This is a genomic window from Anaerostipes faecalis (assembly GCF_018982945.1).
In the GTDB taxonomy this organism is placed as follows: Bacteria; Bacillota; Clostridia; order Lachnospirales; family Lachnospiraceae; genus Anaerostipes; species Anaerostipes faecalis.
The window spans coordinates 1-115343 of the sequence record NZ_JABRXE010000006.1; the positions used below are offsets into that span (position 1 = coordinate 1).

General features: G+C 42.5%; 120 protein-coding genes and 4 pseudogenes (1 of these 124 running past the window's edge). 7 read left to right on the forward strand and 117 right to left on the reverse strand.

The window, feature by feature from the left end:
- The 3 genes and pseudogenes from KTB61_RS13345 to KTB61_RS07690 all read right to left on the reverse strand — a co-directional run.
- Positions 1-132, reverse strand: a pseudogene (locus KTB61_RS13345) (tRNA (N(6)-L-threonylcarbamoyladenosine(37)-C(2))-methylthiotransferase MtaB); the annotation flags it as partial.
- A gap of 426 nt (positions 133-558) precedes the next feature.
- Positions 559-672 (reverse strand): annotated as a pseudogene (locus tag KTB61_RS07685) (helix-turn-helix domain-containing protein); the annotation flags it as partial.
- A 21-nt stretch (positions 673-693) separates the two neighbouring features.
- A complete protein-coding gene (locus KTB61_RS07690; RefSeq protein WP_408630307.1) occupies positions 694-1029 on the reverse strand; it encodes a phosphatase PAP2 family protein in 336 nt (111 codons plus the stop codon).
- A 119-nt stretch (positions 1030-1148) separates the two neighbouring features.
- Here KTB61_RS07690 and KTB61_RS07695 point away from each other — a divergent pair, with 119 nt between their 5' ends.
- The gene (locus tag KTB61_RS07695; protein WP_216697195.1) at positions 1149-2363 is read left to right on the forward strand and encodes an IS256 family transposase; all 1215 of its coding nucleotides are present in this window, start codon (positions 1149-1151) and stop codon (positions 2361-2363) included.
- A 283-nt stretch (positions 2364-2646) separates the two neighbouring features.
- Here KTB61_RS07695 and KTB61_RS07700 read toward each other — a convergent pair whose 3' ends face one another.
- The 9 genes from KTB61_RS07700 to KTB61_RS07740 all read right to left on the reverse strand — a co-directional run bounded on the left by KTB61_RS07700 (position 2647) and on the right by KTB61_RS07740 (position 8878).
- On the reverse strand, positions 2647-2982 hold the full coding sequence (locus tag KTB61_RS07700) for a hypothetical protein (RefSeq protein WP_230973669.1): 336 nt from the start codon (positions 2980-2982) through the stop codon (positions 2647-2649).
- Between the two features lie 271 nt (positions 2983-3253).
- Complete coding sequence (locus KTB61_RS07705; protein ID WP_055261448.1) at positions 3254-3628, reverse strand: TnpV protein; 375 nt, start codon at positions 3626-3628, stop codon at positions 3254-3256.
- A gap of 4 nt (positions 3629-3632) precedes the next feature.
- Positions 3633-5054 carry a plasmid recombination protein gene (locus KTB61_RS07710; RefSeq protein ID WP_055261451.1) on the reverse strand — a complete coding sequence of 474 codons (1422 nt, stop codon included), beginning with the start codon at positions 5052-5054 and terminating at the stop codon, positions 3633-3635.
- A gap of 285 nt (positions 5055-5339) precedes the next feature.
- Complete coding sequence (locus tag KTB61_RS07715; protein WP_022092901.1) at positions 5340-5567, reverse strand: DUF5348 domain-containing protein; 228 nt, start codon at positions 5565-5567, stop codon at positions 5340-5342.
- A gap of 191 nt (positions 5568-5758) precedes the next feature.
- Positions 5759-5992, reverse strand: a complete 234-nt coding sequence (locus KTB61_RS07720; RefSeq protein WP_427786934.1) for a complexin-2 — start codon at positions 5990-5992, stop codon at positions 5759-5761.
- A gap of 71 nt (positions 5993-6063) precedes the next feature.
- Positions 6064-7131, reverse strand: a complete 1068-nt coding sequence (locus KTB61_RS07725) for an AAA family ATPase (RefSeq protein ID WP_216697196.1) — start codon at positions 7129-7131, stop codon at positions 6064-6066.
- Positions 7132-7255: 124 nt separating this feature from the next.
- Positions 7256-7576 (reverse strand): plasmid mobilization protein, encoded by a 321-nt coding sequence (locus KTB61_RS07730; RefSeq protein ID WP_022092899.1) that lies wholly within the window; start codon positions 7574-7576, stop codon positions 7256-7258.
- Positions 7566-8681 carry a site-specific integrase gene (locus KTB61_RS07735; protein ID WP_055261453.1) on the reverse strand — a complete coding sequence of 372 codons (1116 nt, stop codon included), beginning with the start codon at positions 8679-8681 and terminating at the stop codon, positions 7566-7568. Before KTB61_RS07735 ends, KTB61_RS07730 begins: the two co-directional genes overlap by 11 nt.
- A 2-nt stretch (positions 8682-8683) precedes the next feature.
- Positions 8684-8878: a hypothetical protein gene (locus tag KTB61_RS07740; RefSeq protein ID WP_005611072.1), complete on the reverse strand. Its 195-nt coding sequence runs from the start codon at positions 8876-8878 to the stop codon at positions 8684-8686.
- 183 nt (positions 8879-9061) lie between these two features.
- Between KTB61_RS07740 and KTB61_RS07745 the strand changes: the two are divergent.
- Positions 9062-9508: pseudogene (locus KTB61_RS07745) on the forward strand (helix-turn-helix domain-containing protein); the annotation flags it as partial.
- Between the two features lie 203 nt (positions 9509-9711).
- Here the strand turns inward: KTB61_RS07745 and guaA are convergent.
- From guaA to dnaX, 10 genes are all read right to left on the reverse strand, one after another.
- Positions 9712-11259 (reverse strand): glutamine-hydrolyzing GMP synthase, encoded by a 1548-nt coding sequence (gene guaA, locus KTB61_RS07750; protein WP_216697197.1) that lies wholly within the window; start codon positions 11257-11259, stop codon positions 9712-9714.
- 19 nt (positions 11260-11278) lie between these two features.
- Complete coding sequence (gene metK / locus KTB61_RS07755; protein ID WP_075759641.1) at positions 11279-12463, reverse strand: methionine adenosyltransferase; 1185 nt, start codon at positions 12461-12463, stop codon at positions 11279-11281.
- A 95-nt stretch (positions 12464-12558) separates the two neighbouring features.
- Entirely contained in the window at positions 12559-13203 is a 645-nt protein-coding gene (locus tag KTB61_RS07760) for a phosphate-starvation-inducible PsiE family protein (RefSeq protein ID WP_075759642.1), read from the reverse strand.
- A gap of 16 nt (positions 13204-13219) precedes the next feature.
- Positions 13220-14515 (reverse strand): UDP-N-acetylglucosamine 1-carboxyvinyltransferase, encoded by a 1296-nt coding sequence (locus tag KTB61_RS07765; protein WP_075759643.1) that lies wholly within the window; start codon positions 14513-14515, stop codon positions 13220-13222.
- A gap of 87 nt (positions 14516-14602) precedes the next feature.
- Positions 14603-15106 (reverse strand): shikimate kinase, encoded by a 504-nt coding sequence (locus KTB61_RS07770; protein WP_075759644.1) that lies wholly within the window; start codon positions 15104-15106, stop codon positions 14603-14605.
- Positions 15087-15683 (reverse strand): flavin reductase family protein, encoded by a 597-nt coding sequence (locus tag KTB61_RS07775; protein WP_075759645.1) that lies wholly within the window; start codon positions 15681-15683, stop codon positions 15087-15089. The genes KTB61_RS07770 and KTB61_RS07775 overlap by 20 nt, the downstream gene beginning before the upstream one ends.
- A gap of 11 nt (positions 15684-15694) precedes the next feature.
- Entirely contained in the window at positions 15695-16108 is a 414-nt protein-coding gene (locus KTB61_RS07780; RefSeq protein WP_075759646.1) for an HIT family protein, read from the reverse strand.
- A gap of 302 nt (positions 16109-16410) precedes the next feature.
- Entirely contained in the window at positions 16411-17007 is a 597-nt protein-coding gene (gene recR, locus KTB61_RS07785) for a recombination mediator RecR (RefSeq protein WP_075759647.1), read from the reverse strand.
- Between the two features lie 9 nt (positions 17008-17016).
- Positions 17017-17379 (reverse strand): YbaB/EbfC family nucleoid-associated protein, encoded by a 363-nt coding sequence (locus KTB61_RS07790; protein ID WP_075759648.1) that lies wholly within the window; start codon positions 17377-17379, stop codon positions 17017-17019.
- Positions 17380-17418: 39 nt separating this feature from the next.
- A complete protein-coding gene (gene dnaX, locus KTB61_RS07795) occupies positions 17419-19008 on the reverse strand; it encodes a DNA polymerase III subunit gamma/tau (RefSeq protein WP_230973670.1) in 1590 nt (529 codons plus the stop codon).
- A gap of 171 nt (positions 19009-19179) precedes the next feature.
- Here dnaX and KTB61_RS07800 point away from each other — a divergent pair, with 171 nt between their 5' ends.
- On the forward strand, positions 19180-19869 hold the full coding sequence (locus KTB61_RS07800) for a sensor histidine kinase (RefSeq protein WP_075759649.1): 690 nt from the start codon (positions 19180-19182) through the stop codon (positions 19867-19869).
- Here KTB61_RS07800 and KTB61_RS07805 read toward each other — a convergent pair.
- From KTB61_RS07805 to KTB61_RS07865, 13 genes are all read right to left on the reverse strand, one after another.
- A complete protein-coding gene (locus KTB61_RS07805; RefSeq protein ID WP_075759650.1) occupies positions 19820-20746 on the reverse strand; it encodes a rhomboid family intramembrane serine protease in 927 nt (308 codons plus the stop codon). The genes KTB61_RS07800 and KTB61_RS07805 overlap by 50 nt on opposite strands.
- A gap of 30 nt (positions 20747-20776) precedes the next feature.
- Positions 20777-21922, reverse strand: a complete 1146-nt coding sequence (locus tag KTB61_RS07810) for a DUF6382 domain-containing protein (protein ID WP_075759651.1) — start codon at positions 21920-21922, stop codon at positions 20777-20779.
- Entirely contained in the window at positions 21906-22433 is a 528-nt protein-coding gene (locus tag KTB61_RS07815; protein ID WP_216697199.1) for a hypothetical protein, read from the reverse strand. Before KTB61_RS07815 ends, KTB61_RS07810 begins: the two co-directional genes overlap by 17 nt.
- Positions 22397-23254, reverse strand: a complete 858-nt coding sequence (locus KTB61_RS07820; RefSeq protein ID WP_216697200.1) for a TadE family protein — start codon at positions 23252-23254, stop codon at positions 22397-22399. The genes KTB61_RS07815 and KTB61_RS07820 overlap by 37 nt, the downstream gene beginning before the upstream one ends.
- Positions 23255-23268: 14 nt before the next feature.
- Positions 23269-24711 carry a DUF5702 domain-containing protein gene (locus KTB61_RS07825; RefSeq protein WP_075759653.1) on the reverse strand — a complete coding sequence of 481 codons (1443 nt, stop codon included), beginning with the start codon at positions 24709-24711 and terminating at the stop codon, positions 23269-23271.
- Positions 24708-24842 carry a Flp1 family type IVb pilin gene (locus KTB61_RS07830; RefSeq protein ID WP_216697271.1) on the reverse strand — a complete coding sequence of 45 codons (135 nt, stop codon included), beginning with the start codon at positions 24840-24842 and terminating at the stop codon, positions 24708-24710. Before KTB61_RS07830 ends, KTB61_RS07825 begins: the two co-directional genes overlap by 4 nt.
- A 211-nt stretch (positions 24843-25053) precedes the next feature.
- The gene (locus KTB61_RS07835; RefSeq protein ID WP_216697201.1) at positions 25054-25437 is read right to left on the reverse strand and encodes a DUF6262 family protein; all 384 of its coding nucleotides are present in this window, start codon (positions 25435-25437) and stop codon (positions 25054-25056) included.
- A 21-nt stretch (positions 25438-25458) separates the two neighbouring features.
- Positions 25459-25884 (reverse strand): DUF6262 family protein, encoded by a 426-nt coding sequence (locus KTB61_RS07840; protein ID WP_230973671.1) that lies wholly within the window; start codon positions 25882-25884, stop codon positions 25459-25461.
- Positions 25874-27367 (reverse strand): tyrosine-type recombinase/integrase, encoded by a 1494-nt coding sequence (locus tag KTB61_RS07845; protein ID WP_216697202.1) that lies wholly within the window; start codon positions 27365-27367, stop codon positions 25874-25876. Before KTB61_RS07845 ends, KTB61_RS07840 begins: the two co-directional genes overlap by 11 nt.
- On the reverse strand, positions 27364-29340 hold the full coding sequence (locus KTB61_RS07850; protein ID WP_216697203.1) for a tyrosine-type recombinase/integrase: 1977 nt from the start codon (positions 29338-29340) through the stop codon (positions 27364-27366). Before KTB61_RS07850 ends, KTB61_RS07845 begins: the two co-directional genes overlap by 4 nt.
- A gap of 15 nt (positions 29341-29355) precedes the next feature.
- Entirely contained in the window at positions 29356-30474 is a 1119-nt protein-coding gene (locus KTB61_RS07855; RefSeq protein ID WP_216697204.1) for a tyrosine-type recombinase/integrase, read from the reverse strand.
- A gap of 170 nt (positions 30475-30644) precedes the next feature.
- The gene (locus KTB61_RS07860) at positions 30645-32612 is read right to left on the reverse strand and encodes an ATP-dependent DNA helicase (protein ID WP_216697273.1); all 1968 of its coding nucleotides are present in this window, start codon (positions 32610-32612) and stop codon (positions 30645-30647) included.
- 614 nt (positions 32613-33226) lie between these two features.
- Positions 33227-33655: an RNA polymerase sigma factor gene (locus KTB61_RS07865; RefSeq protein WP_216697205.1), complete on the reverse strand. Its 429-nt coding sequence runs from the start codon at positions 33653-33655 to the stop codon at positions 33227-33229.
- Positions 33656-34338: 683 nt separating this feature from the next.
- On the opposite strand from KTB61_RS07865, the gene KTB61_RS07870 reads away from it, so the two are divergent.
- Positions 34339-34704 carry a helix-turn-helix domain-containing protein gene (locus KTB61_RS07870; RefSeq protein ID WP_216697206.1) on the forward strand — a complete coding sequence of 122 codons (366 nt, stop codon included), beginning with the start codon at positions 34339-34341 and terminating at the stop codon, positions 34702-34704.
- A 212-nt stretch (positions 34705-34916) separates the two neighbouring features.
- Here KTB61_RS07870 and KTB61_RS07875 read toward each other — a convergent pair whose 3' ends face one another.
- The 7 genes and pseudogenes from KTB61_RS07875 to KTB61_RS13350 form a co-directional block, all read right to left on the reverse strand.
- Positions 34917-35090, reverse strand: a complete 174-nt coding sequence (locus KTB61_RS07875) for a cysteine-rich KTR domain-containing protein (protein ID WP_216697207.1) — start codon at positions 35088-35090, stop codon at positions 34917-34919.
- Positions 35091-35289: 199 nt separating this feature from the next.
- Positions 35290-35478, reverse strand: a complete 189-nt coding sequence (locus KTB61_RS07880) for a DUF6440 family protein (RefSeq protein ID WP_216697208.1) — start codon at positions 35476-35478, stop codon at positions 35290-35292.
- A gap of 98 nt (positions 35479-35576) precedes the next feature.
- Positions 35577-35867 carry a hypothetical protein gene (locus KTB61_RS07885; RefSeq protein ID WP_216697209.1) on the reverse strand — a complete coding sequence of 97 codons (291 nt, stop codon included), beginning with the start codon at positions 35865-35867 and terminating at the stop codon, positions 35577-35579.
- Positions 35868-36336: 469 nt separating this feature from the next.
- A pseudogene (locus tag KTB61_RS07890) lies at positions 36337-36528 on the reverse strand (helix-turn-helix transcriptional regulator); the annotation flags it as partial.
- On the reverse strand, positions 36525-36863 hold the full coding sequence (locus KTB61_RS07895) for a hypothetical protein (RefSeq protein WP_216697210.1): 339 nt from the start codon (positions 36861-36863) through the stop codon (positions 36525-36527). The gene KTB61_RS07895 and the pseudogene KTB61_RS07890, both read right to left, overlap by 4 nt.
- Before the next feature lie 2 nt (positions 36864-36865).
- The gene (locus KTB61_RS07900; protein ID WP_216697211.1) at positions 36866-37084 is read right to left on the reverse strand and encodes a helix-turn-helix transcriptional regulator; all 219 of its coding nucleotides are present in this window, start codon (positions 37082-37084) and stop codon (positions 36866-36868) included.
- Between the two features lie 117 nt (positions 37085-37201).
- A complete protein-coding gene (locus KTB61_RS13350; RefSeq protein WP_334300683.1) occupies positions 37202-37468 on the reverse strand; it encodes a winged helix-turn-helix domain-containing protein in 267 nt (88 codons plus the stop codon).
- On the opposite strand from KTB61_RS13350, the gene KTB61_RS13135 reads away from it, so the two are divergent.
- Positions 37409-37534 carry a hypothetical protein gene (locus KTB61_RS13135; RefSeq protein ID WP_269145777.1) on the forward strand — a complete coding sequence of 42 codons (126 nt, stop codon included), beginning with the start codon at positions 37409-37411 and terminating at the stop codon, positions 37532-37534. The genes KTB61_RS13350 and KTB61_RS13135 overlap by 60 nt on opposite strands.
- A 92-nt stretch (positions 37535-37626) precedes the next feature.
- Here the strand turns inward: KTB61_RS13135 and KTB61_RS07910 are convergent, their stop codons facing one another.
- The 7 genes from KTB61_RS07910 to KTB61_RS07940 form a co-directional block, all read right to left on the reverse strand.
- A complete protein-coding gene (locus KTB61_RS07910; protein ID WP_216697212.1) occupies positions 37627-38073 on the reverse strand; it encodes a hypothetical protein in 447 nt (148 codons plus the stop codon).
- A gap of 14 nt (positions 38074-38087) precedes the next feature.
- Complete coding sequence (locus KTB61_RS07915) at positions 38088-40685, reverse strand: ABC transporter permease (protein WP_216697213.1); 2598 nt, start codon at positions 40683-40685, stop codon at positions 38088-38090.
- An 11-nt stretch (positions 40686-40696) separates the two neighbouring features.
- Positions 40697-41362, reverse strand: coding sequence for an ABC transporter ATP-binding protein (locus tag KTB61_RS07920; protein ID WP_216697214.1), 666 nt, complete (start codon positions 41360-41362; stop codon positions 40697-40699).
- A gap of 223 nt (positions 41363-41585) precedes the next feature.
- Positions 41586-42845 carry a sensor histidine kinase gene (locus KTB61_RS07925; protein WP_216697215.1) on the reverse strand — a complete coding sequence of 420 codons (1260 nt, stop codon included), beginning with the start codon at positions 42843-42845 and terminating at the stop codon, positions 41586-41588.
- Between the two features lie 7 nt (positions 42846-42852).
- On the reverse strand, positions 42853-43479 hold the full coding sequence (locus KTB61_RS07930; protein ID WP_216697216.1) for an ATP-binding protein: 627 nt from the start codon (positions 43477-43479) through the stop codon (positions 42853-42855).
- A complete protein-coding gene (locus KTB61_RS07935; RefSeq protein WP_216697217.1) occupies positions 43480-44178 on the reverse strand; it encodes a hypothetical protein in 699 nt (232 codons plus the stop codon).
- Positions 44175-44882, reverse strand: coding sequence for a LytR/AlgR family response regulator transcription factor (locus tag KTB61_RS07940; protein ID WP_216697218.1), 708 nt, complete (start codon positions 44880-44882; stop codon positions 44175-44177). The genes KTB61_RS07935 and KTB61_RS07940 overlap by 4 nt, the downstream gene beginning before the upstream one ends.
- Before the next feature lie 246 nt (positions 44883-45128).
- On the opposite strand from KTB61_RS07940, the gene KTB61_RS07945 reads away from it, so the two are divergent.
- Complete coding sequence (locus tag KTB61_RS07945) at positions 45129-45935, forward strand: peptide arginase family protein (protein ID WP_216697219.1); 807 nt, start codon at positions 45129-45131, stop codon at positions 45933-45935.
- Positions 45936-46080: 145 nt separating this feature from the next.
- Here the strand turns inward: KTB61_RS07945 and KTB61_RS07950 are convergent, their stop codons facing one another.
- From KTB61_RS07950 to KTB61_RS08180, 47 genes are all read right to left on the reverse strand, one after another.
- A complete protein-coding gene (locus KTB61_RS07950) occupies positions 46081-47928 on the reverse strand; it encodes a lysozyme family protein (RefSeq protein ID WP_216697220.1) in 1848 nt (615 codons plus the stop codon).
- 34 nt (positions 47929-47962) lie between these two features.
- Complete coding sequence (locus KTB61_RS07955) at positions 47963-48325, reverse strand: hypothetical protein (RefSeq protein WP_216697221.1); 363 nt, start codon at positions 48323-48325, stop codon at positions 47963-47965.
- Positions 48326-48358: 33 nt separating this feature from the next.
- A complete protein-coding gene (locus KTB61_RS07960; protein ID WP_330656344.1) occupies positions 48359-50704 on the reverse strand; it encodes a VirB4-like conjugal transfer ATPase, CD1110 family in 2346 nt (781 codons plus the stop codon).
- Complete coding sequence (locus KTB61_RS07965) at positions 50697-51137, reverse strand: PrgI family protein (RefSeq protein ID WP_216697223.1); 441 nt, start codon at positions 51135-51137, stop codon at positions 50697-50699. The genes KTB61_RS07960 and KTB61_RS07965 overlap by 8 nt, the downstream gene beginning before the upstream one ends.
- An 8-nt stretch (positions 51138-51145) precedes the next feature.
- On the reverse strand, positions 51146-51607 hold the full coding sequence (locus tag KTB61_RS07970) for a DUF4313 domain-containing protein (protein WP_216697224.1): 462 nt from the start codon (positions 51605-51607) through the stop codon (positions 51146-51148).
- Between the two features lie 14 nt (positions 51608-51621).
- Positions 51622-52464: a hypothetical protein gene (locus KTB61_RS07975; protein ID WP_216697225.1), complete on the reverse strand. Its 843-nt coding sequence runs from the start codon at positions 52462-52464 to the stop codon at positions 51622-51624.
- A 78-nt stretch (positions 52465-52542) separates the two neighbouring features.
- Positions 52543-52842, reverse strand: coding sequence for a glutamyl-tRNA amidotransferase (locus tag KTB61_RS07980; protein WP_230973684.1), 300 nt, complete (start codon positions 52840-52842; stop codon positions 52543-52545).
- Between the two features lie 131 nt (positions 52843-52973).
- Positions 52974-54695: a VirD4-like conjugal transfer protein, CD1115 family gene (locus KTB61_RS07985; RefSeq protein WP_330656345.1), complete on the reverse strand. Its 1722-nt coding sequence runs from the start codon at positions 54693-54695 to the stop codon at positions 52974-52976.
- Between the two features lie 41 nt (positions 54696-54736).
- Entirely contained in the window at positions 54737-55003 is a 267-nt protein-coding gene (locus KTB61_RS07990; RefSeq protein ID WP_330656346.1) for a DUF4314 domain-containing protein, read from the reverse strand.
- 95 nt (positions 55004-55098) lie between these two features.
- Positions 55099-55407 (reverse strand): hypothetical protein, encoded by a 309-nt coding sequence (locus tag KTB61_RS07995; RefSeq protein WP_216697227.1) that lies wholly within the window; start codon positions 55405-55407, stop codon positions 55099-55101.
- A gap of 129 nt (positions 55408-55536) precedes the next feature.
- Positions 55537-56484 (reverse strand): ArdC-like ssDNA-binding domain-containing protein, encoded by a 948-nt coding sequence (locus tag KTB61_RS08000; protein ID WP_216697228.1) that lies wholly within the window; start codon positions 56482-56484, stop codon positions 55537-55539.
- Between the two features lie 6 nt (positions 56485-56490).
- Positions 56491-57354, reverse strand: coding sequence for a PcfB family protein (locus KTB61_RS08005; RefSeq protein ID WP_216697229.1), 864 nt, complete (start codon positions 57352-57354; stop codon positions 56491-56493).
- A gap of 5 nt (positions 57355-57359) precedes the next feature.
- Entirely contained in the window at positions 57360-58673 is a 1314-nt protein-coding gene (locus KTB61_RS08010) for a relaxase/mobilization nuclease domain-containing protein (protein WP_216697230.1), read from the reverse strand.
- 6 nt (positions 58674-58679) lie between these two features.
- A complete protein-coding gene (locus tag KTB61_RS08015) occupies positions 58680-58988 on the reverse strand; it encodes a plasmid mobilization protein (RefSeq protein WP_216697231.1) in 309 nt (102 codons plus the stop codon).
- On the reverse strand, positions 58967-59137 hold the full coding sequence (locus KTB61_RS08020; RefSeq protein WP_216697232.1) for a hypothetical protein: 171 nt from the start codon (positions 59135-59137) through the stop codon (positions 58967-58969). Before KTB61_RS08020 ends, KTB61_RS08015 begins: the two co-directional genes overlap by 22 nt.
- A 65-nt stretch (positions 59138-59202) precedes the next feature.
- Positions 59203-59580, reverse strand: coding sequence for a DUF3789 domain-containing protein (locus tag KTB61_RS08025; protein WP_216697233.1), 378 nt, complete (start codon positions 59578-59580; stop codon positions 59203-59205).
- Between the two features lie 154 nt (positions 59581-59734).
- On the reverse strand, positions 59735-60031 hold the full coding sequence (locus KTB61_RS08030; protein ID WP_216697234.1) for a hypothetical protein: 297 nt from the start codon (positions 60029-60031) through the stop codon (positions 59735-59737).
- Positions 60028-60351: a DUF7768 domain-containing protein gene (locus tag KTB61_RS08035; RefSeq protein ID WP_117577399.1), complete on the reverse strand. Its 324-nt coding sequence runs from the start codon at positions 60349-60351 to the stop codon at positions 60028-60030. The genes KTB61_RS08030 and KTB61_RS08035 overlap by 4 nt, the downstream gene beginning before the upstream one ends.
- 101 nt (positions 60352-60452) lie before the next feature.
- Entirely contained in the window at positions 60453-61265 is an 813-nt protein-coding gene (locus tag KTB61_RS08040) for a DNA-methyltransferase (protein ID WP_230973674.1), read from the reverse strand.
- A 17-nt stretch (positions 61266-61282) separates the two neighbouring features.
- Positions 61283-61882, reverse strand: coding sequence for a hypothetical protein (locus KTB61_RS08045; protein WP_216697236.1), 600 nt, complete (start codon positions 61880-61882; stop codon positions 61283-61285).
- Entirely contained in the window at positions 61879-62691 is an 813-nt protein-coding gene (locus tag KTB61_RS08050; protein ID WP_216697237.1) for a hypothetical protein, read from the reverse strand. Before KTB61_RS08050 ends, KTB61_RS08045 begins: the two co-directional genes overlap by 4 nt.
- Before the next feature lie 3 nt (positions 62692-62694).
- Complete coding sequence (locus KTB61_RS08055) at positions 62695-63660, reverse strand: DUF3991 domain-containing protein (protein WP_195549151.1); 966 nt, start codon at positions 63658-63660, stop codon at positions 62695-62697.
- Entirely contained in the window at positions 63660-64820 is a 1161-nt protein-coding gene (gene metK, locus KTB61_RS08060; RefSeq protein ID WP_195549152.1) for a methionine adenosyltransferase, read from the reverse strand. The genes KTB61_RS08055 and metK (KTB61_RS08060) overlap by 1 nt, the downstream gene beginning before the upstream one ends.
- A gap of 150 nt (positions 64821-64970) precedes the next feature.
- Positions 64971-65795 (reverse strand): class B sortase, encoded by an 825-nt coding sequence (locus KTB61_RS08065; protein ID WP_330656348.1) that lies wholly within the window; start codon positions 65793-65795, stop codon positions 64971-64973.
- A complete protein-coding gene (locus KTB61_RS08070) occupies positions 65761-66321 on the reverse strand; it encodes a gamma-glutamylcyclotransferase family protein (RefSeq protein ID WP_330656349.1) in 561 nt (186 codons plus the stop codon). The genes KTB61_RS08065 and KTB61_RS08070 overlap by 35 nt, the downstream gene beginning before the upstream one ends.
- 13 nt (positions 66322-66334) lie before the next feature.
- Positions 66335-71608 (reverse strand): SpaA isopeptide-forming pilin-related protein, encoded by a 5274-nt coding sequence (locus KTB61_RS08075; RefSeq protein WP_216697238.1) that lies wholly within the window; start codon positions 71606-71608, stop codon positions 66335-66337.
- An 84-nt stretch (positions 71609-71692) separates the two neighbouring features.
- Positions 71693-72649, reverse strand: a complete 957-nt coding sequence (locus KTB61_RS08080) for an amidoligase family protein (RefSeq protein ID WP_216697239.1) — start codon at positions 72647-72649, stop codon at positions 71693-71695.
- Positions 72639-73928 carry a DNA (cytosine-5-)-methyltransferase gene (dcm, locus tag KTB61_RS08085; protein WP_408630308.1) on the reverse strand — a complete coding sequence of 430 codons (1290 nt, stop codon included), beginning with the start codon at positions 73926-73928 and terminating at the stop codon, positions 72639-72641. The genes KTB61_RS08080 and dcm overlap by 11 nt, the downstream gene beginning before the upstream one ends.
- Positions 73929-74016: 88 nt before the next feature.
- Complete coding sequence (locus KTB61_RS08090; protein ID WP_117994241.1) at positions 74017-74589, reverse strand: hypothetical protein; 573 nt, start codon at positions 74587-74589, stop codon at positions 74017-74019.
- A gap of 665 nt (positions 74590-75254) precedes the next feature.
- Positions 75255-76544, reverse strand: coding sequence for an IS110 family RNA-guided transposase (locus KTB61_RS08095; RefSeq protein WP_216697240.1), 1290 nt, complete (start codon positions 76542-76544; stop codon positions 75255-75257).
- A 133-nt stretch (positions 76545-76677) separates the two neighbouring features.
- Complete coding sequence (locus KTB61_RS08100; RefSeq protein WP_216697241.1) at positions 76678-76962, reverse strand: plasmid segregation centromere-binding protein ParR; 285 nt, start codon at positions 76960-76962, stop codon at positions 76678-76680.
- Positions 76959-77867, reverse strand: coding sequence for a ParM/StbA family protein (locus KTB61_RS08105; RefSeq protein WP_216697242.1), 909 nt, complete (start codon positions 77865-77867; stop codon positions 76959-76961). Before KTB61_RS08105 ends, KTB61_RS08100 begins: the two co-directional genes overlap by 4 nt.
- A gap of 261 nt (positions 77868-78128) precedes the next feature.
- A complete protein-coding gene (locus KTB61_RS08110; RefSeq protein ID WP_120393423.1) occupies positions 78129-78752 on the reverse strand; it encodes a hypothetical protein in 624 nt (207 codons plus the stop codon).
- A 124-nt stretch (positions 78753-78876) separates the two neighbouring features.
- Entirely contained in the window at positions 78877-79602 is a 726-nt protein-coding gene (locus KTB61_RS08115) for a DUF4240 domain-containing protein (RefSeq protein ID WP_216697243.1), read from the reverse strand.
- Between the two features lie 34 nt (positions 79603-79636).
- Positions 79637-80194 carry a hypothetical protein gene (locus tag KTB61_RS08120; RefSeq protein WP_117994250.1) on the reverse strand — a complete coding sequence of 186 codons (558 nt, stop codon included), beginning with the start codon at positions 80192-80194 and terminating at the stop codon, positions 79637-79639.
- Positions 80195-80275: 81 nt separating this feature from the next.
- The gene (locus tag KTB61_RS08125) at positions 80276-80443 is read right to left on the reverse strand and encodes a hypothetical protein (protein WP_216697244.1); all 168 of its coding nucleotides are present in this window, start codon (positions 80441-80443) and stop codon (positions 80276-80278) included.
- 516 nt (positions 80444-80959) lie between these two features.
- A complete protein-coding gene (locus KTB61_RS08130) occupies positions 80960-81805 on the reverse strand; it encodes a TIR domain-containing protein (RefSeq protein WP_216697245.1) in 846 nt (281 codons plus the stop codon).
- Positions 81771-83015 (reverse strand): hypothetical protein, encoded by a 1245-nt coding sequence (locus KTB61_RS08135; protein ID WP_216697246.1) that lies wholly within the window; start codon positions 83013-83015, stop codon positions 81771-81773. Before KTB61_RS08135 ends, KTB61_RS08130 begins: the two co-directional genes overlap by 35 nt.
- 584 nt (positions 83016-83599) lie before the next feature.
- Positions 83600-84913, reverse strand: a complete 1314-nt coding sequence (locus tag KTB61_RS08140; RefSeq protein WP_216697247.1) for a secretion protein F — start codon at positions 84911-84913, stop codon at positions 83600-83602.
- 4 nt (positions 84914-84917) lie between these two features.
- Entirely contained in the window at positions 84918-85682 is a 765-nt protein-coding gene (locus tag KTB61_RS08145) for a type II secretion system F family protein (protein ID WP_216697248.1), read from the reverse strand.
- Positions 85621-86853 carry a CpaF family protein gene (locus KTB61_RS08150; RefSeq protein ID WP_216697249.1) on the reverse strand — a complete coding sequence of 411 codons (1233 nt, stop codon included), beginning with the start codon at positions 86851-86853 and terminating at the stop codon, positions 85621-85623. Before KTB61_RS08150 ends, KTB61_RS08145 begins: the two co-directional genes overlap by 62 nt.
- Positions 86850-87680, reverse strand: a complete 831-nt coding sequence (locus tag KTB61_RS08155) for a P-loop NTPase family protein (protein ID WP_075759657.1) — start codon at positions 87678-87680, stop codon at positions 86850-86852. Before KTB61_RS08155 ends, KTB61_RS08150 begins: the two co-directional genes overlap by 4 nt.
- Before the next feature lie 66 nt (positions 87681-87746).
- On the reverse strand, positions 87747-88238 hold the full coding sequence (locus tag KTB61_RS08160; RefSeq protein ID WP_216697250.1) for an A24 family peptidase: 492 nt from the start codon (positions 88236-88238) through the stop codon (positions 87747-87749).
- 111 nt (positions 88239-88349) lie between these two features.
- A complete protein-coding gene (locus KTB61_RS08165) occupies positions 88350-88619 on the reverse strand; it encodes a pro-sigmaK processing inhibitor BofA family protein (RefSeq protein WP_075759659.1) in 270 nt (89 codons plus the stop codon).
- A gap of 62 nt (positions 88620-88681) precedes the next feature.
- Positions 88682-89539 carry a DUF1002 domain-containing protein gene (locus KTB61_RS08170; protein ID WP_075759660.1) on the reverse strand — a complete coding sequence of 286 codons (858 nt, stop codon included), beginning with the start codon at positions 89537-89539 and terminating at the stop codon, positions 88682-88684.
- A gap of 77 nt (positions 89540-89616) precedes the next feature.
- Positions 89617-92184 carry a YfhO family protein gene (locus KTB61_RS08175; RefSeq protein WP_216697251.1) on the reverse strand — a complete coding sequence of 856 codons (2568 nt, stop codon included), beginning with the start codon at positions 92182-92184 and terminating at the stop codon, positions 89617-89619.
- Entirely contained in the window at positions 92147-92893 is a 747-nt protein-coding gene (locus KTB61_RS08180) for a glycosyltransferase family 2 protein (protein ID WP_230973676.1), read from the reverse strand. The genes KTB61_RS08175 and KTB61_RS08180 overlap by 38 nt, the downstream gene beginning before the upstream one ends.
- 204 nt (positions 92894-93097) lie before the next feature.
- On the opposite strand from KTB61_RS08180, the gene gdhA reads away from it, so the two are divergent.
- Positions 93098-94432 (forward strand): NADP-specific glutamate dehydrogenase, encoded by a 1335-nt coding sequence (gene gdhA / locus KTB61_RS08185; protein WP_075759663.1) that lies wholly within the window; start codon positions 93098-93100, stop codon positions 94430-94432.
- 117 nt (positions 94433-94549) lie between these two features.
- Here the strand turns inward: gdhA and KTB61_RS08190 are convergent, their stop codons facing one another.
- The 21 genes from KTB61_RS08190 to KTB61_RS08290 all read right to left on the reverse strand — a co-directional run.
- Positions 94550-95167, reverse strand: a complete 618-nt coding sequence (locus KTB61_RS08190) for a V-type ATP synthase subunit D (protein WP_075759664.1) — start codon at positions 95165-95167, stop codon at positions 94550-94552.
- A gap of 12 nt (positions 95168-95179) precedes the next feature.
- On the reverse strand, positions 95180-96559 hold the full coding sequence (locus tag KTB61_RS08195) for a V-type ATP synthase subunit B (RefSeq protein ID WP_075759665.1): 1380 nt from the start codon (positions 96557-96559) through the stop codon (positions 95180-95182).
- A gap of 11 nt (positions 96560-96570) precedes the next feature.
- Positions 96571-98337: a V-type ATP synthase subunit A gene (locus tag KTB61_RS08200; RefSeq protein WP_216697252.1), complete on the reverse strand. Its 1767-nt coding sequence runs from the start codon at positions 98335-98337 to the stop codon at positions 96571-96573.
- The gene (locus KTB61_RS08205) at positions 98334-98918 is read right to left on the reverse strand and encodes a V-type ATP synthase subunit E (protein ID WP_075759667.1); all 585 of its coding nucleotides are present in this window, start codon (positions 98916-98918) and stop codon (positions 98334-98336) included. The genes KTB61_RS08200 and KTB61_RS08205 overlap by 4 nt, the downstream gene beginning before the upstream one ends.
- Positions 98919-98946: 28 nt before the next feature.
- Entirely contained in the window at positions 98947-99255 is a 309-nt protein-coding gene (locus tag KTB61_RS08210; protein ID WP_075759668.1) for a V-type ATP synthase subunit F, read from the reverse strand.
- Between the two features lie 17 nt (positions 99256-99272).
- Positions 99273-99707 (reverse strand): ATP synthase subunit C, encoded by a 435-nt coding sequence (locus KTB61_RS08215; protein WP_075759669.1) that lies wholly within the window; start codon positions 99705-99707, stop codon positions 99273-99275.
- A gap of 12 nt (positions 99708-99719) precedes the next feature.
- The gene (locus tag KTB61_RS08220) at positions 99720-101669 is read right to left on the reverse strand and encodes a V-type ATP synthase subunit I (protein WP_216697253.1); all 1950 of its coding nucleotides are present in this window, start codon (positions 101667-101669) and stop codon (positions 99720-99722) included.
- Positions 101666-102745, reverse strand: a complete 1080-nt coding sequence (locus tag KTB61_RS08225; protein WP_075760559.1) for a V-type ATPase subunit — start codon at positions 102743-102745, stop codon at positions 101666-101668. The genes KTB61_RS08220 and KTB61_RS08225 overlap by 4 nt, the downstream gene beginning before the upstream one ends.
- A complete protein-coding gene (locus tag KTB61_RS08230) occupies positions 102745-103062 on the reverse strand; it encodes a hypothetical protein (protein ID WP_216697254.1) in 318 nt (105 codons plus the stop codon). The genes KTB61_RS08225 and KTB61_RS08230 overlap by 1 nt, the downstream gene beginning before the upstream one ends.
- A 175-nt stretch (positions 103063-103237) precedes the next feature.
- Positions 103238-105535, reverse strand: a complete 2298-nt coding sequence (locus tag KTB61_RS08235; RefSeq protein WP_075759672.1) for a fibronectin type III domain-containing protein — start codon at positions 105533-105535, stop codon at positions 103238-103240.
- Complete coding sequence (locus KTB61_RS08240) at positions 105513-106586, reverse strand: hypothetical protein (protein WP_216697255.1); 1074 nt, start codon at positions 106584-106586, stop codon at positions 105513-105515. Before KTB61_RS08240 ends, KTB61_RS08235 begins: the two co-directional genes overlap by 23 nt.
- On the reverse strand, positions 106583-107071 hold the full coding sequence (locus tag KTB61_RS08245; protein ID WP_230973678.1) for an RNA polymerase sigma factor: 489 nt from the start codon (positions 107069-107071) through the stop codon (positions 106583-106585). Before KTB61_RS08245 ends, KTB61_RS08240 begins: the two co-directional genes overlap by 4 nt.
- A 220-nt stretch (positions 107072-107291) precedes the next feature.
- The gene (locus tag KTB61_RS08250; protein WP_075759674.1) at positions 107292-108014 is read right to left on the reverse strand and encodes an amino acid ABC transporter ATP-binding protein; all 723 of its coding nucleotides are present in this window, start codon (positions 108012-108014) and stop codon (positions 107292-107294) included.
- Positions 108001-108687 carry an amino acid ABC transporter permease gene (locus KTB61_RS08255; RefSeq protein WP_075759675.1) on the reverse strand — a complete coding sequence of 229 codons (687 nt, stop codon included), beginning with the start codon at positions 108685-108687 and terminating at the stop codon, positions 108001-108003. The genes KTB61_RS08250 and KTB61_RS08255 overlap by 14 nt, the downstream gene beginning before the upstream one ends.
- 35 nt (positions 108688-108722) lie before the next feature.
- Positions 108723-109490: a basic amino acid ABC transporter substrate-binding protein gene (locus KTB61_RS08260; RefSeq protein ID WP_216697256.1), complete on the reverse strand. Its 768-nt coding sequence runs from the start codon at positions 109488-109490 to the stop codon at positions 108723-108725.
- A gap of 48 nt (positions 109491-109538) precedes the next feature.
- The gene (locus KTB61_RS08265; protein ID WP_075759677.1) at positions 109539-110366 is read right to left on the reverse strand and encodes a MetQ/NlpA family ABC transporter substrate-binding protein; all 828 of its coding nucleotides are present in this window, start codon (positions 110364-110366) and stop codon (positions 109539-109541) included.
- Between the two features lie 60 nt (positions 110367-110426).
- Entirely contained in the window at positions 110427-111467 is a 1041-nt protein-coding gene (gene mutY / locus KTB61_RS08270; protein ID WP_216697257.1) for an A/G-specific adenine glycosylase, read from the reverse strand.
- A gap of 88 nt (positions 111468-111555) precedes the next feature.
- The gene (locus KTB61_RS08275; RefSeq protein ID WP_216697258.1) at positions 111556-112266 is read right to left on the reverse strand and encodes a ComF family protein; all 711 of its coding nucleotides are present in this window, start codon (positions 112264-112266) and stop codon (positions 111556-111558) included.
- Positions 112267-112327: 61 nt separating this feature from the next.
- Positions 112328-113668, reverse strand: a complete 1341-nt coding sequence (gene dnaB, locus KTB61_RS08280) for a replicative DNA helicase (RefSeq protein ID WP_075759680.1) — start codon at positions 113666-113668, stop codon at positions 112328-112330.
- 12 nt (positions 113669-113680) lie between these two features.
- A complete protein-coding gene (rplI, locus tag KTB61_RS08285; protein ID WP_075759681.1) occupies positions 113681-114124 on the reverse strand; it encodes a 50S ribosomal protein L9 in 444 nt (147 codons plus the stop codon).
- A 3-nt stretch (positions 114125-114127) separates the two neighbouring features.
- Positions 114128-115343, reverse strand: partial view of a DHH family phosphoesterase gene (locus tag KTB61_RS08290; RefSeq protein WP_075759682.1) — the 3' portion only. Its footprint extends 848 nt past the window's final position; only the last 1216 of its 2064 coding nucleotides appear in the window; the start codon falls outside the window, past its right edge; the stop codon is at positions 114128-114130.

Below are 115343 nucleotides of genomic sequence, written 5' to 3' on the forward strand. Positions count from 1 at the left end.
ATATTTTCTGTTCATTCTTTTTAATGTTGCATCGCATCCACTTTGTAAAGATAAATGGAAATGAGGACAAAAACTTTGAATTTTGCTTAATCGTTTTACAACTTCAGGCGTAATAAATCCAGGTTCAGTTGAATGACCCGCCAAAAATGGTGCATCGTTCAACTATACCCTCTACCTGCTAATCAAAGAGCTTTACTTCTGTGACTGACACGGGCACAGAAACAAAGCTCTTTTTGTCTGCTTCAAAATCGACACCCCGAATCCAGTCCCCGACTTTTCGCAGACCCGCAGATAGAGGGTATAACACACTAGACTTTGCAAGCAAAGTCCGTGTGCCAAAAAGGGGCGTTGCCCCCTTTGGATTCCCCCGTCATTTCCGTTTCTCGGATACAAAACCGACCTTGCCGTTTTTACATCCTCACCCCGGAAATCAAAGAAGCACCGTCGCCATCTTCAAAGGGGATGTTGACAGTGCTTCTTTATAATTATCCAAAAGTTGCTTTCTTGCAATACTGTGTAAGCGTGGGTTGTGGTGTAGTATCTTTAACTAAGGGAACCTCCGGATTCCCATTTTGAAATTGCAGTTCTAGATACAAATAATGCCGCAGCCAGTTCTTCTTGTGTCATTCCCCGGCTTTTTCTTAATTCCTGAAGTTTTTCATGAAATTCCAAAACCTCCACCCCTTGCTCGTTTTATTTATTCTTTATTGACAGTATAACCGCTCCCTGATAAATAGAAAATAATCCAATGCTTAACAATACGCCACCTACAATATCCGTGAGCCAATGTACTCCCGAAATCAATCTGCCAATAACCATGAATGCCGAAAAAGCGATTGTTACAATCGTTATCACTTTTTTGACTGCAATGCTTGACAGCCTGCGCTGAGTCTGTTCGATCAAAGTCGGCATCACACACAATACCAATAGTGTAGTTGATGATGGATAAGATGCCTCCATTACTCCGTTAATTAAAATAGGTCTGTAATTGATTGGAATCATCTCAAAAAATATATATGCCAGGATCACGACAATATAATAAATACCCAGAATAAGGTAGTGTAAAATAGTTTGTGTTTTTGGTAAGAAATGGCTCCTTTTTGGTAAGAATTCAGATATGACAATTCTTATCGAAAAGGAGTATTTTTATGGCGGTTGCAAAGGAACAAATTCGACAGATTATCTCAGAAAACAACATTAGCAGCGTTGCAGATGTATACACGCTTCTGAAAGACAGCTTCAAAGATATCCTGCAGGAGCTGATGGAGGCGGAGCTGGATGCAACCCTCGGTTATGAAAAAAATCATAAGGGAGATCTGCAGACAGACAATAAAAGAAATGGTCACTCCACAAAAAACTTAAAAAGCCAGTACGGTGAATTCCAAATTGATGTGCCAAGAGATCGCAATGGGGAGTTTGAACCAAAGTTGATTCCTAAATATCAGAGGGATATCTCCGGGATTGAAGAAAAAGTAATCTCTTTGTATGCACGTGGTATGAGTACACGTGACATTCATGACCAGCTTCAGGATCTTTATGGAATTGAATTATCAGCTGAAATGGTCAGCAAGATCACAGATAAGATTCTTCCTCAGGTCAAAGAGTGGCAGTCCCGTCCTCTGAACCCGGTGTATCCTTTTGTCTTTATGGATTGTATTCATTACAAAGTCCGGGAGGATGGCAGGATCTTAAGCCGTGCTGCTTATGTTGTTCTTGGTGTTACGGTGGAAGGGTATAAAGATATCCTCAGCATCACAGTAGGAGCCAATGAAACCAGCAAGTTCTGGCTTGGAATGCTCAATGATCTGAAGAATCGCGGAGTGAAGGATGTCCTTTTCTTCTGCGTAGATGGCCTTCCCGGCTTTAAAGAAGCCATCCAGGCAGTCTATCCGCAGGCAGAGATCCAGAGATGTGTTATTCATATGCTGCGTAATTCTTTCAAGTATGTAAACTATAATGATTTGAAGAAGTTTTCCTCGGATTTCAAAGCAGTATATAATGCACCAAATGAAACAGCGGCTTTGTCAGAATTGGAGAATATTAAGGAGAAATGGGGAAAGAAATATCCCTATGCTATCAGCAATTGGGAAAATAATTGGGAAGATGTAAGTTCCTTTTTCCAGTTTTCTAATGATATCAGACGCATTATGTACACGACCAACATCATAGAGGGATTGAACCGTCAATACCGGAAAGTCACGAAAACCAAGAGTGTATTTCCAAGTGATGCAGCGCTGGAAAAGATGCTGTACCTTGCCAGTGAAAATGTAATCAAGAAGTGGACGCAGAGATATCGGAACTGGGATCAGGTATTGAATCAGCTGATTGTCCTGTATGGAGAACGGCTTACCAATTATCTGTAAAAAAGGAAAAGCAGGAACGGCGTTGCTCCAAAGCTCACCATTCCCGCTTCCTTTCTATTCCGTCGGCATTTGTATTATTGCCAGGATTTCCCGATTCTATTCCAGAGGTCGGGTGTGGGCAGCGCCCACAAAAAGCAATCAATACAATGCCTTATTTGTCATGCAAAAAAATCAAAAAAGGTGTATAAAATCTTCTCACATGGTTATACTGTAAATAGAAAGACAGATTCGACAACACCAACATTCTAAAGTCGACAGCAAAATTCTACATATCTATTTCTTATCAGAAAGATTCACTTTCCAAAGACACAAGATTTTTTACAGCCTCCAGAATAATGATATCCGGATCCACCTTGAAAAGACTTCTTTTCTTAATCAACTGAACTAGTCCCACACCTGCAAAGATCAGGCATACTACGACAGGCACCAGCCCCATCCAATCAGTAATCGAATAAATCATCATGTGTACGCCTGTGAAGCGGTGAAACCAGCAATTGAGTGTTGCAAATCCAATATTCGTTCCGTTTTGACCATGAGGCTGCACATCTACCATCTGGATCAAAACTGTCCATAATACAAAAGTTGCAATGAATATTCCTCCAAATAGTAAATTCTTCATTCCGTTCTTTTTCATCATTCTACGTCCTTTCTATATGGGTTTGTCTTTTCGACACATTCACCTTATCAAAAAACATAAAATGATGATAGAATCGCTCGGTCACATACGTGATACGATTCGTATCATACCCGTAAATGCTTGTTTTTTCAGTATTTCCTTCTGATTATCTATCCCTGCAAATCCGGATTTATCTTTTAGCATTCTATCATGTTCTATTCTGAAATTCCACTCTTACATTTACAAAGAGTCGCCTTTCGGCAGCCCTCTTAACTTATATATAAACGATCTCTTTCAGTACAATTTTTTCAGCACTTGTTCTGATATTATTCATCAACCCGACCCACTTCATCTGATCCCGTATCTTCAATGTTTCTGTCACACTCTGTTCTTCTGCCATCTGCTTCATTAACATTTCGACCTGCTCTCTTGCATCCCGATCAATCTGATTCAGATGTTCAGTCAGCTTTCCAGTCAATAACAGGCACTGATATCTTGCTGGTCTATACTCTTTCAGATATTGTTTCCGCAACATTCCATATTTCCCATATGTCGGTTCTTCCTCATTCAGCACCAGACCCGGCAAATAGTAATCTCCATGCAAGGTATAGCTTAATCCGTTCTTTTCATCATAAATGTGTTTTTTCATGCACTTATATCTCCATTCCTCTGTTCTTTGTTTTATTTTTCTTACGCTGCTGATTCTCCATCTCGCTCTTTTTCGCACCCCATGCTAATCTTTCGTAAATGCTTCCTTTTGGCATTTGTTCCATCCGTCGTTTTTCTTCCAGTGCTTTCTGATTATGAATATCCTGCAGTACCGCAGCCTCCACAGTGTCTATTCCCATGACACGCACAACACGATCATATCTATCAGAAACACTTTGCAACATATTCTTTTCTTCTAATAATTTCTGATTGTCTTTACGCATATCATCCAACTCTTTCTGAACACTGTTATATGCCTGTTTTGTCTTCTGGTATTTATTTTTCCATTTCTCCACTTCTTTCGTAAGTTCTTTTACCTGGGCAGCCATTGCAGCAATCTTATTCTTCATTTGAATAAATAATGGTTTAACTTTTTTATCCCGATAGGTTCCTGCACGTTCCAATGCTCCTGCTTCCGGTAGAAGCGTTTTAACCGTCCCATATTCTTTTATTTCCTTACTGACATTATCTATGATCGGCTGTAACTGCTCCCGACGTTCTTCTAGGCTTTTTAATTCTATTTCTGCTTTCTCTGCCCGCTTTTCTGCAGCTTCTTTATCCCTGACCGCCTGTTCCTTATCTTCTTTCAAAAGCTGAATATCTGCCTTGGATTCTGCAATCTGTGCAGTCAGTCCCTCATTCTCTGCTGTCAGATACTCTTTTTCCTGCTCCAGAGCCTGAACTTCCTTCTTTCGTTCTTTTTTCTTGAAATTATAAACATCCAGATGTTCCTCATGGGTACCTTTCTGTTCCCATTCAATCCCATACTGCTTTGCAATATCTGCCAGCACTTCTTTTTCGTGGTTTATCCACTGATTTAATTCTGTGTCATGTTTATTTCCACCTTGAAATCCCAAACTTTTTAATGCCTGCTTCAGTGAAACTCTGATATCCATCCCTTTTCCTTTCCAACCAGTCACATAGGGAACAAAATCAATATGCAGATGTGGTGTAGCTTCATCCTGATGAAGATAACAGCAAAATACCCGGAGAGTTGGATTCCTTTTCTGAAAATCCTGCATATATTCATTCAACACCTTCACTGCCAGTTCTCCTTCTACTGTCCCTACAGCCATGTCTTCACAATTTCCAATCTGGAAAATGACCTCATGGAATAGTTTTTCCTGTTTTCCCTGCCGGATTTTTTCATAATAATTTGTAATCTGACGGTCTTTTCTTTTCCCCACATTGTATCGCTCCACAGAATCATCAAACAACTCTTTATAAACATCTTTCAGATTTTCATTCTGGTAACAAATATTCAAGTGTACTCTGTCCGGATCTACATTTTCTGCTATGAAATCCCTTCTGTTATGAGCCAGAGAACCAGCTCCGATCATACCGCTAATTGTTCTTTTCATGGTCATGCTTCTCACCTCCCCTTCTGAAACCAGTGCCAGACATGGCACATAAATTTGTATCTTCGCCAGTTATGGCGATAAAAAGAACTCTTCGCCGGATACGGCGGTTTTGTTACTTTTGTCAAAAGTAACGCAAAAGCACTTTCGACAGCCGTACCGTCCATCAAAAGTCCCCTTGCGCCCTGCCGGGGGCAAGACGTCCGGGGACGTCTGTTATGCACCGACCGAATCGGAGCGAAGACCTATTCCTCCCGTTGGTCGGTTTACTCCTGCGTTACTTGTATGACTGACTTATCCCGTTATTCTCGCCCGGACATATTCCAAATCTCCGCAGTATGGTGTCCCCACCAGATACCATTCCCTTGCCGGATTCATTTCCATTCTGGTCTTGACCCACTGATCGTCAACCAGCACTTCCAGCCCTTCTCCGCAGTGAAATCCTGTGTCAATCCATAAATCTGATGATAATAAACCGTATCTTCCGTTATTGCTGTTATAACCTAATCTTCCTTCTCTCATTGTGTCACTCTCCCTTCATTTATCGTTTTCCATAGGGAGCCCCGTTTCAGGGCATCCTTCACAGCCATCAAACCACCAACGCACTGTCGTTTTATCCACAACCTTCCGTCTTGCATCTTACCAGCTTTCTCCTTGTCTGCTATCTACAGGTGCGTGACACGCTCCTGTCATAGGACAGACAACAAGAACTGTTACCATCGAAAGCTTTCCGGTATTCCCCGCCTGTCCAGATATTCCTGACGGGACTTTTCCCGTTCTTCCTCTGTCGGAGCAGTTTTCGACTGTGTATATAACTGCCGGTTTGCCATACGCTCCACTTTCTCCATAAGCCCTTTGCAAATTTCCTCCGAACAGCTTTGATCTTCCATCAAATGATAGGAAACCAGCTGTCTAAACAAGGCAAATGGTATCTGTACATTTTTTATTTCCATGTTGTCTCCTTTCAAGGTGGCAAGATGCCCTGTTCTTAAGAAATAGTCATCTTGCCATCTTCCTTTTATTCTGGAAGCATCCAGAACCATTGATTTCCACGTTTCACCGAATCAATCTCCAGTTCCAGTTTTGCGTTCCGTAGGGTTTTCTTCTTAATTCCTCGTTTTTCCGCTTCTTCTTCAATCTTTTTCTGTGCCATGCCACCATCAGCCAATATTTCCAACAGAAACTCCTTTGCCTTCCGGCTTTTCTGACCTCTGCTGTCACCACTGAGCAGATCATCCGCACTAATGTCGTATTCCCCGATCCACTCGAATCCAGTATCCTTATCTAATCGGAATGCAATTGATTTCCCTTCCGGTGCAAGGGAACTTTTCACATGGCATACCACACGGATTTCCGGTTCATCTTTAATCCGCCCAACAATCAGCACACTTCTGGCTGCCGCCTGAAAATCAATCGAACCCAATCCACGGTAAGAAGATTTTCCGTTACTGTTTTTGTTCATATGCCCGATCAGAATGATTGCACAGTGGTATTTCTCTGCAAGCACTGCCACACGCTTCATTAACGGACGGATTTCATTTGCCCGGTGCATATCCACCTCTGCTCCAAGAAATCCCTGTATTGGATCTAAAACTACCAGACGGGCTTTTGTCTGTATGATAGCTTCTTCCAATCTGGCATCCATCATGGTCAATGCCCGATCGTTATCATCAATTACCATCACTCTGGAACAATCTGCACCAGCTGCAAGAAGTCGAGGCTTGATAGTATCGCCCAATCCATCTTCTGCAGTCTGATAAATAACATTCACAGGTTCTATCGGGCTTTCCACTGGATTCGCATCAGAGTCAACGTTCTTTTCTGCTCTATCCTTCCCGTCTGTTGCCTGTTGTTGCTCTGGAAGAATTTTTTCGCCTTTGGTCAACTTCGCAATAATCTGAAGTACCATCGTAGTCTTTCCTTCTCCCGGATCTCCCTGAATAATCGTTACTTTTCCAAAAGGAATAAACGGATAGAACAGCCATTCAATCTGCTCTACTTCCACTGATTCCATATTTATCAGCTTCAGATCCGACTCCGTCCTTTTTATTTCTGTTTTCTTTGTCTCTACTCTGTTCGTTTCCATCGTTCCTCCTTATTTTCCCGTTGAAAGGAAGTGGAGATTTTGATAGAATACTCGTAGAAAGTTTTTGGTGAGTATTCTACCAAATCTCTGCCTTTAGGTGTTTGCCGACACTTAAAGGCATTTTCTATTCTTCCTTCATGCCATCCATCGTCACTGTGATCAGCCGGATTACTTCCAGTAAATCCTCCGGCACATCATCACCCTTTTTCAAACGTTTCAGTTCATTCAGAACCTTTGCCAGTTCATTTTTCAACGCCTTATACACTCTCGGATTTCCTGTCACTACAACCTCTTTTTCCTGCAATCTTCGGATAATATAATCCTGTTTAGTCAGACCGGACAATTTAACCGCTGTTTCCAGAAGTTCATCCTCCTCCGGTGATACCCGAAAAGCTACCGTTTTATTTCTCCAACGCCCCTGTCTATCCAAACATTTAGCTGACATACGCAAGTCCTCCTTCCCTATCATTTGGTTCTTCATTCATGTTTTCTGCATCCAACTGGTCTGCCATATCCTGCTGTACGGACGGGAACAGATGCGCATATCGGTAAGTGATCTTTTCTGCTGAATGACCAACCCTTTTTCCGATTGCCAGTGCTGTATAGCCCATGTTAATCAGCAAAGAGACATGGCTGTGTCTGAGATCATGCACCCGGATTTTTTTCACACCGCTTGCTTTGCATCCTCTTTCCATTTCATGGTTCAGATAATACTTAGTTACAGGGAAAATACGGTCATCCGGCTGCAGGCTGTAATATAACTTCAAACAATCCTGCATTTCGTCACATAAGAACTTTGGCATAGTTACAGTACGGACACTGTTCTTTGTTTTCGGAGTGCTGATCACATCTTCTCCCTTTAAACGCTGATAGGATTTGTTGATCCGCAACGTTCTCTTCTGGAAATCGAAATCCGCAGGAGTTAAAGCCAAAAGCTCCCCGGATCTGATTCCGCACCAGTACAATAACTGGAACGCATAGTAGGAAAGTGGTTTATCCATCATTTCTTCTGAAAACTGTTTATACTCTGCCTTTGTCCAGAAGAGCATTTCCTTGCTTTCTTCTGAGCCGATTGTGCCAGCTTTCCTTGCCGGATTCATGCTAAGATCATAAAACTTGATCGCATGGTTGAAAATCGTACTCAACTGTCCATGGATTGTTTTCAGATAAGTAGGGGATAAAGGTTTTCCTTTCCTGCTTGTCAATTTGCGAAGCTCATTATGCCAGTCCAAAACATCCTTTGCGGTGATTTCTGACACCTTTCTTTTTCCCAGATAGGGTAAAATCTTGGACTTGATAATATTTTCCTTTGTAAGCCAGGTACTCTTTTTCAGCCTTGGTCTCACATCTTCCTCATATAATTTGCAGAAGCTCTCCAGTTCCATATCCATACTGGCTTTCTTCTGGAGTATGAACTGCTGCTCCCACTGTGCAGCTTCTCTTTTTGTTGCAAATCCTCTTTTGCATTTCTGCTTACGTTCGCCGGTCCAGTCCTGATACCGTACCATAACGTACCATGTGTTATTGCTTTCAGTCTTGTAAATTGCCATTCTTAATTCCTCCCATCGTTTGATCTCGTTCCGTAGAACTGTTCGTAAAAATACTTCCGGTCAACTTTTCCTGCAATTGTCTGGCATCCCATCGCCTGTAATTCCCTGTTCAGCCTTTTCATCAGCTTATAAGCGTAGGATTCCGATACTTCCAGAACTTCCATGACCTCTTTTACATTCATAAACATTTTACTCATTGTAAAATCCCTCCTTCGTTTCTCACTATACATTTCTGTATAGTCCGTATGATACTATACTTTTTTGTATTGGTCAAGTGTTTCAAAACAAAAATTCTATACTTTTTTGTATGGTTTCTCCTTGTCTGTACTATACATATATGCTATACTCAATTTATCAAGTAAAAGACAGGAGATATGAGCATGGCAATAGGAGAAAGAATTCATCATTTTCGACTTCTGCGTGGATTCACGCAGAAATATTTAGGTCAACAGCTGGGATTCAGCGAATCACAGGCTGATGTCCGCATTGCACAGTACGAAAAAGGCTCTCGCAGTCCAAAGGAAAACTATCTGAATGCACTGGCTGACATTTTTGAGGTCTCCCCTCATGCACTCGCTGTACCGGACATTGACAGTTATGTTGGGCTGATGCACACCTTATTTACATTAGAAGACCTTTACGGACTTCATATTGGAGAAATTGACGGAGAACTCTGTCTCCGGCTGGATAAGTCCAAAGGAACCACCTACCTTTCTATGTTTGATATGTTCTACGCATGGCAGGAACAGGCAGAAAAACTAAAATCCGGGGAGATCACCAAAGAAGAATATGACCAGTGGCGGTACAATTACCCGAAAAAAACAACATAAAAACCAACGAAAAAAGGCCTTACCAAATTGATTTCACTCAATTCAGTAAGACCTTTTTTGTTGGTTTCACACATATTACCTGACAACCACCGGATTGCTGATAAATACTACCTAAATATCCGGTGTTATCATTTTGTTATCAAATAGAACTTCTTGTGCCCGGAAATGCCCTGTTTATAAGGGTTTCCAGAATTTTTTCATTATTCAAACTCTATCGTTCCTGGTGGTTTTGAAGTCAGATCATACATTACTCTGTTAACTCCTCGGACTTCATTGATGATTCGATTCATTACCTTATTCAATACTTCATAAGGTATTTCTGCTGCTTCTGCTGTCATGAAATCGATTGTATTAACCGCTCTTAATGCTACTGCGTAGTCATAGGTTCTTTCGTCTCCCATTACTCCTACAGATCGCATATTTGTTAAACCGGCGAAGTACTGTCCGATGCTTCTGTCTAATCCTGCTTTTGCGATTTCTTCTCTATAGATTGCATCTGCGTCCTGCACGATTTTTACTTTTTCTTCAGTAACTTCTCCGATGATTCGGATTCCTAATCCTGGTCCTGGGAATGGTTGTCTGAATACAAGATATTCTGGCAGTCCCATTTCTAATCCGGCTTTTCTTACTTCGTCTTTGAACAGGTCACGGAGTGGTTCGATGATTTCTTTGAAGTCTACGTGATCTGGCAGTCCTCCTACGTTGTGGTGGGATTTGATGACTGCTGATTCTCCTCCTAGTCCACTTTCTACCACGTCTGGATAGATAGTTCCTTGTACCAGGTAATCAACGGCTCCGATTTTCTTTGCTTCTTCTTCAAATACACGGATGAATTCTTCTCCGATGATTTTTCGTTTCTGTTCAGGCTCTTCCACACCTTTTAATTTATCATAATATCTCTGCTGTGCATTGACACGGATAAAGTTCAGATCATATGGTCCTTCTGGTCCGAAAACTGCTTCTACTTCGTCTCCTTCATTTTTACGGAGTAGTCCATGGTCTACAAAAACACATGTCAGCTGTTTCCCAATAGCTTTAGAAAGCATTACCGCTGCTACAGAGGAGTCTACTCCACCAGACAATGCACATAATACTTTTCCATCGCCTACTTTTTCACGGATTTTTTTAATAGATTCCTCTACGAATGAATCCATTCTCCAATCACCTGTACATCCACAGACATTCATAACAAAGTTTGATAACATTTTTGTTCCTTCTTCTGTATGAAGCACTTCCGGATGGAACTGGATCGCATACAGCTTCTGGTCGGCATTTTCTGCAGATGCTACCGGGCAGTCTGCTGTATGGGATGTGATTTCAAATCCTGGTGCTATTTTGGAAATATAATCAAAATGACTCATCCAACAAGTGGTTTCTTTTGATACATTTTCAAAAATCGGAGAATCTGTTTTATCCACAATTACATTTGTTTTTCCATATTCACGGACTTCGGCTTTTTCTACTTTTCCGCCGAGGATGTGCTGCATCAGCTGTGCTCCGTAACATAATCCAAGAACAGGGATTCCCAGTTCAAATAATTCTTTTGAATATGTTGGAGAGTCTTCTTCATAGCAGCTGTTTGGTCCACCTGTCAGAATGATTCCTTTTGGATTCATTTCTTTAATCTTTTCAATATCGATTTTATATGAATAGATTTCACAGTACACGTTACATTCACGTACACGACGTGCTACCAGCTGATTGTACTGTCCGCCAAAATCAATGACGATGACTAATTCATTTTTCACGCTGTTTCCTCCTGTTGTGTTATTCACCTTTTAATACATCAACTTTATCAAGTTTTTCCCATGGCAGATCAAGATCATTTCTTCCGAAATGTCCGTATGCTGCTGTCTGTCTGTAAATCGGTCTTCTTAAATCTAACATTTTGATGATTCCGGCTGGTCTTAAATCAAAATGCTCACGGATTAAATCTACCAGTTCCTGATTGGATTTCTTTCCGGTTCCGAAAGTATCTACCATAATAGATGTTGGTTCTGCCACACCGATAGCATAAGATAACTGGATTTCACATTTGTCTGCCAGTCCTGCTGCTACGATATTCTTTGCCACATAACGGGCTGCATATGCTGCAGAGCGGTCTACTTTCGTACAGTCTTTTCCGGAAAATGCTCCACCACCATGGCGTGCATATCCTCCATATGTGTCTACGATGATTTTTCTTCCTGTCAGTCCTGCATCTCCGTGCGGTCCTCCAATAACAAATCTTCCTGTCGGGTTAATAAAGAATTTAGTTTCTTCATCTACCATATGTTCTGGAAGGATTTTATCAAAGACTTCTTCCTTAATATCTTCATGGATCTGTTCCTGTGTAATTTCAGGATCATGCTGTGTGGAAAGTACTACCGCATCCAGACGAGACGGTTTTCCGTTTTCATCATATTCAACAGTTACCTGTGTTTTTCCATCTGGTCTCAAATATGGAAGTGTTCCATCTTTTCGCACTTTGGTCAGCTGTCTTGCCAGTTTATGTGCCAGCGAAATTGGATATGGCATGTATTCTTCTGTTTCATTTGTTGCATATCCAAACATCATTCCCTGATCACCGGCTCCTATGGCTTCGATCTCATCATCTGTCATATTGTTTTCTTTTGCTTCCAGTGCTTTATCAACACCCATGGCAATATCGGAAGACTGCTCATCAATAGCTGTGATAACTCCACAGGTATCTGCATCAAATCCGTATTTTCCTCTAGTATATCCGATTTCCCGTACAGTATCTCGTACAATTTTCTGGATATCCACATATGCATTGGTAGAAATTTCTCCCATTACCATAACAATTCCTGTGGTTGTGCATGTTTCACACGCCACACGGCTCATTGGATCCTGTTCTAACAAAGCATCTAAAATTGCATCTGAAATCTGATCACAGACCTTGTCTGGATGACCTTCTGTTACAGATTCAGATGTGAAAAGTAACTTATCCATAACTTATCCTTTCTGTTATTGTCCTTTCGTCTATCAAATGGTTCCATGATACATTTTTTCTTTATATAACCAAAGAGGTCCGAAGGATTCCGGACCTAATGTTCTTCTTTTTTAATAAACGGTGCATTTTTACTTCGAATGACTTCAACCTGTACAAGTCGTCCGTTGATAACTTTTTCAACTCGTAAGGCTCCGCCCTGGAAGAAATAGCACTGTCCTACCTGAAACTGTTCATTCTCCTGTTCGATCCACTCTGTCAACAGTTCTCCCAATGTCTGACCGCTAAATTGTTCTGGAATATTTACGTGAACCAGTTCATTGATACTGCTGATTGTCTGATGCGGCAGGAAAACGGTTTTATCCACATCATCAAATGTTCGGAACAAAAATTTTTTAACAGCAAATAAAATTGCAATTGCCATGATTACAACTAGGTTTTCTATAGGTTTTGTGTGTTCCACGATCATCTGACGGGCAATGGCAAACATCAATACCTCGACCAATGTATCCGGTGTATGCTTGCACAGCATTTTAATAAACTCTATGCAGATAACCAGATTAAATGCCACTCCTACAAATTCATAAATATCCCTGGATTCCGGGTGATTCATCAGTAAGTGTACTAAATCCTGAATCAGCCAGACACTTCCTCCGATAACCGCTATCGTTATAATCATCGATAATATCAGTTCTACCCACTTGGAAACTTTGAATACTTCGTTTTTCAGGTATTGTCTCATGAAGGCAATTCTCCTTTTATCCTATCTTTAGTTTAAATTTGGCAATTTCCTTTTCACTATTTACAAGCTTGATTTCTCCTCCAAGCTGTCTTAACTTCTTCTCAAATTCTTCATATCCGCGATAAATATATCCGATCTCACTGACTGTAGTGAAACCTTTTGCTGATAATCCTGCAATAACCAGAGCTGCTCCTGCACGTAAATCCGGTGCCTGCACATCTGCTCCGGTAAAGCCTTCTACTCCTGTAATAATAGCAGTTCTTCCATCTACCTGAATAGTTGCTCCCATCTTTGTCAGTTCATCTACATAACGGAAACGGTTTTCAAAAATACTCTCAGAAATAATACTGGTTCCATTGGATAATGCCAGTGTTACTGCCATCTGCGGCTGCATATCTGTTGGGAATCCTGGATATGGCAGAGTTTTAATATTTGTAGATTCCAGACGTTTTGTCGCTGACACACGGACAGCATCGTCAAATTCCACCACTTCTGCTCCGATTTCTGTAAGTTTCGCACTGATCGCTTCCAAATGTTTTGGAATGACATTCTTAATAGTGATGTCACCTTTGGTGGCAACTGCCGCAGTCATAAATGTTCCGGCTTCAATCTGATCCGGAATAATAGAATACTGGCAGTCTCCAAAGTGTTGTACACCTTTGATCTTAATTACATCTGTTCCTGCTCCGCGGATTTTTGCACCCATACTGTTCAGAAAGTTTGCCACATCTACTACATGAGGTTCTTTAGCTGCATTCTCGATAATCGTATCTCCTTTGGCAAGTGCAGCTGCCATCATAACATTGATTGTCGCTCCTACAGAGACAACATCCATATAAATATGACATCCTATCAGTTCCTCCGCTGTTGCGCTGATCATACCGTTCTCAATCTCGATCTCTGCACCTAAGGCCTTGAAACCTTTAATATGCTGGTCGATAGGACGGCTTCCAATCTCACATCCTCCCGGAAGAGCAACTCTTGCTCTTTTATATTTTCCAAGAAGGGCTCCTATCAGATAATATGAAGCACGAATCTTGCGAATAAATTCATTATCCACGTCACAGTCAGGATGAATTCCTTTACCGCTTATTGTAACTTCGTGTTTCCCTGTTCTATCTACAGTTGCTCCAATCTGTTCCATAGCTTGCAGCAATACATTTATATCTCTTACGTCAGGCATGTTGTCGATCATACATTTTCCATCAGTCATAACTGCCGCTGCCAGTACTGGCAATGCTGCATTTTTTGCTCCACCGATAACCACTTCGCCGACTAATGGATTTCCACCTTTAATGACATATTGTTCCATGATACACCTCAATTTATCTATATTATTAAACCTAATTTTCTCTTCGGTAATTGTTTAAAATCATACATTTTAAATTATAACATAACATTATAGGTTTTCCAATACTTTTTCCAATGAGCTGCCAATGGATAAATTATCCAGCTCTACGGATACATCTGCATATTTCTCGTAAAGAGGTACTCTTTCACAGTACAGATCATAAAGAGTCTGACCTTCTTTTAATACAACTCCTCTTGCTTTCAGATTACCCAAACGCTTTTTTACTGTTTCATAACTAAGCTTCAGATAAATTACAGTTCCAATGTCACGAAAATGTTTCATGGCTTTGTCACTGTATATTGCACTTCCTCCCGGGGCAATCACTGACTTTTCTGCCTGAACAGATGCATTAACTTCTTCCTCAATGATCTTGAACCCTTCATTTCCAGCTTCTTCTATAATTTCCTTTAACAGTTTTCCTTCCCGTTTCTGTATCACGAGATCTGTATCGACAAATTCATATCCTAACGCTTTTGCCAGCAGGACTCCGATGGTACTTTTTCCTGCTCCCGGCATTCCAATCAACGTATAATTACTTCCTTTTTCTGCCATGCTGTTTTTTCCTCTTTTTTTTCTTTCTGACAGAGTACCCGAAAGTACCCAGCCTTTTTCCAGTTTCAAAATAGCCACCGTGAGAGTATACCAGAGGATTTGTCTTTTCCAGAGCAAATCGTCCGTCTTCTTCCATATAATTATCGTCTATCATTATGTTCACAACTTTTGCCATAAACATATGATGAGATCCCAAAGGAATAATCTTTTCTACTTTACATTCAATATTTACCGGGCTTTCTGCAATGACCGGTGCATTGACAATCTGTGCCTCTTCTTTTGTCAGACCTGTTTCCTTGAATTTATCCAGATCTCTCCCTGATCGGACTCCACAGAAATCTGTTGCCCGTGCCAGTTGTTTTGTTGTCAGGTTGATCACAAATTCTCCACTGTTTTTGATCATTTCATAAGAATGTCTTTCTGGTCTTACAGAAATATACGTCATAGCCGGATTGGTACATATGGTTCCAGTCCAGGCTATGGTTATAATATTATCTTCTTCCTTATCCCTGCAGGTTACCATTACGGCCGGCAGAGGATAAACCATATTTCCAGGCTTCCATGAAATCTTTGCCATATATTTTTCTCCTAGAGTGCTTTGCGGATATCCTGACGGAGCTGTTCCATATCCACATCTTCCATTGGATGTTCTTCCCATTTCACAGTAACAGTATCACCTTCATAACGAGGAATCAGATGCATGTGAAAATGGAAAACAGTCTGACCGGCAATTTCTCCATTATTCTGCAGAACATTCATTCCATCACAGTTTAAAACTTCTTTTAATGCTCTTGCCACAACTGTTGCCAGCTGAAAAAGTCTTCCTGCTGTTTCTGCATCAATTTCATAAATATCTTTAAAATGTTCTTTTGGAATAATAAGAACATGACCTTTTGTTGCTGGCGCAATGTCCATGATTACTTTAAAATCAGAGTTTTCATAAATAGTATTAGATGGAATATCTCCATTTGCAATCTTACAAAAAATACAATCTTCTTTCATCTTTTATCTCTTCCTTTCCTGTAGCTGTTACAAGTTTATCTGTGATGTATTTTATCTTATTTACCATGTTTTTTCAAGAAAACGACCTATAATCATAATATTCAAAATTTTTTTAATTTCTATTAGTTTTTTCACTTTTTGTTCACATTTTCATTTTATAATAAATTTTGTAAAGTAGTTAATACTTTCAAATCCTACCCCTCTTGAGGATGAAAATCCTCTCCTTATTGTTTTAAAAGAAAGAACCGGTCAGATGACCGGTTTTTTCTTTGTCTATAGGAATAATCCTATCTCTTTTCCTTCTATATTTCTGTTCGTCCTTCCAGTGCGCGCAGCAATGTTACTTCATCTATATATTCCAGATCTCCACCTACCGGCACACCACTGGCAATCTTGCTGACTTTGATTCCTGTAGGTTTTACCAGCTTGCTTATGTACATAGCTGTGGTTTCCCCTTCCAGACTTGAGTTGGTTGCAATGATCAGTTCCTTTACATCACCTTGCAGTCTTGCCATTAATTCCTTCAGACGAATATCATCAGGTCCTATCCCAAGCATCGGAGAAATGGCTCCGTGAAGCACATGATACACGCCTTCATACTTGCCTGTTTTCTCATAGGCAATCATATCTCTGGTATTCTCCACTACCATGATCGTGCTATGATCTCTTTTACTGCTGGCACATATAGGACATATTTCCTGATCTGTCAAAGTGCAGCATTCTTTGCAATAATGAACATTTTCTTTGGCACTGATAATTGTATCTGAGAGTTTTTTTACCTGATCCAGCGGCATATTAATAATATGGAATGCCAGACGCCCTGCGGATTTGGGGCCGATTCCAGGTAATTTCCCTAATTCTTCTACCAGCTGTGTAATTTGGTTACTATAATAATCCATGATACTGTCTTAGAATGGGAATCCGCCGCCCATTCCTCCTAATCCGCCAGTAATCTGACCCATTTTTGTCTGGGAATCTTCTTCCATTTTTCTAAGAGCTTCATTGGTCGCTGCAACGATCAGATCTTCTAACATTTCAATATCATCAGGATCTACAACTTCTTCTTCCAGGGATACTGAAACAACTTCTTTCTTTCCTGATACTACAACTTTAACAACTCCACCACCTGCAGTCGCTTCATAAGTTGTTTCTTCTAAAGTTTTGCTTGTTTCTTCCATCTGTTTCTGCATTTTCTGAGCCTGTTTCATTAACTGATTCATATTTCCGCCCATGCCGCCCATTCCGGCCATGCCACCTCTTCTTTTTGCCATTTTATTTTCCTCCTAAGATTTCTTTTTTTATTTCATTTATTATTCTTCTATATTTACATCCATATGGATACACTCCAGATCTATCATATCCTGTTTTTCTCTGGATTCCATCAGTCCAACTTCCAGTTCCACCTCTCTGCCTGACTGTCGTCTAAGCTCCTGTTTTAAAAGATCGATTCGTTCCGGCTCGTCAAGAAAATATCCGCTCTCCACATTCATTTCTTTTGGAAACATCAGTTTCAGAGCATTTCCTTCTTCATTTACTGTTAGTGTTGCTTTCTGGAGACAGAACTTCATCTGCGGTGACAGGCTCCGTTTCGTCTCCCTCCAGTGATTTACAATATCCGTCAGTTCTTCGATCTTTGCTTTTGGAAATTTCTCTTCCAGCTGCCTGTTAACATCCTTTTCAAGTTTTGGCACTGATTCAGGTTTCCCAGCTGACTGTGGCTGTTTTACAGTGATTCCAGATGTTATCAGCTTATTTAACTGTTCTTCCAGCTGACGTACTCTCTCCAGTAAACTGCCCTGATCAGCTTCCATCTGCGGTCTGCACATTTTTATCATCTCTACCTCCACCAGCACCCTTTTAGATGTGGCAAAACGAAGCTGATTTAATAATTCTGATAAAATTCTGATATACCGTATCAAAGTATTTTCATCTACAGTTTTCGCCTTTTCCTGAAGAAGTTTTAACTGATCTGTGGATACTTCCAATGCTTCACTGGCTGCAGTGCCCTTTCCTACCAGTAAAAGATTACGTAAATACCACAGAAAATCTGTAATGAACTGGGACCATTCTCTTCCCTGGCTGGTCACATCTTCCAGAAGATTCATAACTCCTGTTACATCGGACGCCAGAATATAATCCAGAAGATTGCTGTATACCTGAATATCAACTGTTCCCAGAACCTCCAGCACATTATCATAGGTCAGCTTCTTTCCAAGATAAAATGCAATGCACTGATCCAGAAGACTTAAAGCATCACGCATAGAACCATCTGCCATTCTTGCAATGTATTCCAATGCCTTCTCCTCCACATCCACCTGTTCCTGTTTCATTAAATCCCCAAGCTGTTTTTTTATGGTATCTGCAGTAATTCTATGAAAATCATATCTCTGACATCGTGACAGAATGGTAATCGGTATTTTATGAACTTCGGTAGTTGCCAAAATAAAGATTACATATTCCGGCGGTTCTTCCAGCGTCTTTAACAAAGCATTAAAGGCTCCTATGGAAAGCATATGCACTTCATCAATAATATAAACTTTGTATTTTCCTGTTGCCGGTGAATACTGAACCTGCTCTTTAATGTCACGGATATTATCAACACCATTATTAGATGCCGCATCAATTTCCATCACATTCATGGAACTTCCATCTATGATTTCTTCGCAGGCAGCGCACTGATTACATGGTTCTCCATCCAAGGGATTCTCACAGTTTACTGCTTTTGCCAAAATCTTCGCCACTGTAGTCTTACCTGTACCTCTGGTTCCACAGAACAGATATGCATGACCGATTCTTCCAGTCCTTATCTGGTTTTTCAATGTGGTCACAATATGATCCTGTCCTTTTACCTGATCAAAAGTCGTCGGTCGGAACTTTCGGTATAAAGCCATATATGACATGGAATCTGCTCCCTTCTTTTTTTATGTGCTGCTCACTTCTGAAATATTGTAACATAATCAAAGATATTGTAAAAGGGAAAAAAACATCGAACTTTTTACTGCTGTTTTCATTGAAACCTGCTTCCAAAGTCTTCATAATAAAAAGCAGAAAGAAAGACAGGAGAGTAGAAAATGAAACAACCATACGAACTTGCAACATTTTCACATGAGATAAACAATTCGCTGACTTTAATCTACAGCCAGCTTCAATACATTGAAAACACAAAAGATGATCTTAAAAATGACGAAAACTGGTGTCAGGTGAAAGAAGATTTTTCCTCTCTGTTTGATCTCATAAAACAGGTTTTATCTCCTTCCATTCCAACATCTGCTGCCCTGGAACCTCAGAATCTCATTTCTCTTTTTGAGGAAATCCGTTCTTCCTGGCATTATCGTCTATCCAGAGAAAATATACACTTTTACATCCAGGCCGATTCAAATGAATCTTATTATGTATATGGTGCAAAAGCCCAGCTGCTTCAAATGTTCCATAATCTGGTTTCTAATGCCATAAAAGCCATTGAAAGAAAAAAAGATGCCGGGATAAACCCCAGCATCACTGTTCACTTAAGCAAAGAACAAGGCCATATTGTATTAAATTTATCTGATACCGGCATCGGAATGACCAGAGAACAACAGCAGCGAGCTTTTTACCGGGGTGTTTCCTTTATTCCAAAAGGTAATGGCATAGGTTTATCCGTAGTCAATGAAATTGCAGATAAACTCCATGTAAAAATTCATATGGATTCTGCCATCAATCAGGGGACTACTTTCACTCTGATTTTCCCTGCCATGGAACATACAAAACCAGTGCCAGTATAAAACCGCCTATACATCCGCCTATATGAGCTGCATTGTCCACACCCATGCTTTGGAATCCATGGTAAATAGATCCTGCAATCATAAGAAATACTCCGGTTCCGTTAAACTGTTCCCTCTGTTTTTTACAGAAAAGAAACAGAGCCGCCAATGCTCCGGTAATTCCGAAGATTGCTCCAGATGCTCCTGCACACAATACATTTTCTCCAGTTGAAGCATAATAGAAGACGGAGGCAATACTTCCGATTAATCCAGAACCAAAATATAATACAAAATAACGGAAGCTTCCCATAATTTTTTCCATTTGACTTCCAAGCACAAGAAATACAACCATATTATTAAAGAAATGACTCCATCCGAAATGGATATAATTGGATGTTATCAATCGATAAAACTGATGCTTTTCTAATACATAATATGGATTGCATGCACCCATTTCATAAAAATCAGCTCCATATATTTCAGAAAGAACAAAAACTATCATATTGACTGCAGCAATCGCTGCAGTCATTTTGTATGCTTTAATACTTTGAAGAAAATGTTCTTGAGAATCTTCTTTTTCTGAAACTGAATTCAAAACCATAGAAATAGATTCATATAATTCATGAAACTGTTCTTCCCAGTCTACAAAAACAGCTTTCCCATTTTCTGATAATAACAGAATCAATACCGGAACATTTTCTCCCAGCTGTCTTTTAATTCCCAGAATCATATAATGAATGTCATCCTCTGTCAGAATAGTTCCATCTGGATTTTTATCCGCTGTTACCATAACAGCTTTTTTCTGATTTCCAATGGTTTTCACATAACAAGGGCCCTGGGATGTATCTGTTTTGGCATATCCCTGTATTTGCAGTAATTCAATAATTTTCTGATACATATGGTTTCCTCCAGCTTTTTGGATATTATATCACGTTTCCTCTTCACAGTGAAACTCATATTCTTCCAGCCCTATTTTCACAACATCTCCCTGGTTTAATTCTTCTTTTGCAATAATTTTTCCATTGATTCTTGTTCCATTGGTAGATTTCAGATCTTCAACCATTACTTTGTTATTTTCCATTTGTATTTTCATGTGGCGGCGACTAACTCCTATGGCAGACAGACAATAATCCGTTCCTTCCAGAGAACTTCCAATAACAAAACCGCTGTCATGTATACATATTTTTTCTTTGGGATTCTTTTTAGAAATCAAATATCCAACAGGCTCTTCCAGTAAATAAACGGTCTTTTCCTCTTCTGTTAACAACTCTGTTTTTGTGTCCAGTGACAATTCTTCTATCTTTCCTGATTCTTTCCGTATTCTCCAAAAAAAATACAAACAGCCAAAAAATCCCGCCATACTAACCATTGCTCCAAGCACATACAGATAATAGAACCCATATCTGAAGATCCCTATTAAAGAATAAACAAACAATGCTGCAAACAAAACAGCCCCTGCCGCACCTATCATACTTTTACCTTTTCTGTCTTCCGGAAATTGTTCCATTTCCACTTCTTCTATTTCTTGTTCCTCTGGTACCTTTTCTTCCATCTGCTGTTTTTGTTCTGGTTTCAGATATTCAATAACCTGATCAATTGCCGGTTTCTTTTTCACAAGAAAGCTGTGAAATTCAAAATAAAATTTTACCTTTTCCTTGTTTTCATATGATATATGCTCCATTATCTCTTCCAGCAGCTCTCTCATCTGCTCTAGAATATTTTTTTCATATTCCGGAAAATAGCATAACACCGGCTTTTCATCTTCATCCAAAAACATCAGTTCTTTTTGGAGTATCAGATGATCCAGGTTCAGTAAGTATCCTTCTATCTCTTCTAGTGCCACAAAAATATCGTAAAAAAAAATTTGGGGTTCCATCTGATTTTTCCGTTCCCACCATCTCTCATATCTTCCTGTCTCATAATAATAATATTCTTTTTCATCTTCCATACGAAATTCACAAGGCAATAAAGACTTTATGGGATGCCGTAAAAGAATTTCCTTCTCATAAGTAATTTCCTGTTTTTTTTCTACAACATAGTAATTAGAAAACCCTTCTCTAATCCATTGTTCCATCGACTCTATTCCACCTCCTGATCTTTTCCATTTCTGACAGATAAGAAGCTTTATAAGTACCCTGATATTCAAAAAATTTTATTTTAAACATTTTTAAAAAAGAACTCCCCGGCACCGCCAATTGAAATTTCACCTGTACTTTTACTTTATCTGCAGTGGTATTTACTGATACATTTTCAACTGTTCCAAGAAATAAATGCTGTCTTAAACTGTTTCTTAAATCCTTTTTAACCTTCCCGGCTGCATCTGTTTTCCCCGGATACATTTTTGTATACAGATTTCTATTATTAAGTTTTCTGTAATCTATTTTTCCCGTCTCATAATCGCCACCGGTCACTACAGTATCCACAGCCTTTAATCCCGTTTCTTCCATAATTCCCTGAGCAATTCCACAGTCCATAAAATAGCAGACATATCCCATAAATAAGAACAGTACCATAAGTCCCGCAGATACAATCAGACTTGCTTCCACCGTTATGTATCCTTCTTCCTCTTTCCACATCTTTGACATGGGACCACTCCTTTCAATGTACTTTTATCCACCTGAATCACTGTGCGTTTTAATCCACTGCATGTAAGATCTGTATGATAGGCATCTCCCTCTTTAGGAATATAAAAACAGGTAACTTCTCCCTGATGATATCTGGTACATTTTTCACATTCTTTATAATGAGTTTTCCCTTTTAAATATTTTTCCACATCTTCATCTACACTGATATCCAAAGACAGATGCGTACAGCTTAAATCTGTATGATACACGCTTTCATTTGGAGTAACATAAACCATGCCTTCTTTTATCTGATCATTGTCAGGTATATATCCTGTCATCGCTTTCTGCCGGATTTTCTGAGTATATATTCCTGTATGACCGTATAAAAACGGCATCTTTTTCCGTATTACATACCGGGCTGTAATAATAAACTCACCTTTTGCATTCATTCTGCATTCTGAAAAAACAACTCCGTTACTTCCACCTGCCAGTGCTGATCGATTTAAAAACCTCTTATTAACCGATGATAAAAATACCCCTTTTGTCACAGCTTTGTTTATAATCCCTGATTCTCTCCCCTTTTTTGAAAATCTATACGCATTTACAGCTGATTCAGCAGCCGCCTGGGAAAGCCCATGTCCCACCTGTCCATGTATCATCAAGACTTCTCCTGCCGAAACCAGCATCAGAAGTGCCATCAGAAAAATCGGAAGCACAAGACTTGCTTCTAAAGTGATGGAACCTTTTTCAGAGGCAGAAAAAGATGTCCTCTTGAAATTTCCGGTTCTTTTTTTATCATTTTGGTCCACCGTCCATGAGAAATGTTTTTGACAAGAGAACATCTCTCTCCACCTCCTTAATATGTTAATGTTCTTTTAAAGTTCCATTTGGACCATTGAGGAAAAGGCAGTGTCATTCCCCCAAAAGAAAGTTTTTTAAGACTTATGTTCATAGATATGGTACAGGATGCAACACACTGATCTAATTTAAAATCAGGCACTTTTCTTCGAATATTCTGCTCCATTACATCCATCATCCGCATATATTTTTCTTTTTCACTGTTTTTCATCATCAGAAGAATTCCAAGATAATCCTCGTATGAAAGTCCTTTTTTTACCGGTTTTTTCTCAGACGTAAGGGTTGCCAGTCCAGAGAAAGACAACTGCCAATTTGCAGCATTTTTTACCATCGGAACCTGATTTCCATCTGCAAGATTTCGTACATCAATTACCGATTCCCCATAAGCCAGAGCCAGCAACAGCAGATGCTTCGCTGCTGCTATAAGAGGTGGAATCCCTGTTAATCCAAGAACGGATGCTGCTAAAACAGAAGCCTCTTTTTCTTTCTCTGGAGACTTATATACATATGCTCCATTGACCGGAAATCTTAATGCTATCATTTTCCAGAAAACACTCCCCAGATTCTCTTTCTCCGAATCTTTTCCTGCAATAAGATACTCCACTTCGTATTGAAGACCTTCTTTCTTCTGTTTAGATGTAAGACAATGTAAATATTTCAGACTATATAAAACAGCAGGCAGCTCTGATATAAGTGATGTTCCCGATACTTTTTTCTGGATATCATGCAGTTGCTCTTTCATTTCTTTCTTTTTCATAAAATTCCACGTTTTCTCTTTGGTGGTATCTTTTTTTCCATAGCTGGAAATCACTGCCAGAGAAGATACCTTTCTTTCCCCCATTATCAGAGAAACTGATCCCTCTCTCAGCCTTTTCATCAGACCCTTTCGTGGATCCTGCTTTTTTTCGATAGTTTTTGTCTTATCTTTCTGCTCTTTTTCTTCTCCTTTCTTCCCTTCCTGCTCCATTTTTTCTTCAATCTGAGGAATTTCATTCTTAGCTTCCTGACTCTGATTCCATTTTTTTCTCCAAAGGTCTATGGCATCTTTACCCATCTGATATTTCATTAGTTCACGAATCTGATACTTTAATACCTCACCCTCTTGATCTGTCAGATAGACCTTCTTCTCCATACCGGCATTTCCTGTCTGAAACAAAAAAGAATCTTTACTGCCTTCCAGACTTTCTTTCATCTTCTCTGACAGATCCTCCGGCATTTCTTTCTGATATCTTGGATCCATTGCAAAAATATGATATGTTTCTTCCAATTCCTTCTGATAATTACCATGGACATGGGAAAGCCCTGCCATAAATGCCCCTGCTGCCTTCCCACGTGCCACATAAGTATAAATACCCTCTACACATACACTGATCAAAAGCATAAATACCAAAAACAGCATTGCCAGAAATGTAGTCATGGCCCCTTTATCGTCCCTGATCATTTGACCTGGCCCGTTTTTGAAGTTATAGTTTTAAAAATATTGTTTACAACCGTCTTTATCTGATTCTGAAAAATAATAACAAGTCCGATTAGAACCACAATAATTTTAGCCCCCTGTCTGATACCCCGCATAAATACTGGCTTTATCTCCAGCGTTACCGAGTAGCCTTTGTTCTTTTTTCTAAGCACTTGCTGTCAAAACTGTGTACACTGTGTTTAAGGTAAAATCTCCAAATACAAAAACGGAGTATATCTATTTTATATGCTCCACTATCTATGTAAAGAAAACAGCCGGTATATATTTTCATACTACCCGCTATCACCTATCTTTCTTATTATTATTCTACTTTCTCTGTTCACTTAATTCTTTTGTCAATTCTTCTACTTTTTTCTCTAATCTACTATTCTCGTCCTCTAACTCTTTTATCCTCTTTTTCAGCTTTAAATTCATGCTTTTTAAATTAACATTCTTTTCTTCCAGCGCTCTATCAAATATTACTTTCTTCGGATTGTAACATTCCCCTTGTTGAAGCTGTGCGTCATCTAATGCCTTTCTGACTTCCGGATTTCTGTAAAAAAAACTTTTTGCAAATCCAGTTCTTTTAGCCAGTGCTGTTACCGAAATACGTTCTTTTCTTTCAATCGTTTCCCCAATCTCTCTTATAGCAATATCTGCTTTCTGCTTGCTTTTAGCCTGATTCATCGCAACTATTTTATCGTATTTCATATCCTATCTATTCCCTTTCATTTACAATCGTTTCAGCAGAGAGACTTCTTTTCTTCCGATCTGTTTCTGAAGTTTCTCTATCTGCTGACGAAGTTGTTCATTGTTCTTAGAAAGTTCCTCATTCTGTGTTGCTAATTCCTCATTTTTAGTTTTGACTCTTAATAATTCGATTCTCAGATCAACCATTGTATCTTCAAGTTCTCTATCCATTATAACTGGATGCCGATTCTTGAACATTGCTTCTTGCCTATGAATCGCATCATCCAGCTTACGCCTAACTATAGGATTTTTATAAAAGAATCCTCTGGAGAGCCCCGTCCTTCTTACTAACTCTGCAACCGTGATCCTTTCCATACTTTCAAGCATACCAGAGATGGCTTTTTGGGCAATGTCCATCTTTCTTTGGCTCTCTGCCTGTGTAATCTCTATCATTTTATCATATTTCATAATCATCCCATCCATCTATGATATCTAATAGAATTCTGTCCATTTTTTCTCTTGCGCCTCTTGTCTCATCAGCCATCAGTTTATTTCCGATTTTCCGGTAATAATGCACGGATAGTGTTGTGGTATGCCCTAGAAGCTTTGCTATCATCCAGTCATCCACATGCATTTCTGTTAATTTCTTTCCATAGCAGTGCCGGAATATATGTGTTCCAAATCGTAGCAGCTCGCCGTTATCATCCCGGATATCTTCCTGGCGTATCATCTTCATAATCTGATTTTGGATCATGCTATACTGATAAGGTTTCGTTGGCTCATCCTTTTTCACAAAGATGTAGGTTGTTTCTCCATACCGCTCCTTCGTATAATCAATCGCTTTCATGATAAGCCTTGCCACCTCTTCACTAATAGCTTTTTCATATGTTATAGATTTTACCTGATCGATTCTGATAAAATATCGTCCTTCCCTCATGCTCAAACAATCTGGCTTTAAGGTTAAAGTATCCGATATTCGGGTTCCCAATAATTGGTGGATAATCAACGCCCTGCATATCTGTTCATCCATCTTGAAAATGTGTTCGTTTAATCTCTTGATTTCCGCATCTGTATAAAATCTAAATAGATGCCTTGGTGTACTTGGGAAATCATTACTTAAAAATAATTCACTCATGCTCTGCCGTTCATAGAGATTCCCAACATCCTCTATTAATCTCCGCAGTGCGTAAAGATCTGATCTGTAATTTTTCCGCTCATGCGCTTCCGTCTGCAAATATATCAGGTACTGTTCTATGTGAAGCCGTTCCAGCTCCTGTAAAGATTTAATATCCGGGCATCGTTTTTCCAGAAACTTGGCAAACCGCTTGATGGCTGTCATCTCACTTTGAATAGTCCCTAATGGGGAATATTTCAGATGCATGAAAACCGCTTTTTTTACTTCCTCCCGGATGTCTGGCTGCGTGATCTTCGTAAAGTTGATTGTTTCCATATTCAGGATTGGGTTCGACTGGATCGGGAAGTCAAAATTCTTTAAGTTCCAGATATCCTTTTCCTGCTCATCCCGATCATCGTCCTCTTGCGCAAACTTCAAGATCTTCTTCATGTGTTTTACAATACCGGGAGTCTCAATTCCAATCTTGTCATATAATGCCCGGTATTTTTTGCTCGTTAAGGCATATCCCTTTTCCATCATCCAGCCTTTTAGCGTGAGGAGTATTTTTTCTTCATCTTTTGCATCCAGTCTGCGTATATTCCGGTCAATCAGAAAATCACGGATATTATTGTAATAAAGGATCTCACTTGTCATGCTGGAGGGAGAAAGTTTCTTTCCCCTATCCCATATAAATTCCTCTAGCAGCCTGCCGATGTCCTCCGCAGGAAGCCCTTCCAAATCAAAATATCGATCTGGACGGATATGCATTTTTTCAATTTGTTCCTCAGATGCCTGCTTGTAGCAGTCCAACTCATACACATAAATTCTTTTCTTCATTTTTTATCACCACGCTTCTTGACCGTGATCGCTGAAGCCAAGTCATTCCCCTGCTTCTTAAAATAGGCATCACTCGCTTTTGCAATCCTTCTTGGCATAAAGTCTACATACTGCTTCGTCATATCCTCTGAGAAGTGTCCGAGATAATCCCGAATCGTCTGTATGGAAACGCCGTCATCATAAAACCGGGTAGCCAGCGTATGCCTGTAATCATGGCTTTTAAAAATATATTCTCCATCTGCAATCTGGTTCCTAATGCAATGCTGTTGGAATTCCTTCCGGAATGTCCCTACCCGGTATGCTCCGCCATTTTTCCCTTTAAATATATAATCTTTGGGCCGGATATGATTTTTCTCTACATATTTCCTCATCACTTTATATAACACAAGCGGAATCGGAATCATTTTGTCTGCTTTCATCTTAATCTGATAAACTTTCAGCCATGCATCTTCTCCATCCCAATAGTAGGCATCTCCTTTTAATGTGCATACCTCGCTGATTCTAAGTCCAGTACACCACAGATGTAAAAATATCAACCTGGGAACCTGCGGAAATAAGTGGAGCTTATACAGAATCTCCATATAAACTTCTTCCTCCACTGTTCTGTCATGATGCTCTGGGTATGCCTTTTTCAGATAATACTCCGGTTGGAATGGGATTTCTTTGATATATCCCCGCACATTCAAAAACTGATAAAACTTCAGATAACACACAATTCTTTTATTAAATGTGTCATCCTTTGTATCCTTTTCTTCCAGTTCCCTGAAATAGCCATCCAGCTGATTTTCATCCACCTGACAGATGGATATTTCGTCATTAAAATATTCCAGCAGTTTCTTAACCTCATATAACTGCGACCGAATATTAGCTATAGTAAGCCCTCCGATTCCAACATGATATTTTGCATATTCCTGCAAAAGTTCCCGATTCTTCTTATTTGTAACTTCTATAAAGCTCAATCTCTGCACCGGACTACTCGGATTAAGTCTGTCCTCCGCTAAGTGGAACCGCTCCATATACCACACATTTGCTTGCCAGTGAATCTCCGGCGCGGTCAAAAATAAAATTTTCCGGCTGTTATCTATGATCTGCATGGAATTCTTTACATTGACCACTTTCCCTTCCACAATCTTTTCAAATTGGTGGATCTGACGAAGTTCCAAGCACTCCAAATCTTCGATGCCATCATCCACACAGAAATCATACAGCCAGTGCAGGGGCAATAAGAAGCGCACCCTTCTTTCCTTGGGATCGTTCCGGTATAGGTTTTCCAGTATGTAATTTAATAGCTGGAACACCTGCCTTTTTAATTTCTCAGGCGCTCTCCTGGCAAAATCCCATACCAGTTCCTGTTTATCCTGAACATATTCAAAATCCTTGACCAGTTCCGGATCTGACAGATAGGGCAGGAAAATAATCTGTGCTTTGTACTGCATCCGATGTTTTACCATGCCTGGCAGGCTCCTCATTTCACTCCGTATGCTGTACTGCTTTATACGGTCGAACACCTTCAGATATTTCAGGACATTTTTACTGTGTTTCTCCTGCTGTAGTTCCGCTTCATATCGACTCCGAGTATTATAATCAATATCCTTGATATGGTGGATTCCCTGTCGGATAAGAAACCTCTGAACGTTCCCTTTCAATGCCTCATCCGGTACCTGACATTCCTTAATCTCTGAGAGGAGCTCCCCATATTCGATTTCTATCCAATACTTCTGAATCCTCCGCAAGGCGGATGACCGATCAATAGCGCGCTGTCTTGTATATCGGCAGCTGTCCATCAGAAATTTTTTGTATTCCCTGAAATCAGTTTCCTCTATCAGCGTGACATCATAAATGTCCTTTTGTATCAGATAGCTCTCTGCTTCTTCCCACAATTCCCTCTGCAATATTCCGCCTGACATAAGCTGCCTATGCAGATGCCGTATATCCTCCTGCCGTTCAGCTTGCAGCAATCTAATTGCAGACACTTGACCGCCTCCTTCCTATAACAGATCCTGAATGCCATACATAGCCTGATGTTTATTGTAGAATTCATCACTGACCTGTATCAGTTCCTCATCTGTTATATTCAGATACTTCATGGTCGTCTCGATATTCCGATGTCCGAGTGCCTGACTGATAAGTTCCAGCTTCCAGCCATCCTTCCGTCTTGCATTTGCAAAATAATGCCTTAACCTATGCGGGGATGCTTTGATGCCAGTCTTACTCTCCAGCCTCCGGAGCATGGCATATACACCGCTTACCTTGAATGGCTTTCCAACATAGTCACCGGAAATATTAATGAATAGGTACTCCTGCTTCATAATCAGTTCCTTGTAGTCTTCGATGTAAAACATTAAGATATCAAATGTCGCATCGCTGACCTTTGCCCTGCGGAACTCCGCATTCTTTGCCCTTGCACCGTTTTCATTATCTTCCCGAAAATTCACATAGATCATGTGGTTTTTATAATCAATGTCCTCCATATACCGTACTCCCAAGAGTTCCCCGATACGGAATCCTGTCTCAGCCAATAATAAAAGCAGAACCTGATCGCGGCAGTTTGCGCATTCCTGCAGCAAACTTACGATCTTGTCCTGCTCAATGGTTTTTCCCTGATGTCCTTTTTCTTTCAGATAGCCGTGAAAACTCTTCCGATTCAGCACCCTTCTGACACCTATCGAGTTTCGCACAATCGTCTGTGCGTCCGATAACACTTTCAGGCTCTCTGACTGGCCGTTTTCCCGTTCCATAAAAGTATAGAACCGGAACACTTCTTTCAGATATGCATTGCAAGTCTCATTATTGGGGAGTTTTGAATATTCCTCCCTGCTATGCTCACCTGCTTTTAACCATATCAGAAAGTCTGTAAAATGTTCATGCTGTTCAGCATATTTCATTTGATATATATCGTCCAGATGCAATTGGTTTTCATCCATATAATTCAAATAATAGGATAATGCAAATGCACTTCTCCGGATCGTATTCGGTGATATCTTCGACCGTTTCTTATGCATCAGATATTTGGAAGGTAAAAGTACAATATCCATGCTTTCCTTCTCTCGGATAAAATAGAATTTTTCCTGTTTTTCAGTCTGCATACCTACTACATATTGTGCCATTTTACTCACTTCCTCTCTTTCTAACGCTATACACAGTATACCCACTTCATGCGAATAAAGCTATCACAAATCCCACCAATCCGGCGAAAAACGCCCGAAAAACTCCAACAAACTTTCGGCTCCAAAGCGTCCTGTTTTTTAAGCAGAACCAACAATGCCGGAAACTGTTTCTACATATAATATTCTTCCCGTTTTTGTCTGCGGATAAAGGCTTCCACATCCTCAATAGACTCCGCCATCTGGCAGGCCGGAAGCGCGCACAGCACATCCTCATGGTACCGACCTCCGGCCACTGCCCGGTGGTCCAGGATGGACACCACGCAGGTGTCGCTCTCTGTCCGGATCGCCCGTCCAAATCCCTGCCGCAGCTTCTTCTGCATATCCGGCACAATGATGTCTCGGATGTAATCTGTCAAAGTCGCATACCGTTCTTTCTCCGCTTCACTAAGCGGGTCCGGCACAGCAAAGGGGAGCCTTACAATGATCAGCGAGGACACGATATCACCGGGGAAGTCCACACCCTCCCAACAGGAACCTGCTGCGAACAGCACCGCATTTTCCAGTGTCTTGAACCGCATGATCTCCTCCTGGGCGTTGCGCCACACCTCCACCATGGGAAAGGGCAGGCTGTCCCGGAGGATCTGGTAAACGCTGCCCATCAAAGAGTAAGAGGTGAACAGCACCAGCGTATGCCCGTAGGTCGAACAGATCAGCCGCTGGATATGCTTTGCCAGCATGGCCGCTTCCTCACGGCTGCCATGCTTCGTCCGTTGCAGAGTCTGCGGCAGATACAGCAGACAGTTCTTGTCGTATGCAAAAGGGGATTTCGCCACATATTCAAACACCCGCTTTTCTTTCCCCAGCCCGGTCTCCTGCCGGGTGCGGGAAAATCCGTTCCCGGCCTTTAAGGTGCCGCTGGTCAGGATGGCGGGAAAGCCCTGGCTCCAGAGCGTCCCGGACAAAAGTTCCGGGATCTTCCGGCTTGTGGCGCACAACTGGGGCAGGTTTCCTTTTTCATGTTCCAGATGCAGGATGTACCGATTGTTTTGAGACAGGAACAGGTTGAGGACTTCTTCTGCTTCTTCCAGCCGGTTCTTTATCCATTTCGGGGTAATACTTTTCAGTGTTACTTTCAGCTCCCCAATCAATCCTTTTCCTTCCACCAACACAATAGCGCATTCCTCCGTCAGACGGAAAGCCGAGTCCAACCCCCGGCTGGTCATATGGTTCTCACCGATCACATGGAACAGGTTATGGAACACTCCCTTCAGCCGCTTGGCTGCCATGGCCTGATGCTCCCTCTCTAAAAAATAGCAGATTTCCAGAACGTCCTCATAGCAGAGGGACTTCCCATACATCTGCCTTGCCGCCTCCGGCAGCTTATGGGCCTCGTCCACGATGAGCGCCCGGTAATCTGATAATAGTGGCTTATATTCCTTTGCCCGGTGGGAGGCATCCGCCAACAGATAATTGTGGTTGCAGATCTGGAAAAAGATATCCGTATCCCGCGCCTCTTTCAGATAAGTCTGGTACCGGCAGCTTGTCCTTCCCGGACACTCCTTCGGGCAGAACTTCGGGACACACACCAGCCTGCGGTCAAACCCGCTTAAGTTAGGAACCGCGTCCAGATCGTAAACCTGCCGCAGCGAGAACAGCGCTTTTTTCTGCGCTTCATTCTTTGGCTTCTCCCGAATTGCTGCCAGCCGCACTTCCAGACGGTTGTCGCAGACAAAATGCTCTTTGCCCTTGCGCACGATCGCTTTCAGTGGCGTTTCAATCATACCTGCCGCAAGGAACACCTCCGACAGAAAGGGGATGTATTCCTGGATGATTGCCTCCTGCAGCGCAATGCTGGAGGTGGAGATCACCACCGGGCGATTGTCGCACAAACGCCCGCCGCCCATGGCTGCCGCATACCTGCGCATCAGGACACAGGCCACCAGATAGGCGTAGGTCTTTCCGATTCCCACCCCGGCATCACACAGCGCGATCTTTCCTTCCAGCAGGGTATCCAGCATTTGATGGCTGAGTTTTACCTGTTCCTCTCTCACGCTTAGCCCCGCCTCCGGGAGCAGCTTTAGAAAAATCTCATCAATCTCTTTATGTGCTTTTCTCTGATATTGATTTTGGTAACACACTTTTATTACCTTCCTTTCACGCATGGCGTCAATACCAAAGAAAAACACACAGCTTTTTTAAACTGCGGCTGTGAGTTTCCCCACAGCCGCATATCTATCTGATATCAACGACACACTTCTATTGATTTCTTATAATTTGGTTCATTCATTTCCGGCGTCACATTTGACCTCGCACCCCTGCCGCCGCTGCCATGGCCGTCCATGGCTTTTTGGGAACACTACCGGCAGGCATCTGGCGGATGCCGTTCGCAGATGTTCTGAGGGTCTTGCTGATTACAACCCGGAGTCCATCCTCTGCTCGTTGGCAGAATGTCGTATCATTATCCCCCATGGATGCTCATGGCGGGGAGCCAGCCGCGGCTCCCTGTCAGGTCTGATTCATCGCTCGGAGAGAACCGAAACAGACACCGGGACTGATCCGGATACCCTTTCAGGTCTCCGGCCAGCCAGCAGTGTCCATCCCAGTCCCCTTGTCATGGCGCTCATCCTGCAACGCTACTATCCATGGGAACGTACCAGTAATGCTGGTATGAAGTTTTCAAGGTACAGTGAAAAGGGACAGTATCCCCCTTTCTACTTACTAGCCGGTGGGAAGCCCCGTTTTTATTCAGCTTTCAAAATTTTTTTATTTTTTCCCGCAGCCGTCTCAATTTCGTATACACCGTCTGCTCTGGCCTGCCTACACATACAGCAATCTCCTTTGGTGCATACCCCATCATCTTAAGGACAACGATCTGCAGCGTTTCCCGATCCGCTTCCAAAAGGATATGTAACAGCTTTTCATCGCTGATGGAGTTCAGCAATTCCTCCACGCTCCGGATCTCCGGTTCTGTGGCCTCCGATTCTGCCAGCAGGAGTTCCATGTAATCCAGCAGGGAAGTCTGATGCTCCTGAAAACGCCTGTCGGAATTAAAATCCGCCCAATCGCTTTCACGCAGTGCCTGTATGGCTGCCTCATCCATGCCAAGCTCCCGCAGCTTCTGTTCTTCCCGTTCTTTCCACTGTTTCCATTTCCATTCTTCTTTTGCTTTGTTATAAGCCATCCTTTCTTACCTCCGATTTGAATTTTTTAGAAATCAAATCGAAGTGATGGCGGTGACCGGCATCTTAATATCCCCTCGCAGGGACAGTTGAAACTGTATCTAAAGCCACCGGAATATCCGGCGCCTGCTCCTCCATAGGCCGGCAGTGCCCATAAAACAGCGAATGGCTCTGCCGCAAATCTTATTTCCCGGATTTTCAAAGGCCGGGACTCCCCTCAACAACTTCAATAAAATACCTCTTGCGAGGGCAGCTATATGTAAGATGCAAGACACCAATATCCGCTAAAAATCGACAAAGAAAAGTGCCAGGGAGCTTCTGGTGCTTCCTGGCACTTTTCTTTGATATGGAGATATGTGAGTTATTGTAGTGATTTAATATGCAGTTTAGTGCGTGTTCAAAAGCATAAAACACCACCGCGCGGGCCGGGATTTTTTTCGGTAATCACCCGGCAGGAACCGATCCCTTTCCAAAAAACTAAAGACCATCCGTGATCCCTCCTGGCGGCTGGTCACAGATGGTACGCGAATAAGCCCTGCTGCGAGAAGCCGTTTTTTTTATTGGCTTCCCGACAGGGCTGCATATATTTCTACAAAATCGGCATTATAACACCTATTCTGCACATACTTTAAGGGAATGTGTTTTCCCTTACCGGTACGGTAGAATATATTTGAGGTGAGCCATTATGCCGAAAGACAATCTATTGTTTTTGGGAAGCCGCATCCGAACCATGCGGAAGAAATGCGGCCTTACCCAGCAGGCGCTGGCTGATCAGTGTGGCTTGGCGGTTAAGACCGTTCAGGACATTGAAAAAGGACGTAAGAATCCTTCTTACGAGACTTTATCCCTGTTGATCGAACGCCTGGGAATCTCCCCTGATTCCCTTTTTCCAGCCAAGGCCACCCCGGAAGACGAGTTGACACAGCACGTCATGGGAAAGCTCCGTTTGTGCAGTGAGGAAAATCAGCGATTCCTGCTACGCACAATGGACTTCTTAGCAGAGGAGCTGCTAACCAGCCAGCCAAAAACGGAACCTGATGGTTCTAAGTGAAACCAGTAGGACAAGAATTCCTTGTTTCTGCTGGTTTCTCTTATTTTCCATCAGGAACGTTTACTATTCTACACTACCGATTTCTGGATGAGTTCTGAACCGTTTCTGGTTTTTATCATTTTTCAAAAATCGTTCGACAAAATATGACAAAAACAAACAGAGCCGACAACCTGAGAGTGTGATCACCTCCCAATAGGTTATCGGCTCTGCGTCTAAGCGTCTGGCTCTTTGATAACTGACATATTCATTTGTCGTACATTGATTAACATTTCCTGTTTACACTTGGGACAGTACAAAGGGAATTTTTCAAGTACCGTATCTTGCCGTATCTTCAACCTCGTTTTATTGCCACATGATGGGCATAAGATCCATTCTGCTTTTTGCAACAGACCTTCCTCCGTTTCTCCTTCAACTCAATTTGTGCATTTTTTCTTATAATGGTTCATAAATACCGTTATGTACTTTTAGAAGCCCATATTTTACAGCATAAATTCCCAAACTTACAGCAGCTACTATTCAGAATTCACTAGGATACAAGGAAGAGAACAGCCAGACACTGTGTCTGGCTGCCCTTCTAGTAAATTCTTAATTATCAGAAACGATAGGAGTAACGACTGGTTTACCGTCTTTATCCACCAAAACAGTCATCCCGCAGCCCGCCGTCATAGAAGATGAGGCTAATAAATAATTGACGCCCGTCTTTGTATCAACGATAATCTTCCGAACATTCGTTGTCCCCTGTGAATAACTTTCTATAAAGCGATCTTTAGACATTACTTAATGCTCCTTTCCCAAACAGTTCATGCGCCTATATTTTTTCCTGTTTGTTTTCAAAATAAGATCCCCACCTCATTATATTAGACCTTAGAACCTTATTCTCCGATTACTTTGTCAAAAAGTGTTCCTTTTGCTGACACGAAGGCAATCCAATAAACAACTGCCATAAGCACAAGAACCTCTATTGGAGAATAAGACAACGCAATTTCCAGCAACTTGAATTGTACACTAAGCTGTGCAAGAGCAAATGCAATAATAACAGCAAAAGCAAGTACAAAGGAAATTGCAAATGTTTTGCGTGCCTTTGATGGATTTTTCTTCAAAAGCAAATAAGAAGAAACTATCGTGGCAAGAATTATGATACTCTCGATAACCGTTCCGACCATATTATCACCTCCTTCTCGACACCGCCATTATAATTTATTTCTTTTATGATGTCAACTATTTCATACTTTTTGATAAAATAATTTAGGTCAGTCCTGCCATTAACAGGTCTGACCTATCTATTTGCTATCGAATTATTCTTAAAATAGCAATTGCAATCAACTCTACCATTTCAAAAATTAAGAAAACAAGACAGATTGCGCTTGTAAAAATTTTTATGTCACTCATAACTGTGTATGTAAACAATCCTACAAGATTAAGGGATATTAATAAACCAATTGCCGAATACATGCTTGCCGTTCCTATGATTGCTCTTCCTCGCTCATCCCGTCCCTCTTTAGAAAAGAAGTAAATGCAGAATATAATAAATAAAATTACCGACAAAACCTTGCAGCCAATCACAAATTCCATAGTATTAAGTAAGTTATATATTGCGTTATAAACAGCACTCTCCATTTTATTGTCCCTCCAAAAATCAAATAAATCCTCAATCGTTACATCAAACACCTTTGCAATGCTGTATGCCAACAGCATTGACGGATTATAACGATTTCTCTCAAGCTGCATAATCGTCTGTCTTGAGACACCAACCAAATCGGCAAGTTCCTGCTGCGTCATACGCTTAGTGTCACGATATATGTGAATTTTGATAAGTGAGTTTATTCAATTTTTCTTAAAATCAACATAGCAACGATTTCGACTATTATCACGGTATCATAAAACCACTGAATTGCGTTTCCTACAAAAAGATAGTGTACTTCATGGGTATCTACCACATATCCTAAAATTTTTGCTAAAAGATTTACCACTAATATAAAGTAAATAAAAGAAATGATGCTGGCTTTACCTATAATTTTCCAGCCTCGTTCATCTCGATTTTTCTTTCGGGCAAACATGATAAGTAATATAAGGGTAAGAGGAAGACCCGCCCAGGCCCCCACGATGAAAAGCATTTTATTATTGAACAAGTTCCAGACAAACTCATAAAATGTCTGCATAGCTATTCCTCCTTGAAATCGAATAAATCTTCAATTGTAACATCAAATACCTTTGCGATACTGTATGCCAACAACATAGACGGATTATAGCGGTTTCGTTCAAGTTGCATAATGGTTTGCCGTGATACACCCACCAAATCGGCAAGCTCCTGCTGTGTCATACGCTTAGTTGCTCGATATATATGGATCTTGCTATCAAATGTGTATTTACTCTTTCCCACCTGCTCACCGCCTTCCCAAAATTTCTGTCTTTCAGTATAACATATTTCTTACATATAGTAAAATATAAATTAAAAAAGAACAGGAAGCATTGCCCCCAAAAGGCTACTACTTCCTGTCTATTCTCCCACACCCACAAACCGATACCCGCTCCCAACCACCGTTTCTATGTACCCATCTCCGATCTTCCGTCTGAGGGAATACACCACATTCGCCACCGCCGCCCCGCAATGCTCCGGGTCCGTTTTCCAGACCGCTTCGTATATCTGCTCTTTCGAAAGAACCCAGGACGAGTGTTGGGCTAGATAGAGTAAGGTAAAGAACTCATGGTAGGTGAGAGAGGCGGGACTACCATTGTGGTAGACGATCTGTTCGTTGATGTGGATTTCCAGATTGGGGAATATGAGGATATCGGAACTATGGGTGGCTTCCTGGGATTCCGCACCTGGTAACGAAACCAGGACGGTTTCTGAAACGCTCCCGGAGGGAGCAATCTTCCTCATTACAATTTCTATCGTTCCAACCAATATCACCACCCACCATTTTAATACTCAATAACCAATGTCTCCTGTCTGCCGTCCGAATAGCAATATAAAAATACTGCTTCCGTGTCTTTGCAGGCAATCCAGAAATGCTCTGTACAGTCTAATTCAAGCCATCTTCCTTTTTTCTCAATCAACCGTATTTCTTCAAAGCACTCCCTGCTCTCCACATTCATCTGCTCTAACTGGTTTTTTAAAATATGGAATAACTCTGTTTTTCTGATCGGATTTTTGCAGATATAGTCAAAAGCAAAATAAGGGTTTTCACGATTGCTGTTAATGACATTCAGAATGTACTGTTGATAGCTTTCTGGCATCAAACGCTCTACATCTACTGTTATTTCCTGTTTCTCACTTTTTTCCACATCCCTGATCAACGAGAGCAGAATCGCTGGAGAAATGATAATGAACTCCCCGGTTCCTGAAAATTTTATTTTATATCTTTTCAAATCAATGCTTCTCTCTAATCCTGACCTTTCCTTAATCGTTCCACAATACTTTCCTTTGCGATCTTTTCATATACCAGGTTCGGTACAAGGATACAGATCGTTACCATTACCGCCAGAAGCCCCAATATCTGCAAAATTGGAATTCCAAATGCTGCAAAATACAGGACATTCTTCACTAATTGCATTGCTGCAAAGGAGATAAGAACTCCCAGACTGCACAACAATGCCATTGTTATTACGCTGTAATAGAGACCCTCTAATGTCAAAACAGTTTTTATCTGCGTCCTCGTCATTCCGATACTCTCTAATGCTGCCAGTTCCTTCTGCCTGGAATAGATGCTTGTAAAAATAACATTGATAAAATTAAGCAGCCCCATTCCGATTAAGAATACAGCAAATGTTTTTCCAACAGCTTGTATCGTACCGATTCCGTTATCCACCGATGCTTTCATTTCCAACTGAGAGTCTATGGTGACGGCATCTGTGTCGGCAAACAGGTCTGCTAATTGATTACTGATTTCCCCATCCATCCTGTCATCCGATTCAATCCGTACAGTCTGCACTCTCGGATTTTCCGCAAGTCTTTCGATGCCAGAAACAGAAGTATAAAAGGACGTAGCGTTATCTCCATTTACAAATCCATATCCTGCTGGTGATTTGCTATAGCTCCCTTCTTCTGAAAATACTGGAAGAATCCCTAAAATCTCGTACTGCACAGACTCTTTTGTATTCAAACGGTCTGTTACACTTATCTCTGTTCCTGAAACCTTCTGAAAATCACACATTCCGCTATCGACCAAAAAAATACCAGTTCCAGTTTGCAATCTTTCCTGAATCTCATCTTTGCTTAAGGTGCTTTCATAAGAGAAATCCATCAACCTTTCTATCGGAAGACCGATTGCCGTTGCCTGAAAGTCCTCGGATACTACTTCTTCTGTTGTCCCTCTGTACATAGACTGCTCTGTTATATATGGATCAAGCGTTTTATCCGCGCCTAAAAACAATGCAGGTTCTACATAATCAGCAAAAACCTCCTGCACGCCTTCCATATTCCTGATTTCTTCTATTATTTCTTCATTAAATAGATTTTCAATCGTGCTGACATCATCCGTTTGAAAACTCAAATTTGTAAGAATAAAATTGTCCGGCTGCTCCCTCCGGTATTTTTCTGAATAATCTACTCCATAAGTGCAGGCGCTTACCACCAGATAAATTAAAAGTCCAAAGAAGAGAGAAGCAAAAGTAACAATCGCGCGTTTCTTGCTGCGGAATACGTTTCGATAAGCCATACGATAAAGTTTTCCACCGCCACTGCTGTGATGCTCTTTTACCTTATCTGTTCCGTCTACAAACTTCAATGCTTCAACTGGAGAAACCTTTGCAGCCATCCTTGATGGTTTTCTGCAGCTGACACTTACTGTAAAATAGGCAAAAACAGCGGTAAAAATATAAATAAGCGGAGAAATTTTCACTTCAAAGCCAAGCGCATCTCCGTATCCGTTTCCTTCCATGATTCCCTGCAAAAAACCGGGTATCACAATAACAGCAAAAACGGTGCCAACGGCCATCCCCAAGGGGATTCCAATCAATGCTACAAGATTCGCCTGTTTCCTGACAATGCCCCGGAGTTGTTTTGTAGTTGCTCCCAAAGTTTTTAACTGCCCATACATATGCATCTCCTGTAATACAGAAATGTTCACGACATTATAGATCAGGAGATAACCACTAATCATAATCAAAATGATGCAGGCGATCGGAAGCATTGCTACGGAAAGAGATCTTGCCAGATCTTTTGTCATGCCGATAACCGTAACCCCTTGCTTTCCGATTGTCTGATACATGAGTTCCAATGCTTCGTTTGCATCCAGCCTGTCATCAATCAGCCAACTCGCCATAAAGCCTTCACTTGACCCATAGGTTTCCGCAAATTCCCCGGATACCACAATATTTCCTGCTGCCCTCTGACTGCTTCCCTGATTAAAGTAAAACTGGTTTGCTGACATAGTATTTCCGCTGTTCGGAGTAGAACCGGGCGTATAAATATAATCTTTATAATAGCCAGTAAGAATAAAATCCTGCTCCGTTGTTTCACCAGCCAATGTTGTAAAACGAATTGGGATGGTCATTCCAATCTCAGCCTGATCGATTCCCAATTTATCCAGTGTCCACTCCGACAGCATGACTTCATTCTCATCTTGCGGATAACTGCCTGTCACATTCGATACTGTAGGCAGAATATGCTTTTCCCATTCTGTCTGATCATAGGCAGTCATAACCACTTGATGTTTGTTTGCAATCTCCTCATCAACATCTACAACTGCCACAAATTGCTGCCATCCCATTTCACTAACTTCTTCCAGGTCTGATATTTTTTCCATATCTTCGGAAATTGCACCCATTAAAAATGCATTTGCTGTACTTCCTCTCATCCTCAAATCTGCCTGCTGCATATTTTCTGCCACACTGATACCTGCGCCGAACATAACCGTCATCAGAACGGCAACCAACATAACAGCCAATACCAGCACAAGGGTATGGGTACGATTTTTCCTGATGTTTCTCCATACCAGACGCTCTATGGCTTTTTTCTGCACTTGCTTCTTTGTCTGCATGATTCAACCTCCTATGCAATGATCTTTCCATCACCAATCCGGATCATGCGGTCTGCCTTTTCTGCAATATGCGGATCATGTGTGATCATAACAATCGTCTGATGGTACTTTTTGCTGGTCATCTGCAATAACCGCAGCACTTCCTCACTGGTTTCTGAATCAAGGTTGCCTGTCGGTTCATCTGCGAGGATGATGGATGGCTTACTGGCCAGCGCTCTTGCAATCGCCACTCTCTGCTGCTGTCCGCCGGAAAGCTGCGATGGCATTTTATACATTTTTTCTTTCAGGCCGAGCAGTTCAACGATCTCTTTTACAAATTGCTGATCCGGTTCTTTTCCATCCAATTCAATCGGCAGCGTAATATTCTCCAATACATTCAGCACCGGAATCAGGTTATAATTCTGAAAGATGAACCCGATATTTTTTCTGCGAAATACGGTCAACTCATCTGGAGACATATGATCAATTTCCTGTCCGTCAATCACCACCGCTCCGGATGTTGGTATGTCCAAGCCGCCAATCATGTTTAAAAGTGTAGATTTTCCACTTCCGCTTGCCCCAATAATAGCAACAAATTCTCCCTGCTCGACATCCAGACTTACTCCGTCCAACGCCTTTGTGAGATTATCTTCTTGCCCATAATATTTTTTTAGCTCTCTTGCCGCTAAAATACTCATATGATCTTCCTCCTAATTTCTTTTGGTAGTGCAAATAAACCTTCGCAAATATAGCTTTTTAGTTCTGACACTTCCAGTATATTTTCTTTTCAGAGAATCTCAATATTGGGCGCGTTTCTTGACCTCCACAATGCGTAAATTGACTGTGCAGCAAAAGAAAAGCCATACACAGCTCCATTCAAACCGTGTACAGCTTATCTATAATTTCACTATTCTATTGTTATTATGGCAAGGGTATCAGGATAGACAATGAATATACCCCCTGCTCAAAGGTCCACTTACAATGTCCATGATATTTTTCAACCGCCCGCTGGATATTCTTTTTACCAAATCCGTGCATGAAATCATCCTCTTTTGCCGTATGGCCTGTTTCATTATTTTCCTCTGCACTATTATCTAGCTGAATAAGCAAAAACTGATTCTTGATGCCAGCTTTCACTGTGATAAATCTCTCATCTTCGGCTAATTTTTCGCAGGCTTCTATCGCATTGTCCAGGGCATTTCCAAAAATGGTGCTGATATCCAATCCATCGATAAAATCCCCCTCCGAAAAGTCGATTTCTGCATGAAAATCTATTTTACATTCATTTGCTGCCTGCATTTTATCCCTTAAAATAATATCAAGAAATGCATTATTCGTCTGATAGTAAGTCTCGTAACTTGAAATCTGTTTTTGTAGAGATCCGATCATTTCCTGAGAACCAGACGAATTTGTAGGTTCAGCTTGGAGCACCAACAGATGGTTTTTCATATCATGATAAATCGCTCGTACCCGTTCTTCCTCTTTTTGCTTCTCCTTATAAAACTCATACTGTGCCTGCAATTTCTGAATCTGTTGTTTTTCATTTTGGCTTTGCAGACGAATCTGAATACTATTCCTCAAGTAAGCCCATAAAACAAAAAAGCCGAACAACAATAAAATCATTGCTATGAGCTGCCATATGGCAAATGTCAGACCAATCGCATCTTTATATGACATGGTTGCGGCTTCCGAGATCAAACACGCCACCATAACTGCTGCAACAAGTATTTCTTCCTTCCATGATAAATCATCTCTGATTTTCATTAGGATTTTTCCAATTAAAATAAGCATAGAAAACGAGATTATATGATTAAAAATATATGCGTACCATTCGTTAATCATATTGGTATTTCCTATGCCAATGGAAAATACAATCATCAACATCTCCGAAGCCCCGACACAATTTGTCACAATCGCATAAGTGATAATTCCGGTAATTAATTTTGTCCGATAAAAAACGGAACAGACCACTGCCCACAAGACCATACTGATTGTTACTTTTATCGGTAGATTAACGGATATAAAAGTCTGAATTTCTATTATCAGAACATAGATCAAGAGCACTGCAAGGTCTGCACTTCTCTTCGTTTTTCGTTTTAGAAAAAAGTGAGTGATATAACATAGCATAATGACTTCGACAACCGAAAAACCAATGTCTAAAGCAATCATTCCTGCACTCATTTCCCAATCACCTCCTTGCAGGAATCAATATATCTAAAACAAAGATTCCGCTCTCGCTCTGGTAATGACATTCCCCATCATATTTATTTACCGCATTTCTGATATTCTCCAAACCATAACCATGCCAAAAAATATCTTCTTTTGTTGTTCCTTCCACCACACTGTCCTCTGTGGACACATTTTCTATTCTAATTATGAGAAAATCATTCTTCTTCCTCACTTTGACCGTAATAAACCTTGCATTTTCAGCTACTTTTTCGCAGGCTTCTATCGCATTGTCCAGGGCATTTCCAAAAATGGTGCTGATATCCAATCCATCGATAAAATCCCCCTCCGAAAAGTCGATTTCTGCATGAAAATCTATCTGTCTTTCACGCGCTTTTTTCATCTTATCTCTCAGAATCACATCAAGAAAAGCATTCCCTGTCTCATAATAATCTTCGTAATCTGAAATCTGATTCTGTAAAGATGTAATCATCGCCTCTGTCTCTTTCCGTTCCTTTTCATCTGCCTGTATCCCAGACAACCTGGATAACTGCGATTGTAAAATAAGCAGATGGTTTTTCATATCATGGTATACCTGGCGTACCCGTTGTTCCTCGTTAAACCGCTCATTATAGTATTGATACTGCATTTATAATTCCTGAAGCTGGTGTTCTTCCCTTTGTTGTTTTAATCTGGTTGTAATGCTCTCGTTAAAATACAATATCAATAACAAAACTACTATCGCCAGAATAACAATTCCAGCAACCATTCCCATTTTATATAGAAATGTATGTCCCGCTGGATTCGCGGGTATGCCAATCAACAGCACCATTAAACCATAAAACATCAATGTCAGAACAGCCTTTTCACGCACTGTAATATCCTTTTGCAACCGGAGCAAAAATTGTCCGATCAGCAGAATCATAATACTGGTAAGAAGATGCGAAATAATATACCATTGCCATTGATGAAAAATAGACTGTAAACCTTCATAGCGAAATTCAGCCCTGAACAGTTCATATGTAGTACTTACAAGTGCTTCTACTCCTGCTTGCATAAATGCAAATGCACTAAATGCAAGAAGCATTTCTAAGAACTGAATCTTATCACTGTAAATAAAGATCCCGCTCACAGAACAACATAACATCAACAGCATTATTTTCAGTAATACATTGGAACCCGCAAAGGTTGCAATTTCTGCTGATGCAACAAATATGCACATCATCGCCATGTCCACTTTTATGGAAGCTTTCTTTTTTATGAATGCATGGACAAGATAGACAAACATTGCGCTTTCCCAGAATGTGCATACAATATCCAGCATTACCATTCCAAAATCTGTACTCACAATGTTCTCCCCCAGAATCCAGCTAATGCTTCCATAAATTCTTTCTTCTTAGGCTTACTAACATACACAACTTCTCCCGAAGTCAATTCCACATCCAGCTTCTCCACCCGCTTCACAAATGCCATGTTGACCAGAAATCCTGTATGGCAGCGGAAAAATCCATACGGTTCCAGTTCTTTCTCCAACTCTTTCATATTTTTATAACAAATAATGTCTTTTCCGTCCGTATGCAACAGAAGATTCCGCTTATATGTTTCCGCATAGTGGAGCGTAGTCAAATCAATTTTAAAGGAACCATTATCATTTCTCACAACAATGTATGGATTTTTCTTCCGGTACTTTTCCTTCCAGCGGTTCAGCTCCACTTTCAGCCGGATATATTTCATCGGCTTTACAATATAATTGACAGCCTGATACTTATATCCTTCCAGCGCATATTGCTTTAAAGAAGTTAAAAAGATAATACCAACATTCTCATCCTTTTTTCGAATCTGTTCGGCAGCTTTCAGTCCATCTACACCATTCATCTGAATATCCAAAAAAATCAAATCAATGGTTGTGTCGTATTCTTCAATCAGTTCCAGCCCATCGTAATAAACTGTTACCTTTATTTCTTCTCCAATCTCATCAGCATACTGGTTTAACATCGTTTTCAAATGCTGAACAAAATCCTGTGCATCATCGCATATCGCTATATGTAGCATCGTTGTCACCTCAAAGCATAAATATCCAGATAACATTATACCGTAACTCTGCATTTTTCTCAACAAAGAGTCCACGGCGGATTTACCTCAAATCCTCTTTTGCGAAAAGGCGGGGCTTCTTTTTCAGAAATTCACCCCACCCTTTTATTTTTCGGCTTTTATTTTTTAGCCCTCTCTGCATTGTTGCTTATTCAAAATAATGGTATAATCAATCAGAACATACAAACCTGACATTTTGGAGGAATAATGAAGATACTTGATTTAGATATGGACTATTTCATGAATGAAATAGCTACTGGCTCACCTGATTCTAGCAGCAAACGGCTCTCCGAAGACGATTATGGCAATAGTGTATGGACAAAAGACAATGTCCGTTACTTTTTAGAAAATAATCTCGGCCTCTCAAAAAATAGAAAAGTAAGAGGGCGGATTGTCTCAGGTCATAATGAGTCCCTTTTCTTCTGGAAAGAACTCATTGAAAAAGGCGATTTAACACCTCCGTTTGAAGTTGTCCATGTAGATTCACACGCTGATCTCGGATTAGGATATTCTTCATGGACGTATATATTAGACTCACTTCTTCAGTACCCTGTTTTAGAGCGACCGAATCATAATCACTATACGGATTGCATGGGAAATATACGAGCAGAGGGTATTGGGGACTATTTATTATTTGCCATCGCATATAGATGGATTTCAAAACTGACATACTGTGCAAATCCGAATGGCGAAAAGAACGACTATTTATGGGATACACTGAAAGATTTTCACGAGAATTACATTTGGGATGACCCAGTTGAAAATCCAATTCAGCTTATTTACAATCCTGAAATGGAGTTTTTAGACTATGATTCTACAGAGGAAGAAAAACAGAACTACATAAATGCTGGTAAAAAAGAGCCAGAAGTACCAATGCTGATAATTCCAACTATTGAAAGCGTGAAGTATAATGGCGATTTTGATTTTGCTGTAATGGCACAGTCACCTAACTATACCCCAGCAAGTGCAGATTTTATAATGGACATTTTCCGGGAGTATATAGAAGAATATTAAAACAAATTTCATATCGTAAAAAATACACCCTCACATATTGTGCAGAAAAGCGGCTACTGGCATTTTCCAAGTACCAGTAGCCGCCTTTTAGATATTATGACGAATTTCTCTTAATCCCAATATTTTAGCATTTTCCATAGCGGTTTTAATATGACACCACACCATATCCCATAATACAGGAATAGTTGATATCATAATTCCTCTGCCTAACCGCATCGCCGGAGTTGCCTTCCACCGTATAGACTCTGCCGCCCTCACACTTCTCTACGATACCTACATGATCAGACGTTCCATCTCCATTCCAGTCAAAGAAAATCAGCGTTCCTGCGCTTGGCGTGTAGCCACGCTCCTGCCACTTTCCTTTACCTTGGAACCATGCAATCCCATCATCACAAAGTGAAAACTTTGGCATACTTCCATTTTGTATAAGCCCGCACTGGTCACCGCACCAGCTTACAAAGCAGGCACACCATAATTCATGGCTTTCAAATCCGTACCATGACCAGAACTTTTGGCCGCCCGCATTGCCAAGCTGTGAGAGCGCCACCGACACGATCTGCTCATTTCCAAACAGCGCCGCAAAGGGATTCCCTCCGGAATAATACCGCAGCACATGGGGAACATACTCCGGGTCCCCATAACCCGACCAGCCATGGGAAGCTGCCTGCTGCTGTGAAAACAACAGGGCATTGGCTTCACTGTAACCTCCATAGTTGGTGAGCGCCCAGGATATGTATCCGTTCCCGTAGTTATAGCCCTGCAGCGACAGCTTCAGCCTGTCCAGATCCTGCGGGCTGGTACATCCTGCCTCCCGGACACAATCCGCATAGTACCGGATGCCTACCTGGATGGAATACTCCGGATCCTGTATAGCTCCCGGACTGTTGGGATACTGGGTATTATAAGGGCATTCCGAACACTGCATCGGGTCCGTCCCCTGGCCTCCGGACTCCTGCATCATGATCGCCTGGATCACCGGCACATACTCTGGGATGCCATATTCAGCGGCATATCTCTGGATGGTTGCTGTATATGCCAGCACCTGCTCACTCAAAGACGCACTGCTCTGGGAAGAACTGTAGGAAAATATGCCGCCGATCACACCTACGATCAGGATCAGCACCACAAACATTGCCCCGGCTCCGGCCGCCAATGCAGCCAGCGCGTTCCGGACAGTTTTTACCGCCGCCTCTACCGCACGTTTGAACCGAACCACTGCGTTTGCTGTTCTCTGCGCTCTTACGGCAGAGCTTTGCATCGCTTTCACAGCCGCCTGTTTTGCTGCCTTTGCCGCCTGTGCCTGTTTAAGCGCAGATGCAGATACTTTATAAGAAGATCGGCCGGGCAGGGAGGAGGACTTGATTACGCGCGGAGCCTGTTTGACGGACAGCTTTCGTTTCGCTCCTGCCGGGACAGCTTTTGCAGTGGCCTTCTCCCGCACCGTTTTCACCGAAGCTGCCTGTCCCTGCGTTTCCCTCGTCCGGATGGCAGGGAGCCCCTCCTGGCCGCCCTGTGCCGTTCCTGTTGTCCTTATCCGGTCCCTGCCTCTTTCCAGCTGCTTTTTCGCAGCTTCGCTCCTGGCTTTTTCCCTGCCAGCCTCTGCCGGATCTTTGGCCGATGGTCCCGCCTGCGGTGTAAGCTGTCTTACCTGTGTCCCGCTCCCGGATTCTCCCGCGCCATTTTCTGCTGTGCGCTTTTGCCCGCGCATCTTTTCGTAAGTCTTTTTGGCAGCTTTACGGCCTGCCGCATAGGAAGCCTTTGCGCCTGCCCGGCCGGTATCCTCTGCCATCCGCTTGGCGGCAGTTTCCGTCTTGTCACTGGCATATTGGGCAGGGGATTCCTGATGCTCCGCCCCTTCCGATAACCGGGAACCTTCCAGAGATTTCTCCTTTGCCTCCAGCACGGTCTTTCTTGCCAGTTCCTTTGGCATACGGGACGCTTTTTCCAAGACCTTCGGGCTGCGGTTATGCTCTTTCATTTTAATGTCCTTCATCTCTCACCTCCCATCGTCTGCATACCCGTTGCCATTACCGCTCCGGGGTGCTCTTGTGCTTTGCTGTTTTCTGTAGCTTTGGCAGATACCCTTCCATTTCTTTGACGGCCTGCTGTACCAGCGGATGATTCGCATAGGCCGGGATCAGGTCAATGGAATCCCGGTCGATCCGGCTGCCCACCACCAAGGGCCAGTGCATACCGGAATAATCCGGGAGCGCCGGATCGTGCAGCTCAAACCCGATTCCCGGTATGTTGCCTGCATTCCGTTTGCGGATCTTCTTATAAATCTCCACCGCCTGGGGAAGCGTTAAATCCTCATAATACTCCGCAAAGTTTTCAAACTCCATGCACCCGGCCACATAGAACCGGATGCTGGCTGTATCTTTTTCTTCCATACTTCTCCTTTCCGGCATTCCTGCCTGTCATCCTTACTGGATAAATCCCTGCGCTTCCCCCGGCTTGGTTGTCATCAAGCGGTAGAGAGCCGTGTTCTTCGGAAAGCTGTTCTCGAACGGCACGATATTGCCGGAACAGCGGATCAGGCCATGGCCCGCACCTACATTGGTGATGTAGGATAACTGGTTCTCCGAGATGTTAAGCAGGCTTGCCAGCTCATCCCGGTCGGTGGTCGCCTGGTTTAAGAGGATCAGGAACTCACTGTTTGCCAGCATGAGCCTTGCCGTATCAGATTTCAAAAGTTCCTCCACATTCTGCGTCAGGCCGGTCACGAAACCGGAATACTTCCGGATTCTCTTGTATAGGCGGTAGAAAAAGTCGGCGCTGTATTCATACCGAAACAGCAGATAAAACTCATCCGCAAAGATCCAGGTGGTCTTTCCCATCTTCCAGTTCTGGATCACCCGGTTAAAGATGGAATCCAGCGTGACCAGCATACCAAGGGGCATCAGCTGTTCCCCAAGCTCCCGGATATCGTAGGCGATGATCCTGCTTTTCGTATTGACATTGGTCGGCTGGGCAAAGGTGTTTAAGCTGCCGTTGATGAACAGCTCCGAGGACAGGGCAAGCCCCCTGGCCTCATCCTCAGGCTGGAGCATCAGCTGGCGGTACAAGTCTTTCAGTGTCGGCACCTGCCCCTGATAACCGCTTCGGATATAATCCCGGTACACATCTGCTGTACAGCGGTCAAGGATGGACTTTTCCTTGGCGGACAGGTTGCCCGCACCCACCAGCTGCTCAAACAGGGACAGGATGAACTCGGATTTCTCGATCAGCGGGTTCCGGTCATTGCCATAGGCCGAATCCATATCCATGGCATTTAAGTGGGTATCCGAGGTGGCGGAAATCTTAATGACTTCGCCGTTTAGGGCTTCCACAAGGGAACCGAATTCAGATTCCGGATCTAAGATCAGAATGTCATCTTCCGTAGACAGTGCCAGATCCACGATCTCTTCCTTTGCAGAGAAACTCTTGCCGGAGCCGCTTACGCCGAGCCGGAAAGAGTTTCCGTTTAACAGCTTCCTCCGGTCTGCCACCAGCATATTTTTGCTCACTGCGTTCTGCCCGTAATAGATGCCGCCTGGCTGCATGATCTCTTGGGTATGGAACGGGATCAGCACCGCTGTGGACTCGGTGGTCAGGGTGCGCAGGGCGTTGATCTTCCGAAGCCCATAGGGAAGCACCGTGTTCAGTCCGTCCACTTGCTGCCATTTTAAGGTGGAAAGCTGGCACAGGTGCTTCCTTGCCACGGACAGCAGTGTCTCCGTATCGGAGTCCAGCTGCTTTTTGCTCTCCGCCATGTGTACCATGGTCAGGATGCCGAACATCATCCGCTGGTCCCTGGTGGTCAGATCCTCCAGCATTTCCTTGGTCTCTTTTCTCTGCAATTCCATATCATAAGGAACCACGGCGGAGAAGTTATTGTTGGCGTTCTGCCGCCTCTGCCAGTTGGTCACATTCGTCTCCACTCCCAGCAGCTTGTTCTGGATCTCCCGCACGGCTTCATCGGTGGGAACCGGCAGGATGTCGATGGACAGCATCAGGTCCCGGCTCAAATCACACAGCTCCGAGATCATATCGTCCTTGACATAGCTTGCGTAATCCTGCATATACAGCACCCGCCCATACCGCTCATTGATCTTGAAATGGTCGTTCTTAAACTCCATGCTCTCCGGACAGATCCAGTCCTTGAAGCTGTGGCCTTTCTTCGCAAATGCTTTCAGGTCAAAAGGAAAAGCAGACGGCTCGTCTGCTTTGAAAAAATCCCGGAACAGCTGGAGCCGTTCCCCAGCGTCCAGTTCCTCGGCCACCGAGGACAGCTTCGCCAGATGGGTAACGATATCTGTCCCCACACGGGCAAAGTAGGTCCTTGCCTCATCGATGTTCTTCTTATGGACGCTGATGGTCAGGTAACGCTCCTGGTAGATGCTGTTGCTGGTGCCGCTTACCTTGGAAAGCAGCATATCGTTGTATTCCTGCCGGTAATGGTCCAGCCCGTCCCCCTTCATGGGGATGAGCAGGGAACGCTCAAATTCTTCTTTATTGATCCGGCGGTTATTTAACGTGATCTTTGCGGATGAACCGGAATCCAGCGCATTCAAAAGCTCCGAGTAATCCAGAAACATCTCCGTCTTATCCGCTTTGCTGGCGATGGCGTAGTTGATATCGGTAAACCGGAACGATTTCGAATACTTGTTGCCCACCTGAAAAATCCCATCCGGCCAGATACGCTGGATGGGAATGGCCTGCTGAACAGACTTCGGCACCACAAACCGCTCTTTATCCATCTTTAATGCCTGAGTCAGTGTTTTAATCAAAAGCATCCCTCCTTCCTTTTTTCTTCTTCGCCTTTTTCTTTGCTTCCATACGCTCTTTCTTCCGGGTGACCAGTGTCCCGTCCCCTCCGGTGCGTTCCCCGGCGAGGATCGTTTCCTCCATGCAGGCGCAGTACAGGTTCTCCGGCTTGAAACTCAGCTTCTTCGGGTACAGCAGCTCGGACTTGATAAACGCCCACACAAACTGCTCCGCCGTCATGCCGTGATACTTAAAAAAGCCGCAGACCGCGAACGGAGCAGCGCCTAGCATACACAGCCAGCCCCGGATTTCCTCGATGGCGATCCCTTTGGTTCCGAAATAAATGCCGACTGCCGCCAGGATCGCCAGTAAGGAAAACGCACACTGGCGGAAATTCAGCCCGAAAAACATGGACTCCTGGTAATCCCGGATTTCTTTATTCATCTTTACTTCCATAGCTGTCCCTACCTTTCTTCACGGCTCTGTTTTCTTTTCCTGGGCTTTTTGGCCTCTTTGGGCTGATCGGTTTCTTCTTTTCCCGGCTGCTCCTGCCCCTGTCGCAGATGTTCTTCTACGCCTTTGGGATCAAATTCTCTCAAGCGCTCCAGATCAAAAGCTACCTTGGCATAGGAACAATAACCGGAGAATCCAACCTCCGGCAGGATAACGCCGAGCTTATGCTTTCTGATAAATGCCAGCTTATCCCTGCTGGCAAAATCACTGATATACGCCTCATTCGGCTCCGGCGGAAACATACTGCTCACAGGCAGGTTCACGGTCAGGTCGCCAAACGATTCAAAACCGTCCTCCGTCTTGTTATAAAGCCCGATATACAGACACCCATTGTTCGCATAAGACGCTACCTGCAGCGCCATTTCCTCATGCCCGTACTGCCAGTCAAACCCAAGTGTTTTTATTTCATCCATTTCTTCTATTCCTCCTATAATCCCATGATTTCTTTCACGATCCGGTCAGATGCTTTGATCGCTCCTACCAGAATCAACAAGTTAAAAATCAGCTCTCCCACATAGTTCCAGACGATCGTCACCGCCGACAGGCTGGTGTCCGACACGGCAGGCGTACTGGATGCGAACACGGAAAAGATGATGCAGGCCAGCGCAATGATCGCCCCTTCCAGACACACCCCGGCATAGGAGCGGATGAAGTTCTTACCCACAGACTGGGACGGCTCCCCGGCAAAAGTGGACAGGGGAATCGGGGCGATGGCCGTGTACATATACAGCTTGAACATCCTGCCGTAAACGGTCAGGATCATAATAAAGGACAGCACCGTGATCAAAAGGCTGCCAAGCAGCGTCACGATCCATAAGGGGATGGAATCCAGCATACCCACCGATTCGATCTTTTCCACGATCTCCGCCGGGAGCTGCGTCACCGTCCCTCCGGACAGGCTTGCGTTTGCCAGAATGGTCGTGACGATGCCCTGGATGATAGAAAACAGCGCTTTCATCAGGTCCATGCCGTAGACCACCGCTCCCTGTGCCAGTGCGAACCGGATGAACGCCTTCAGCACGTGTTCCGGCTTCTTCATGTCCGTAAAGCTGCCGCAGGTCTTGATGATCCCCATGGCAAAGAACAGAACCAACAGCCCAAGGGCGATGGCTTTTAAGGCGTCATTGATATTCGTCATAACGCTCCAGATTGTCCCGCCCTTAAATGATTCCGGACTCTGTGTCAACAGCGTCCAGATCTCATTTAGCTTGTCATTCCAGGTATTCAGCGCAGAGTCCAGGTTCTGCACGATCCAGTTATCACTTTCCATTTCTCATCTCACCTCCTTCGCACGAAAAAAAAAAAGCAGGGCAGCCCTCATTGGACTGCCCCACACAAATGTCTTTCCTTACGCCATGATCAGGTCAAGGATCTCTTTCGCAAAGGTGATGATGATGCCGCCGGCCAGCGTTAAAAAGCCGTTTGCCCTCTGGCTCGGATCGTGGCTCTTAAGGCTTAATCCTACCTGCACGATACCAAATCCCAGGAGGATCAGGCCGATGGCGCGGATCAGTGAGAAAATGAAAGTGGACAGGTTATTGACCACCGACAGCGGATCGCCCGCCGCATATGCATAGGTGGTACACACATTTCCCATAAACACCAGTACGGAATAAACCGTGAGCAGTTTTCTCTGCACCCGGCTCATGGGCAGGGGAGAGGTCTCCTTCTTTCCGGCAGACTCCCTTGCGCCGGTTTCGTTCTGTTCTTCCCTCTCATCTTTCTTCAGCTTCCAGTTTTTCATATAATTAAATAATTTCATGGGCATCCCTCCAGTCTTTACATAGCAAACTGCTCCCCGGTGATATCCTCATCAGAGAGCAGCTCATAATCTTCATATCGGTTCATATCAAAGTCAAAGGTTTCATGGGCCAACGGCGCTTTGGCGTAATCATACGGGGCAGCCCCGCCGTCCTCCGTCCACTTTACATTGGGGTGTTTCATCAAGTCATACTTCTCATCCTGTATCGCCCGTTCGCCCCGGACAAATAACAGTGCGTAACGGTTATCCAACATCCTCACTTCATCCGGCGTTAAAAGCTCCCGGCCGCTCTGCTGGAAGTTGGTGGAATAGCTTCCGGAGCGCCCTTTCGTCTGCCCGTAGGTATTCGTATCGATAGTCTCTTTCCCAAGCAGTTCTGAAATGTACTTATGCGTCTCTTTTTCGTTGCCGCCAAGGTATAACAAACTATCGCAGTTGCCCACCAGACTTTCCCAGGAATCCTTGAACAGCGCCTTGATCTGGCTCATGTTCTGCACGATGATGCTGCAGAAAATGTTACGGGAACGGCAGGTACTCAAAATCTTCTCGTAATCACTGGGCAGCGCCACGTTCGCCCACTCATCCATGATGCAGTTTACCGTGACCGGCAGCCGCCCGCCATACTTGCGGTCCGCCACATAGTACAGCGTCTGGAACATCTGCGTATAGATCATGCCTACCAGATAATTCAGCGAAGTATCCGCATCCGGAATACAGCAGAAAAGGGCTACCTTCTTTTCACCCATGCTGCCAAGATCCAGTTCATCATGGCAGGTCAGCTTTGCGATCTGCGGCAGGTTAAAGGCTGCCAGACGGACGCCTACGGAGATCAGAATGGATTTCGCAGTCTTGCCCGCCGCTTGTTTGTAAATATGGTACTGCTTTACGGCAATGCTTTCCGCATCCCGCATCTCCAGCCGTTCAAACAGGATGTCCAGCGGGGACTCGTAATCCTCATCGTCCTCTTTTACCTGAGCCGAGGCCAGCATTTCCATGATCATGACAAAGTTCTGTTCCTCCGGCGGTGCTTCATGGAGCAGGTACAGCATAAGTGCCTGCAAAAGCGCCGTTTCACTTTTCTCCCAAAAGGGATCGTTTGACTGCGATCCTTTGGGTGTCGTGTTCTGGATCAGGTTGGTGATCAGCTTCAGCACATCCTTATCGTCCTGCACATACTCAAACGGGTTATAACCGAATGAGGTATCCGGATGGATCAGGTCAAACACCCGCACCTCATATCCCATCCGCTCCAGCAGGCCGCCGGTCTTTCGGAGCAGTTCGGCCTTTGGATCTGTGATCATCAGGGAGCAGTTACACTGCATGATGTTGGGGATCGCATAGGTTCTGGATTTTCCTGCGCCACTGCCCCCGACTACCAGTACGTTCAGCGTCCTTTTGTGGCGGTAGCAGTCAAGCCCCATGCGGAAGTTCTGCGTAAACAGGATGTTATGCTCATATGGTTTATCCTGGTATTTTTTGCATAACTGCCGGGGATCTCCCCATTTGGCGGAGCCGTGTTCCTCGCCCCTGCGGTAGTTTCTCTGGTTCGCATAATAGATGCCGATACCAAAGGCATACAAAAGGGTGCAGATAAACACCGATTTCAGGGTGTACTCCGTATAGTGCAGGGACAACGGATGGTTCAGCTTCTCCGTCAGGGCCTCCATCATCTGGAGCAGGTTCTGCCCCGGCGTGATGGCGTCTGCGATCAGTACCGCCGCCCACCAGACAAATGGCAAAACGGCAAGCCAGATCCACCACTCCGACTTGCCGCTCTTTCTTACCGGGAAGGCTCACCCCGCTCTTTCTTCGGCCTGCTGACCACCTGGAAGCTGTCTGCCTCCGTATTCAGTGCCAGAGACCGCCCATTCTCCCAGTTCACATGAATCTGTCCAATATCATCCACAAAGGACACTTTTCCTTTCAGGCCCTGAGGCATTCCTTTTTCTCCCTCCATGTAGTCCAGGCAGACGACAGTCCCTTTCGGGTATCTGGCCTTGATGCCCTCGGCCCGTCTGGTCAATCGCTCCCAATCATTCATTGGCATTCCCCCTTTCAATGTTTACTCACGCCATCGCATACAGCACAGGTTTTCCCTGTCTTTGTATGCCCTCAAAAAAAGACAGGCACACCGCCTGTCCGTCAACGTACCCGGTAAGTTTTATACCTGGCCTTCATAATGCGCATCAGAACCGCGTCAATGCCATCGGTATATCTTCCGTTTTCGATATAAGTGTCTCTCAGTCCGTTTAAAGCCTGCACCGCCATCCGGTATTCGCCATCGCTTAAGTACAGCTTTTTATCTTTATGCTCTGCCAGCCGCAGGATAAAGTTCCCGGTTTCTTCTGTGGGGCTGCCTTCCGCTTTCTCCTTCCGGAACACATCCCGCAGGGCGTGTACCAGCATATTGATGGTGATCTCATCCGTCTTTACACACCGTCTCTTTTCCATCTTCCGGCCTCCTTTTTCTGTTCTTTTTCGCAACCACAACATACCACACTCCCCGCAGAAAAGCTACTGTCATCTCCGGGAAAAAGCACTTTTTTCAGGCTCCGGAAGATACCGCAAAACGCCTGTTTCTCAGCGTTCCGGATGATTTTTTGCTTTCCCGGATTTTGCTTTTACCCCTCCGTCAGCAATGGCAAACTCATCCGCGACAAATGCCTGTTCCTGCTCCCCAAGGTTATGGCCGATGTGGTTATTGATGCTATAGGCGGCATTACGGATATCCCCGATAAAGGAACGGAGTTCCTTCGGGTCCCTATCCCCATGGCCCTGCATCTCGCACACCTTGTCAAACTGGAAACCGGTCGTATCCACGCCATATTTCTGCGCCACCACATATGCCGCACAGTATGCCTTTGGCGATACTTTCTGGCGGGTGTAGCTGCCATCATGGGCGTCCATGGCAGCGCAGGCCAGCTCCCGGTTGATGGCATGGAACGTGGTTGTCTCACTCATGCCATTTCGCACATAGATGATCCGCTGCCTTGGAATGTACTGCGCCTGCACGTTCTCCGGCAGGTTGTCAGCAATACGCACCGGCACATCGGGATTAGTAAGGAGCGCTCCGATCAGGGTATCCACATCTTTTGGTTCCGGCATTTCTGGCTGCTTCATGCGGATCTGGCTGATGTCATACACCCTGCCTATGTTTGTCCCCTGCATGGTCACGCCGTCTTTTTCATACTCCTGGGTAACAAGGAAACGGTATCCATGAACACCGGCGCGCAGGGAATGCCCATCTGCTTTCATCTTGTCAAAGGTCATAACCTGCCGGATCTCCGGATTCTGGCTGTACAACAGAAGCAGGTTGGGAGTTTTCTGCGGCTTGCACTGTGCCACAAAGTCAAGGAAGCCTTTTAAGGAAGCGCCATCTTTAAACACCGCCTGCGCCTGGGTATCGATCTCTGCCCATACTTCCTCCCGCTCCTGCTTCTTTGCGGCGGCATATTCCTCCTTGGTCATCCGGGGCTTTTCCTCCTGCATAGTTTCAGGCTCTCCCGGCATAAATTTCGTTAAATCCATTTACGATCACCTTCCTTTCGCTTTGGTCTTTGTCTTTTTCTTCTTTTTGCCTGCCGAACGGTTCTTACTGCGGCTGCGGTTGCGGTTCCTGCTCTGCGATTTCTTCTGGCTGGCCTCCTGCTTTTCCTGCTTGATCTTATCTAACTCAGCACGGACAGATGGTTTTTCTCTTCCATCTGCAGCCTCTGGCCCGGTAGCATCTCCCGGCTGCCCGGAATCCGGAATGTCAAATTCCCCGGAAGTATCAAACCTTTCCGGCTCGGTAAAAGTATCGCTGCTGCGCGAGGAAGGTCCGGACGGATTCCTTTCTTCCTGCGCCTGGGTAAAATTTTCCGGTTCCGCCGTCTGGTCCTCGAAGCCGAAGTTCTGCTCCAGATCCCCAAGCTCGAACTGGATCTCGCCCTCCGGCATCTCCACCGTCTCGGTCGGCACCTCTGCAGCCTGTTCCGGCTGGCCGGTTTCCACCGCCACCTCCTGGACGGCTTCTCCGCTCTCGGATTTTAAGAAGTCCAGGTTCATCCGGTCCATGACCCGGTTGACCTTTGCTGCGTCATCCGCAAACACCATGATCTCACACTGAGCGGGATTCTGCTTGTCACGGATGACCACATATAAAAGCCCACGCTTTTTCCCTTCACGGGCGAATTCCTTTAAGCGGTCCGATGGCACCGTAAAGAACTTAAGCGGCTTATTCTCCTTTAACATCCGCACCATGCGCGTCTTGCCGTAGGTTTTCTTCTGGTCCTTTAAGACTGCCGCAAAAAAGACAGCCAGGTTCTTAGCCAGCGTTCCCGACAGACGCAGGCTGTAATCGATCCCCTCCAGCGAATACCGGACGATCTGGTCCGCCGCATCTCCACCATAATTCATCGCTCTCACCTTCTTTCCATTTCATTTTCTTTTTCCCTGTCCGTATGCTTACGGGCAGCTGTTTTCTCATCCTCTGCCATCTGAAGCTGCTCCAGTTCTATGAGCCGCTGTTCGATCTCTATTGAATGCTGTTCAATCTTCACACACATCCGGATATCTTTCCGCAGGGGCTTCAGTGACTCTGTAATCTCACTGATTCGGTCGGACTGTGGTTCTTTCCGGTACAGGCGGTGGCGCTCTTTTACAAGGGCCAGCACCTGTTCCTCCAGCGGTTTCCGGTAGGCGGACAGTTCCTCCCTGGTCGTGATGCCATGCTTCTGCAGAAATTCCATCTGCGCAATCCGCTCATCCAGCCGCCGGATATCCTGCCGCACCACATAGGACACACGCTTGGGCTTTTTCTTTAGGACTCCCATCTGGTATAGATAAGAATAATAAAGGGCCTGCAGCCCGTGCAGTTTCCTTTTCGGCGGGGAGTTGCCGTTTGCTTTCCCAGCCGGGTTCTTTTCCAGAAGCTTGGGACGTAAGATCCACTCCCGGAGGGCTTCCTCGCCGTAGCTCTTACCGAGACTTTTTAATCGTACATACCGCTCCATGCCCGGAGCGCGCAGGGCGATGTATTTCCGGTTCAGCTTGAAAGTATATCCTTTTTTCTCCATGCAGGATAAAAACTGCCGCCAGCTGAATGATTCCGCTACCGCTTCTTTGATATCCAGACGGATGGCTGTCCTCCAGGTCGGCTTCCCGGCCTGCTCCGCCTGCCACTCGGCATAGGATTTTCCGCTGCCGCTTCCCGGCTGGATGATGGACAGCCCGTACTTCCGGCACAACTCATCGGATATCTTTCTTACTTCCTCATAATAGCTTCTGGCGTTGCTGTGATATTTCCTCCCATCCTCCATGCTAACGGAATTGAAAACCAGATGGTTGTGGTAATGGGCCGTATTCAGATGAGTTGTGATCACTACTTCATACTTGCCCTGTAAGAGACGCTCCGCCAGTTCCTGCCCGATCAGATGCGCCAGTTCCGGCGTCACCTCACCGGCCGCAAAGCTCTGGATCAGATGATAGCCCTGTACGCCGCCCTCCTTGTGGAACCGCTTCTTGGTAGCCACCATATCAGAGAATGCACTCTCACAGGTACAGCCGATGGCGTCCTCAAATACCATGCGCTCTGTTTTATCCCGGTTCATGGCATAGTCGATGGCTTCTTTAAGTGTTCCGGCAGAGTTAGGGGGTTTTGTAGTCTTGTCCTTATCCTGGATGTAGTTGATAGAGTTATCGAGGCGGTGGACGGGGATAATGCTGGTATAAGCCATAGGGCATTACCAGTCCTCTTTCACGTGCTGCCATACCTCTTTGGAGATGCGCAGCATTTCCCGGACGCTCTGCTCATCCGCCCGGCCGGTGGCGTTTGCCACATGGGTCAGCTGGTTGGCGTTATTGCAAAGTCCCGCCACCTTCCGAAGCAGGTCTGCGTGATGCTCACAGGGCTTGGCGTGTACTTCCGCCCCTACGATCAGGGAACGCAGGTATTCCTCCCTGGACAGCCCGCTCCTTTGTACCTGCTCATCCAGAAACCGCAGCTCCTTAGCGTTCAGACGGACAGGCACTACATGATTTCGTTTCCGCATGGATTCACCTGCCTTCTCCGTTTAACTTCTTTGCTCCCACTTACATATCCTCCTTCTGTTTCAGGATCATAAGGACAGCAAGCAGTGACACCACTACTGCACCCGCAATCACTTTCTTTTTCATCGGCACACCTTCTTTCTTTGTTCAATTTCCGGGCGGAATGAAATAACTCCGTTCTTCACAAACCGCCCGGCCTGTCTTTGCTTTCCATCGTTAATACACCCCCGGCGAAACAGTGATCCCCCGCTCCTGCATTTGTCTGGCAAACTCCTTCAGCTGCCACTTTACACCGTCAATCTCCGCATGGTCCTGATCCACATAGCGGCAGAAGCCTGCCACACTCTCCCCATTGCCAAGCGTCAGGAACACACAGCTCCCATCCGGGACAGAAAACAGATAGACGCCGTCCGGATCGGTAAACCGGATCGTATGCTCATTCAGTCTCGGCGGCGTAGGGGCAGGCAGGTATCTTTCTTCAACCACAATGCCGCATTCTTCATCCGCCCTCTTTCCGGCAACCGCCAGACAGGTGATAATAACTCCAAAACAGCCGCCCACCATGGCGCCTGCAAATACACTGATCATTCCCATAGTTTTATTCTCCTTTCGATTCACTGGGGGTTTGGGGTTCTCCCCAAAAATGCGTTTGGATATCCAAACGCTATGCTTGCCAAACCAGTCGCACCGCCTGATTCGGTCACTCAGTCAGAGTCAGTGATTCTGATCTGCTGTATCGGTTAAAAATTCACCGTGCCATCTGACGGTGCTGACTCCGGCGCTGTATCGATACCATCCTGGCATAGTCCACCGCTATATCGATCAGCACCGCTTTCTCATCCTCACCGCCCTTCACTCTGTCCAGATAGGTTTCCAGACTCATGACTGGCATATTTTTAATTCCTTCCTTTCCCATGACCAGCAGGGCATTCTTCTCTCCGCTGATCTCTGCTTCTTTGATATGAACCTGATACTCCTGATAGCCCATTGGCAGGTATCTCCCTATTCCGGTTCCTATCATCTGATAAAACTCTGCCCGGTTCATTCTGCCTCCTTGATCTTTATCAGCCCATCCAGTGTCGTGCAGATGATATGCAGCCTGTCTGCCATGCTGATCTCACTGTTCATGGTGCCGGACACCTCTTTCCCGCAGACCACCACCATCCGGCACCTCTTTAAGATCAGGTGGGACATCTTGGTTTTATCCTGCTGTTCCTCTGCTACGCCATCATCTAAAAATGGTGCAAATGCATACTGCGGACAGATAGGGACATAGCCCAGTTCATAAATCTTCCGGCAGTATTTCTGTACTTTCGCCCTGCTCTCATCCGCAGGGCAGCACACATAAGCCAGCGCCTGTTCCATTGTGCGCCTCCTTTCCGGCATCCACATGGATGCCTATCTTTTTCTATCAGACGGAAAGGTCATCCATGTGGATGCCTGCAGCTCCTGCCCAGGTTTCATCATCACGCATTTTGTCCGCTATCCTCCCCGGCGGCTGCATGCAAGGCAAACTGCACACGGTCAGTGCCGAGCTTATAATAAGCGTCCGTCACTTCAATGCCTACTGCCTCATATCCTTCTTCCACCGCAGCGAGGATCGTTGTTCCTGCCCCGGCAAACGGATCCAGGATGCGGCCTCCCGGCTCACAGATCTGAATGACGTCTTTCATCAGCTGCAAAGGCTTCTCCGTCACATGAATACGGTTCTGCGGATTCCCATATCGGAAAACACCGGGGAGGCATGACACTGGCCGGTTCACAGGCATCGGGCCATTACTACCCCATACGATATATTCAGCCTGCTGACGAAAGCGCCCTTTCTGCGGACGGGAATTTCCCTTATCCCACACAGCAGTCCCTCTCCAGATCCAGCCTGCCCACTGCAAGGCATCGGTGATGGACGGATACTGCCGCCAGTCGATAAACAGGCAGATGGGCGCACCTTTCTTGCAGGCTTTTCTCGCATCATACAGCCACTCTGCCATCCAATGGGTCCAGGAACGCTGGTCTTTGTTATCCCCGTCAAAATCGGGCAGGGCATTTTCTGCCCGCATACTGCTGTACTTCTGGTTGGTGGTACGGTTGCGCTCATTCTGCTTCGTACCACCGGAAGCATACGGCGGATCTGTGATCAGGGCATCGAAAATTCCCGGACGGAACGCCTGTACAAGCTGCAGCGTATCTCCATGCAGGATACGCCACCTGTCACCGCCGACAGACTCCACCGGGAATGTCCCTTCTTTCATCAGGTTATCAAGTTGCAGGTTATTCTCCATAGGCATCATCCTTTCCTTTATCGTTCTCTATCTTCTCTTTTATTTTTTCCCTTCCGGTATTCCTCTGGCGGCTCCAGTTTCCGCTGTTTTACCAGCACTTCCCGTTTCCCATCCTCCAGAATGAACATATCTTCCGTGCGGTTTAAGTAATGTTCTCCCTCAAAGATATTGTCACTGACAACAAACCAGCCGCAGACGGTCCCGTAAACATTGCTCTTTCCCCCAATCAGCGGAGACAGGCCATTGTCTGACTGCTGGACTACCGCATTTCCGGCGAGCCTTGCATCCTCCTTCAATTCGCCACTGAAAAAGCTACTGTTCCCCTCTGCCATTGCCCGCTCAAACATTCTGGCATCGCCGCCTACCAATGCGCTCCCCCGTGCCACGGCACCATCAAACATCCTTCCGTCATCTGCAACCGCAGCTTTTTCACAGCAGACCGCCTGATCATAAATCCAGCAGGTTCCCTCCTGGGACAGATTATCTTCTGTCTGAACATATCCTCCCAGCATTCCAGGACTGACCTGTTCATTTACCTGGCATATAGCACGGATACGGTGCAGCCATGGGTACTTCGGGTGCGCAGCCTCTGTAATTTCATATTTCTTCTGACTCATCGGCTGGTTCCTCCTTTCTCCAGTTTCTTATGCGGCTTTTCCTTCTCCTGTCTCGGCACACTCAATTCCGTTTCCACATATTCGCTGATAATCCCAAGAGCCTGATAATAGTTGCCGCAACTTTGCACTCTCTGGAACATCTCATCTGCTTCTTTGCTCTGCCCGTTCCTCACAAGCAGCCTTCTTGCATCTCCCATAATGGAAAAAATATTGCCATCATGCCCAAGCAGTTTCATTTTCGGCCGGCGCACCGCTTTTTCCCCCTTGCCATCCTGTTTTTGGATTTCCATCTCCGATGCCTGCCGGAAACGGAAATTTTTGTTGCACTGCCAGAAATGAACATTTATATTCCCGCCATCCACACGAATGTCTCTCTGCTCAAATCCTTCTCCCCACCCGTCACTGTACTGGCCGGTAATGTATTCACACAGTTTCGTCAGCTCATGGGACTCCAGATAATCATTTAACTGGAGTGTCGTACAACCATACAAAACATGGTCTACTTCTTTTACAGACACTACAGCACTTTCCACCTTTTCTTTTATGGCTGGATTGCCGTCAAAATACTGCATCAGATTGCAGGGTTTTCCATCCACGCTGCCAAATGTATTTTCTTTATCCACCATTTTCTGAATGGCATACTTGTACTGCACAAGATCGCCTCCATCCAATGGCATTCTGCCAGAATCCTGATCCCACACGCCATCATCTTCCTCCAGATCGTCCCAAACACTTTCATCCGGAATAAATTCTGCTGTCAAAGGTGTCAGCAGTTCTATCTGCATGTTTTCTTCCTGTTCCACCAGCATCACCTACCTCTCCGGTGCTGTACGCACCTTTTTCTTTTCTTCCTTTTTCATCTTCGCCAGATCCGCATAGTCCGCCCCTTCGATCTGTGGCAGGTTCTCTATGATCCGATAGGCAGCTCCGTAGGCTTTTTTTAGATTGGCACATGCCCATCGCCCTGCAAAATCGTTATCCGTACAGATCTCGATTTCTTCAATCTCCGGATGCTTTGATAGAAAATACTCCAACGCAGGCGGATTCTTCATCTCCCGGTACACTTCCCCCTCTTTTGGGGCGCTGATCCCGCCAAGCTCCAGACGGTATTTATCCAGACTGCCGCCCTCCAACGTCAGATGGGCCAGTGCGTCAATACAGGCTTCATAAACCGCTACCCGCTTGGAATCCTTTTGGGGAGGCACACAAAACGCATACGCTTTTTCACTTCCTGCCTGCTCAATCTTAAAGGATTTTTTCCCATTATCATAAATCCCTCGAAGAAAAGCATACCGGGCTTTCCCGTTTTCATCCCGTCCAACGAACACAGCGTTATGATATGGTCTGCTCTCATAGAGGATTCCCAATCTCAGGCAGTACCGGATGGCGGCCTCGCTGATGCCTCTCCCGGACAGGTATTGCAGAATCCTGCGGTTGTTCATGTTCTTTTCCGGCAGCACAAACGGTTTCCTCTCCGGTGGCGGAACTTCCTGCGGGATACAGATATAATTTCCTTCCTGCAGCAGACTGACCGCTTCCATAAAACTACACCCATCTACCTGTGTCAGAAACCGCAGGGCACTGATGCCACCGATATCCCTCGATTTCCAGTGCCATTTGCTGGTTACTTCGTTAATCTTGAAGCTGTCATGATCCGTCAGTTCCCATTCATTGACCGTCCTGGTTTTCTTAAGACGGTAAGGCTGGTTCTCCCTCAGATACTCATACGCCCGGATCTTCTTCAGTTCCTGGATCTGTTCTTCACTGACCCATGGCATTACATGACAGTATTCCGCAGTGCTTCCACCTTATCTGTCCGCTCCCACGGAAATTCCTTTCTTCCAAAATGCCCATATACCGCAGTCTGTTTAAAGATCGGCCGCTTTAAACGCAGCGTATCCATGATCTGGTTCGGTGTCAGGGCGAACACCAATGGGATCGCCGCTGCAAGACAGTCATCCGCACAGATTTTTCCTGTTCCAAAAGTATCCACCTGCACCATGACCGGCTGTGCCACGCCGATGGCGTAAGCAAGGGACACCTGGCATCGGCTGGCAAGGCCGGCGGCTACCATGTTCTTGGCAATATACCTGGCCATATATGCGCCGGAGCGGTCTACTTTCGAACAGTCTTTTCCAGAGAAAGCCCCGCCGCCATGCGGAACAATACTGCCATAAGTATCCACCATCAGTTTCCGTCCGGTAAGGCCGGTATCCGCATCCAGTCCGCCGCAGACAAATCTCCCTGACGGATTGATGTAAACAGCCGTATCTTCATCCGCAGGAAGCAGCCGCAGAGCTGGAGTCAGCACCTTGTTCCTGATCTCCTGCTCCAGCTTCTTCAGGTTCTTATCCTTTGTATGCTGGCAGGACACGACCACACTGTCCAGACGGACTGGCCTGCCATCCTCATATTCCACTGTTACCTGTGCCTTTCCATCCGGCAGGATCCCCTCAATAAAATGGCTCCGCCTGCTGGCAGCCAGTTCCCGGACAATCCGGTTCGCCAGTACCACGGGCATCGGCAGAAACTGCGGCGTCTCGTCACAGGCATAGCCGATCATCACCCCCTGGTCCCCGGCGCCATTCTCCCATCCCGGCTGGTTAGGCGGAAGGCCGCAGCGTTTCTCCCTCGAACACTCCACGGCTCTTGCAATATCCGGACTCTGCTGGTGGATCAGCGCATCCATCTGGATGTTATCCGCACAGTATCCTACATCCGAAAGCACCTTTTTCATAATCCCAAACACATACGGTTCATGGGTACTGGTAATCTCCCCGGCTGCCAGGATCATCCCTTTGGTTGCCAGCACTTCACAGGCTACCCTTGATTCCGGATCAAACTTCAAACACTCATCCAGAATGCTGTCTGCGATCAGGTCGCACAGTTTATCCGGATGCCCTTCCGTGACAGATTCTGCTGTATATAATCGTTTCATAATCAAATCCCAACCTTTCTTTTTATAAAAGGCGGGATACATCCTGATCCCGGACATATCCCGCCTTATTGACATTTTTATTTCTTATTTTCTTTATTTTTATCCATCAAGCACAGGACTACATCTCCCATAGAGAGATTCCTGCAGATATTAAGAACCGGGTTCCCGAACAGCCACTACGATGTTCCTGGCACCGTTCCATTCATACGAACACGTTACCAGAGTAAGCACCTGTTTCACGTCATCCGCCGCAGGATTTTTCCCATTGTCGAACAGTTCCAGGGCTTTCGCCTGCGCAATATAGGAAAAAAGCCCGTCCGGTTCCTGAAAAGAAACCTGCTGGAATGGGAACATAGAGACATCTGCTTTCAGGACTGCCACGACAGTATAGACAGATACGCCATCCATAGTCTGGAAAAGAACAGCCGGGTGTTCCTTGCAGTAGTCGTAAGACGCATATCTGTCAAGGTTCCCGAACATTACACCGCTGTTCATGTTATGCCCGTATATGACAAGGTTCTCCCCTTCCCGGACATCGCAGTTCCATTGCAGAAACAAGCTCCCATTGATATCTGATTCGCCATTATAATTCCGGCGCAGATAATATTCCGGCTCATCCGCACTGCCCTGGAGGACAGGATAATCGATGCCTGTGTCCGGGATTGCAAGCCATCCTTTCACATCCGGGTATTGTTCCTGTAAGGCTGCGAGATCCACAAGGGGCGGCACAGTGCTTTTTTCCCCAGCTGGCTGCCTTTCCCCGGAGGTTTCCTCCGGAAGATGTTCTCCCGGAAAATCATCCTTCAGTGTCTCTGCCAGTTCCTGGTTTTCTTCCGGTACAGCTACCATATGATAATACAGGATCCCCGCGCTGGTACAAAAAACCAGAATCAGGAGCAGCTGCAACATCCAGCGGATGAAAGCCTGATATCTGCATGGATCACCGCTCCCATCCCTTTTTCCTGCTTTTTGCATTCCTGGCTTTCACTTCCTTTTCTGTCCGGCATACGGCATCCATGATCGGCTCCGTTGGGATCCCATTCTGTTTGCACCCCTCTATGATCCCATGCAGATAAAAATCCGATGGCCGGGCCGGGTAGTCTTTATGGGGCACATTCATGACATACACCATGCACTGATAGGCGGTTCCATCTTCTGCCCTGACATGGATGGTTTTCTTCCCATACAGGTACGGATATCCTTCATATCGGTTCAGGCTCTTTTCACACGCCCCGGTGATCCTCCATAAAACGCCATCCACATGGCTGCCCTTTTCCGGCAGGATTGTTGCCACGCCGCTTTCAGGATTCTGGCTGCAGAAAGCAAGGCGGTAATCATCAAGCCGGACATTTCCCACTACCTCTGCGGCCGGACACCTAAAGTCCATCTGATCCAGGTTCATATTGCTGCCATAGGCAAAATACAGTGTCTCTGCCAATCTGCCACCTTCTTTCTGATTTTGGTTTAAAATATAGGAGCCCGCATCATGGCAGGCTCCCATCGATTCATGGCTGTTAACCATTTTTACGCTTCTTCTTTCTTCTGCTTACCGCAAATCCGGCTAATCCGGCTGCGGACAACAGCATCAGGATGACCGGAATCCAGAGGTTCGTCTCATCCCCTGTTTTCGGCACATCGGTCGGTTTTGCCTCATCCTTCATGATGACTTTCTGGATTTCAGCGGTATCTTTCACTTCAAAGGTAATATCCTCGGCTACCAGATAACCGTCCGGGGCCTGTTCCTCGCACAGAGTGTATGTGCCGATTGGCAGTTTTTCAATATAATGCGGCTTATCAGAAGATACCCAGCTCTCCACTACCTTTCCCTCACTGTCGAGGATCGTCAGCTTCGCTCCCGGCAGCTCTTTCTTTCCGGTGATATCCGTCTTGCTGATCTCCACTTTGGTTACATCGTCCTCCATCTCGACTTTCTGGATCTCCACGGTATCCTCAATGGTAAATTCAACACGTTCTGCTGTCACATATCCATCCGCAGGTTTCGTTTCGACCAGCGTGTAAGTCTTGCCGACTGCCAGTTCTTTGATCACATGGGGTTCTTTTTCAGACACCCATTCATCCACGATTTTACCGGATTCGTCAACTACCTGAAGCTTTGCCCCCGGCAGTTCCTCCCCGGTGGTTAAATCCGATTTTGTGACCTCCACAGTGGTCGGCTCATCCTCAAAAGTAAATGCATAGGAAACTTCCGCAGTATCCTCTCCCTGATATTCAAACGTGAATTCTTTTACCTCATCTGTCGTTGCGAAACCAGCCGGGGCATAGAACTCTTTCACATAATATTTTCCGTCCACCGGGAGATCTGCCACAAAGGTAATCTTCCCTTCTGCATCCGTAGACTTCAGTTCAATGACTGTATCTGCTTCGATCAGGACTTTCCCCGATGCAGACAGGATATCTTCTTTCGTGTAAAGCCCGAAGATCGCTCCCTCCAGTACACGGTCGCTGTCCTTTTCTTTCTTTAATACGGACACGACCGCCCTCTGTCTGTTGTTCTGCCAGTCCTCATCATATACCACGACCGGGGTATCCTGGTCTCGGTAAGTAAGATCCACATATCTCGGTTCCCCATCCAGCACGTAGCCATAAGCTGTGCCGACTTCAACCACATAGTATTTTCCGACAGGCAGGTTCTCCACTTTTGCGATACCCGTTTCATCGGTTGTTACCGTCTCGACCAGCTCATCCTTTTTATAATGATCTTCGCTGACGCCATCGGCTGCTTTGATATCCTCGGCTGCATAGATTTCAAAGGTAACATCCGTCAGGTTCCCGGTAATATAGTTAAAGATATGCTCTACAACTCCCTTTACCTGGCTGACTAATGTCACACTGTCAAGGAATTCTCCCTTTTTATTGACGATCAGGGTTGCCGTTGGCACCTCATCCTTCATCTCCACTTTCTGGATCTCGGCTGTATCTTCCACTGTAAAGGTGATATCCGTTGTTTTCAGGTAACCAAACGGTGCAAAGGATTCGCGCAGTGTATAGGTCTCTCCAGCTGTCAGACGCTTCATGACATGCGGCTCATCTTTTACGGATACCCAGCTGTCAACCGTATTTCCGTCTTTATCGATGACAGATAGGGATGCGCCGGAAAGTTCCACGCCTGTGGTGATATCCGATTTCGTGATCTCGACCGTTGTCGGCTCATTCTTCTTTACGGATTCCAGTTTCACGACCGGGATATCCTGTCCCTGATAGGAAGTGTCAAAGGTGAGGATCTCATTCGAAGATACAAATCCGGCCGGCGCTGCCAGTTCTTTCACATAATACTTTCCGAGCGGCAGATCAAGCGTAAAGGCTGCCTGTCCTTTTTCATCACTGGTTACCGTTTCCAGAAGGGTGTCTGCTGTTACGAGAGTCTTGTCACCGGATACGATATCCTCTGCATTATAAAGGCCGAACTCGGCTCCCGCTACAACCGCTCCGTTTTCTGCGTCCTGCTTCTCTACCGTGATGCTGACTTTCTGCCTGTCATTGGTAAACTCTGCGGTTTCTGTAATGACCGGGGTGTCCTGCCCTTCATAGACAAACTCCACTTCCTTTGAAGAAGCATTCAGGACATAACCTTCTGGCGCAGTCACTTCTTCGATCCGGTATTTTCCAAGCGGCAGGTCCTCTATCACTGCCTTACCTTCCCCGTCTGTTGTCACGGTCGCTACCAGAGCACCGGAAGCATACTCCAGATTGCGGTTCCCGGATTCACCAGTCTGATGGTCTGCGGTGTAGATATCCTCTGCAGCATATACCTTGAACACAGCGCCTGCAAGGTCTGCCGTCTCATAGTGGAAATCCTTATCAAATCCGGACAGCACTTCCCCATCCTTATGGATGACAAGTTCACCCTTTGCCGGATGGTTCTCATAGGCCACTTCGATGATGGCATCTTTGCTCACGCCATCCACCTGATATGCGGTATTGGAATCCACTTTGATTTCTACACAGCCTGTATTTAACGTATATCCGTCCGGGGCCGTCACTTCCTCAATCCGGTAATTTCCTGGCTGCAGGTTCTCCGGCAGGATCAGGTACCCTTCCTCATTGGTAAAATAGGATTTATGCACGGTGGTATGCGGATACGTTGTCACCTGTTCCACATATTTCCCGTTATCCAGATCATAAACCTTAAATTCCGTATTAGGAACCAGCACAGGCTGTTTGGTTTCATCATCTTTCTTGATGATCTTTAGCTTCGCCTCGAACTCATCATCCAGCAGTACCCGCCATGTCTGCGGTTCGGTCTTATTCTCCGATATCGTCACCATAAAATCATCCACCGGGGTGAAGTTATGCGGGGTTGTTGTCTCACGCACGACATAAGTCCCATAAGGGATCGGGATTGAGCATGCGTATCCCTTTTCATCGGTAAACATTTCTGTTTTTCCATCTGCGGTCAGCACGACTGGCTCTGCGGATGCAAAATCATAGGAACCGTCCGCTTTGGTTTTCAGGCTGCTTACAAGGTATGCGGAAAATCCGGCGCCGGATAAAAGGTCCGCATCCGTCTTACCATTATTCGCCGCTTTGATCACCTGGAACGGCTGCTTGATCACCTGTTCCGGGGATTCTGCGGTACGCTCCACAGTTTTCACCTTGTCACCCTCATAGCTTACATCGATATCATGCTCTTTTTCATCCGCAAGGTATCCAACCGGAGGGGTAAGCTCTTTCACATAATATTTTCCCAGGTACAGGTCCTCCACGGATGCATTTCCCTTTGCGTCCACAGTCAGTGTGGTAACCTGGGTACCTGCTTTATAGAGGACGCCTGTCTTTCCATCCGGATGCACGATATCCTCACGGGCAAACAGTCCATACACTGCACCCTCAAAGACCGCATCGCCCTGTGTCACTTCCCCTGTTTCTTTATCTTTCTTTACCAGATGGATCGTGCCTCTGACACGCTCATCCGTCACATTCTGTGTGACAGTTTTCCCAAGCACAAGTTTTACGCCATACGCCTTGGTATCGATCAGATACCCGGCCGGGACAGAAATCTCTTTCAGATATACGGTATCCTGTGTCTTTGTGATCATCAGGCTGGAAGCGCCATTGCTGTCAGTGGCCGGCATTTGGGCGATCAGCTTCGTACAGTCTTTGTCACTGTAAATGCCATATACGGCACCTGCAAGCCCGTTTCCTGTCTGGCTGTCCTTTTTTATGATCTCAACGGTTGCCACCTTCACCCAGCTTACTTTGAAATCCACATATTTTTCATCATCCACGCCCTCGCCAAATACAAGGGCCAGGTCCTGTGTACCGGATCCGGTGGTGATCTTATAAGCACTGAAATCCTTGGTGATGCTTCCCTTCATCGTAACGCTCCAGGCATCCTTTACATCCTCTGCCTGTGTCAGCGGTGCGGAAAGATAAAACTTTGTACCGCCGCTTACTTCCACACTTGCGCCTGCCGCACTGGTCTTTCCGGTCGTTACGTTATGGAATTTGACGCCATTTGGCAGTTTCATGGTGATCGTCTGCAGTTCATCCGCATTAAATGTGATCTCTTTTGTCCGCTGTGAGTTCCCGTCAATATATGCGGTCACATCCGCATCAGAAAAGGACATCGCTACATCCGGGATATCCGGCTGGCTCACACAGTAATTGTAAAGTTCCATTGCCAGCGCCTGTCCGGTAGAATTCGTACCAGAAAAAGCGTCACCGCTTCCATTGGCATAAGCAGCCGCCAGATGGGTAATGATAAAGCGTTTTCCTGTGGAAAAATCCGGATGCTTTTCATCAAAGAACCCATTCTCACCACTGGCTTTCGTTCCGTAATAGCATACTTTTGCCAGCGTCTTTCCATCTGAGAGCTTGTTGATCGTGTACACGCCATCTCCCGGTCCCGGCTTGGATGGCTGCACGCAATAAGCAGTTGCAGTGATATTTCCAAACTGAACCGTGTATGGGCAGGTCAGATAAGTTCCAAGGCCATAATCTGCATAATAATACCATGGGCCTTTTGTTACCGTTACACTTAAATTCCCGGTATTGGCTCTCGCAGAAGCCATAAAGGTAACGCTCTCCCCTGCTTCAAGCGCAAACAGCCCGACTTCTTCCTCCACGGCCTGCTCCATAACATCGGAAACAGACAGGCCGCTTTCCTCATCCACAGTATCCTGCGTTTCCGCTTCTTCAAGTGCTTCATCCAGCTCTGTTTCCGTTAATCCCTCTGTCTGCAAGGAACTCTCCGGCTCACCGTCTGTCTGCTGTTCCGTCTGTGGCTCTGTCTGTTGTTCTGTCTCCTGGCTTTCCGTCTGCGAGGCATCCTCCCCGTCATCCTGGGATTCTTCTGGCTGCCCTGCGTCCTGGCTCCCAGACTCTGTTTCCACACTGCTGCGTAAGACGGCTCCTGTATCCTTTACTGCCACGTTCCGGCTGATCTGGTAAACAGGATGGTCCGTAGTCTGCGGCTCCACATAATAGACCGCCTTATAGGTATCGGCATGGTCTGTGGAAAAATCTTCCCCTTTTGTATTTTTCGCTTCTTCAAATGTGACTTTTACTTTGTTGTCATCGATGATGTCGATGCCAGTAAAATCAAAAGTAATGTCAAAATCACTGCCGACCTCCACCTCATAGTCATGTGCCGTAACCACTTCATCCTCATCCAGCTGGTCTTTGACTTCCTCATACACCGGGGGCTTCTTTTCCTCCTGGCCTGTTTCTGCAGCAGAGGCAGCCAAAGGTGATAAGGCTCCGGAGAGGATCGTTACCGCAGCCAGCAGGCCGGATACGATACGTTTCATATTTCTTTTCATTTTCATGGTCTGTTCATCCTTTCAAAAAATAAGCCGGAAAGATGTTGCTCTATCCGGCTGGTTTTATTTCTTTCCTATTCAATTGTCATGTTACCGGGGTTCCTGGTCCCGGTTTCTTTGCTGTAAGCAGGCATACTGGCTCTTGTCATAACGCCACGCCCGGTCACCTTCCAGATTCTTCAAAAGGTGTTCCCTCACATTTTTATATTCTGGCCCGATCAGTCCAAGCCTTAAAAGAAATGTACGGAATGTAAATGCGGGATTTTCCGATATCTCCGTTTTCCGCATCTGTGTGCATTTCTGGTTGATGGCCTGCGCCGAGATCGCCAGTGCCAGCGTGATGTTCGCCCGCACCTGCCCTGCATGGAGCGTGCTTTCAAAACAGCGCCATTCCAGCGTCCCTTTCGAGAACACAGCATGCAGGTTCAAAGCATAATAGCGGCTCCAGTGGTAATGGCTGCCGCTTCCGTCACCGCCCTCATACCAAGCCTGTTTGAATTTCTCCATGGAGATCGTGCTGTTTGACATCTTCCGGATCTTTTCCAGCACAGCAGGCCGTACCTTCTGGCAGTATCGGTCTGCCCTTTCGCTCTGTACTTTTAATGCCTTAAACAGGATATCCTCTTTGGAATACATGATCGTCATGGCATTCTTCAAGCTCCTTGGCGTATGCTTGGAGGCATCCACATGGACATGCTGGCCGCAGGAGTCATTGACAAACGCCCCGTGATGGCGCAGGCACCGGACAACTTCCTGCAGCTTTCCCATTTCAGAATACTCCAGTTTTGGGCTTACCATCTCCGTTGCATAATCATCACCTGCCATTGTCTTGCGGCCTCTCACTTTTCTCTCAGTGACGATACTGCTGTCGAAGGAAAATTTCCATTCCTTCCCCTGCTGGTCGCGCACACACCACGAATCATACGAAGATCTGTGGTAACAGTCCGTATCAAACATTTCCGCTACCACTTGGGCCGCACGTTCCCTGGTAATCCCTGTCATCTCGATCTCTGTGCCAAAATACTGGTCCCGAAGATCAATCGGCATAAACAGCATCCTCCAGTCTTAGTTCTTCATCCACCGCTTTCAGGTTCCTGCCAATGGCTTCGACAACCGTCACAGTCACACCATTCCCGGCCTGCTTGTAAAGCTGCCTGTCAGACATCCCCACGATCATCCGGTCGATCTGGCTGTCGTAATAGCCCTGCAGCCGCAGACATTCCCTGGGGATCAGCCTGCGGATCCGTCCATGATAAACAACGCCATGGCGGTCTGTAGCCGTGATCGTAAACATCGGTTCCTCCGGCTCTTTCATCCTCCGGCCATTCTGCCTTTTCTTAAGCCTGTCCGGTGTCAGGATCGCCCTCGGCCCTGTCTCAACAAGGACACCGGAACTCTCTCCCTTGTGCTTATGGATACTGGAATCCTGCCTTGTATTCAGACAGCGGGCGTGTTCCGTCACAAGCGGCGGAACAGACAGATCCACAAAGTGAACCGTTCCCTGCTGGCTCTCCGTTGTCAGTGTGTGGGCGATCTCATGCCCGACTCTCCCCCTGCGGGTGTTTAAGTTCGCATACCCAAGGTCAATGCTGTCACCGGGGTATGCCATCTTGTATCCTTTTTTCGTATTCTCCTTGATTGGGATCCCCACTTCATAAAGCCCGGTCTTGCCTCCCATGCCCCCGGCCTGTGAAGTAAGCGTGCAGCTTACTCCGGCGGGATCGTAGACTCTTTTTCCCTGGCTTCCTGCAAGGATTTGTATAAGAGCTGCTCCGTTTGGTACTGGGACAGGTAATATTTTTCCGGCACATCTTCCATCAAGATATCCGATAAGATACACCCGCTTTCTTGACTGCGGGACTCCGAAATCCTTGCTGTTAAGCACCTTCCATTCGACATGGTACCCCAGCTCAGAAAACGTACCGAGGATGGTGTGAAACGTCCTCCCTTTGTCATGCGATAAGAGTCCGGGAACATTCTCAAGGAGAAAATACGCAGGTCGTTTGTCTGCAACCAGTCTGGCAGCTTCAAAGAACAGGGTTCCTCTGGCATCGCCAAAGCCTCCACGTTTTCCAGCGATGGAGAAAGCCTGGCAAGGAAATCCTGCGCATAAAAGATCAAAGTCCGGCATGGCTCCTGTTTCAATTTTTCTTGCATCGTCACAATACCACTCCCCTTCCGTATCGAACAGCCTTCGGTAGTTCGTATCCGCATAAGAGTCCATTTCGCAGTGTCCGACACATTCAAAGCCCCCGGCACGCTTAAGTCCTTCACGGAATCCACCGATTCCGCTGAATAAATCAAAAAATCGAATCGTTCCGGCTATCCGCCTCCTTTCTGAAAAAAAAACGGCATGGCTTTTGGCCACACCGTTTTCTCTGTTTTTGATCTGCTGTTTTCCATCTATCTGCTACTTATGCTTCTATCGGTTCTTCACCCTCATCTTTTCCTTCTGGCTCATCCAGCTCTGCTTTGGTATCCTCTGGTTTCCCGGCTGGCAGCACTGTTTCGGATTCTTCGGTCACCTCCGGTTCTTCGGATTCCGATTCTCCCTCAGTTTCTTCCGGTTCTTCCCCGGCACCCTCCAGTTCTTCCTCAGTTCCTTCTGGTTCTTCTTCGGCGCCCTCCGGTTCTTCCTCAGCCCCTTCTGCAGCTTCCTGCTGGGACGCTGCAATTTCTTTTGCCCTTCTCGCATTCTCCTGCTCGTCCTCTATTTCCCTGACTGCTTTCTCGATGATGCTTATAAGGAAATCCTTCTGTTTGCATCCCTTCCATGCGACTACTGCTTTGAGCCTTCCGAATAATTCCTCGGTTACCTGTACTGCGATTGTTCTTGCTGCCATCTGGTCCACTCCTTTTTCCATAAAATGTTCTTCGATTACCTGTTGCAGAAATTCTGGTGTGCTGATCCCACGCTGTTCGATCTCCCCTCTGACCTTCGCATGAAGCTCTACCGGGATCCTGCCGCATATGTTCTTCATTTCCATCTGCGCTTTCTCCTTTCGTTTTGTTATACACACCATACTCCAAAGATGCATACAAAGCTATTCACAATACCCAACAAACATCGGCTCCAAGATCATTGCATAACCAACAATACATAGATGTATCTATACTTTCAAAACAGCACCACCTCCTATTTAGTCAAGTCTTTTTTCCTTGAAAATCAAGGATTTTTTCAATATATCATCAATAAATATCTCAGAAGAAAGAGCCATAGGAATGGACATTTCTCTGTATCTGGTACGAAAATAGCGGATTTTGGGTACACGAAGTAAAACGTCTTTCTTTTCGTTCTACATGGCCTTGTGTATACCCATCCATCTACGGCAGCGAACCTCCCGTGTCTACCAGGATCATCAGCCCTCTGGAGCCGAGTCCTAACTTCTCTCGTCCCGCCTGTCCATAACCAGGGTGTCAGCTCAGCTCCTTTACAGGGTCATGCCCTCTGGAATATATTCCTGCCGACTACTGGCTCATTCTTTGTATGTTTTATTACTGACTTTCTTCCTTCCTGCAACAGCACTTTCAGTGGACGTTTTCCTATTGCATTCCGATTTTTATACTTCCAGCTACCGTGGCTGGTCTCAGCATTCAAGCATTCTTTACTCAAATGTTCAAACCAACCACGATATACTGCTTCCTGATATTATTATGCTGCCATTATTGTTTCCGGCCTTACGATATCACTCAGCATCTTCTGACCATCATAATCTACACCTTTTGTCAGTATCGTGTAGAAGATCCTGATCAGCTTGCACGCAATCGCTATGACTGACTGCATCTTCTTCAAAGGATTTTGCTTCCTCGTCCTGTAATAGTCATGAATTTCTCTAAACTCTTTATTCTTTCCTATCACAGATATCGCAGCCTCATACAATGCATATCTCAGGCGTTTCCTTCCCCTGTGGCTGATGCGGCTTTCTCCGTTGTGTTTGCCGGAACTGTCTGAAACAATGGCATAACCTGCCAGTTTCTGCAGCTGCTTTGGGTTATCAAAACGACGAATGTCACCCACCTCTGCAATAAAACAGCTTACGGTTTTTAAACCGATCCCGTTGATCTCCATCATTTTATCAAGGTATGGGATCTCAGAAAGTTTCGCTTCTATCTCCCGCATCAGATCATCCATTCTGTTTTTATATACTTCATAATCGTTCAGTAGGTTGCGGATCTCTATTCTGGCACTTCCCGGTGCTTCTGTACTTCCGATGCTGTGCTCCGCAGCTGATACCAGGGTCCTTGCCCTCTTTAGTCCAGCGCCTTTCAGCTTTGCATCCCTCCATACCTGATTTACACCATCTACGCCAAGTTCTTTTATGTCACATGGCAACGGTGCCTTTTTGATCACCATCATCCCGCTTACAGCATCCGGGTTTTTATAAACGTCTTTTATTTCCGGAAAATAAATACTGAACCATCGGGCAATCCGGTTTTTGATCCTTGTAAGTTCTTCCTGCGTCTGAATACGAAGATTTGACAGATTTCTGATCTCTGCGTATATCCCTGTTGGGATATATGGATACGAAAATCTTCCTTCATTTACCAGTCCCGCAATTGTTTTTGGATCCTTACGGTCATTCTTATTCGGGTTGTTATCATCCAGTTCTTTGGACTTCTTTACATGATGCGGATTCACATGCACCGGCTTCATTCCCTGTTCCTGCAGGTACGCTCCAAGGTTCAGCCAGTAATGACCGGTAGGTTCCATACCTGGAATCACCGCCTCTTTACCATGTTTATCTGCCATGTCTTCCATCCATGCCTTAAATGCAGCAAACCCGGCTTCATCGTTGTTGAAAGCAAACGGCTTTTTTGAGTACTCATAATTCCGCCAGTCAAAGGCCCTTGCATAATGAGTTTCACTCCCAACATCAATACCAACGATTAAAGTTTTTTCCGTAATAGATGCAATTTTTGCGTTCTGTGTGTTATAATTCATTTCAGATACCTCTCTGTTCAATAAGATTTTTTACTAACCGTGCAAAGTCAGTAATCTTATTTTACTCTGAGGTATTTTTTTCTCAACCTTCTTTCTCGGAATTCCTTATATTTGAATTATACAAGAAGCTCCTTTACATCCCATCCTCCATTGCAGAAAGGAAATCCAGCATCTGCGCCGGAATTTCATCCGCTTCTGCCTGCACCAGATCCTCAGACACAAAATGCGTATTCTGGAGTTCTTCCCGGATCACCTGGCGGATCATCCCCACCATTTTTTTACTATCCTCAGACTGTAGGATTGCCTGAACCAGAAAAGCATTTTTTTGTCCATTAGGAACACTCTGCAGGATTTCCCATGCCCGTTTATGCTCCGGATCATCCAGTGTCGGGCGGAACGAAAAAACAGGGCGGCTCACCTCGCGCACATCTGCCCCACAATCCGTTCATATCCGGCAGCGTTGGCTTTTACGTCTGTTAAGTAAAAAGCCCTGCAAAGCCCGTCCTGCGGTGTCACGTGGCGTCTTACGATGGTGGATCCGCCGCCCATAAAAACGGAGGGGATTGCCCGCAGGTCAAAGCCTGCCTCCATAATGGCAGACAGGATCCTCTCTGTATAACTGCGCCCATTCTTCTGGATGATCTCTTTGGCTTTCGGATCCAGGCTGCAGCTGTTTCCATTCAGGACACGCTCGATCTGGATATCTGTCACAGACAGCCCGGTACTCCTGCGCACCTGTTCCATCGTTTCATCAATACAGCGGATAACGCCAAGCTCAAGGCTGCGGCAGGTAGCCGCATTAGGAACAGCATTATCCAGCCGCATCAGGTCCACAGTCCAGCCGCCAATGTCCACCAAAAGAACAGACGGCTCATCCCGGACATATTCCGGATGGAGAGCAAGCGCAGAATAGCCCTGGGGAAACAGTTTCACATCCTCAACCGTCAGTTCATATGCTTCATTTTCGTATCGGAAACAAAGCGGCTGCTCCTTCCGGAACAGATACTGCCGGAAAGCCGTCTTTTCCCTTCCGAAACCTGCAAGCGGCAATCCGGCTGCAAGGATGATCTTTCCTTTTCTCTCTGCCCGGCGGTATTCGATCTCCTGTGCCAATGCTGCCATAGTCAGCAGATAATAATTATCATTGGCGGTCTTATCTTTCATAAGCGTCTGGCGTCCGGTACCGCAGACATAATAATTCCCCGCATACTGCAGCACGTTCTGCATCGTGTATGGCTCATAGTCATACCGGGACAGTCCTGTTGGGAAACAGATATGCGGGGTTTTCATGGCATAATAGCCATGGTCGATTCCTATAATCATAGGATCACATCCCTTCTATATTAATTTTTGAAACTGTGGGGGATCTTTGAACATCCGCTGTGGAAAACCTGCCGGGAAAGGGAGTACCTGCCGGCGGCGGGGATTTTTTTCCCAGCTGGTTAGGGTTTTCAAAAAAAGCGGCAGACAGGACTTTTTGAAAAAGCCTGCCTGCCATCATTTAAAACTTTCCGTATCATGGTGCGGGACTGGATTATGCTGGACTGGATTTTTATGGTTTCTCATCACTGCATTCTTTTCCCATCACAGCCCCTGCCTTTCTATCAGAAATGCCAGGATATCTTCCAGCGCATACTGGTAAATCAGATCAGCGTATCGGCTCCAGCAATCATTGATGGAGCAGGTAAGCAGGTCAACCTGATCCATGATATCCTTGGGTGGATTCATAGATTTTAGGATTTTATCCTGCTGTAGCGATTTTTCCCGCCTTTTCTGATATTCTTCATCTTTCTTCAGGAATTCCATCTCTGCATCGCTGGTCCTTGCCTCTATCAGCATATCCGCCAGTTTTTTCTTTCTTGCCACATCTCCATCCGGATTGATCTCCTTCTGGATGCTTCTTAACATCCGCCCGTAGGAGAATACATGGGACTGTCCATAATAATAGTGGTATTCCTTTTCCAGACGCTCCATGTCATCCTGATTAGACAGGTATTCTTTTAAAGCATAGTGTTCTTTTTCGTTTAAAGTAACTGTACCATCTCCATCCACCGCTTTCAGCAGCATTGGATAATCTTTGATCAGTTTCTTCTGCCGTTTTTCTATATCCTGGTATTCCGCGTGTTCTTTTCTCAGATAATTTACGATCTGCTCGCCCACTTTCATTTCTATGGCATCCATCCACAGTTCTTCTAATTGTACATGCATTCTGTCCGCTCCCTTCTTATTCATTGTGTTCTATCAAGCATTACACTATACCATTTTCGGCTGAGAAAGCTATTCACAGAATGCAACAAGATTTTCTTCCTCAGATCGTGCAAACTACCTATCATCAGATTCTGGACGGCTCATTTCGCTTTCGGGGCTTATCCCTATTTTTTTGTTTCGCCTTTTTAAGTTTCCGTACCTCAGCTGCCCCTTTTTCTACCATTGCTTTCAACTCCGGCAGTGAAGTATTCCAAATGGAAGAATCTTTGCTGAAAAAGCGGATGCCATGCGTTTTCATAATCATGTCACCTATTTCAGGATATACCGTAACCACATCCGGCGGCTGCAATGGATACTCAATCAGGGGATGGTATTTGATCTCCCCGGATATTTTCTCCAGCACCCTTTCTTCCATTTCCGGTGTGCAATCTTCATAAGCACTCCGCCCGGTCAGTTCATGATAGGCTTCATCCCCAACATAATTAAGTGATTCAAATGCACAATCTCCATACTTTTCTACCTTTGCTAAAGAATCCGGATTCTCCAGTGCTGCCATATAGATGTCTTTTCCCTGTGCGATCAGCCATGCCCTGAAATCCATAAATCCGTCATCCGAACAGCCATACTCTTTTATAAGGGTGGCTACCGTCCAAAGCCCATATTTATCGGCTGCATCCCGGTATTCGTACATAATCGTATGAAATTGCAGGGATTGTTCCGGCGGCATACTTAACAGTTCTTTTTTAATCCAGGAAATAGATGCGTCCATATCCTGTCCGCATTGATTTTTCGTTTCTTCAATGAGCTGCCAAAAAGTTTCTTTCTTTATTTCCATTATTTTACTGCCCATATCAAGCCTCCCTCGTCATACTTGTGGATAAACATCACGATCTTTCCTGCTCTTTTTTCCTGCCTGCTTTTTTCGTCACCATCTCCTGGCTCATATCCTCAAAAAAATACTCTGCCAGATGCTTCATCCCCTCAAAGGACTGTTCATCAGGCATGGCTATCGAAATAACCACGGCATCTATATATTTTTTCCCATTTATTTCACGGTACAGTTCCTGGTAATCTCCCCAATAACCGTCCCCGCCTGTCTTAATATCCTCATATCGTCCGTCAACCTCAATCAAATAGCATGCCGTATCAACGCCAATTTCTTTTCGATCTATCTTTTGTGACGCATACATTTTTCCATCCATGTATATGGAAAGATACTGCTCCGGAGCAAAATAGATCGTCATTGTCCTGGCTATAAATCCCGGATATTCCGGATGCTCTGTTTCCACCAGCGACACGCCTGCCTTAAATCCCGGCTGTGGTCTGTAATCAACCACCAGCTTCTGAAGTTTCTCTGGATCATTTCTATAATCCTCAAAATACATGGGATCTCCGAATTGAATCCGATCGGGACATTTGATTTTAATTGCCTCTTTTCTCATTCTCCTATCATCCTTCCCTAAAATAAATAAAACGCAGTAGGCACTGTTTTCATTACACCTCTGCGTTATCAATCGATTTTATTATTTTTCTGATTTCATTTTTACTGTGCTGTCTTTCCATCTTCTTAAAGATTCTTTCATATCTCTTTCTACGCTGCCCACGCTTTTTTCCAGACGAAGGCAGAGGAATCCCTGTATGTAGTTCATCTCCATAGTGCTGGTTTTCAATCCACCATAGTTTCTTCCCATATGCTTTCATATTTTGGTCTCTACCATATCCTTTCACAGTTTGTCCTTTTGTGTTCTACCAAACATTACACTATAACATTTTCTCAAAAAAAGCTATTCACAGAATGTGACAAGAACCCTTACAGCAAATTGTGCAAGCCACCTACAATTTTTTACCGCTCCTCGCCACAGCATTCGCCTCATTCCGTCCAAGTTTTTATTGTCCGGCATGACAACAGAGAAACAATCATAGCATCCAAACACCGTCCACTAATTGCCATGTAGTATTCCTCATAGGATTTTCAATATCGTTACCAACCATTCTGATATTTAATAACTTTGAAATCTTCTTTAATTTAACCTATACTTCATCTTATATGCAAAAAACGCAGTAGATGCCAGTCCACATCTCTGCGTTTTTAAGAAATCGGCTTTTTATCTTTTATAAATTGACACATTTTCATCTACTTCATAGTGTCGTTTTGCCACCTTTTGTTGCGAAATCGTCCATCTTTGAACAGTTTCTCATAACTCTTTTTACTTTTTCATTTCATTAATCCAATCCTTTAATTTTAGTTTTACTTGGATATCACCTAAGTCTCCATCAATATATGTAATCCCTTTCAAATCAGAGGCCAATTTCGGTTTTCCTTTACAAACAAAACACACATTCTCTTTACTCAATGCTCCCATAAACAACCCATATTCAAACAATACATTATCTCTTACCGTATCTGAAGATTCCAGTGCAGATTTATCATTCCATATTTTATCATCCGCATTAAAAATAAACACAGCAGCCTGTACTCTCTTTGATATTGCTATCAAGGAATCTATTGTATTAGTTCCGGGAATAAATATTCCTTTCCCTGTTGCATTCCATAATAGCGGCTTTGCCTCAAGTTCTTCTATCTTTGCTCCAATTTCCTCCATATAATCCTTTGCCTCTGACGAGCTCCCCATAAAGATTTCCATAACTTTTTGCTCCTGCCTTTCTTCCTGTTTTTTTGTGATTGAAACAACTTTTCCTTTAATATCCGGTAATATCTTAAAATCAACATTTCCATTTTCTAACTCTAGCAATTCTTCTTTGTCTATCTCATAAATAATATCCGATTTTTCCTCTATATCACTTATAGTAAACTCCTTACCGCATATCTCACAATTAATTTGCTTGTCGTGAATTAATTTGTTTTCATACACTGTACATATTTCTCCACAACTACATTTTAATCTATACTTAAACACAATGACTCTTTGATCATGCAAATACTTTATCAAGTCATAGACTTCTCTCTCAGGTATTTCCAACCACTCAACAATCTTATCTGGATATATATTTTTAAGACTATTGACCGATTGCGATTTTACTTTGTTCTGCAATCTTTTGATTAAGTTTTGTCTCATACTTTTCATATATTTCTAAAGCTGAATTCATATCTGTCTCGTTAAACCGAATACCATATTTTATTAATATTTCCAAGTATTCCATATTTGAGGCATCGAATTTCAGATTTAAATTTCCTTTCTTTCGATCCATTGTAATCCACAAAGTCTCTATTCTCTCAGCTTCTTCCATTCTATTCTTCAGTGACATAAATGTCTTAGTGCAAAAAATAGGTGCTGAAGTATTCTCTCCACTTAATGAAGTAAGCACTCTTTCTTCATCATTAAACTTTACCCTTGCTACAACTGCTTCTAATCCCATTTTCCAAATTTCGTCAAAATCTCTATCAAAGAAATAATCGCTAATTGCCAAACCCTCAAGTACATTTCTTACCTCAGCCTCAAAGTCCATTACACCCTCTGCTAAGACAAGTTTTCCTTGTTCATTAACCTCTACATTTCTTAGAGATAATCCACTCAAAGTTTCCTCAATAAAATTTTTTATTACTCCATCTATGCTCTCAATTTCATTATAAGTCGGGACATGAGAATATGCTTCATATATAAGGCTTTTACTCATAAGAAAGAGAATTTTTTTATGTTCTGACATATAATTTCTTGTCGCAACCTTAAACTCAATTCCCATCAATCTCTTTATATGATCCATAAGACTGTACGCTTTATGTTCCTCATGTGCAATTTGCTGCCTTGTCCATGCTTTAATCAGCATAATTTTTCTGCTAAAGTCAACCTCAACCGGTATATAAGCTACTGAATCTTTATATCCCCTATCCCCGTTTACCTGTATATAACATGCAAACAATAATCGTATTTTTACCAATTCGCCTTTCAGATTTTCTTCTGAACATACAGATGCAATTTTTCTTGGTTCTTCACCATTGGGAATTGACCCTAAAATATTAAAAAAATTTAAAGAGTCAATATTGTACTTCTCCTCTAGTGGGAGTTCCCAATCACGAGGATATTTATAATCTTTTGTCTTATCAAGCTTAAATATTTGAATTGTTTTTCTCTTGCCCCAAAATAATTCACTAAATAGAAATTCTTCAAATTCTTCAATATCTATTTTTTTCTCTTTTAATAAATTATCTACCCAATATTTTAATTCCTGTCCCTTTTCTTCATCTGTCCGGGAAAATCCTTTCTTTTTCAGATATGTTTCTATATAGTCTGCTCCAATATTCATAATAATTGACTGACTTAATGACGGCATTCTTTCGCCTCCCAACATCGACAAAATATGATATTATATTTTACCATATATTTACAAATACCGCCACAAGCAATACTACTAGAAACTATTTCTTATCTCGCCATCTCCCATTTAAATCTACAATACGAATATAAATTCCATATATTAGCTTTGACCGAAAAGTCTCTGCGATAAATAAACTTTGTCCAAAATGGCACTTGATGACTTTTACACCATCCATAAATATCTTTCATCATCATTTTTTCTCCACTATTTATCCGCTCAATAAGAATATTTTTCTTGTATTCGTCTAATCCAACTCTAAACATTAAGTAGAATAAGACGTTATAGTACCCGACTAGGAGAACCTCTCTACTACACCCTTTTTCCATATACGCCATGCACACTTTCCACCTTTCCCTGTATTTATCGTACTATTTATCCACATATTCTTACGCCATACACCTTATACCCACTCCATAATAGGGGGTGAATATTCCCACAATAATTAAGATTACTTCTACAACACCCATCCCTGATTCATCTTTTACAAATTCTTTTATCATAGATTTTCCTCCTTACGAAAATGATGCCAGTGCGGGAAACATTAGTAAAACCAGAATAATTATCAGCATAATCATCATAGGTGCCAGCAATCTGGTACTTGCTTCCTCTCCTGATCTTTTTGCCTGTTCTTTTCTTTCTTTAAATGCCGCTTCTTCCTCCTCTCTTAAACGATAAAACAAATCACTGGAGCCTTTGGTGATACTCTGCGTCAAAAGCAAAGAAAATTTCCGGTAAACAGATATATTTATACTTTTTCCCAGATTTTTAAAAACCTCTGTCTGTGACAGACCAAATTCCATCTGCCTTAAGGCTTTTCCAATTTGTTCATACACAAATATTTCTTTCCCTGTCTTCATTTTTTTCATCTCATACTCTCGAAAAATGTGTTCCATAACAGCCGGTACACTAAGCCCCGTTTCTAAATACAAAACAAATCTGCTGATAATTTCCGGATATTCTCTTCGTGACTCATCTTCTGCCTGCCGGTATTTCTGCTTATATTTCTGATCTTCCCGATACCACAAAAAAGCGATTCCCATAACCCCAAAAACTACTGCCAGCGGAAACTGATTTTCTTTTTCCCCTTTTGAAATGGTTGCTCCCAGCACTGTTTCAGGAATAGTAAAAGTACGACGGGACGGATCACTGGCTTCTTCTTTTTTTAACTGTTCTTTTACCATCTGGATTTTTGACTTCTTTTTCCCTTCATTTCCCGGCAGCACACAAACCGGAAATCCAACAACTTTCTTTTCTCCCTGACATATAAGGTGTGCATGCAGCCATACAATAACCGGCTTTTTTACATTTTTAGAAAATACATTTCCATCCTGATCAATCACTGTCAGATCACTGCTCTCCCATAAAATTTCAATATTTTCTCCCGGTATTTTTTCCGGCATATATAATTCCCCTGTTACCTGATTCAAAGATATATTTTTCTTTTTTAAATTCTTCTGTAAATATTTTTCTCCGTTCTCCAATACCTGAGAAATATCCTGTTTTTTATACCCTTCGGGCTGCACAGACAAATGATAAGTCTCTGTTTTTGAACCTGTTTTAATTTTTAAAATTTCTTCTTTAGTCTGTCCCCCTTTTTCATTTCGCGTTATGACAATCTGCCGATTCTGTCCAAACCAGTAAATGGCCATTGCTATCAATATGACTAAAAATAAAATAGTTGCTGTCATCAGAATTTTTAACTGCCTGCACAAAGACTCTTCTACCTTCTGCTCCAGTTCCTCTTTACTGCATGAACAATAGCCTTTTATTGTATCTCGCCGGTCTTTCCATACCTGCTGCGGCAATTTTTTTACAATTTTTCTCATCTGTTTATATTTCAATCGTAACCACCCTCTCCGCCCAGATACTGGCTCCCATCAGAAACAATACAGCCGCCATGGAAATCCCTTTTCCCAAAACCGTTTCATATAACACCGAAAAATATCCCGGATTCGTCATTCTCACATAAAACAGCACAAAAAATGGCATTACCGTCATAATGTTTTTTTCCATTTGTTTTGCCGCTGTCATAGTTCTGATTTCTTCTTTCAGCTGCATAGACTCATTTAGATGATTTACTGTTTTACCAATAATCTCCATTAAATTTCCACCATTTTTCCTGACAATCACTACAATCTGTGCAAATTGTGTTAATTCTTCCAAATTTATATTTTCTGCCATTTTTATCAGAAGTTTTTCCACAGGTTCATTGACTTTCATAGAAATTATCAACAATTCCAGTTCTTTTTCCAACACACCTCCTTTCCCCTCATCCAGGATTTTTAAATCTTCCAAAGCTATTTCCAATGCATGTTCTAAAGAATATCCTACTGAAAGACTGTTGCTCACAGACAGCATCATCTCTTTTAATTGTCTCTGGAGAACTTCTTTCTGCTTTTTTCTCTCCTTTCCTCTCTGATATTTCATCCATGGAAATGCCAGTGGAATCATAAAAATCAGCATCTTTGCTGAATTGAAAAAGAGCCAGCATATAAAAACACTTATGCATATTCCTTTTAGAAAATTTCTTTTTTCACTCTTCCAGCAGGTCAGTTCTTTTTTGCAGCTGTTCCATAAGCTTCTGATATTCTTCATAATGACCGTACTCCTTTAATTTCTTTTGATGATGCAGTACTCCTGTCATTTCCAATTGTCCGTTTTCTCTAATCTGAAACAATGAATGAACTTTAACTTCACCTTGTTCCATTCCTTGTATTTCTACAATTTCCATCAGACGTCTGCTTCCATCCGGTAACCTTCCCAAATGAATAATTATATCTATAGCAGATGCCATCTGACCCCGGATTGCATTTACCGGCATATCCACACCCATAAGAACCATAGTTTCAATTCTTTTCAGCATATCTTCTGAGCTATTTGCATGACCTGTGGAAATACTTCCATCATGACCTGTGTTCATGGCATTCAGCATAGATAATGCTTCTTCTCCTCTTACTTCCCCCACAATAATCCGGTCTGGTCTTGATCTAAGCGCTGCCCGAATCAGTTCCTTCATATCGATTTTATGTTCTCCTGCCGCATTGGCATTACGCATCTCCAGACGTACCAGATTGTCTACTCCGTTTAACTTCAATTCTGCAGAATCCTCAATGGTAATAATTCGTTCATCTTTTGGAATACAATTGGACAAACCATTTAAAAGGGTTGTTTTCCCGCTTCCGGTTCCTCCTGAAATGAAAATGTTATATCTGGCCTGAACAAGAATCTTAAGAAATATCTCTACCTCTTTTGAAAAAGCATTTCTTTCATACAGCCACTCCATGGTCATCGGTTCTCTGGCAAACTTTCGAATAGTCATAATAGCACCATCAAGAGATATAGGCGGTAAGATAACATTTACCCTGGAACCATCCTCAAGACGGGCATCCAGAATCGGATGCATCTCATTTACCATACGATTGGCTCCTGCTGCCACCTGCTGAATAACCTGATACAGCTTTTCTTCTCCGGAGAACTTTCCTGGATATTTATAAAGCTTTCCATTCTGCTCAATGAAAATATGGCTGCATCCGTTAATCATAATCTCTGTAATAGAATCGTCATCCAGAAGATCCTGTAAAACATCCAGTTTCCTAAGAGAATAAAATACTTCTTTTTTCAGTTTTACCTTATCTGAAAGCAACATAGGGTTTTCCTTGGAAACCTTCATTATTTCTTCATGGATGATTTCCTTAAGATGCGAATCTGTAATTTCTTTAGAAAAATCCAGACGTTCCATAACTCTCTGTTTCATATATTCTTTCATAACCGTCTCACCACTTCCATTGAGGATTCCCCTTTCATCAAGATGATTTCTTCAAAAATACTGCTGTTCCAGGTTCCATATCTTCCCAGCTGTTCTTTAAAATTTCTATATCTGTCTGATAAAGATTCCTCCTTTTTCAGAGGAATATAAATTTTGTCAAACAGCTGAAAAAATGAAAGATCGGGAATACAGGCCGTTTCCATGTCCGCAATGATAGAAATGCCACTCCTTTTGATCTGATTAAAAAAAACATGATAATCTTCTATCGATGGTTCATGATAATCTAGATAACAGCTGGCTCCGGCATAACCATGAATACCGTTGATATTCTGATATTTTGTCAGGAAAAAATCCAGCGCCTCCTCTTTTCGTTCTCTGATACAGAATAATAATTCATCCATAGGTTCTTCTCCTGCAGAAAAACTATGATATGCCTGCATTCCAAAATAAAATAATTTCCACTGTCTTGCTATTTCCATAGAAATCTCTGTGGTAAATGCCTGTCCAAAAGGAGAAAAAATTCCAATTATCCTGCATTCTTCAGCAGTACCAATGTGAAGACACCCATAAATATTTCTGGCAATTTCCATACCGCTTTGACACCCTCCTGATTCCAGACGGAAAACAGGTAGATCCCCTCCATAACTGGTTTCCTCTTCCAATACCAGGCACTGAAAGCAGCCTTCTTTTTCCTTTTCAAAAAATTTCTTTTCATCGGATGTATACCATACTGTCATGGGATATTTCTTCTGATGATTCAGATACTCCATCAGCCGCTTCCCATACTTTCGATCCCTATGATAAATCCCTGTATGAATTTCTCTCATATAACACCTTCTTTTGTATTTTCAGAAGTCGTTTATACCATATTCATTTTTCTCTGGTATCTTTTTCTAAAAAACAAATAAAGTAAGATACGCTAACAAAACACCTGTAGAAAAATGAATCTGATCTTCTTCAGACTTCTGTAATCTGTTCTGATAAGGAATCAATCGTCTGGACTCCAGACACTCTGAAATGTAATGAATAAAATAAGATAGTCTTAGACGGAAGCTTCCATGCCTCCAAAGAAATATAATGGCATAAACACCATTCCATAAAAATGATACAACTAAAAACCGGAAAACATAGGTCCCAAGAGGAATACCACACACCATCAGCAGTTTAATATCTCCACCTCCAAGGCATCCCAGATAAAATAAACCGATGCATATGAAAAAGGGCAACAGCACACCTGCTGCAATATCTGCTATCTCCACTCCTTTCCACAGGCATATACCTGTTGTAATCACGGCACCTATGCCGGTCAGCCAGTTGGGAATCCGAAATTCCTTCCAGTCATAAAAGACCGCTGCTGACAAAAATACTAACATCCATATTACCATATATGGTTACATCCCTCCTTTCTTTGTTCCATTATTTTACAATATTTCCATTTATTTGTCTATACTATTTTGTATATTTTCTAAAATAATATAGTATACACAAGTTAAATCTTACAGAATCATTACTCCCGTAATGTACAACACCATAATACCCGGCAACCCAAGAAGAGCCCCTGTTCCTATGGATAGAAAATTCAGATCTACAGGTGAGCATATTCCATTTCGTGCACAAAGTACATGTATTCCATAAACAACAGCCGCACAGAATGCTCCTCTTGCCGCCAGTAATATAAGATATGACGGCTTTTTATAAATTCCAAACATGATACAGATTACACATCCAATAGCCGTAACATAGAATAACATTTGATTTTGTTCCATAAAAAAATCCCTCCTTATGTAATCATATGTTACATAAAGAGGGATATGCTTCTTTACACTGTTTACTTAAAAAGATTAGAAAACCAGTCAGCTACACTTTGTAACCAGTTTAAAATCTTATCTAAAATACCATCAGCCCCGCCAAGCTTATCATATATTGCTTTTGCCTGTTCTTTCAGCTGATCTACATTTAAATTTAAATCAGAAATCTTATCCATAAGATCTTGTATTTTCTGACGATCTTCATCTGATAAGCTAATATTAAGATCTTTAGCAGATTCTTCAATAGCCTGCTTAATCTCTGATGGTGAGCTGAGATTTTCTTCTGCTACCTTCTGTTTTACATCTGCAATAAGTTTTTCCGCATCTTCGGATCCAATATTTTCTGCAACTTCTCCTGTAGTTATCAATTCATCTGTAGCTGCATCCTTGCTTTTCTCAGGAATCTCTTTTCCTGTCATTTCTTCATATGCCTTCATAACTCCCACAAGAGCTGCTGTTCCTGAAATATTAAATGGTCCTGCAACTTTTACATCTGCATTTTTAATTCCTGCTGTTACCAGTGCATTTCGATACATCCCGGATGTACAGTATGTAATATTCTTTGTAGATACATCAACCCCACTGCCATCTTCTGTCTGCTCCACAGTAACAGACGATAGTGCTCTTGTTCCAATCACACTGCTTGATAAGTATCCATCCAGATATTCATGCTCCTCTTTATTGGTTACTTTAATCACCTGATAATCATTGAGATCATCTACACCCAGTAAATCCAGCACCTTCTTCTGTTCAGAAGATGTAAGACTGTCTCCCAAAGCCAGATATTTCTGGGTACTGTCTGCTTTAATATTGATACATGGTACTGCCATCAGAAAGCACAAACCAAGTGCTATCGCTTTTGTTAAAAACTTCTTCATACCCTTTTTCCTCCTTTTCTGATACAGATATCATACATTCTTTGTGCCTATTATATCATTTTAAGAAATAAAAAGTTTCATGATTTACTTATTTTTTTCTTACGAAAATAGTAACATATTCCAAAGAAGATAAGAAATCCTCCAATACTAAGACCGATTCCCTGATAGAAACCTGATGGAATATAATTCATCTGTATTTTATGTTTTCCCGCAGGAACCTTCACTGTAAGAAAAGCCTCTCCCGCTGGTTCTGTTTTTACTTCCTTACCATCAACATATGCTGTCCAGCCTTTATCATAAGGAATGGAGAAAAACACAATTCCCTTTTTCTTCATGGAAATCGTTCCTTCCATGTAAGAACTTTCTCTCTTTGTCAGCTGAAACATCTGGCTTTCCATTATTCCCTGAATCTCAGCCTGCACATTTTCCTGTAAAGATGCCGCTGTCACCCTTACAACTCCTGACTTTTCTCCGTCCTGTTTCAACTGCATTTTTATGCGGATTTCATCCCCTTTCTTTAAACTTCCCAAATATAAAATCTGGGAATTTAAACGTCCTGTGAGAATCTGCTCCCCATTTTTTTCAATAATTGTATTTTCCACCTGACCTCCATCAAAATGAAAATAAAGTTCTTTGTCTTCTTTTACTTTTAAAGTGAAAATCATATTGTCGGGTCTGGAAAGAATATTATCAAATACATATTCTCCCTGTACATTCCCCTCTTTAATTGTGCAGCCATTGATTTCCGGCTTCGTGGTATCCTCCATCTGGAACAGTCCTGAAATACCATATGCTTTTTCGGCCAGATCATTTTGTACTTCAAAAGGATTCAGACTCTGATAATTCCATGTGGACAGATCACCCATTCCATATCCAACAGATGTCTGAAATAGATTTTTGTATACTGTTACATTTCCAACTGTATCTACAGAACAAAATGTAGTCTGTCTGGTATCCCGCGGCCGGTAAATCTGATATTTTACCCCTAACAGCTGATTCGTAAAAGGGGTTGCTCCTTCATACAGATATTCATTGACCCCCGTATAAAATCCAAGCTGATCCATAATATCCACAACTTTTCCCTGGGCAGTGGATCCAAACAGGGTAACACAGTTTAACGTGTGCCAGATACTTTCATCCAGCATTCTTCCGCTAACCAGATCCATCCTTTCACTAATACTTCCTTTATACTCCTCTTTTATCTTTGTAATAGATTTTGTATCCTGAAAATACTCATCCACATCTATGGTTCCATTTTCTGAAAAACCAAGAAAAGCCATAGATGCCATTTCGACCATAAGTGAAACACTCAGCAGTGTCAAAAATATTTTCCTGCTTATAATCTTTTTTTCATAAACAACAAAAAGTACCGTATAGGCTACCGCCACTGCCATGGTAAGATAAATCACATCCATCTTTGGTGTTTCTTTTACAGTATGTAATGTTGCTGCTGTCAAAAGACACATAACCCCAAGGGAAATAAATATTTTTCTTGCCTGTGTTCTTTCTTTTTTTGCCAGGATACAATATCCATCATAAGCCATAGATAACAGAAGAAATATATATAAATATGCAAATCTGTTAGGTATTCCATACTGATTATGAAATCCATGCCATATATATCCCAAAAACGGCATATTAAAGCTAAAAAACATAACTGCTGTTAAAAGCAGTCTGCGAATTCTTATGGATTTCCTGATTTCCCCGGAAATCAGATAAAAAATCACCATCATTAACGTTAGAATCCCACAAAACAGATTTATTTTACCATCATCTACAGACATAGTAAGAGGTTTGGTTCCGAGAAAATGCCTTATAAAAATATCGCCAAAAGTTCCATACCATAGTTCTTTGGGAAAATCCCACTTTGCAGAAGATGTCTGCATGATTCCCAGATATGCGGGAATCAGAACCACCGCTGCCATTGCTCCGGACAACAGAGAATAACCGGCAAATGCAAGTGCCTTTTTTAAAAATTCTTTTATGCTTTTATGCTCATACAGCATGTACCATAAAACAAGAAAAAGACACGTCATAAAGGACATGTAAAAATTGCACCATAAAGACAGAAACAGAGCAATACAATATACTCTTCCATCTCCAGTCTTAATCAGTTTTTCTAATCCATAAAGAATCAGCGGAAGCAGTATCATAACCTCCAGCCACATAATATTCCAGCTGTAGCCCACAATATAACTGCTGAATCCATATGCCATTCCAAAAGCTATGATAGATAATTCATCTTTTCCACGCTTTTTCCGAAAATAAAATGCTCCTGTAAAACAGCACAGAGCTATTTTTATCACAAGCAGGTGACTTAATACCATATTCAGCATAGTCTTGGGAAATAAAATAATAATCAGATTCATCGGACTTGAAAGGTAATATGCCCACAATCCTAAAAAATTATAGCCCAGGCCTCCATGGAATGAATAAAACAAAGAATCTGCTGTCTTAAGTTTCTCCTGATAATCTGCAAAAAACGGCAGATACTGATGAAGAGCATCCACAATAAGAAATGATTGGTTTCCAAAAGGTTCCACTTTCATCATAACTGCAATTATTTCCATTAGAAAAAACGGGATTAAAAATGCTCCCGTTAAATATCTATTCTTTTTTAATACCTTCCCTATTTTGTTTGTCATATTGCTTCCACTCCCCAACTCTGTGATTAATTTCCATAAGCATATGATAACGTTTTTTTACCATGGAAATCATCGAACCATGGGTCAATTCTGTAACATTTCCTCCATGTCTTCGATATAATAACAAAGGTTTCTCCAGGAAAACAACTTTTCCAAGCTGTTCTGACAAAAGTCCAATCCATTGATCATGAATCCATACATTTTCCGGAATAGGAAGAATCCTTGGAACAATCTTTCTTCGAAATGCCATACAGCATCCAATATAGGAATTCTTCTTCATATTCTTCCAGAAACCGGCTCCGCTGTTCCTCCACTGAAATGTTGTTTCCCCCAATGGTAACAATGACTCATCTACAATCTGTGCATTGTGTACCACCGCCACAACTTTTGGATCTTCAAATGCCATTAATACCTGCTGGGTTTTGTCCAGCTCCCACACATCATCCTGATCCGCAAGAAAGATAATATCTCCTCTACAGTGATTAATTGCATTCTGAAAATTACTTACAACCCCTTTTCCTGGTCCTTTTATGATATGAATTCTATCATCCTTTTGTGATAATTCTGTTAAAATTTCTCTTGAACCATCACTATCGTCATCCACAGATATTATTAATTCATCTTTTTTCTGCATATTCTCCAAAATAGAATATATCTGATCCTTTATATATTTTTTCCCATTGTAAAAAGCCATCGCTATTGATATCATTTTATACTTCCTTTCTTTATCGGATGCAAGCCATCACTTTAAAGTATTAAATTAAACTATTGTCATATTATAACATATCTTATATAATATTACTAAGACAAAGGCGTCGTAAGGGCGTGAATACGCCCTTTTTTCGTTTTTTCTTGCAGGGAAGTAATGTCCCCCTGCTATCAGACATATTTTATACTTTAAGGAGGAACCAAAATGTCATATGTAGATCAAGTAATCGAAGAAGTGATTGCTCAGAACCCTGCTGAACCTGAATTCCATCAGGCAGTAAAAGAAGTTCTGGAATCATTAAGAGTCGTTGTTGAAGCCAACGAAGAAAAGTTCAAGAAGGATGCACTCTTAGAACGTCTCGTAAACCCTGAACGTCAGTTCAAATTCCGTGTACCTTGGGTAGATGATAAAGGACAGGTACATGTTAATACAGGATATCGTGTACAGTTTAACAGCGCAATCGGACCATACAAAGGCGGTTTAAGACTTCACCCTTCTGTAAATCTTGGAATCATTAAATTCTTAGGATTTGAACAGATTTTCAAAAACTCTTTAACAGGTCTTCCAATTGGTGGTGGTAAAGGTGGATCTGACTTCGATCCTAAAGGAAAATCTGATCGTGAGATCATGGCTTTCTGCCAGAGTTTTATGACAGAACTTTGCAAATATATCGGAGCTGATACTGACGTACCTGCCGGTGACATCGGAACAGGTGCAAGAGAAATTGGTTATATGTTTGGACAGTATAAGAGAATCCGCGGACTTTACGAAGGTGTTTTAACCGGTAAAGGATTATCTTACGGTGGATCTCTTGCTCGTACAGAAGCTACCGGATATGGACTTCTTTATTTAACAGACGAAATGTTAAAATGCAACGGAAAGAGCTTAGAAGGTGCTACTGTTGCAGTATCCGGAGCTGGTAACGTAGCTATTTATGCTACACAGAAAGCTCAGCAGTTAGGTGCTAAAGTTGTAACATGTTCTGATTCCACAGGATGGATTTACGACAAAGACGGTATCGATGTTGAACTTCTGAAAGAAGTAAAAGAAGTAAAACGTGCTCGTTTAACAGAATATGCTGCTGCTCGTCCAAGTGCTGAATACCATGAAGGTAAAGGTGTATGGACAATTCCAGTTGACGTTGCTCTTCCATGTGCTACTCAGAATGAATTAGACTTAGAAGATGCTAAAACACTGGTAGCTAACGGATGCTATGCAGTAGCTGAAGGTGCTAACATGCCTACTACATTAGAAGCTACAGAATATTTACAGGAAAACGGAATCTTATTTGCTCCTGGTAAAGCTGCCAACGCCGGTGGTGTTGCAACATCTGCTCTTGAAATGTCTCAGAACAGCGAAAGATTAAGCTGGACATTCGAAGAAGTTGATGGAAGATTAAAAGATATCATGGTTAATATTTTCCACAATTTAGATGACGCTGCAAAACGTTACGGAATGGAAGGAAACTACGTAGCAGGTGCAAACATTGCAGGATTTGAAAAAGTTGTAGATGCAATGACAGCACAGGGTATCGTATAATCCGCATAAAACAAAGAAATTTTCTTAAAATAAACAACCGCCAGAAACGACTTCGGGCTTATGCCCTGCAGATTGTTTTCTGGCGGTTGTTTTATTTCATCATAAATCTAAGTTATACTAATTATTTTTCATTTTCTTGATAACTTTCAATCTGGTAAACTCTTCTCTTTCTTTTTCTTCCAGCGCATTGGAAATATTTTGTACCAGTGCTGTATAAGCAGGTATAGTGATATTTTTCAATGCATTGGCTCTCTTTTGTGTTTTTTTAATACTTGCTGCCAGCCGATAAGCAGAATTTTCAACCATAGACAGCTTAATCGTCAGATCTTTTACCTGGCGAAATGCTTCTCTGGCAATATCGATAGACTCATAAGTATTCCCCAACGCATATGTTAGATTATTTTCATGTGCATCATACTTTACATAAGGTATCTCTGTTCCCATGATGCTACGGGTCTGGATTCTAATGGAATCTTCAATGGGTACTGTATATGCAAGCTGCTCTACCATACTGATACCATGCTCAATGTTTGCATGCTGCAGACATGCATATGCTCTGGTAAAAGTTGTATCAATCTGCTCCTGAATATCCTTTGCCTCATCAATCAGATCCATCAGCTCACGAATGAGAATATTTCGCTTTTTATCCATCAGCTCATAGCCCTGTCTGGCAAGAGCCAGGGAATTTTTTGCAAGTATCAGATTTCCTTTTGTGGGAAACTCTCTTGGATCCATAAAATTCCCCCTTTACTCTTCTCGTGGAAGGAACCGGTCAATTAATCTGGTATCAATACGATCCAGTTCTTCCCTTGGAAGGATTTTTAACAATTCCCATCCAAGGTTCAATGTTTCTTCCATGGTTCGGTTTTCCTCCGGTCCCTGACCGATATATCTTTCTTCAAACTCTTTTCCAAATTCCAGGTATTTTTTATCTATTGGTGATAATTCATCCTCTCCAATGACAGATGCAAGATTTCGTGCCTCTCCCACCTTTGCATATGCCGAAAACAGCTGATTAGCCAGATCCTGATGATCAACTCTGGTATACCCTTCTCCAATGCCATCTTTCATGAGACGAGAAAGTGACGGCAGAACGCTGATTGGCGGATAAACAGACTGACCGTGAAGATTTCGATCCAAAACAATCTGTCCTTCTGTTATATATCCGGTCAGATCCGGAATCGGATGAGTAATATCATCATTAGGCATAGTCAAAATAGGAAGCTGGGTCACAGAACCTTCTACCCCATCTATAATCCCTGCCCGTTCATACAAAGTGGCCAGTTCGCTGTACAGATATCCTGGATATCCTTTTCTGGATGGAATTTCTCCTTTGGAAGAAGATACTTCTCGCATGGCCTCTGCAAAAGAAGTCATATCTGTTAAAATAACCAGAATGTGCATATTACATTCAAATGCCAGATATTCTGCTGCCGTTAAAGCAACTTTAGGCGTAATCAGTCGTTCCACAACCGGATCATTTGCCATATTCAGGAACATACATACATGATCAGCAACTCCACTTTCCTCAAATGTTTTTCGAAAAAAATCTGCCACGTCATGTTTTACTCCCATAGCCCCGAAAACAATGGCAAAAGGTTCATCAGAACCATCACCGAGAGATGCCTGTTTTACAATCTGTGCAGCAAGCTGATCATGAGGCAGACCATTTCCAGAAAAAATAGGCAGTTTCTGACCTCTAATCAATGTTGTCAGACCATCTATGGCTGAAATACCCGTACGAATATAATTTCTTGGATATTTTCGTTTCACCGGATTGAGAGGAAGGCCGTTTACGTCTCTTTTTATATCTGATACCAATGTTCCAAGACCATCCACCGGCTTTCCTATTCCATTAAATGTACGTCCCAGCATATCCGGCGCAAGGGTAATTTCCATTGGATGTCCTGTTAATCTGGTATGGGTATTGGTCAAAGACATATTCTCTGTACCTTCGAATACCTGAATTACCGCTTTATCTTCATATAATTCAATAATTCTTCCTAATTTTTTTGTATTTTTATCAACTTTAAACTCAACAATTTCATCAAAGAAAGCATCCTGCACGCCCTCTAATACAACCAGAGGGCCATTGATACTGCTTAGTCCAAGATATTCTATTGACATTTGGTTCCCTCCTATGCATTTCGTTCTATGACTGCTTTATAAAAATCATCAATATCCTGTTTATAAAAATCCAGCATCTGCAGATTATCATTTGGCACATCATATTTAATCGCGATAACCTTTTCAAAAATACGATCCTGTTTGAGAACACTCATAGGCATTCCTTTGGCAACCAGCTCTCTGCATTTCTGGTATAAATATAAAATAATGTCCATCATTTTAAACTGTTTTTCCATAGAAACACAGGTATCATCCTTGTGAAATGCATTTTGCTGTAAAAATCCAAGGCGAATCACTCTTGCAATCTCCAGCACCAGTTTCTGATCATCAGGCAATACATCACTTCCGATCAGTTTTACAATTTCCATCAGACTGCTTTCCTGATTTAAAAGTGCCATTAATCGGTTTCGGTAATCTACAAATCTAGGTGATACATTTTCATTATACCATCCGCTTAAATCTATCAGATATTCACTATAACTGGTAAGCCAGTGAATAGCCGGAAAATGTCTTGCATATGCCAGTGATTTATCCAGTCCCCAGAAACAGCGGACAAATCGCTTGGTATTCTGAGTTACCGGTTCTGAAAAATCTCCACCCTGAGGTGATACTGCACCGATAATGGATACCGAACCATCAGTTCCATTTAAATTATGCATCATTCCTGCTCTTTCATAAAATGCCGATAATCTGGATGCCAGATAAGCCGGAAATCCCTCTTCCGCCGGCATTTCCTCTAATCGTCCTGATAGTTCCCTTAAAGCTTCCGCCCAGCGTGATGTTGAATCTGCCATAATTGCCACATCATATCCCATGTCCCGGTAATATTCTGCCAGAGTAAGACCGGTATAAATAGATGCCTCCCGGGCGGCAACCGGCATATTGGATGTGTTGGCAATTAATGTAGTACGATCCATCAGAGGATTTCCTGTTCTAGGATCTGTCAGCTCTGAAAATTCCTCCAGAACCTGTGTCATTTCATTTCCACGTTCTCCGCATCCAATGTAAATAATAATGTCCGCATTGGCCCACTTTGCAATCTGATGCTGAGTCATGGTTTTTCCTGTTCCAAACCCTCCGGGAATTGCTGCTGTTCCCCCTTTTGCAATAGGAAACATGGTATCAAGGATTCTCTGTCCGGTTATCAATGGTTCACAGGCAGGAATACGATTATGAACCGGTCTTGGATCTCGAATAGGCCATCTTTGCATCATAGACAATTCCTTTATTGTTCCATCTTCCATCTTTAGTGAAACAAGAGTATCTTTAATTGTATATTTCCCGTCCTGAACAACAGAAATCACCTGTCCTGCAATATCTGGCGGCACCATACATTTGTGGACAATTGCCCTTGTTTCCGGCACTTCCGCAATAATATCCCCTCCATGGAGAATATCCCCGGCAGAAACTGTCATATGCGTATCCCATAATTTATTCAGATCCAGAAAATCCACACTGATTCCTCGTGTAATAAATGCACTTCCTGAATCTGCAATTCTCTCCAGCGGACGCTCTATTCCATCAAATATATTATCAAGGATACCCGGTGCCAATGTGACAGAAACTGCTTCTCCTGTAGCTTCTACAATCTCTCCCGGACGAAGTCCTGATGTTTCTTCATACACCTGAATGGTAGTTCGATCCTTATCAAGAGATATCACTTCTCCAACCAGTCTCTCTTCTCCTACATATACCATCTCAGACATTTTAAATCCGGTATTTCCTTTTAAATAGATGACAGGTCCGTTTATGCCATAAATTGTTCCAGTCCTGCTCAACGTCCTTCACCTCCTTTAAAGGTAAACTCCTGATATTCTTTTTCTAACGCACCTTTAAAAGAATTATCAATCAATATATTCCTACCTGGAATTACTGCCCGGATTCCTCCAATAAAATCATCTTCACTGATCAGAATCGTCATTCCGGTACGTTTTTCCAGTTTTTCTTTTTTATCTTTATCTGCCGCTGAAATATAAAGGGTCAGCGGCTGTCCCTGGGCAAACCTTGCTGCCTTGGTTATATAAGAAATCAGAAGCTCCTCATATTCTTTCGTCTTCATATACTGATGCATCAAATCTGAAACTTCCTGAAACAGCTGATTTTTTAACACATACTGTATCTGGCTAAATTCCCGCCGTAACTTTAGCTGGTCTTTAGATGCGGCAGTATTTAACTGCTGTCTTGCAGATGTGGTCTCAGCCTTAATCCTGGTATCAGCCTGTCGGATTGCTTCCTGTTTATGTGTTTCAAATATATTTTCTAATGCTTTTTTATGCTGTGCAATAATTCCATTTCCCTGGCTTCTGGCCTCTTCCATGGCAGCACCTTGCAAATGTGAAATTTTTTCTTCGATTGTCACCTTGGTCACCTTCTTTCTTTGACCAGTCTTATAATTTCAGACCAATTGCCTCATTTACGTAAGAAGTGATAAAATCTTTTTTACGTCCGGTTCCATGACGATCAGGAATCTCTATTAATAGTGGCATCTGTCGTTCCAGCTTAATCTCATCAATCAGTTCTGGAAATTCACGGCCAAATTTTTCTGTGAGCAGAACAATTCCTATCGATGTATCACTCATTGCCTTTTCCAGTGCTTTTTTAAGTTCCTCTTTTTCATGAACAACTACTCCATCCACCCCGGCCAGACGCATACCTGTCAGAGTATCTACATTATCACTGATTAAATACATTTTCATAGAAAATCACGTCCTTATTATCCCAGTCTACCGATAATCATGAAAGAAATAATCAATCCATACAGGCAGACACCTTCCGCAAGACCTACAAAAATCAAAGACTTACCAAGGGCACTGGAATCCTCGCTAATGGCTCCAAGAGCTGCACTTGCCGCACTTGCCACTGCAATACCTCCACCTACACAGGATAATCCTGTAGATAAAGCTGCTGCCAGATATCCAAGTCCCGTTGACATTGCATCCCCGTTTCCGCCGGATGCAGCCTGTACAGGGTCTGTAATAAACAGCATAATCCCTGCAACCAGCAAAATACTAAAAAAGAAAAATGTATTGGTTCCTATGGTTCTCTTATAACGTTTCTTTGTTTTCTCTCCCATTAAAAAATATCCAAAAGGGAGTACAATACTTAAAATTAAAGCTGTAATCAATAATAATTTAACTGCCAATGTCATATAAACACCCTCCTATTTGATTCTTTCTTTTGTTTTTTCGTTAAATGGCTTAAATTCTCTTCCTGAGCCCTTATAAAAACGACTGAACATTTCATAATATTCCAGACGCAGTACCTGGATTCCAACAACCAGTCCCTCCAGTCCGCTGACCAGAATATTTCCTAAAACAATAACGATCCAGTTGGGATTTTCTGCTCCTTCCGTTATTCCTCCAAGCATCAAAACAACTTCCATCATTGCCGCATGGCTAACAGCAAATGCTCCAATACGAACAAAAGAAATAGTGTTGGAAAAGAAACTCAGCATAGTTTCAAATAACTCAAAAAATCCCTGTACCAGAAACATTCCCATTCCACTTTCAATCTTAACTTTTTTTCCTTTTATCTTCTGCCCAAGAGGCTCCTTCAATAAAAATAAAAGTACTGGTATTCCAAGGAAAATTATCATCATAATATTTCCAGGAGTTCTGTGTCCTGTCATATATAAAACAATGGTCAGCACAAGAAATCCATAAAATACAAGTCCCGCCAGTCCATTAGGACTAAACAGCAGATTTTCTGTATCTCCCTGCTTTTTCGCATTGATAATCTGAAAGACCATCGCCATTAAAATTAATCCCATGCCAAAAGCAACCGCCACAATAAAGACCGTATTTAACTGACCTACAAAAGGAAGATTTGTCATGGCTTTCATTGGAGACAACCACAGAGGCTTTATTATGGTACCTTCAAATCCAAAGAAACTTCCGTACATAAAACCAAAAAAGATTGAAAAAATACCTGCAACAGAAATAATTCCCGCCAGATTAATTTTTTTCGTCAGATACAAAAGTCCTCCTCCACAAAACAGACATAACCCCTGGCCTACATCTCCAAACATTGCTCCAAAAATAAATGTATAAGTCAAAGCTACAAATATGGTTGGATCCATTTCATCATGTGCCGGAAGTCCATACATGCGTATGAACATTTCAAAAGGTTTGAAAAACTTTGGATTTTTAAGCTTTGTAGGCGGATCTCCAAAATATTTTTCTCGTCCTTCTTCTACCACAATGGTAATCCGGTCATCGTTTTTTGTCTCCTCAACAAATGACTCTACATCCTCCTCGCTCATCCATCCGCATAAGATATAATAATCTTCCTGTTCATTTTCCATTCGTGCTGCCATTTTCCGCACATCAAAATTAGTGGACAACTCCGCTAATTTCTCTTTTGCACCCAGAATTCTGGCTGCATGACTGGAAAGATATTCTCCGATTTTTTTCTGAACAGCATAAATCTGCTGATCCAGAAGTTCTATCTGCTCTTCCATATTCCGGCAAATTACTGATGGTATACCCTCATTGTCATCCGGTATATTTATTAATTGAAAATGCAGCGATTTAAAAACAGAGTCAACCTTTCCCATTTCCAGATGAGCTGCAAAATAACATCCATAAACATAATTCTCATCTCTACTGCTTTCTATAAAAACGGCATTAAGGTCATCAAACAGATATTTCTCCATTTTGTAATAATGATCCAGACCGATTCGTCCAAATCGAACTTTCAGGTAATGGTAATTCAAGACTTCTGCAACATTCAGTTCTAACGCCTTAAACGGCTCAAAAATATGCAGTTTTTCAAGAATACCATCTTTTTCTTTCTTTAACCTCTCTTCCTGTTCTTTTAACTCCAGATAATCATGATTTAAATTCCTTATCAGTGTAATCATCTCTTCCGAAGAAAGCGATGTGTCCGCTGGTATATCCTTATTTTTCAGCTTTCCGGCATATTGTTCTGCCTTTGATAATGGTTCTTTGTAAGGATTCAGTTCCATAAAAGGCATCAGATTATCCGTTGTTTTTAATTCAGTGATTGCATTTTCCAGCTGTATTTCATATTTCGATAAATATTCATTACTCACCCGGTCAATATCTGTCCTTGGGCCGGAAATGCTTAGGAATTTCATTTTTACAATCATTCCGTACTACCTCCCTGCTGTCTGGAATCTAGGGTGTCCGGATCTGAAATATATTTAAGAGTCTCTCTTTCTGACAGCCCATATCGAATACATTCCAGAGCCGTTGTTATCTTGTTAATTTCTTCTTCTTTCAAAAATAAATATCCTTGCAGACTTGCCAGCGAATATGGATGATTCCGGAAAGCCGTTACAAAAATATGCTTTAGACATTGATCAACAACCTTCTCAACATTATATTCTTCATTAAACTGATAGTTTCTTCCATAAAATGTCTGATTTAATATCCGGAAAAACTCACCAACTGAAGGAGCCTCTACCAATGCCTTAAACTGCTCCTCCGGCAGCCTATATTGTATGGGAATCATTAATGTATAAATATCCGGCGGTGTCATATGATAATATTTTTTTGCTCTGTAAATCCATTGCAGATTCAGTAAATCTATTTTAATACCAAGATCTTTTTTCAGTATCGCTTCATCACTTTTGCTCCATGCATGCTTTCTGGTTTTCCACATATTTGAAAAATAATATAAATCCAAAGCAAGATCATAATCAAATAATGTTTCTGCCCCAGTGTCCCGGATCTTTGCCAATGGCTCATAATATTCCGTTCCTCTTAGATTATCCACCAAACCACTGATATCTTTTGAAGTAATCAATCTATCAATACTGATATCTGAATATTTATTAAAAAACGGTTTTTTATAATCCAGATCAAATGGTACATCGTAATGATTAAACACAATGCGAAAACAATATCTTATCAGATCTGCTTCATACCTCTTCATAAATATCTTTAAAAATTCTTTCTGTTTCATATTAGAAAACCGGTACAGACTTGTATAATCGTTGTACAATGACTGAATCAGAATTTTTTCAATATTCCCCCGATGATAAAGAGATTCATCCATCTGATCAATTAACGGGCCATAGGATTTGGTATGCTGCAGATAATGAATAATATCTGTTACCGTTTGCATTGATGCAATGGTTTCATAATCATCAGGTTTAAGCAATCTGGCACGCATGGCATGAATTTTGGTTACGATTCCACTATATGCCATAACACTTCCTATCATAATGATACCTCAATAATTTTTAATAAAATCTCCTTTGCATACTTCTGATGATTCTTTTCAAAATCCTTTTTCAGAAATTCTATTTCCCTCTCATTTTGTTTTCTTTGCTTCTCCAAAAGATTATCTATATTTTGTTGTAATTCCGATCGAATTGCCTCCAGCTTCTTCTTTGTTTCCTCTTCAAGATCATGATCAAACTGATCTCTCTTTTCCTGCATTTCATGCTCCAGCTCATGTTTATTATCCTCCGCATTCTCAACAATAGCACGAGCCGTCATTTCAATGTCAGCCAGTTGTTTAGCAATAACACTCATAACAAAGCCTCCTTTCTGACAATTTTTCTATAGTCTTTATTGTATCCCTCTTCCTTATTCTTTACCAGTCTTTCCGTTATTCTTTGTACTTATTTTATGATTTTTTACCGTATACAATACACAAAAAAAGAGGCAGTCAAATCTTTAGGATTTCACCGCCTCTTTGCTGATTTTTTTAAATTGTTTTCTTCATGACAGTACTATATGGTCCATAATATCTTCGGCCGCCAATTTTTTTATAACTTCTGACTTTAAAATAATATGTATTTCCGGTTTTTAATTTTCCCGTTGTATAAGCTGTACCAGAAGTTGTTTTCTTTTTCTTAAAACTATTTGATCTATTCACAGACATATAAACCTGATAGCCGCTGGTAAGAGAGACTTTTTGCCATGTTATTTTAATGCTCTTATAATACTTTTTTGTTTTAACTTTATATACTTTTCCCGGAACAGCTTTACAGGATACTTTCTGACTATAAGCTGCCGGTATTTTTTTAGATGTTTCACTGGCTTTTACCCGATAGTAATATGTTTTCCCTGCTCTTGTATTACGATCAATATAGGTTGTTTTACTATTACTACTTGTTTTTCCGATATACCGATAGGTTCCATTTCTTGAACTGCTTTTGTAGACACGATATCCTGTTGCTCCTCCAACTCTGTTCCATTTTAGATAAATTTGTTTATCCTTGTAGGATTTTGCCTGGAATTTTGATGGTGCAGCCAGTCGAGGTTTATGTTCTGATAGTAAATATGTGGAATTATGGGTAATATTATATTCTGCGTAATAATCCTTTGCCACTTTCGCATTACTTCCCATATTTTCTATTTCTCCGTCGTCATAGTAGCTTAAAAGCAGTTTTTGACCACTTTCACCATATTTTTCGAATAAATACTCATAATTTACCCTCATTTCAACTTTTCCCGGCAGCTTCCCATTGTCGGCATAACACATATATAAAATATAAGAATCATCCGCAAATCCATATTTAGCCCCTGAAACTTTTTTAATCTCAGATGTCAGATCAATATCTTTACATGCAGACTTTTTAATGTTCTTTCCATTGAAAACCCATTGAACATCCTCATCCTCAAAAACCAGAGTTTTATTCTGACCTGCAATAGCCTCAAAAAGCGCCTTTTTTGCCCACTTACTATACCTGCAGTCCAAAACTGCAGTCTGTCCCTCTTTCATAGCCTTCATTTTTTCTACTGCTGTTTTAGGGTTTCCTACACTTCCGTAATAGGTAATCTGATAGGAACTGGAAATTTCAATTTCTTTATCTTCAAAACCTGATACATCATTCAATAGCCGATTGGCTCCGCCATATGAATTGTCTTTATAATATGCGGTCATTTTACCGGATTTTCCAACCAGCAGTACACTCTCCACATGCCATTTCCCAACACCAAAAAACGGACTGATTGGCAGCTTGATTCTGTTCATTCCAGGTTTCAGTATCTGCTCATGATTCCATGAAAGAGTTTTCTGCTGTCCTTTTTCATTTTCCAGTGTTACCTGAACACTGGCACCATTAGGATCTCCACCTATTTTTATATCCAAAGATAACACACCTGGAGTCAAGATCTTTGATGAGTTAATATGTATTTCCTCCAATGTAGGAGCAGATGGTGCATTTGTGACAGTAAAAGAGGAACAATACTGATTCCACGGTTCCTCTGATGTAAAATAAAATCTTTCATTTTCATTATGATCTGCTAAAACAATTGCTGTTAAATGATTTCTTCCATTGTTCAAAGATTTTAAATTAAATTTAATATTTTTTGTTTCACCATTTTTTACAGAATAATATTCTGCCGTATTTGGACCACCATCTTCTGATTCATAACATATTCCGATACTTGCCAGACCACTGCCCTTTTCGGTAATTTCAAAATCCATATACATCCCTTTACGGATATCTATATTCTCCGGATTCCTTATGGAGAATTTATGTAATTCAGGAGGTGTAATATCTCTGTCTGGGTCATAATTTGTCTTGGTAACTTTTACCGTTTTTGTACTGTTTTTCCATACCTCTGGATAAGCTGACGGATCCAACGAGGAATCTATAGACAAGAAATTCTCATTTCCATCAGCTAATAAAATGCCTCTTACTTTGTAGGTTCCCGGTTTTATTTTCTCATTATTTTCGGTAACTACAACATGTACTTTTCTTGTTCCAGTGAATATAGGTTCTCTTCCAAATCCATACTCGGCTGTAAATCCCTGTCCTGCTTCATTTTCAAAAAATATCTGAACCTCTGTTACACCAGTTCCCTCCTCTACCAGGTTTAATTCAATATCAAATCCTTCTCCTCTTTTTGCATTCACCTCATCAGGATTCAAAATTCGAAAACTTTTTAACACCGGAGCAGTATCATCATACCCGGTATCTGCCAATGTAGTAACAGAGAGACAAATCACTAAAACAGCTGTTAAAACCAGGCTAATTATCCTTTTTGTTTTCACCTATAATCTCTCCCTTCTCCACTTTAATACTGTCACCAGATACCTTTGTTTCCTTTTGACTTCCATCTGACTGTTCCTGTATTTTTACAGGACTAAATACCATTTGATCCGTATCCGAATCTGTCAGCTCATAATAAACCGTTCCCTTAAATTTTCCCTGATTTTCTTCCTGAAGCTGGGCATCCAGAGTGACATACTCTCTTCCATTTTCATCTGATAATTCAAAAGTCATAAACTCCTTAGGATCTTCTGCTTTCCACCTATAATCTACTTTCATATACCAGACATCCAGCGTTATTTTAGAAATACAATATTCCTCTTTCTCGGGACCCTGTATCCACTTGTAATTCAAATTCAATGTTTTCTGCTGGTAAATTCTATCTGGTTTAAATGTAACACTTATACTGTCTTCTGTCACCCTCTTCTGACCTTTTTCTTCTAAAAGTTCCAGGTTACATATGACATCTTCTTTTAGCAATTTCTTCAACTGACCGGTATTCTCTGTTTCATAGGATATGTAATATTCCTCTGCCTGCTTTTCAGAAGAAACCGGCATATATGCTGCCTGTCGTAATGAAATTTCTGTACCTTTTTTTGTTTTTAACAGTACATCTCCCGGATATATCTCTGTGGCTGTTCCTTTTGATTTTACTATATAACGCAGATTTATGCCTTTATCAGTTAAAACTGCATCTTCAATCCAAATCTTTCCCCCGCTTTTTGTTACTGCTTCCTGCTCAATTGAAATATCATACCTGGAAGCATTTATCTCATATTTTTCTGGAACAGTCATAAAAAATCTTTGATATACGCTGTAAATTGCTGCAGAAACCGGTGTCTTGACTCCTATGAAAATAATACTAAAAAACAACATTGCAAAAACAGCCGCACGCATTATCTGTTGTTTTACGATTTTGCGATGTACTTCTGTCTCAGGTCTTTTCTCTTCTTTCTGAATATTTGTCAAATTTTCTACTAGTTTTTGCTGGAAATCTTTTTCCGGCTGAATGCGAGATAATATGTTACAATATTCATTTTTTAACTGTTTCATTTATCTCCCTCCTTTTCCAGCTGCAACTTCAGTTTCTTCCTTGCCCTGGATAACCAGGTCGTTACTGTAGAAACCGGTTTCTTAAGAATAGTACTGATTTCTTTAATGGCATATCCTTCATAATAATACAAAAACAACACTGCCCTGTATTTTTCAGGCAATTCCTCTATTTTCTCCAGAAGATCTCCTTCTTCTTTTGTAAAATCCGGAATATCATATGATAAAGGTTCTGTTTTTCTCCTTTTCACTGCCTTTATATAATTAATGGACGTATTGATCGTTACCCGGATCAGCCACGCCTTTTCATGGTTTTCATTCTCAAACCATGGCTTTTTTGTAATCAGCCGAATCATAACCTCCTGTACCACATCTTCTGCATCTGGCACACTTTTCGTATAAGTAAATGCCAGACGAATTAGAGTTGGGGTATAGACTTCTACGATACGGCTAATCTCATCTTCCGTATATTCTTTAACTTTCATCATACCTGCAAGTATTCCCCTGTTTATTCTTTCATGAAATCTTATCTACTAAAAATACAATTGAAAAAAGAGAAATATCTCAAAAAGAAATAAATTATTTATATCCCTATTTTTTTAATCCATGTAACTACATCTTTATACCAAAAAAGAGCCTTCGTCCAAAAACAATCTGCACAAGCGCAGCGCGGAAGCCGTTTTGGACAAAGCCTCTTTTTTTAATCTTTTATAACACTTTACTTAAAAATGTTTTTGTTCTTTCTTCTTTTGCATGGTCAAAGATATCTTCTGGAGTTCCCTCTTCCATAATGATTCCTTCATCCATGAAAAATACACGGTCAGCCACTTCTCTGGCAAATCCCATTTCATGGGTTACAACTACCATGGTCATTCCTTCCTGAGCCAGTTGTTTCATTACTTCCAGAACTTCTCCTACCATCTCAGGATCCAGTGCAGAAGTCGGCTCATCAAACAGCATAACTTCTGGTGATAATGCAAGAGATCTTGCAATTGCTACTCGCTGTTTCTGTCCTCCTGATAATTGTACCGGATAATTGTCTGCTTTGTCTGCAATACCTACTCGCTCCAGCAATTCCATAGCCTTTACTTTTGCTTCTTCTTCACTCATCATCTTATGACGAATCGGTGCAAGTGTAACATTATCAAGAATCGTCATGTGCGGAAACAGATTAAAATGCTGGAATACCATTCCCACACCTTTTCTCAGCTGATCCACATTAAGATTCTGATCCATCAGATTTGTTTCTCCAATGACAATTTCACCTTTTGTAGGCTGCTCCAACAGATTCAAACATCTGAGAAATGTACTTTTTCCTGAGCCAGATGGTCCAATAACACAGACACATTCTCCTTTTTCAATATGACAGTCAATACCTTTTAATACTTCCAGTTCTCCAAAACTCTTATGCAAATCTTTAACGGATATCACTTTGTCTCAGCCTCCTTTCTACTGCATTTAATCCAAATGTCAAAAGTTTGACTAAAACATAATAGATAACCGCACAGCCAATCAGTGGCATAAACAATGTATATGTTCTTGACATAACAAAATCAGATGCTTTTGTTAAATCCTGAATGGAAACATATCCTAAGATTGCGGTTTCCTTTATAAGTACGATAAATTCATTACCCAGTGCAGGAATAATATTTTTAATAGCCTGTGGAAGAATGATATCTCTCATGGTCTGCCCATAGGACAATCCCAAAGAGCGACCTGCTTCCATCTGTCCATTATCAACGGCCATAATCCCAGCACGAATAATCTCTGCCACATAAGCAGAACTGTTAATACCAAATGTCACGATACCTGCTACAATTCCCATCTGTGTCTGGAACACAAGGAAATAAATAATCAGCAACTGCACAACAGTTGGTGTTCCACGAATGATGTCGATGTAAATATTAGCAATAACAGAAAACAAAGTTTTTCTTCCTTTTCTCACTTCTGTCATTTTCATAATTGCCAGAATCATTCCAAGAAGAACTCCCAGAATAACCGCAGCAATCGAAACACCAATAGTTACTTTTAAACCATCCAGGAACATCTCGTAACGGTTTGCCTTTATGAATACTTTATAAAAATCTGCTGCAAATTGGTCCATACTGCTAAACGCCCTTTCTACTTTCTAAGGCAAATCTAAATGTATTTTTTGATTAATTTATCAAAAGTACCATCTTTTTTCATTGCTTCTAATTCTTTGTTGATTGCTTTCTGTAATTTCTTGTTTCCCTTCTGAATTGCAAATGCATAATATTCTTTAGAAGACTGATCTTTGATCAGACGAAGTCCTTCGTTTGCTTTTACAAATTCCTGTGCAGGATTTGCATCGATGATAACTGCATCACTTCCACCTTTTTTCAGGTCCATAACAGCGTCAACACCTTTTTTGAAACGTTTTACTTTAGCATCTTTTACAGAATCATAATCTCCAGAAGCTACTAAATCTCCTGTAGTTCCTTCCTGAACAGCAATAGTTTTTCCATCCAGATCAGAAATTTTCTTTACTTTGCTATCTTCTTTTACAATAATGTACTGATTAGATGTATAGTAAGAATCTGTAAAATCTACTGCTTCTTTTCTTTCATCTGTTACTGTCATACCTGCTGCGATAACATCCAGATTCTTAGATTCCATAGCACCGATCAGCGATTTGAATTCCATGTTTTTGATTTTTACTTTGCAGTCAAGTCTCTTTCCGATTTCTTTCATAACTGCCATATCAAAACCGTCAATTTCTTTATCGTCATTTACATATTCAAAAGGAGGGAATTCTGCATTTGTTCCTACAACGATTGTCTTAGGAATTTCCCCTTCTGATTTTGCCTCTTCTTTCTTTGAGCATCCTGTAAACATCATAGAAGCTGCCAGAACACCTGCTAATGCAACTGTTAAAATCTTTTTCATAATGATAATCTCCTTTTTTATTGTGTAATTTATTATAGTACAATTTAATTAGAACAACGGTACAACTGCACCATCAAAATGTTCATTAATATATTCTTTTACTGCATCGCTCTTTAATGCTTTGATCAATGCCTTAATAGAATCTTTTTCCTCGTCTCCTTTGCGGACTGCAATGACATTTCCATATGTTTTTGCCCCAATGGAATCTGCATCTTCTACTGCCAGTGCATCTTTATCAACTTTTAAGCCTGCTTCAATAGCATAGTTTCCATTTACAACGGCAATATCAACGTCCTTTAAAGAACGTGGAATCTGAGCTGCTTCAATTTCCTTAATGTCAAGATTTTTCGAATTTTCAACAATATCTTTCTTTGTCGCTGTCAATCCTGCATCTTTCTTTAATTTAATAAAGCCTTCTGATTCCAGAAGCAACAATGCTCTTGCTTCATTTGTTGTATCATTTGGCACAACCACTGTCGCACCATTCTTCAGATCTTTTAAGCTCTTTGTCTTGCCAGGGAAAATTCCAAATGGCTCATAATGAATGGTAGCTGCTGCAACCAGCTTTGTTCCTTTTTCCTCATTGAAATTATCCATATAAGGTTTATGCTGGAAATAGTTTGCATCAAGATCTCCAGAATCCAGTGCCGTATTAGGCTGTACATAGTCTGAATATTCTTTAATTTCCAGTTCATATCCATCTTTTTTCAATTCCTTAGCAGCTACTTTTAAGATATCTGCATGAGGAGAAGGACTTGCTCCGATAACTATTTTTTTTGAGTCTTCTTTACTTTCGTCTTTTCCGCCACATCCGGTCAGGGCGCCCAGACATACTGCTGCAGAAAGAACGACTGCTAAAACTTTTTTTAACTTCATACTCTCTCCTTCTTTCGTCTGTTTTAACTTTATTAACAGTTTATACATATACTCAATATTTTACAATAGTTTTCGAAAGATTTCAAATGCTGAAGGCAGTGCATAGACAGTTTTTAGTTCTTTTTTGGGTACCCAGCAGAATTTTTCTACAGAAACAGGCTGTTTTAAAGTTATCCGGACTCCTTCCATATGCCATTCTATATGACTAAAGATATGTTTTCCTTTACCTGCCATAGAAATCTTTCCATGTGTTATATGCCAGCTTTCCATTTGTTTTCGAAGATCTTCCTCATCCATTCTTCCTGGAAGATTAGGAAATTCCCATAATCCGGCTAACAGCCCTTTTTCTTCTCGTTTATTTAAGGCAATCTGATCCTCTGTTTCCAATAGAAACACTGTTTTATATTCTATCTTTCTTGCTTTTTTAGGCTTTCTCACCGGAAGACAATCAATCATATCTTCCTTATATGCTTTACATACCGTATCCCACGGACAATTCTGGCAATCAGGTTCTCCGTTAGGTATACAGACCGTTGCTCCCAGTTCAATTAACGCCTGATTGAAATCACCCGGTCTATCTTCTGGTATATATTCAAGGATTCTTTTTCCCATTTCCTTTTTGGTCTTTTCCTTTAAAATATCAGAGTCATCTCCCCACAATCTTGCAAGAACTCTAAGAACATTTCCATCCACCGCAGGCACCTGAAGATCAAATGCAATGGAACCTATAGCACCTGCAGTATACAAACCAATCCCTTTTAAAGATAACAGTTTTTCAAAATCTGCCGGCAGTTTTCCATCATATTCTTCCACTATTGTCTGAGCAGCCTTTTTTAAATTTCTGGCACGATTATAGTATCCAAGCCCTTCCCATAATTTCATCAGTCGATCATCATCTATTTTTGCCAGGTCTTCTACCGTTGGGATTTCCTCCATAAAACGATCGAAATATGGTTTTACCGCTTCAACTCTTGTCTGCTGAAGCATAATCTCAGAAATCCATATTCTATAGGGATCTTTATTCTCTCTCCACGGAAGCAGTCGTTTATTATAATCATACCAATTTAATAATGCTTCGCTTAAATCATATCGCTTTTCCATTTCAGGTCCTTTCTTAATGACTTTTATTTTAAGCCATTATAGCAGATGATTTGCCTAAATACCATAATGAAAGATTTTCCTTCTGTCTTTACGAGTTTCCCTCCCCGATAGCAATACAGAAAATATATACTTCTTTTACCCCCAGTGTCTTTAATGCTGCAGTTACACCTTGAGCTGTAGCACCTGTTGTATAAATATCATCTACCACCAGGATTTTTTTAGGACACCCTGCCTTTCTATACGCCTCTCTGTTCCCTGTAAAAGCTTCCATAAGATTTTTCTTTCTGCTTTCAGGATCAAGAATCTTTTGAGGTTTCGTATTGATTCTTCTTTTTACTATATTTTTTTCTACCGGACATCCCAGCATTTTCCCAATTCCTTCTGCAAAAATTTCCGCCTGATTAAAACCTCTTTGTCTCTTCTTTCTATAGTAAAGAGGAACTGGTACCACCACATCTGCATGCAAAGCTTTTAATTCTCTTATCTTTCTCTTTCTTATCTCTTCTAAATAATATCGTGCAAATATTCTTTTGTTTTTATATTTTATAGCTGCCAGGGATTTCCTGACAGGGTCTTTATAAATACACAGACCAATAGATCCATTAAAATTTTTCGGATATTTTTTACAGTCATCACAATATTCACTTTCAGGTCCCTTTAACGGTTTTCCGCAGGAATAACAAACCGGTCCCGTAATAAATATTTTCTCTTTGCTGCATAAATCACATACCCTCTGTCCTTTTTCTAAAATAGTCTTACCACACAAAGGACATACAGGCGGGAACAGAAATGATAACATAGACATGCCTCCTTCAGAACAGAATCTTTCCTACGAAACAGAAAACACCTCACTAAACTGATTAATGAGGTGCTCTTTCTTTGTTTCCAAATTTAGTATATTGTCCCAGCCATACCAGTTCCACACTTCCGGTAGAACCATTACGCTGTTTATCAACGATAATCTCTGCAATCCCTTTCTTTTCAGAGTCTTCATTGTAATATTCATCTCGATATATAAACATTACAACATCGGCATCCTGTTCAATGGAACCGGATTCTCTTAAATCAGATAACATTGGTTTTGCAGGTTTTCTCTCTTCTACACGACGACTAAGCTGAGAAAGTGCAATAACCGGTGCATTCATCTCTCTTGCCAATGCTTTTAACGAACGGGAAATTTCCGAAATTTCCTGCTGTCTGGACTCTGAACGTTTTCCGCCGGACATCAACTGCAGATAATCGATAATGATCAGTTCCAGACCATGTGTCTGTTTATATCTTCTGCATTTTGAACGCAGCTCAGAAATTGTAATACCCGGTGTATCATCGATGATCAGCGGTGAGCGTCCGATAGTTCCGGCACTCTCCATAATTTTTTCCCAATCAGTCTCCTGAAGATCACCGGTACGAATAGATTGCGAGTCTACCATAGCTTCCATAGCCATCATACGGGTAACTAGCTGTTCCTTTGACATTTCCAGGCTGAATATTGCCGTTGGAATATGATCTCTGACAGCTGCTCTTTGTGCAATATTTAAAACAAATGCTGTTTTCCCCATGGCAGGACGGGCGGCTACAATGATTAATTCTGATGGATGCAGACCAGACAGCTTATAATCCAGATCCGTAAATCCTGTTGCTATTCCGGTAACTCGTCCTTCTGAACTGGCCGCTTCTTCAATGGCATCCAATGTATTTAATACTACTTTATCAATCGGGACAAAGTCTTCTCTTCCACTGGCCTGCTGCAGCAGTCCAAATACATTTTTCTCTGTATTGTCAAGAATAACCGACACATCTTCTTTTCCAAGATAACATTCTGTTGTGATTTCTTCACTGACTTTAATCAATTTCCGAAGAGTTGATTTTTCTTTTACGATTCTTGCATACTGTTTTGCATTGGCAGAAGTAGGAACTGTCTCCAGGAGATCCCTGATAAATTCCATGCTCTTCATTGATTCCGGTACATCTTTTCCCTTCAACTTATTTTGTAAGGTAACCAGATCTACCGGCTTTCCTTCTTTATATAATTCTACCATTGCCTCAAAAAGAATTCCGTTTTGTTTCTGATAAAAATCTTCCTGATCTACAATATCAATCACATCTGCTATGGCATCTCGATCCATGATCATTGCACCAATAACAGACTGTTCTGCCTCTACACTATGGGGCTGTATTTTTTTTACAAACGCCTCATCCATAAGGACTCCTTTTTATGCTTCTTCTACTTTTACTCTCAAAGTTGCTGATACTTTTGGATGTACTTTTATAACTACATCATGGAATCCAAGATTCTTAATTGGTTCACAATGCATTTTCTTTTTATCCAGATCAAATCCCAGCTGTTTTTTGGCTTCTGCTGCAATTTCTTTTGTGGAAACGGATCCAAATGTTCTTCCGCCCTGTCCAACTTTCATTTTCAGCACCAGCTGTTTTCCTTCTATTTCTTTTGCCAGCACCTTTGCTGCTTCCAGTGCTTCTGCTGCCAGTTTATCATCATTGGCTTTTTTTAATTTTAAATCATTCAAAGCTTTTTTTGTTGCTTCGATTGCAAGACCTTTTCTAAACAGCACATTTCTTGCATAACCATTATTCACTTCTACTATCTCATCTTTTTTTCCAACAGATTTTACGTCTTCTAAAAGAATAACCTTCATAACTTATATATCTCCTTTTTGTTTCATGTATTTTAATGTTTCCGTTATAATTTCTTTTGCATCTTCCAGAGATACATCTACCAGCTGGGCACCGGCAACCGTCAGATGCCCGCCACCTCCAAATTGTTCCATGATTCTCTGGACATTAATTTCATCAATAGATCTTGCGCTGACATAAACTCTTTCTTCAATTCCTGTCAGTACAAAAGATGCCTGAATTCCATCAATATCCAGAAGTTCATTGGCAACCTGAGCACCAATAACTGTAGGACTGTCCACTCCGATTCCCACCAGAGTCGTAATAGCAAATTCTCCATATAATATATCTGCATTTCGTATTGCCTTGGAACGAATCCGATAAGTCTCCATACTTTCTCTGGACATCTTTCTTACCAAAGTAAGATCCGCACCACTTCGTTTCAGATATGCTGCTGCCTCGAAAGTTCTGACTCCTGTCTTGTTTACAAAATTATCCGTATCTACAAGTATACCAAAATACATTGCATTAGCCTCCATAGGCTCCAGTTTTGGTTTGGTATCAACATATTGAAGTATTTCTGCAACCATTTCACAAGTAGATGATGCATACGGTTCAATGTAAGATAACACCGGATTTTTTATGATATCCTTATTCTTTCGATGATGATCAAGAATAACTACGGTTTTTGTCTGATGCAATAGCTGTTCACATTCTGTATAATTGGAATGATTTACATCTACTACAATTAAAAGTGTATTTTCATCTGTAATCTCAATGGCAGTATCATTATCTATAAACATATCATCATCATACTGGCCACTATTCTGAAGTGCCTCTATAACCGGACGAACGGATATGGTGACTTCATTCATTACAATATGCGCTTTTCTTCCTAAAGATAATCCGAGACGATACAATCCTATGGCTGCTCCCATGGCATCCGGATCCGGAATTTTGTGAGCCATAATGACAACATTTTCCTTAGATTCCAAAAGTTCTTTTAATGCATGAGCCTTCACTCTTGCTTTCACGCGGGTATTTCGTTCTACAATCTCGCTATTGCCGCCATAATAAGAAATGTCTTCTCCATCTTTAATAACTGCTTGATCTCCACCTCGGCCCAGAGCCAGATCCATGCCTGCACAGGCATATTCATAACTTTCCTGATAGGTATTTCCATTAATTCCAAAACTGATACTCAAAGTCATATGCATGGAATTTCCAAGATTAATCGTCTTA

Excerpts from the sequence above, each read along its gene's own strand:
- KTB61_RS07695 (WP_216697195.1), top strand. The coding sequence starts at position 1,149 with ATGGCGGTTGCAAAGGAACAAATTCGACAGATTATCTCAGAAAACAAC.
- KTB61_RS07700 (WP_230973669.1), bottom strand. The coding sequence starts at position 2,982 with ATGAAGAATTTACTATTTGGAGGAATATTCATTGCAACTTTTGTATTA.
- KTB61_RS07705 (WP_055261448.1), bottom strand. The coding sequence starts at position 3,628 with ATGAAAAAACACATTTATGATGAAAAGAACGGATTAAGCTATACCTTG.
- KTB61_RS07710 (WP_055261451.1), bottom strand. The coding sequence starts at position 5,054 with ATGACCATGAAAAGAACAATTAGCGGTATGATCGGAGCTGGTTCTCTG.
- KTB61_RS07715 (WP_022092901.1), bottom strand. The coding sequence starts at position 5,567 with ATGAGAGAAGGAAGATTAGGTTATAACAGCAATAACGGAAGATACGGT.
- KTB61_RS07725 (WP_216697196.1), bottom strand. The coding sequence starts at position 7,131 with ATGGAAACGAACAGAGTAGAGACAAAGAAAACAGAAATAAAAAGGACG.
- KTB61_RS07730 (WP_022092899.1), bottom strand. The coding sequence starts at position 7,576 with ATGTCAGCTAAATGTTTGGATAGACAGGGGCGTTGGAGAAATAAAACG.
- KTB61_RS07735 (WP_055261453.1), bottom strand. The coding sequence starts at position 8,681 with ATGGCAATTTACAAGACTGAAAGCAATAACACATGGTACGTTATGGTA.
- KTB61_RS07740 (WP_005611072.1), bottom strand. The coding sequence starts at position 8,878 with ATGAGTAAAATGTTTATGAATGTAAAAGAGGTCATGGAAGTTCTGGAA.
- metK (WP_075759641.1), bottom strand. The coding sequence starts at position 12,463 with ATGGATAAGTTACTTTTCACATCTGAATCTGTAACAGAAGGTCATCCA.
- KTB61_RS07760 (WP_075759642.1), bottom strand. The coding sequence starts at position 13,203 with ATGAGACAATACCTGAAAAACGAAGTATTCAAAGTTTCCAAGTGGGTA.
- KTB61_RS07765 (WP_075759643.1), bottom strand. The coding sequence starts at position 14,515 with ATGGAACAATATGTCATTAAAGGTGGAAATCCATTAGTCGGCGAAGTG.
- KTB61_RS07770 (WP_075759644.1), bottom strand. The coding sequence starts at position 15,106 with ATGGCAGAAAAAGGAAGTAATTATACGTTGATTGGAATGCCGGGAGCA.
- KTB61_RS07775 (WP_075759645.1), bottom strand. The coding sequence starts at position 15,683 with ATGGCAAAGATTTCATGGAAGCCTGGAAATATGGTTTATCCTCTGCCG.
- KTB61_RS07780 (WP_075759646.1), bottom strand. The coding sequence starts at position 16,108 with ATGAAAGAAGATTGTATTTTTTGTAAGATTGCAAATGGAGATATTCCA.
- recR (WP_075759647.1), bottom strand. The coding sequence starts at position 17,007 with ATGGATTATTATAGTAACCAAATTACACAGCTGGTAGAAGAATTAGGG.
- KTB61_RS07790 (WP_075759648.1), bottom strand. The coding sequence starts at position 17,379 with ATGGCAAAAAGAAGAGGTGGCATGGCCGGAATGGGCGGCATGGGCGGA.
- dnaX (WP_230973670.1), bottom strand. The coding sequence starts at position 19,008 with ATGTCATATATGGCTTTATACCGAAAGTTCCGACCGACGACTTTTGAT.
- KTB61_RS07800 (WP_075759649.1), top strand. The coding sequence starts at position 19,180 with ATGAAACAACCATACGAACTTGCAACATTTTCACATGAGATAAACAAT.
- KTB61_RS07805 (WP_075759650.1), bottom strand. The coding sequence starts at position 20,746 with ATGTATCAGAAAATTATTGAATTACTGCAAATACAGGGATATGCCAAA.
- KTB61_RS07810 (WP_075759651.1), bottom strand. The coding sequence starts at position 21,922 with ATGGAACAATGGATTAGAGAAGGGTTTTCTAATTACTATGTTGTAGAA.
- KTB61_RS07815 (WP_216697199.1), bottom strand. The coding sequence starts at position 22,433 with ATGTCAAAGATGTGGAAAGAGGAAGAAGGATACATAACGGTGGAAGCA.
- KTB61_RS07820 (WP_216697200.1), bottom strand. The coding sequence starts at position 23,254 with ATGTTCTCTTGTCAAAAACATTTCTCATGGACGGTGGACCAAAATGAT.
- KTB61_RS07825 (WP_075759653.1), bottom strand. The coding sequence starts at position 24,711 with ATGATCAGGGACGATAAAGGGGCCATGACTACATTTCTGGCAATGCTG.
- KTB61_RS07830 (WP_216697271.1), bottom strand. The coding sequence starts at position 24,842 with ATGCGGGGTATCAGACAGGGGGCTAAAATTATTGTGGTTCTAATCGGA.
- KTB61_RS07835 (WP_216697201.1), bottom strand. The coding sequence starts at position 25,437 with ATGAAATACGATAAAATAGTTGCGATGAATCAGGCTAAAAGCAAGCAG.
- KTB61_RS07840 (WP_230973671.1), bottom strand. The coding sequence starts at position 25,884 with ATGAAATATGATAAAATGATAGAGATTACACAGGCAGAGAGCCAAAGA.
- KTB61_RS07845 (WP_216697202.1), bottom strand. The coding sequence starts at position 27,367 with ATGAAGAAAAGAATTTATGTGTATGAGTTGGACTGCTACAAGCAGGCA.
- KTB61_RS07855 (WP_216697204.1), bottom strand. The coding sequence starts at position 30,474 with ATGGCACAATATGTAGTAGGTATGCAGACTGAAAAACAGGAAAAATTC.
- KTB61_RS07865 (WP_216697205.1), bottom strand. The coding sequence starts at position 33,655 with ATGGCTTATAACAAAGCAAAAGAAGAATGGAAATGGAAACAGTGGAAA.
- KTB61_RS07870 (WP_216697206.1), top strand. The coding sequence starts at position 34,339 with ATGCCGAAAGACAATCTATTGTTTTTGGGAAGCCGCATCCGAACCATG.
- KTB61_RS07880 (WP_216697208.1), bottom strand. The coding sequence starts at position 35,478 with ATGTCTAAAGATCGCTTTATAGAAAGTTATTCACAGGGGACAACGAAT.
- KTB61_RS07885 (WP_216697209.1), bottom strand. The coding sequence starts at position 35,867 with ATGGTCGGAACGGTTATCGAGAGTATCATAATTCTTGCCACGATAGTT.
- KTB61_RS07895 (WP_216697210.1), bottom strand. The coding sequence starts at position 36,863 with ATGCAGACATTTTATGAGTTTGTCTGGAACTTGTTCAATAATAAAATG.
- KTB61_RS13135 (WP_269145777.1), top strand. The coding sequence starts at position 37,409 with ATGGTAGGTGAGAGAGGCGGGACTACCATTGTGGTAGACGATCTGTTC.
- KTB61_RS07915 (WP_216697213.1), bottom strand. The coding sequence starts at position 40,685 with ATGCAGACAAAGAAGCAAGTGCAGAAAAAAGCCATAGAGCGTCTGGTA.
- KTB61_RS07920 (WP_216697214.1), bottom strand. The coding sequence starts at position 41,362 with ATGAGTATTTTAGCGGCAAGAGAGCTAAAAAAATATTATGGGCAAGAA.
- KTB61_RS07925 (WP_216697215.1), bottom strand. The coding sequence starts at position 42,845 with ATGAGTGCAGGAATGATTGCTTTAGACATTGGTTTTTCGGTTGTCGAA.
- KTB61_RS07930 (WP_216697216.1), bottom strand. The coding sequence starts at position 43,479 with ATGCAGTATCAATACTATAATGAGCGGTTTAACGAGGAACAACGGGTA.
- KTB61_RS07940 (WP_216697218.1), bottom strand. The coding sequence starts at position 44,882 with ATGCTACATATAGCGATATGCGATGATGCACAGGATTTTGTTCAGCAT.
- KTB61_RS07945 (WP_216697219.1), top strand. The coding sequence starts at position 45,129 with ATGAAGATACTTGATTTAGATATGGACTATTTCATGAATGAAATAGCT.
- KTB61_RS07950 (WP_216697220.1), bottom strand. The coding sequence starts at position 47,928 with ATGAAGGACATTAAAATGAAAGAGCATAACCGCAGCCCGAAGGTCTTG.
- KTB61_RS07955 (WP_216697221.1), bottom strand. The coding sequence starts at position 48,325 with ATGGAAGAAAAAGATACAGCCAGCATCCGGTTCTATGTGGCCGGGTGC.
- KTB61_RS07965 (WP_216697223.1), bottom strand. The coding sequence starts at position 51,137 with ATGGAAGTAAAGATGAATAAAGAAATCCGGGATTACCAGGAGTCCATG.
- KTB61_RS07970 (WP_216697224.1), bottom strand. The coding sequence starts at position 51,607 with ATGGATGAAATAAAAACACTTGGGTTTGACTGGCAGTACGGGCATGAG.
- KTB61_RS07975 (WP_216697225.1), bottom strand. The coding sequence starts at position 52,464 with ATGGAAAGTGATAACTGGATCGTGCAGAACCTGGACTCTGCGCTGAAT.
- KTB61_RS07980 (WP_230973684.1), bottom strand. The coding sequence starts at position 52,842 with ATGAGCCGGGTGCAGAGAAAACTGCTCACGGTTTATTCCGTACTGGTG.
- KTB61_RS07990 (WP_330656346.1), bottom strand. The coding sequence starts at position 55,003 with ATGCCAATGAATGATTGGGAGCGATTGACCAGACGGGCCGAGGGCATC.
- KTB61_RS07995 (WP_216697227.1), bottom strand. The coding sequence starts at position 55,407 with ATGGAAAAGAGACGGTGTGTAAAGACGGATGAGATCACCATCAATATG.
- KTB61_RS08000 (WP_216697228.1), bottom strand. The coding sequence starts at position 56,484 with ATGGATTTAACGAAATTTATGCCGGGAGAGCCTGAAACTATGCAGGAG.
- KTB61_RS08005 (WP_216697229.1), bottom strand. The coding sequence starts at position 57,354 with ATGAATTATGGTGGAGATGCGGCGGACCAGATCGTCCGGTATTCGCTG.
- KTB61_RS08010 (WP_216697230.1), bottom strand. The coding sequence starts at position 58,673 with ATGGCTTATACCAGCATTATCCCCGTCCACCGCCTCGATAACTCTATC.
- KTB61_RS08015 (WP_216697231.1), bottom strand. The coding sequence starts at position 58,988 with ATGCGGAAACGAAATCATGTAGTGCCTGTCCGTCTGAACGCTAAGGAG.
- KTB61_RS08025 (WP_216697233.1), bottom strand. The coding sequence starts at position 59,580 with ATGGGAATGATCAGTGTATTTGCAGGCGCCATGGTGGGCGGCTGTTTT.
- KTB61_RS08030 (WP_216697234.1), bottom strand. The coding sequence starts at position 60,031 with ATGAACCGGGCAGAGTTTTATCAGATGATAGGAACCGGAATAGGGAGA.
- KTB61_RS08035 (WP_117577399.1), bottom strand. The coding sequence starts at position 60,351 with ATGGAACAGGCGCTGGCTTATGTGTGCTGCCCTGCGGATGAGAGCAGG.
- KTB61_RS08040 (WP_230973674.1), bottom strand. The coding sequence starts at position 61,265 with ATGGAGAATAACCTGCAACTTGATAACCTGATGAAAGAAGGGACATTC.
- KTB61_RS08045 (WP_216697236.1), bottom strand. The coding sequence starts at position 61,882 with ATGAGTCAGAAGAAATATGAAATTACAGAGGCTGCGCACCCGAAGTAC.
- KTB61_RS08050 (WP_216697237.1), bottom strand. The coding sequence starts at position 62,691 with ATGCTGGTGGAACAGGAAGAAAACATGCAGATAGAACTGCTGACACCT.
- KTB61_RS08055 (WP_195549151.1), bottom strand. The coding sequence starts at position 63,660 with ATGCCATGGGTCAGTGAAGAACAGATCCAGGAACTGAAGAAGATCCGG.
- metK (WP_195549152.1), bottom strand. The coding sequence starts at position 64,820 with ATGAAACGATTATATACAGCAGAATCTGTCACGGAAGGGCATCCGGAT.
- KTB61_RS08065 (WP_330656348.1), bottom strand. The coding sequence starts at position 65,795 with ATGCAAAAAGCAGGAAAAAGGGATGGGAGCGGTGATCCATGCAGATAT.
- KTB61_RS08070 (WP_330656349.1), bottom strand. The coding sequence starts at position 66,321 with ATGGGAGCCTGCCATGATGCGGGCTCCTATATTTTAAACCAAAATCAG.
- KTB61_RS08075 (WP_216697238.1), bottom strand. The coding sequence starts at position 71,608 with ATGAAAATGAAAAGAAATATGAAACGTATCGTATCCGGCCTGCTGGCT.
- KTB61_RS08080 (WP_216697239.1), bottom strand. The coding sequence starts at position 72,649 with ATGCCGATTGATCTTCGGGACCAGTATTTTGGCACAGAGATCGAGATG.
- KTB61_RS08090 (WP_117994241.1), bottom strand. The coding sequence starts at position 74,589 with ATGGAAATGAAGAACATATGCGGCAGGATCCCGGTAGAGCTTCATGCG.
- KTB61_RS08095 (WP_216697240.1), bottom strand. The coding sequence starts at position 76,544 with ATGAATTATAACACACAGAACGCAAAAATTGCATCTATTACGGAAAAA.
- KTB61_RS08105 (WP_216697242.1), bottom strand. The coding sequence starts at position 77,867 with ATGATTATAGGAATCGACCATGGCTATTATGCCATGAAAACCCCGCAT.
- KTB61_RS08110 (WP_120393423.1), bottom strand. The coding sequence starts at position 78,752 with ATGCATGTACAATTAGAAGAACTGTGGATGGATGCCATAGAAATGAAA.
- KTB61_RS08115 (WP_216697243.1), bottom strand. The coding sequence starts at position 79,602 with ATGGGCAGTAAAATAATGGAAATAAAGAAAGAAACTTTTTGGCAGCTC.
- KTB61_RS08120 (WP_117994250.1), bottom strand. The coding sequence starts at position 80,194 with ATGAGAAAAGAGGCAATTAAAATCAAATGTCCCGATCGGATTCAATTC.
- KTB61_RS08125 (WP_216697244.1), bottom strand. The coding sequence starts at position 80,443 with ATGGGAAGAAACTATGGTGGATTGAAAACCAGCACTATGGAGATGAAC.
- KTB61_RS08135 (WP_216697246.1), bottom strand. The coding sequence starts at position 83,015 with ATGAATATTGGAGCAGACTATATAGAAACATATCTGAAAAAGAAAGGA.
- KTB61_RS08140 (WP_216697247.1), bottom strand. The coding sequence starts at position 84,913 with ATGAGAAAAATTGTAAAAAAATTGCCGCAGCAGGTATGGAAAGACCGG.
- KTB61_RS08145 (WP_216697248.1), bottom strand. The coding sequence starts at position 85,682 with ATGAAGAATATCAGAAGCTTATGGAACAGCTGCAAAAAAGAACTGACC.
- KTB61_RS08150 (WP_216697249.1), bottom strand. The coding sequence starts at position 86,853 with ATGAAAGAATATATGAAACAGAGAGTTATGGAACGTCTGGATTTTTCT.
- KTB61_RS08155 (WP_075759657.1), bottom strand. The coding sequence starts at position 87,680 with ATGAGAGAAATTCATACAGGGATTTATCATAGGGATCGAAAGTATGGG.
- KTB61_RS08160 (WP_216697250.1), bottom strand. The coding sequence starts at position 88,238 with ATGGTAATATGGATGTTAGTATTTTTGTCAGCAGCGGTCTTTTATGAC.
- KTB61_RS08165 (WP_075759659.1), bottom strand. The coding sequence starts at position 88,619 with ATGGAACAAAATCAAATGTTATTCTATGTTACGGCTATTGGATGTGTA.
- KTB61_RS08170 (WP_075759660.1), bottom strand. The coding sequence starts at position 89,539 with ATGAAGAAGTTTTTAACAAAAGCGATAGCACTTGGTTTGTGCTTTCTG.
- KTB61_RS08175 (WP_216697251.1), bottom strand. The coding sequence starts at position 92,184 with ATGACAAACAAAATAGGGAAGGTATTAAAAAAGAATAGATATTTAACG.
- KTB61_RS08180 (WP_230973676.1), bottom strand. The coding sequence starts at position 92,893 with ATGATATCAATAGCGATGGCTTTTTACAATGGGAAAAAATATATAAAG.
- gdhA (WP_075759663.1), top strand. The coding sequence starts at position 93,098 with ATGTCATATGTAGATCAAGTAATCGAAGAAGTGATTGCTCAGAACCCT.
- KTB61_RS08190 (WP_075759664.1), bottom strand. The coding sequence starts at position 95,167 with ATGGATCCAAGAGAGTTTCCCACAAAAGGAAATCTGATACTTGCAAAA.
- KTB61_RS08195 (WP_075759665.1), bottom strand. The coding sequence starts at position 96,559 with ATGTCAATAGAATATCTTGGACTAAGCAGTATCAATGGCCCTCTGGTT.
- KTB61_RS08210 (WP_075759668.1), bottom strand. The coding sequence starts at position 99,255 with ATGAAAATGTATTTAATCAGTGATAATGTAGATACTCTGACAGGTATG.
- KTB61_RS08215 (WP_075759669.1), bottom strand. The coding sequence starts at position 99,707 with ATGACATTGGCAGTTAAATTATTATTGATTACAGCTTTAATTTTAAGT.
- KTB61_RS08220 (WP_216697253.1), bottom strand. The coding sequence starts at position 101,669 with ATGATTGTAAAAATGAAATTCCTAAGCATTTCCGGCCCAAGGACAGAT.
- KTB61_RS08230 (WP_216697254.1), bottom strand. The coding sequence starts at position 103,062 with ATGAGTGTTATTGCTAAACAACTGGCTGACATTGAAATGACGGCTCGT.
- KTB61_RS08240 (WP_216697255.1), bottom strand. The coding sequence starts at position 106,586 with ATGAAACAGTTAAAAAATGAATATTGTAACATATTATCTCGCATTCAG.
- KTB61_RS08245 (WP_230973678.1), bottom strand. The coding sequence starts at position 107,071 with ATGATGAAAGTTAAAGAATATACGGAAGATGAGATTAGCCGTATCGTA.
- KTB61_RS08255 (WP_075759675.1), bottom strand. The coding sequence starts at position 108,687 with ATGGACCAATTTGCAGCAGATTTTTATAAAGTATTCATAAAGGCAAAC.
- KTB61_RS08260 (WP_216697256.1), bottom strand. The coding sequence starts at position 109,490 with ATGAAAAAGATTTTAACAGTTGCATTAGCAGGTGTTCTGGCAGCTTCT.
- KTB61_RS08265 (WP_075759677.1), bottom strand. The coding sequence starts at position 110,366 with ATGAAGTTAAAAAAAGTTTTAGCAGTCGTTCTTTCTGCAGCAGTATGT.
- mutY (WP_216697257.1), bottom strand. The coding sequence starts at position 111,467 with ATGGAAAAGCGATATGATTTAAGCGAAGCATTATTAAATTGGTATGAT.
- KTB61_RS08275 (WP_216697258.1), bottom strand. The coding sequence starts at position 112,266 with ATGTTATCATTTCTGTTCCCGCCTGTATGTCCTTTGTGTGGTAAGACT.
- dnaB (WP_075759680.1), bottom strand. The coding sequence starts at position 113,668 with ATGGATGAGGCGTTTGTAAAAAAAATACAGCCCCATAGTGTAGAGGCA.
- rplI (WP_075759681.1), bottom strand. The coding sequence starts at position 114,124 with ATGAAGGTTATTCTTTTAGAAGACGTAAAATCTGTTGGAAAAAAAGAT.